The organism is Gordonia sp. N1V, from assembly GCF_029269935.1.
Lineage (GTDB): Bacteria > Actinomycetota > Actinomycetes > Mycobacteriales > Mycobacteriaceae > Gordonia > Gordonia polyisoprenivorans.
The window spans coordinates 57672-173014 of the sequence record NZ_JARJDD010000005.1 but is presented as its reverse complement, the minus strand read 5'-3'; the positions used below and the strand labels follow the sequence as shown (position 1 = coordinate 173014).

General features: G+C 68.1%; 104 protein-coding genes and 1 riboswitch (2 of these 105 cut by a window edge). Of the genes, 37 read left to right on the top strand and 67 right to left on the bottom strand.

The window, feature by feature from the left end:
- The 4 genes in view from P3L18_RS09030 to P3L18_RS09015 are tightly spaced (each overlapping or abutting the next) and all read left to right on the top strand, a layout consistent with a single transcriptional unit that may run on beyond the window.
- Positions 1–150, top strand: partial view of a thiamine pyrophosphate-binding protein gene (locus P3L18_RS09030; protein ID WP_094600502.1) — the 3' portion only. 1527 nt of this gene lie to the left of the window's left edge; the window shows 150 of its 1677 coding nt (coding positions 1528–1677); its start codon lies off the left edge, out of view; its stop codon occupies positions 148–150.
- A complete protein-coding gene (locus tag P3L18_RS09025; protein ID WP_079929665.1) occupies positions 147–812 on the top strand; it encodes an SRPBCC family protein in 666 nt (221 codons plus the stop codon). Before P3L18_RS09030 ends, P3L18_RS09025 begins: the two co-directional genes overlap by 4 nt.
- Positions 809–1861: a 3-oxoacyl-[acyl-carrier-protein] synthase III C-terminal domain-containing protein gene (locus tag P3L18_RS09020; protein WP_276113915.1), complete on the top strand. Its 1053-nt coding sequence runs from the start codon at positions 809–811 to the stop codon at positions 1859–1861. Before P3L18_RS09025 ends, P3L18_RS09020 begins: the two co-directional genes overlap by 4 nt.
- Positions 1843–2853 carry an aminotransferase class I/II-fold pyridoxal phosphate-dependent enzyme gene (locus P3L18_RS09015; protein WP_276113914.1) on the top strand — a complete coding sequence of 337 codons (1011 nt, stop codon included), beginning with the start codon at positions 1843–1845 and terminating at the stop codon, positions 2851–2853. Before P3L18_RS09020 ends, P3L18_RS09015 begins: the two co-directional genes overlap by 19 nt.
- Positions 2854–2874: 21 nt before the next feature.
- Here P3L18_RS09015 and P3L18_RS09010 read toward each other — a convergent pair whose 3' ends face one another.
- The 3 genes from P3L18_RS09010 to P3L18_RS09000 form a co-directional block, all read right to left on the bottom strand.
- On the bottom strand, positions 2875–3558 hold the full coding sequence (locus tag P3L18_RS09010; protein ID WP_276113913.1) for a hypothetical protein: 684 nt from the start codon (positions 3556–3558) through the stop codon (positions 2875–2877).
- A gap of 148 nt (positions 3559–3706) precedes the next feature.
- The gene (locus tag P3L18_RS09005; RefSeq protein WP_276113912.1) at positions 3707–4879 is read right to left on the bottom strand and encodes a hypothetical protein; all 1173 of its coding nucleotides are present in this window, start codon (positions 4877–4879) and stop codon (positions 3707–3709) included.
- A complete protein-coding gene (locus P3L18_RS09000) occupies positions 4803–6542 on the bottom strand; it encodes a BTAD domain-containing putative transcriptional regulator (RefSeq protein WP_276113911.1) in 1740 nt (579 codons plus the stop codon). Before P3L18_RS09000 ends, P3L18_RS09005 begins: the two co-directional genes overlap by 77 nt.
- Positions 6543–6647: 105 nt before the next feature.
- Between P3L18_RS09000 and P3L18_RS08995 the strand changes: the two genes are divergently transcribed.
- The 3 genes from P3L18_RS08995 to P3L18_RS08985 all read left to right on the top strand — a co-directional run bounded on the left by P3L18_RS08995 (position 6648) and on the right by P3L18_RS08985 (position 10350).
- Entirely contained in the window at positions 6648–8195 is a 1548-nt protein-coding gene (locus P3L18_RS08995; RefSeq protein WP_276113910.1) for an acyl-CoA synthetase, read from the top strand.
- A 638-nt stretch (positions 8196–8833) separates the two neighbouring features.
- On the top strand, positions 8834–9721 hold the full coding sequence (locus P3L18_RS08990) for a prealbumin-like fold domain-containing protein (protein ID WP_276113909.1): 888 nt from the start codon (positions 8834–8836) through the stop codon (positions 9719–9721).
- Entirely contained in the window at positions 9718–10350 is a 633-nt protein-coding gene (locus P3L18_RS08985; RefSeq protein WP_346348425.1) for a class F sortase, read from the top strand. Before P3L18_RS08990 ends, P3L18_RS08985 begins: the two co-directional genes overlap by 4 nt.
- 248 nt (positions 10351–10598) lie before the next feature.
- Here the strand turns inward: P3L18_RS08985 and P3L18_RS08980 are convergent, their stop codons facing one another.
- Positions 10599–12227, bottom strand: a complete 1629-nt coding sequence (locus P3L18_RS08980) for an ABC-F family ATP-binding cassette domain-containing protein (RefSeq protein ID WP_276113908.1) — start codon at positions 12225–12227, stop codon at positions 10599–10601.
- A 220-nt stretch (positions 12228–12447) separates the two neighbouring features.
- Between P3L18_RS08980 and P3L18_RS08975 the strand changes: the two genes are divergently transcribed.
- From P3L18_RS08975 to P3L18_RS08960, 4 genes are read left to right on the top strand one after another with little or no spacing between them, the layout of a single operon-like run.
- Positions 12448–14508, top strand: a complete 2061-nt coding sequence (locus tag P3L18_RS08975; protein WP_276113907.1) for a glycosyltransferase family 2 protein — start codon at positions 12448–12450, stop codon at positions 14506–14508.
- The gene (locus P3L18_RS08970) at positions 14505–16733 is read left to right on the top strand and encodes a hypothetical protein (protein ID WP_276113906.1); all 2229 of its coding nucleotides are present in this window, start codon (positions 14505–14507) and stop codon (positions 16731–16733) included. The genes P3L18_RS08975 and P3L18_RS08970 overlap by 4 nt, the downstream gene beginning before the upstream one ends.
- On the top strand, positions 16730–16927 hold the full coding sequence (locus P3L18_RS08965; protein ID WP_079929657.1) for a hypothetical protein: 198 nt from the start codon (positions 16730–16732) through the stop codon (positions 16925–16927). Before P3L18_RS08970 ends, P3L18_RS08965 begins: the two co-directional genes overlap by 4 nt.
- Before the next feature lie 56 nt (positions 16928–16983).
- A complete protein-coding gene (locus P3L18_RS08960) occupies positions 16984–17877 on the top strand; it encodes a glycoside hydrolase family 16 protein (protein WP_014359971.1) in 894 nt (297 codons plus the stop codon).
- Here P3L18_RS08960 and P3L18_RS08955 read toward each other — a convergent pair.
- A complete protein-coding gene (locus P3L18_RS08955; protein ID WP_276113905.1) occupies positions 17859–19184 on the bottom strand; it encodes an oligosaccharide flippase family protein in 1326 nt (441 codons plus the stop codon). The genes P3L18_RS08960 and P3L18_RS08955 overlap by 19 nt on opposite strands.
- Positions 19181–20053 carry a glycosyltransferase family 2 protein gene (locus tag P3L18_RS08950; protein WP_276113904.1) on the bottom strand — a complete coding sequence of 291 codons (873 nt, stop codon included), beginning with the start codon at positions 20051–20053 and terminating at the stop codon, positions 19181–19183. The genes P3L18_RS08955 and P3L18_RS08950 overlap by 4 nt, the downstream gene beginning before the upstream one ends.
- Before the next feature lie 182 nt (positions 20054–20235).
- On the opposite strand from P3L18_RS08950, the gene P3L18_RS08945 reads away from it, so the two are divergent.
- The 5 genes from P3L18_RS08945 (at position 20236) to P3L18_RS08925 (ending at position 27266) form a co-directional block, all read left to right on the top strand.
- A complete protein-coding gene (locus P3L18_RS08945) occupies positions 20236–21093 on the top strand; it encodes a 2-amino-3,7-dideoxy-D-threo-hept-6-ulosonate synthase (protein WP_276113903.1) in 858 nt (285 codons plus the stop codon).
- Between the two features lie 141 nt (positions 21094–21234).
- Entirely contained in the window at positions 21235–22395 is a 1161-nt protein-coding gene (locus tag P3L18_RS08940) for a 3-dehydroquinate synthase II family protein (RefSeq protein WP_276113967.1), read from the top strand.
- Positions 22382–24970, top strand: coding sequence for an AMP-binding protein (locus tag P3L18_RS08935; protein WP_276113902.1), 2589 nt, complete (start codon positions 22382–22384; stop codon positions 24968–24970). Before P3L18_RS08940 ends, P3L18_RS08935 begins: the two co-directional genes overlap by 14 nt.
- Entirely contained in the window at positions 24967–25920 is a 954-nt protein-coding gene (locus P3L18_RS08930; RefSeq protein ID WP_276113901.1) for a beta-1,6-N-acetylglucosaminyltransferase, read from the top strand. Before P3L18_RS08935 ends, P3L18_RS08930 begins: the two co-directional genes overlap by 4 nt.
- A complete protein-coding gene (locus P3L18_RS08925) occupies positions 25917–27266 on the top strand; it encodes a polysaccharide biosynthesis protein (protein ID WP_276113900.1) in 1350 nt (449 codons plus the stop codon). Before P3L18_RS08930 ends, P3L18_RS08925 begins: the two co-directional genes overlap by 4 nt.
- Here the strand turns inward: P3L18_RS08925 and P3L18_RS08920 are convergent.
- Together P3L18_RS08920 and P3L18_RS08915 are read right to left on the bottom strand one after the other, a co-directional pair.
- Complete coding sequence (locus tag P3L18_RS08920) at positions 27232–28125, bottom strand: glycosyltransferase family A protein (RefSeq protein ID WP_276113899.1); 894 nt, start codon at positions 28123–28125, stop codon at positions 27232–27234. The genes P3L18_RS08925 and P3L18_RS08920 overlap by 35 nt on opposite strands.
- Complete coding sequence (locus tag P3L18_RS08915) at positions 28116–29102, bottom strand: glycosyltransferase family 2 protein (RefSeq protein WP_276113898.1); 987 nt, start codon at positions 29100–29102, stop codon at positions 28116–28118. The genes P3L18_RS08920 and P3L18_RS08915 overlap by 10 nt, the downstream gene beginning before the upstream one ends.
- Positions 29103–29220: 118 nt before the next feature.
- On the opposite strand from P3L18_RS08915, the gene P3L18_RS08910 reads away from it, so the two are divergent.
- The 3 genes from P3L18_RS08910 to P3L18_RS08900 all read left to right on the top strand — a co-directional run bounded on the left by P3L18_RS08910 (position 29221) and on the right by P3L18_RS08900 (position 33111).
- Positions 29221–30009 (top strand): SDR family oxidoreductase, encoded by a 789-nt coding sequence (locus tag P3L18_RS08910; protein WP_276113897.1) that lies wholly within the window; start codon positions 29221–29223, stop codon positions 30007–30009.
- 49 nt (positions 30010–30058) lie between these two features.
- Positions 30059–31210: a lycopene cyclase family protein gene (locus tag P3L18_RS08905; RefSeq protein ID WP_014359961.1), complete on the top strand. Its 1152-nt coding sequence runs from the start codon at positions 30059–30061 to the stop codon at positions 31208–31210.
- 152 nt (positions 31211–31362) lie between these two features.
- Entirely contained in the window at positions 31363–33111 is a 1749-nt protein-coding gene (locus P3L18_RS08900) for an NAD(P)-binding domain-containing protein (RefSeq protein WP_276113896.1), read from the top strand.
- Positions 33112–33139: 28 nt separating this feature from the next.
- Here P3L18_RS08900 and P3L18_RS08895 read toward each other — a convergent pair whose 3' ends face one another.
- The 10 genes from P3L18_RS08895 to P3L18_RS08850 form a co-directional block, all read right to left on the bottom strand.
- Positions 33140–35713, bottom strand: coding sequence for a polynucleotide kinase-phosphatase (locus P3L18_RS08895; protein WP_276113895.1), 2574 nt, complete (start codon positions 35711–35713; stop codon positions 33140–33142).
- A complete protein-coding gene (locus P3L18_RS08890) occupies positions 35710–37074 on the bottom strand; it encodes a 3' terminal RNA ribose 2'-O-methyltransferase Hen1 (RefSeq protein ID WP_079929644.1) in 1365 nt (454 codons plus the stop codon). Before P3L18_RS08890 ends, P3L18_RS08895 begins: the two co-directional genes overlap by 4 nt.
- Positions 37075–37114: 40 nt before the next feature.
- Positions 37115–37582: a DUF1992 domain-containing protein gene (locus tag P3L18_RS08885; protein ID WP_006370321.1), complete on the bottom strand. Its 468-nt coding sequence runs from the start codon at positions 37580–37582 to the stop codon at positions 37115–37117.
- Between the two features lie 6 nt (positions 37583–37588).
- Positions 37589–37978 carry a metal-sulfur cluster assembly factor gene (locus tag P3L18_RS08880; RefSeq protein WP_006370320.1) on the bottom strand — a complete coding sequence of 130 codons (390 nt, stop codon included), beginning with the start codon at positions 37976–37978 and terminating at the stop codon, positions 37589–37591.
- Positions 37975–38457 (bottom strand): Fe-S cluster assembly sulfur transfer protein SufU, encoded by a 483-nt coding sequence (gene sufU / locus P3L18_RS08875; protein WP_006370319.1) that lies wholly within the window; start codon positions 38455–38457, stop codon positions 37975–37977. Before sufU ends, P3L18_RS08880 begins: the two co-directional genes overlap by 4 nt.
- Positions 38457–39764, bottom strand: a complete 1308-nt coding sequence (locus tag P3L18_RS08870) for a cysteine desulfurase (protein ID WP_079929637.1) — start codon at positions 39762–39764, stop codon at positions 38457–38459. Before P3L18_RS08870 ends, sufU begins: the two co-directional genes overlap by 1 nt.
- A 37-nt stretch (positions 39765–39801) precedes the next feature.
- Positions 39802–40575 carry a Fe-S cluster assembly ATPase SufC gene (gene sufC, locus P3L18_RS08865; RefSeq protein ID WP_276113894.1) on the bottom strand — a complete coding sequence of 258 codons (774 nt, stop codon included), beginning with the start codon at positions 40573–40575 and terminating at the stop codon, positions 39802–39804.
- Positions 40576–40647: 72 nt separating this feature from the next.
- A complete protein-coding gene (gene sufD, locus P3L18_RS08860) occupies positions 40648–41820 on the bottom strand; it encodes a Fe-S cluster assembly protein SufD (protein WP_014359955.1) in 1173 nt (390 codons plus the stop codon).
- On the bottom strand, positions 41820–43292 hold the full coding sequence (gene sufB, locus P3L18_RS08855; protein WP_006370315.1) for a Fe-S cluster assembly protein SufB: 1473 nt from the start codon (positions 43290–43292) through the stop codon (positions 41820–41822). The genes sufD and sufB overlap by 1 nt, the downstream gene beginning before the upstream one ends.
- Positions 43289–44092, bottom strand: coding sequence for a metalloregulator ArsR/SmtB family transcription factor (locus P3L18_RS08850; protein WP_274379701.1), 804 nt, complete (start codon positions 44090–44092; stop codon positions 43289–43291). Before P3L18_RS08850 ends, sufB begins: the two co-directional genes overlap by 4 nt.
- 188 nt (positions 44093–44280) lie before the next feature.
- Here P3L18_RS08850 and mptB point away from each other — a divergent pair, with 188 nt between their 5' ends.
- From mptB to P3L18_RS08830, 4 genes are all read left to right on the top strand, one after another.
- Positions 44281–46095: a polyprenol phosphomannose-dependent alpha 1,6 mannosyltransferase MptB gene (gene mptB / locus P3L18_RS08845; protein ID WP_276113893.1), complete on the top strand. Its 1815-nt coding sequence runs from the start codon at positions 44281–44283 to the stop codon at positions 46093–46095.
- A 118-nt stretch (positions 46096–46213) separates the two neighbouring features.
- Entirely contained in the window at positions 46214–47188 is a 975-nt protein-coding gene (locus tag P3L18_RS08840; RefSeq protein WP_079929643.1) for an ABC transporter ATP-binding protein, read from the top strand.
- Complete coding sequence (locus tag P3L18_RS08835) at positions 47185–48003, top strand: ABC transporter permease (protein WP_006370311.1); 819 nt, start codon at positions 47185–47187, stop codon at positions 48001–48003. The genes P3L18_RS08840 and P3L18_RS08835 overlap by 4 nt, the downstream gene beginning before the upstream one ends.
- A gap of 52 nt (positions 48004–48055) precedes the next feature.
- A complete protein-coding gene (locus tag P3L18_RS08830; RefSeq protein WP_006370310.1) occupies positions 48056–49048 on the top strand; it encodes a COX15/CtaA family protein in 993 nt (330 codons plus the stop codon).
- A 22-nt stretch (positions 49049–49070) separates the two neighbouring features.
- Here P3L18_RS08830 and P3L18_RS08825 read toward each other — a convergent pair whose 3' ends face one another.
- Positions 49071–49925 (bottom strand): alpha/beta hydrolase, encoded by an 855-nt coding sequence (locus tag P3L18_RS08825; RefSeq protein ID WP_276113892.1) that lies wholly within the window; start codon positions 49923–49925, stop codon positions 49071–49073.
- A 51-nt stretch (positions 49926–49976) separates the two neighbouring features.
- Between P3L18_RS08825 and P3L18_RS08820 the strand changes: the two genes are divergently transcribed.
- Positions 49977–50369 (top strand): MerR family transcriptional regulator, encoded by a 393-nt coding sequence (locus P3L18_RS08820; protein ID WP_276113891.1) that lies wholly within the window; start codon positions 49977–49979, stop codon positions 50367–50369.
- A 39-nt stretch (positions 50370–50408) separates the two neighbouring features.
- On the opposite strand, the gene P3L18_RS08815 is transcribed toward P3L18_RS08820, so the two are convergent.
- Entirely contained in the window at positions 50409–50798 is a 390-nt protein-coding gene (locus tag P3L18_RS08815) for a hypothetical protein (RefSeq protein ID WP_014359948.1), read from the bottom strand.
- Positions 50799–50888: 90 nt separating this feature from the next.
- On the opposite strand from P3L18_RS08815, the gene P3L18_RS08810 reads away from it, so the two are divergent.
- Both P3L18_RS08810 and P3L18_RS08805 read left to right on the top strand, forming a co-directional pair.
- Positions 50889–51410, top strand: coding sequence for a phosphoribosyltransferase (locus P3L18_RS08810; protein ID WP_006370306.1), 522 nt, complete (start codon positions 50889–50891; stop codon positions 51408–51410).
- A gap of 37 nt (positions 51411–51447) precedes the next feature.
- Positions 51448–52413 (top strand): quinone oxidoreductase, encoded by a 966-nt coding sequence (locus P3L18_RS08805; protein WP_276113890.1) that lies wholly within the window; start codon positions 51448–51450, stop codon positions 52411–52413.
- Positions 52414–52433: 20 nt separating this feature from the next.
- Here P3L18_RS08805 and P3L18_RS08800 read toward each other — a convergent pair whose 3' ends face one another.
- Positions 52434–53468: a heme o synthase gene (locus tag P3L18_RS08800; RefSeq protein ID WP_026920148.1), complete on the bottom strand. Its 1035-nt coding sequence runs from the start codon at positions 53466–53468 to the stop codon at positions 52434–52436.
- Between the two features lie 350 nt (positions 53469–53818).
- Between P3L18_RS08800 and tkt the strand changes: the two genes are divergently transcribed.
- From tkt to P3L18_RS08770, 6 genes are all read left to right on the top strand, one after another.
- Complete coding sequence (gene tkt, locus P3L18_RS08795; protein ID WP_276113889.1) at positions 53819–55897, top strand: transketolase; 2079 nt, start codon at positions 53819–53821, stop codon at positions 55895–55897.
- A 90-nt stretch (positions 55898–55987) separates the two neighbouring features.
- Positions 55988–57109: a transaldolase gene (gene tal / locus P3L18_RS08790; protein WP_079929630.1), complete on the top strand. Its 1122-nt coding sequence runs from the start codon at positions 55988–55990 to the stop codon at positions 57107–57109.
- Between the two features lie 4 nt (positions 57110–57113).
- Complete coding sequence (gene zwf / locus P3L18_RS08785) at positions 57114–58655, top strand: glucose-6-phosphate dehydrogenase (RefSeq protein ID WP_020171405.1); 1542 nt, start codon at positions 57114–57116, stop codon at positions 58653–58655.
- A gap of 22 nt (positions 58656–58677) precedes the next feature.
- Positions 58678–59595, top strand: a complete 918-nt coding sequence (locus tag P3L18_RS08780; protein WP_276113888.1) for a glucose-6-phosphate dehydrogenase assembly protein OpcA — start codon at positions 58678–58680, stop codon at positions 59593–59595.
- Positions 59592–60335: a 6-phosphogluconolactonase gene (gene pgl / locus P3L18_RS08775; RefSeq protein ID WP_079929629.1), complete on the top strand. Its 744-nt coding sequence runs from the start codon at positions 59592–59594 to the stop codon at positions 60333–60335. Before P3L18_RS08780 ends, pgl begins: the two co-directional genes overlap by 4 nt.
- 484 nt (positions 60336–60819) lie before the next feature.
- Positions 60820–62406: an HNH endonuclease signature motif containing protein gene (locus P3L18_RS08770; RefSeq protein ID WP_276113887.1), complete on the top strand. Its 1587-nt coding sequence runs from the start codon at positions 60820–60822 to the stop codon at positions 62404–62406.
- A gap of 194 nt (positions 62407–62600) precedes the next feature.
- Here P3L18_RS08770 and ppc read toward each other — a convergent pair whose 3' ends face one another.
- The 14 genes from ppc to P3L18_RS08700 all read right to left on the bottom strand — a co-directional run bounded on the left by ppc (position 62601) and on the right by P3L18_RS08700 (position 78301).
- Positions 62601–65432, bottom strand: coding sequence for a phosphoenolpyruvate carboxylase (gene ppc / locus P3L18_RS08765; protein WP_276113886.1), 2832 nt, complete (start codon positions 65430–65432; stop codon positions 62601–62603).
- 133 nt (positions 65433–65565) lie between these two features.
- A complete protein-coding gene (gene secG / locus P3L18_RS08760; RefSeq protein WP_006370296.1) occupies positions 65566–65805 on the bottom strand; it encodes a preprotein translocase subunit SecG in 240 nt (79 codons plus the stop codon).
- Between the two features lie 123 nt (positions 65806–65928).
- Positions 65929–66720: a triose-phosphate isomerase gene (tpiA, locus tag P3L18_RS08755; protein WP_006370295.1), complete on the bottom strand. Its 792-nt coding sequence runs from the start codon at positions 66718–66720 to the stop codon at positions 65929–65931.
- Positions 66717–67928: a phosphoglycerate kinase gene (locus P3L18_RS08750; protein WP_014359940.1), complete on the bottom strand. Its 1212-nt coding sequence runs from the start codon at positions 67926–67928 to the stop codon at positions 66717–66719. Before P3L18_RS08750 ends, tpiA begins: the two co-directional genes overlap by 4 nt.
- Positions 67929–67973: 45 nt before the next feature.
- A complete protein-coding gene (gene gap / locus P3L18_RS08745) occupies positions 67974–68990 on the bottom strand; it encodes a type I glyceraldehyde-3-phosphate dehydrogenase (RefSeq protein ID WP_079929626.1) in 1017 nt (338 codons plus the stop codon).
- Positions 68991–69173: 183 nt separating this feature from the next.
- A complete protein-coding gene (gene whiA / locus P3L18_RS08740) occupies positions 69174–70151 on the bottom strand; it encodes a DNA-binding protein WhiA (RefSeq protein WP_170320206.1) in 978 nt (325 codons plus the stop codon).
- Positions 70152–70272: 121 nt separating this feature from the next.
- Entirely contained in the window at positions 70273–71277 is a 1005-nt protein-coding gene (yvcK, locus tag P3L18_RS08735) for a uridine diphosphate-N-acetylglucosamine-binding protein YvcK (RefSeq protein WP_006370291.1), read from the bottom strand.
- A complete protein-coding gene (gene rapZ / locus P3L18_RS08730) occupies positions 71274–72215 on the bottom strand; it encodes an RNase adapter RapZ (protein ID WP_276113885.1) in 942 nt (313 codons plus the stop codon). Before rapZ ends, yvcK begins: the two co-directional genes overlap by 4 nt.
- A gap of 47 nt (positions 72216–72262) precedes the next feature.
- Positions 72263–74311 carry an excinuclease ABC subunit UvrC gene (gene uvrC, locus P3L18_RS08725; protein ID WP_276113883.1) on the bottom strand — a complete coding sequence of 683 codons (2049 nt, stop codon included), beginning with the start codon at positions 74309–74311 and terminating at the stop codon, positions 72263–72265.
- Between the two features lie 10 nt (positions 74312–74321).
- On the bottom strand, positions 74322–75197 hold the full coding sequence (locus P3L18_RS08720) for an SAM-dependent methyltransferase (RefSeq protein WP_079929624.1): 876 nt from the start codon (positions 75195–75197) through the stop codon (positions 74322–74324).
- 14 nt (positions 75198–75211) lie between these two features.
- A complete protein-coding gene (locus P3L18_RS08715; RefSeq protein ID WP_006370286.1) occupies positions 75212–75697 on the bottom strand; it encodes a PH domain-containing protein in 486 nt (161 codons plus the stop codon).
- The gene (ribH, locus tag P3L18_RS08710; protein ID WP_079929622.1) at positions 75694–76209 is read right to left on the bottom strand and encodes a 6,7-dimethyl-8-ribityllumazine synthase; all 516 of its coding nucleotides are present in this window, start codon (positions 76207–76209) and stop codon (positions 75694–75696) included. The genes P3L18_RS08715 and ribH overlap by 4 nt, the downstream gene beginning before the upstream one ends.
- Positions 76210–76256: 47 nt before the next feature.
- A complete protein-coding gene (locus P3L18_RS08705) occupies positions 76257–77606 on the bottom strand; it encodes a bifunctional 3,4-dihydroxy-2-butanone-4-phosphate synthase/GTP cyclohydrolase II (protein ID WP_006370282.1) in 1350 nt (449 codons plus the stop codon).
- Entirely contained in the window at positions 77606–78301 is a 696-nt protein-coding gene (locus P3L18_RS08700; protein ID WP_079929621.1) for a riboflavin synthase, read from the bottom strand. Before P3L18_RS08700 ends, P3L18_RS08705 begins: the two co-directional genes overlap by 1 nt.
- Positions 78302–78352: 51 nt before the next feature.
- Positions 78353–78507, bottom strand: a riboswitch (FMN riboswitch).
- A gap of 163 nt (positions 78508–78670) precedes the next feature.
- On the opposite strand from P3L18_RS08700, the gene P3L18_RS08695 reads away from it, so the two are divergent.
- On the top strand, positions 78671–78946 hold the full coding sequence (locus P3L18_RS08695; protein WP_079929620.1) for a LapA family protein: 276 nt from the start codon (positions 78671–78673) through the stop codon (positions 78944–78946).
- Here P3L18_RS08695 and ribD read toward each other — a convergent pair.
- Positions 78935–79966: a bifunctional diaminohydroxyphosphoribosylaminopyrimidine deaminase/5-amino-6-(5-phosphoribosylamino)uracil reductase RibD gene (gene ribD / locus P3L18_RS08690; RefSeq protein WP_079929619.1), complete on the bottom strand. Its 1032-nt coding sequence runs from the start codon at positions 79964–79966 to the stop codon at positions 78935–78937. The two genes, P3L18_RS08695 and ribD, sit on opposite strands and share 12 nt — an antisense overlap.
- A gap of 5 nt (positions 79967–79971) precedes the next feature.
- Positions 79972–80649 (bottom strand): ribulose-phosphate 3-epimerase, encoded by a 678-nt coding sequence (gene rpe / locus P3L18_RS08685; RefSeq protein ID WP_193361617.1) that lies wholly within the window; start codon positions 80647–80649, stop codon positions 79972–79974.
- 104 nt (positions 80650–80753) lie between these two features.
- Between rpe and P3L18_RS08680 the strand changes: the two genes are divergently transcribed.
- A complete protein-coding gene (locus P3L18_RS08680; protein WP_276113881.1) occupies positions 80754–81212 on the top strand; it encodes a hypothetical protein in 459 nt (152 codons plus the stop codon).
- A 46-nt stretch (positions 81213–81258) separates the two neighbouring features.
- Here P3L18_RS08680 and map read toward each other — a convergent pair whose 3' ends face one another.
- Positions 81259–82023 (bottom strand): type I methionyl aminopeptidase, encoded by a 765-nt coding sequence (gene map / locus P3L18_RS08675; RefSeq protein ID WP_276113880.1) that lies wholly within the window; start codon positions 82021–82023, stop codon positions 81259–81261.
- Positions 82024–82124: 101 nt separating this feature from the next.
- Here map and P3L18_RS08670 point away from each other — a divergent pair, with 101 nt between their 5' ends.
- Positions 82125–82391 carry a helix-turn-helix transcriptional regulator gene (locus tag P3L18_RS08670; RefSeq protein ID WP_014359929.1) on the top strand — a complete coding sequence of 89 codons (267 nt, stop codon included), beginning with the start codon at positions 82125–82127 and terminating at the stop codon, positions 82389–82391.
- A 32-nt stretch (positions 82392–82423) separates the two neighbouring features.
- Here the strand turns inward: P3L18_RS08670 and P3L18_RS08665 are convergent, their stop codons facing one another.
- The 20 genes from P3L18_RS08665 to P3L18_RS08570 form a co-directional block, all read right to left on the bottom strand.
- On the bottom strand, positions 82424–83884 hold the full coding sequence (locus P3L18_RS08665) for a transcription antitermination factor NusB (RefSeq protein WP_276113879.1): 1461 nt from the start codon (positions 83882–83884) through the stop codon (positions 82424–82426).
- Positions 83881–84816, bottom strand: a complete 936-nt coding sequence (gene fmt, locus P3L18_RS08660; RefSeq protein ID WP_276113966.1) for a methionyl-tRNA formyltransferase — start codon at positions 84814–84816, stop codon at positions 83881–83883. The genes P3L18_RS08665 and fmt overlap by 4 nt, the downstream gene beginning before the upstream one ends.
- A gap of 55 nt (positions 84817–84871) precedes the next feature.
- Positions 84872–86830 (bottom strand): primosomal protein N', encoded by a 1959-nt coding sequence (locus P3L18_RS08655; protein WP_265078037.1) that lies wholly within the window; start codon positions 86828–86830, stop codon positions 84872–84874.
- Positions 86831–86910: 80 nt separating this feature from the next.
- A complete protein-coding gene (gene metK / locus P3L18_RS08650; RefSeq protein WP_006370265.1) occupies positions 86911–88122 on the bottom strand; it encodes a methionine adenosyltransferase in 1212 nt (403 codons plus the stop codon).
- Between the two features lie 70 nt (positions 88123–88192).
- On the bottom strand, positions 88193–89491 hold the full coding sequence (gene coaBC, locus P3L18_RS08645; RefSeq protein ID WP_276113878.1) for a bifunctional phosphopantothenoylcysteine decarboxylase/phosphopantothenate--cysteine ligase CoaBC: 1299 nt from the start codon (positions 89489–89491) through the stop codon (positions 88193–88195).
- Positions 89492–89510: 19 nt separating this feature from the next.
- A complete protein-coding gene (gene rpoZ / locus P3L18_RS08640) occupies positions 89511–89810 on the bottom strand; it encodes a DNA-directed RNA polymerase subunit omega (RefSeq protein ID WP_006370263.1) in 300 nt (99 codons plus the stop codon).
- A 100-nt stretch (positions 89811–89910) separates the two neighbouring features.
- Positions 89911–90501 carry a guanylate kinase gene (gene gmk, locus P3L18_RS08635; RefSeq protein WP_276113877.1) on the bottom strand — a complete coding sequence of 197 codons (591 nt, stop codon included), beginning with the start codon at positions 90499–90501 and terminating at the stop codon, positions 89911–89913.
- 26 nt (positions 90502–90527) lie between these two features.
- On the bottom strand, positions 90528–90842 hold the full coding sequence (mihF, locus tag P3L18_RS08630) for an integration host factor, actinobacterial type (RefSeq protein ID WP_006370261.1): 315 nt from the start codon (positions 90840–90842) through the stop codon (positions 90528–90530).
- Between the two features lie 492 nt (positions 90843–91334).
- Complete coding sequence (locus P3L18_RS08625; protein ID WP_276113876.1) at positions 91335–92606, bottom strand: ATP-binding protein; 1272 nt, start codon at positions 92604–92606, stop codon at positions 91335–91337.
- Complete coding sequence (locus tag P3L18_RS08620) at positions 92603–93241, bottom strand: response regulator transcription factor (RefSeq protein ID WP_079929614.1); 639 nt, start codon at positions 93239–93241, stop codon at positions 92603–92605. Before P3L18_RS08620 ends, P3L18_RS08625 begins: the two co-directional genes overlap by 4 nt.
- Positions 93242–93263: 22 nt before the next feature.
- On the bottom strand, positions 93264–94085 hold the full coding sequence (gene pyrF / locus P3L18_RS08615; protein ID WP_079929613.1) for an orotidine-5'-phosphate decarboxylase: 822 nt from the start codon (positions 94083–94085) through the stop codon (positions 93264–93266).
- Entirely contained in the window at positions 94082–97432 is a 3351-nt protein-coding gene (gene carB / locus P3L18_RS08610) for a carbamoyl-phosphate synthase large subunit (protein ID WP_079929612.1), read from the bottom strand. Before carB ends, pyrF begins: the two co-directional genes overlap by 4 nt.
- The gene (gene carA, locus P3L18_RS08605; RefSeq protein WP_079929611.1) at positions 97432–98601 is read right to left on the bottom strand and encodes a glutamine-hydrolyzing carbamoyl-phosphate synthase small subunit; all 1170 of its coding nucleotides are present in this window, start codon (positions 98599–98601) and stop codon (positions 97432–97434) included. Before carA ends, carB begins: the two co-directional genes overlap by 1 nt.
- Positions 98598–99164, bottom strand: a complete 567-nt coding sequence (locus P3L18_RS08600) for a hypothetical protein (RefSeq protein WP_020171422.1) — start codon at positions 99162–99164, stop codon at positions 98598–98600. The genes carA and P3L18_RS08600 overlap by 4 nt, the downstream gene beginning before the upstream one ends.
- Complete coding sequence (locus tag P3L18_RS08595) at positions 99161–100471, bottom strand: dihydroorotase (protein WP_276113875.1); 1311 nt, start codon at positions 100469–100471, stop codon at positions 99161–99163. The genes P3L18_RS08600 and P3L18_RS08595 overlap by 4 nt, the downstream gene beginning before the upstream one ends.
- Positions 100468–101418, bottom strand: coding sequence for an aspartate carbamoyltransferase catalytic subunit (locus P3L18_RS08590; protein ID WP_006370253.1), 951 nt, complete (start codon positions 101416–101418; stop codon positions 100468–100470). Before P3L18_RS08590 ends, P3L18_RS08595 begins: the two co-directional genes overlap by 4 nt.
- A complete protein-coding gene (gene pyrR / locus P3L18_RS08585; RefSeq protein ID WP_006370252.1) occupies positions 101418–102005 on the bottom strand; it encodes a bifunctional pyr operon transcriptional regulator/uracil phosphoribosyltransferase PyrR in 588 nt (195 codons plus the stop codon). The genes P3L18_RS08590 and pyrR overlap by 1 nt, the downstream gene beginning before the upstream one ends.
- Before the next feature lie 124 nt (positions 102006–102129).
- Positions 102130–102597, bottom strand: a complete 468-nt coding sequence (gene nusB / locus P3L18_RS08580; protein ID WP_006370251.1) for a transcription antitermination factor NusB — start codon at positions 102595–102597, stop codon at positions 102130–102132.
- Positions 102598–102611: 14 nt separating this feature from the next.
- Positions 102612–103175, bottom strand: a complete 564-nt coding sequence (gene efp, locus P3L18_RS08575; RefSeq protein WP_006370250.1) for an elongation factor P — start codon at positions 103173–103175, stop codon at positions 102612–102614.
- A 35-nt stretch (positions 103176–103210) separates the two neighbouring features.
- Positions 103211–104317 (bottom strand): aminopeptidase P family protein, encoded by a 1107-nt coding sequence (locus P3L18_RS08570; RefSeq protein ID WP_079929610.1) that lies wholly within the window; start codon positions 104315–104317, stop codon positions 103211–103213.
- 102 nt (positions 104318–104419) lie between these two features.
- On the opposite strand from P3L18_RS08570, the gene P3L18_RS08565 reads away from it, so the two are divergent.
- Positions 104420–104920, top strand: coding sequence for a B-4DMT family transporter (locus tag P3L18_RS08565; RefSeq protein ID WP_006370248.1), 501 nt, complete (start codon positions 104420–104422; stop codon positions 104918–104920).
- Positions 104921–104956: 36 nt separating this feature from the next.
- Here the strand turns inward: P3L18_RS08565 and P3L18_RS08560 are convergent, their stop codons facing one another.
- The 9 genes from P3L18_RS08560 to alaS form a co-directional block, all read right to left on the bottom strand.
- The gene (locus P3L18_RS08560; RefSeq protein ID WP_079929609.1) at positions 104957–105514 is read right to left on the bottom strand and encodes a hypothetical protein; all 558 of its coding nucleotides are present in this window, start codon (positions 105512–105514) and stop codon (positions 104957–104959) included.
- A 69-nt stretch (positions 105515–105583) separates the two neighbouring features.
- Positions 105584–106705, bottom strand: coding sequence for a 3-dehydroquinate synthase (gene aroB, locus P3L18_RS08555; protein WP_276113874.1), 1122 nt, complete (start codon positions 106703–106705; stop codon positions 105584–105586).
- Positions 106702–107265: a shikimate kinase gene (locus P3L18_RS08550; RefSeq protein WP_020171428.1), complete on the bottom strand. Its 564-nt coding sequence runs from the start codon at positions 107263–107265 to the stop codon at positions 106702–106704. The genes aroB and P3L18_RS08550 overlap by 4 nt, the downstream gene beginning before the upstream one ends.
- Positions 107262–108470: a chorismate synthase gene (gene aroC, locus P3L18_RS08545; protein WP_035728005.1), complete on the bottom strand. Its 1209-nt coding sequence runs from the start codon at positions 108468–108470 to the stop codon at positions 107262–107264. The genes P3L18_RS08550 and aroC overlap by 4 nt, the downstream gene beginning before the upstream one ends.
- A 70-nt stretch (positions 108471–108540) precedes the next feature.
- Entirely contained in the window at positions 108541–108927 is a 387-nt protein-coding gene (locus P3L18_RS08540) for an A24 family peptidase (protein WP_006370243.1), read from the bottom strand.
- A 90-nt stretch (positions 108928–109017) separates the two neighbouring features.
- The gene (locus P3L18_RS08535) at positions 109018–109941 is read right to left on the bottom strand and encodes a shikimate dehydrogenase (protein ID WP_020171430.1); all 924 of its coding nucleotides are present in this window, start codon (positions 109939–109941) and stop codon (positions 109018–109020) included.
- Positions 109932–111308 (bottom strand): endolytic transglycosylase MltG, encoded by a 1377-nt coding sequence (mltG, locus tag P3L18_RS08530; RefSeq protein ID WP_006370241.1) that lies wholly within the window; start codon positions 111306–111308, stop codon positions 109932–109934. The genes P3L18_RS08535 and mltG overlap by 10 nt, the downstream gene beginning before the upstream one ends.
- Before the next feature lie 685 nt (positions 111309–111993).
- Positions 111994–112449: a Holliday junction resolvase RuvX gene (gene ruvX, locus P3L18_RS08525; RefSeq protein ID WP_079929606.1), complete on the bottom strand. Its 456-nt coding sequence runs from the start codon at positions 112447–112449 to the stop codon at positions 111994–111996.
- Entirely contained in the window at positions 112449–115154 is a 2706-nt protein-coding gene (alaS, locus tag P3L18_RS08520) for an alanine--tRNA ligase (protein WP_079929605.1), read from the bottom strand. Before alaS ends, ruvX begins: the two co-directional genes overlap by 1 nt.
- A 125-nt stretch (positions 115155–115279) precedes the next feature.
- On the opposite strand from alaS, the gene P3L18_RS08515 reads away from it, so the two are divergent.
- Positions 115280–115343: the beginning of an OsmC family protein gene (locus tag P3L18_RS08515; RefSeq protein ID WP_079929604.1), read on the top strand. Its footprint extends 404 nt past the window's final position; the window shows 64 of its 468 coding nt (coding positions 1–64); the start codon lies at positions 115280–115282; its stop codon lies off the right edge, out of view.

Below are 115343 nucleotides of genomic sequence, written 5' to 3'. Positions count from 1 at the left end.
GACCTGCCGGTCCGGCGGGTCACCGATCCTCGCGACCTCGACGCGGCCACCCGTGACGTGCTCACGCGGCCCGGCCCAGCCTGCCTCGTCGTCGACACCGATCCCGACGAGATCCCGCCGTTTCACCCCCTACGCAGAGGAGTTCGATGACCACCGATACCACGGGCGCTCTCTCCGATCTCGATCCCGCCGAACCGCTGCCCGGCGTCATCCGGGTCGAGACGCATTCGCGTGCGCAGAGCACCCCGATGCTCGTCGACCGGGTGCGGTCGGTGTATCCGCACGATCAGATCTACGGCGAGTTCTGCACCGTGCACGGATACGTCGACGCACCGCCGCGAGAACTGTTCGATTGGCTTTCCGACACCCGATCTCTGGAGGAATGGACCTACAGCACAAGGGATCTGCGCCGGACCGAGACCGTCGGGCTGTGGGTGGGTACCGACCGGCTCAATACCGACACCGCCATCTATGTCCGCACCGTCGCCGACCCGGGAGCGATGACCGTCGACTACCACTGTGCCTGGGACCAACCCGATCACCTCTGGATGATCTATCTGATGCGGGTCGTCGACGCCCACCTCGTGCTGAACCGGCCGGGATCAGTCGTGCTGTGGACCAATTGCCGCCATCCGTTCTACGACCGCAATCCCTTCCCCGACACCGTCCCGCCCGGTCGTGAGGAGTGGGTCGGCGATCTGTGGGACATGTTCGCCGCGGGCCATCAGGTCGAACTCGACAATCTCACCGCCATCGCCGAACGCCGCCATCGCACCGGCCTGCCGCTGACCCCCGAATGGATGAGAAGATGACCGCACGTGCCCAGACGACCGCACATGCCGAGCCGACCGACCTGTACCTGGGCGATATCGCGACGTACCGCCCCGAGAACCGGGTTCCGGCAGCATATTTCGCGCAGTTCGCGCTGGACGACGACCTCGCCGACAACGTCATGTTCCGGGCACCCGCCCACCGCCACCATGCCGGCGCCGACGAGTCCAACGCCGACATGATGGTGGCCGCGGCGCAACGACTCATCGCCCGTCACGGCGCCGGTCACCTCGACGACGTCGACATCGTGGTGACCCACAGCCAGTTGCCGGAGGTCCCGGTGCGCGGGTGCGCGGGCGAATTGGCCCACCGTCTGGGCCTGCGCCCCACCACGGTCCTCGATGTGCACAACGGTGGCTGCGCCGCCTTCCTGCACATGATCGAGGTCGGCGGAGCGCTGCTGCGTGCCCGCGGCGGCGGCACGGCGCTCCTCGCGCTGGCCCAGAACAGTGCCGGACAGATCTTCACCCAGGAGCAGGTACGCGGCAAGGCGCAGGCCGCCATCCCCGGCGACGGCGCGGCGGTCGCGACCCTGATGCTCGGCGACGGCCCCAATCCGGTGCTGACCACCGTATGCCGCTCGCACGGTGAGTATTCGGCGGACATGACCGCGGTGTCCGAGCCGGCCCGCAAGTACTGGGAATCGGGCCCCGGACAGATCCACGTCGGCTTCACCGAGTCCAAGATCGCCAAGGTGCTGACCCGCGGCAATCGGCTCGTCCCCGAGGTCGCGATCGAGGCCGCCACGGCCATCGACATCCGACCCCGCGATCTCGACTGGTTGATCACCAACCAACCCAACCGCATCTTCTTACGCAATTGGCGTGAGGCACTGGAACTTCCGTCCGAGCGGCATCCCGACACCTTCGAGGAGTGCGGCAACCTGTTCGCCGTGGGCATCCCGATGACACTCGACGCACTGATCGACAGCGGCCGCCTGCGCGACCCGGATGTGATCATGATGGCGGCCTTCGCTCACGCCGGCGATTTCGCCGCGGCAGCCGCCGTGCGGTGGTCGGGCCGCTCGTGATCCGCTGCGATCTCAACGAGTCACACCTGCCGCCACCGCCCTCGGTGGCGGCGGCGATCGCCGCGGCGTCCGACACCGTCCATCGCTATCCCGAATTCGGAGCCGACACCACACGCCGCGCGATCGCCGCACACATCGGACTCGACCCCGCCCAGGTGAGCGTCGGGCCGGGCGCGACCGCCCTGGCCCACGCCATCCTCGCCGATGCGGTGCAGCGCGCCCGCATCCGCGGGATCTCGTCGCCGGTGATCCTCACGCCTGCACCGACCTTCGACGGATTCGCACTCCTGGCCGGCATGATCGGCGGCCACCTGCGCACCACGCCGCTCGACGCCGGCGGTCGCCCGGACCTGGAGGCGCTCACCGCCGCGATCGGACCCGACACCGCAGCGGTCATCGTGTGCTCACCGCACAATCCGACCGGACTCACCGTCGACGCGGACGCATTGTCCGACCTGCTCGCCCGGATTCCGGTGTCGACCCGAGTGGTGCTCGATCAGGCATATGTGGAGTACTGCTCGTCGCCACCCGACGTGCTCGACCTGATCTCGCGACGTGCGCACCTAGTGGTGCTGCGCACGTTCTCGAAGGCCTACGGTCTGGCCGGACTGCGCGCGGGTTACGCATTCGGCGGTCACGAGGCGATGGCGGGGATCCTCAGACGCGAGTTGCCGTTCGCGGTGAGCACCACCGCCGCCGCCGCGGTGACGGCGGTGCTCGGCGCCGACGGTGAGATCCGCGATCGGGTCGGAGCCGTCCGCGCCGAGCGCACTCGGCTGGCAGCGCAACTCGAGCAACTGGGCTACCCCACGCTGGCCGGTGAGGCCAACTTCGTCTACGTCCCCGGCCCCGACGGACTCACCCTCGACCACCTGCTGACCCGATCGGGAATTCAGGGCAAGGTCTGTGGCACACATGGTTTCCGGCTCACGGTGGGCGACCCCATGGTCGGCGACGCCATCGAGGCAGCACTGCGCCGCAGCGTCGCCTGATCCCCGCCGCCCGTGCAGGAGTCACCTGTCGTGTGACCACGCGGTCGACGCCGTTCGTCCCCGGGCGGGCCACGCGACGAGCAGCCCGCCGAGGACCCCATACCCGAGGACGATCTGCGCACCGCCGAGTACTGAACCGACGAACCCCAACGCCGACAACGGGATTCCCCACACCAGCCAGCTCTGCGCGAACAGCGTCTGCCACCGCAGAGCGCCATGCCAACGACCGACGATCGCGACGCGAATGCCGATGATCAGCATGCCGAGCATCGACAACGGCCAGCACGAGTCGAACATTGTCCACACGAGCGACCCCTGGATGAGCCAGAACGCGTCGAGCGTGGTCGAGACCATCGCGCCGGCGAGCACCACGGCCTGCGCCGTGTATCCGATACGCGCCACCCGCGCGGCGCCACCCTTACCGGTCATGGCCCGATCGCGGTACTGCAGGTGCAGCAACCCCAGTAGCGCCGCCTGGAACATCAGCGCAGCGATCCCGGTGAGGAGTGAGGGGGCACCGAACCCGTCCACACCGTCGAGACACGTGAGTGCGACTCCCCAGCTCATCGCGCCGACCACGAGGGCCGACCCGATCATCTGTACCCGGTTGGTCGGCAACGCGGGGTCGGGGGAGAGATCGTCGGTTCTCCGACGGCCGGGATCGGTACCCGTCGACTCCGCGGATGGGGAATTCTCGATGATCATGGGACATGTCCTCGGTGGATCGGGGCTCTCCGATGACGGAGAACTCGGTGCCGACAGCATGATCGGTGGCACTGGTAAATCACTTGGAGAGCGACCCGGCCACGGCGAACCCGGCCGGCGAGAACTGATCTCCGCTCATATCCGCGATCTACCCGATCGCGGGATTCCGGCCCACCGCGGCGACGCGTTCGCGGATCAGCTCGGCGACCGCGGCGCGCTCGAGCGCACGACCCGTCGCCATCCCCTCCCCCAGCACCTGCGCGTCGATCCCCTCGGTCATCTCGTGTCCGTACGAGGCGAGATCGATGATGTCCATCCGCTCCGGCCGATATCCGGTCACCGCACCGTGGTGCTCGGCCACCCCGAGCAGACAGGCGGCGGCCTCGTGTTCGCCCCGGACGAACTCGACGTAGGCGAGCGTGTAGACGGCCACCATCCAGGACGTCAGATCGTCGATCCGTTCGCAGGCCGCGATCATCTCGGTCAGCTTCTCCTGTGCCGGGCCGTGCACCCGGCCGCGCGCGATGTCGTTGTTGGCATGGATCCACAACGCCGAGGCGACCAACCAGTCGTATCCGCACTCGCACCCGAGCTCGACCGCCAGGGCGAGTTCGTCATCGGCCGCATCGTGATCACCGGCGCGAAAACACGCGGCGCCGAGCGCCATCCGGGCCTCCGCCGCGACCTGCGGCAGCCCGTCGGACGTCGCCACCGACAAGGCGCCGCGAGCCAGGGCGATGCCGGACTCGACCGCACCGGCACCACCCTGGAAGAATCCCAGGGTCACCGCGGCATCCGCGTGGGCAAGACGGTCGTCACGACTGGTCATGTCCAGTGGCGCGCTGGACAGAGTCGCGTCAAGACGCCCCATCGAGTCGCGCAGCACATCCAGATCACCTGCGAGATAGGCGATCACGAGCGCGCCGCACAGCGCACGCAGCCTGTCGACAACGGGAATGCCGGGGTCGTCGGCCACCGTCAGGGCCGGTCGCAGCATTCGCAGCCCCTCGTCGACGTGGCCGCGACGGTACCAGTACCAGAAGATGCCACCGACGATCTGCGTGTACGCCGCCGGGTCGGCGTGGCGGCACCGCGCCAGCGCCGCATGAATGTTGGGCATCTCGGCGTCGAGACGACGCGTCCAGGCAAGGGTGTCGGGACCGCGCAGTCCCGCATCGACCTCGGCGCTCATCGCGCGCACCCACCGCAGGTGCGCTGCTTGCAAGGCGGCGGCGCGGGATTCATCAAGATGGTCGACGGCGAACTCGCGCAGCGTATCCAGGATGCGGTAGCGCCGCGGGTCGCCACCGAGGACGGTCACTATCGAGGAGTCGATGAGCGGCCTCGAGGTCAGCGAGCAGACGCGACCCGTGTCCGGTCACCGCTTCGGCTGCGCCGTGATCGAATCCGCCTGCGAACACCGTCAGCGCCTCGAACAACCGCCGTTGCGATTCGTCGAGGGCACGGTAGGACCCCTCGATGGCCGCGTACATGCTCGAGTGACGCTCACCCGCCGTACCCGGTAACGCGGCTCGCGCGGTGCGCAGCAGTGCGAAGCGATCGATCAACAGGTGGTGCAGTTGCCGCACCGACAACATCGAGGTCCGCGCGGCCGCGAGTTCGATTGCCAGGGGCAGATTGTCGAGGGCCCGGCACAGGGTGACGATGTCGGCCGAGTCCTCGCTGCGCGCGGCGCGAGGCGCGCGTTCGGTGAACAGTGTTGCGGCCTCGCGCAGCGGTCCGACAACGTGGACATGCTCACCGGGAACACCGAGCCGCACCCGGCTTGTGGCGAGCACCCGCACGCCGGGGCATCCGGTCAGCAGCGCCAGGACGAGCTTCGCGACCTCGCCTGCCACGTGCTCACAGTTGTCGAGGACGAGTAGCGTTCGGCGCGAGCTCAGCAGTGCGGTGAGCACGTCGACTCCACCGCTCGCGGTGACGCCGAGCACGCGCGTCGTGGCCTCGACGAGGGAGTCGTGATCCCGTGTGCCCGAGGCCTCGACGAACCACGGACCGTCGTGGTCGGAGCGCGCCGCGGCAACCGCTATCGCCAGACGTGTTTTGCCGATGCCGCCCGGTCCGGTGAGCGTCACCAGTCGATCGGTTCCTAGTGCGCGCTCGATGTCGGCGAGGTCGTCGCGCCGCCCGACGAAGGAAGTGAGCGCGACCGGGATGTGACGTCCCAGACGAGCGCGGGCGTCGTGCTCCACGTCGACGATCAAACCGGGATCGTGTCGCAGGATGGCTTCCTGCAGGGCCACCAGCGACGGTCCGGGATCGGCGCCGATCTCGTCGGCGAGCACGCCGCGCGCAGTCCGCAGGCTCTCCAATGCCTGCGCCTGCCGACCCGCACGGTACTGCGTCAGAGCGAGCAGTTCCCAGCGCTTCTCCCGCAGCGGATCGGCACGCAGGAGGGCGGACAACTCGACGATGACCGACTCGTGGTCGCCACATGCACTCGTCGCGGCGAGGTGGTCGTCGACGGCGTCGGCTCGCACCGCCGCGAGGCGCGTGGCTTCGATCTCGGCGAACTCCCAACCCTCGATGTCGCTGTACGCCGGTCCGCGCCACCGGGCCAGCGCCTGCGCGAGGATGTCACGCACCGCCGCGGCGTTGCCGGACTCGAGTAGGGCGCGCCCTCGCTGCGCTTGTGCGACAAAGACATTCGCATCCACTGCGTCGTGAGGGATGAGCAATCGGTAGCCGCTTCCGGTGCGGACGAGCACCTCCGGCGACTTCTGTGCGTGCGCCGGCTCGAGAACGCGTCGCAGCGTCGAGACATAAGCCTGCAGAGTTCCGGTGGCCGTCCGTGGCGGGCTCTGATGCCACAGATCGTCGATGATCGTCGACGCCGACACCACCTCGCCACCCGCGATCAACAGACGCGACAGCAGGGCTCGTGGCAGCGGGCCCCCCAACGGCACCTCGACCCCGTCGACATGCACCGCCAGCGCGCCCAGAACGCGGACCTCGAATGGCATGTGACGACGATAAACGGATTCGGGCGATTCGGACAGATTCTCACCTACCGAGTGAGCGCTCGCTATAACCTTGCTTACAGTTGTCATTGCCGATGAGGAGAGATCGTGTTCCCTGGAGTCTTCGCCGCCCGTACCCCCGACAAGCCCGCCGTCATCCGCGCCTCGACCGGCGAGCAGTTGACCTACCGAGAACTCGACGAGAACTCCACACGCCTGGCCAATCATCTCCACTCCCTCGGCCTGAAGTCCGGGGATGCGATCGCCGTGGTCTCCGAGAACGACCTGCACATCTTCGAGGTCTACTGGGCGGCGCTGCGCAGCGGCATGTACGTCACCGCGATCAACCATCACCTGACGGCCGAGGAGACCAATTACATCCTCTCCGACTCCAACGCGCAGGTTGTCTTCGCGGGGGCGTCGGTGGCGCACGCCGTAGAGCGTGCGGGTGAACTCCCCGCCCTCGCCGCACCCGGACACCGACTCGTCTGGGGCGGCGAACTGCCCGGCTTCGACTCGTACGAGAAGGTCCTCGCGAGCGCGTCGTCGCAGCCGCGAACCGATCAGCCCCGCGGCACCGACATGCTCTACTCGTCGGGAACCACCGGACGGCCCAAGGGAATCCAGACCCCACTGCCGCAAGGCCAGGTCGACGAGATCCCCGACGCCTACACCGCGGTGTTCGCCCCGATGTACGGATTCGACGAGAATTCCGTCTACCTCTCCCCCGCGCCGCTGTATCACGCTGCGCCACTGCGGTATTGCGGCACCACCAATTCGGTGGGCGGCACCGTGGTGTTCATGGACCGCTTCGAACCCGAGGAAGCCCTGCGGCTCATCGAGACCTACCACGTCACCCACAGCCAGTGGGTGCCCACCATGTTCATCCGCATGTTGAAACTGCCCGAGGAGGTCCGCTGCCGGTACGACGTCTCGAGCATGAAGGTCGCCATTCACGCCGCCGCGCCCTGCCCGGCCGAGGTCAAGCGCGCCATGATCGAGTGGTGGGGCCCGGTGATCCACGAGTACTACGCCTCCACCGAGGCGGCCGGAGCCACATTCATCGGACCCCAGGAGGCACTGGATCATCCTGGTTCGGTGGGCAAGCCGCTACTCGGCGTGGTGCACATCTGCGACGAGGACGGCAACGATCTGCCCACCGGCGAGGTCGGACTGGTCTACTTCGAGCGCGAGGAGGCCGTCTTCGAGTACCACAACGACCCGGAGAAGACCGCGCAGGCGCGGCACCCCGCGCACGACAACTGGTCGACCACCGGCGACGTCGGCTACGTCGACGAGGACGGCTACCTCTACCTCACCGACCGCAAGGCCTTCATGATCATTTCCGGCGGGGTCAACATCTACCCGCAGGAGGCCGAGAACGTCCTCGTCACCCATCCCGCCGTGTTCGATGTCGGTGTGATCGGCGTCCCCGATCCCGATCTCGGCGAGGTCGCCAAGGCGTGTGTTCAACTCGCGCCCGGGTTCTCACCATCCGATGAGCTCACTGCCGAGTTGCTCGACTTCACCCGCGAGAAGATCGCGGGCTACAAGGTGCCCCGTTCGGTCGACTTCGTCGACGACCTACCCCGGACCCCCACCGGCAAGCTCGTGAAAGGCATTCTCCGCAAGGCGTATTGGCCCTCGACGGTGTAGCCCGCATTACGAGTCCATAACATTCCTGCGCGACGCTAACGATGTCCTCGGCCCGACGGATACTCCCCATGTCGGGACCAGACGATCCACTCCGGGTCGGGGAGATCGCGAGTCCGCACCATGGACGTACTCACCGAATGCTGTCGCTCGCGGCCGCATGACAGGCGTTGCACTCATCATCGAAACCACTGTCACACAGGCCATCCCACGAGGGGCGCGATGGCCTTGACCGCGGCGATCGGATGTTCACGCAGCGCCGGCGTCGGCCCTGCTACTGCCGAGCCGGTCAGTTTAGCCACCCTACGTCTACGAGCTTCCTGCCACCGCCGACCGACATCATCAGCGTCCGGGTCCTCACCGTTTCCGTCGGACTCGTCCTCGTCGGTGCAAGTCTTCATCTTCGGCCTCAGCCCCGGTGAAACCGTCACATCTACGGTGCATCTCATCGATGTCCGGACGACCCGCTGACATCCATACCGTCGGGTCCGACCGCACGGTCGTGACGTCTGCCGCGTGAATGACATCGACCGCCCATTCGCTGTGCACGGCTAACGACCGGACCGGGTCGCGCGACACACCCCATGCCGGCGCCGGCACCACGCACATCAACCAGGGTCGGGGAGACCTCGGAAAACATCATGAGCCAAAAGCACTTCCGCGTCATCGGAACCGCTGTACTCCCGTCGGTGGCGCTCGTCGTAGCCACCATGACCGCGGGCATCGCCGCGGCAGACGACACCACAACCACCATCCCACCGCTCATCACATCCACCACACAGACCACAGCACCGGCAACCACAACGCCACCGACCACCGGAAGCGATCCCGCGCCACCGTCGACACCAGCGTCGACCAGCGTTTCTGTCCCGCCGTCGGCGCCGTCGAGCAGCAGTCCCGCCCCGACGCCGCCGGCCGGCCAGGGAACGCTGAACCTCACCACCAAAGACACCGCCGGCAACCCGGTCCCCGGAGTGGTGATCGAATTCGCCGGACCGGCAGGCAGCCAACCGATTCCGCTTCCGGCGTCGATCAACAATTACCCGGGGTCGTACGGCATCACCGTCACCGACGTACCGGCCGGCTATCGGCTCCTCGGTTCCGGCGGGTTCGCCGTCAATATCGTCGCCGGGCAGACGGTGAGCCACCAGTTCACCTTCACCCGCACCGACGGAGGACACAACTTCGGTTGGCTCCAGGTCACCAAGCGCGATCGGGTCGACGGCCACACCTTGCCCGGAGCCCAGTTCGCCGTCGCGACGTGCGACGGACAGGGACTCGGTGTGATCACCACCGACGACGAGGGCATCGCGTCGAAGCGGGTACGTGGCGGGTGCTACACCGCACGCGAGATCGCAGCTCCCGCAGGTTATCTCAACGACGGATTGACATACACCTTCGATGTGGTCGGCGGCCAGACAGCCGACCAGTCGGTCTACAACACCCGCGCCGGTCATGTCAGCTCTCGCAATCCGGCAGGCCGAGTGCCGCTCTCATCGATCCCATCGGGTCCGGTGAATCGACCGTGAAGACCATCGTGACAACGGGCCACCCGACGCGACGCCTGCTGCGTCGGGTGGCTCTTCTACTGGTCGGCCTCGCCGCAGTGGTCCTGACCGGTTGCGCGACGAGCGCCACGCCGTCATCCGAACCCGGCAGTTCGACAGTGGCACAGTCTGACCTGCGTCCACCGGTCAGTGCCCGAACAGGTGATCCGGCCGCCCCGACCTCGGTGACCGCGGACGGTCAGACCGCCCCCACCGAATCGGTGGCCACCGATGCGTCCGGCGCATTGCTGCCGCCCCAGGATGTCGGCCACCTCGGGTGGTGGGTGGACTCAGCGTTACCCGGCTCGGGAATGGGCACGGTGGTGATCACCGGGCACATCGACGACGTCGATCAGGGACGAGGGTTCGCCGCGCGGTTCGGCTCGCTGATGCCGGGATCCGAGGTCACCGTGCAGACCGCCGGCGGTGAGAAGGTCCGGTATCGGGTCCGCGATGTCCAGACCGCGGATAAGGAAAACGCTTTCCCCGCAGCACAACTCAACCGCCTCGACGGGCCGGAGACCCTGGCCCTGGTGACATGCGGTGGACCGTTCGTCGGTCCACCCCTCGGGTATCGTGACAACATCATCGCCTGGGCGGTCCGCTCCTAGAACGCAGACCGTATGCGCAATCCCCTTGACAGCACACGCAATCCCGCTGACGGCGCACGCCCACCCGCTGGTCGAGCCCGACGGGGCGCCGGCCGAGAAGGCGGGTCGTAACGGATGTCAAGCGGTTGGGAACAGGTGGACGGATCGTTGGTATGGAGCGCTTCGCGACTTCTGTGAACCTTGGTCCGCCCCTCGTCCTTTGAGACTTCTTACTCGCCGTGTTGTGGTGACGGTGTTGGTGTTCGTCCTCAGGCGAGTTCGATGAGTTCCTGATATTCCTCGGACCAGTGGTCCTCGGTGCCGTCGGGCAGCAGGATCACGCGCTGCGGATCGAGCGCGGCGGCGGCACCGGGGTCGTGGGTCACCAGGACCACGGCCCCGGTATAGCTGCGCAGGGCGTCGAGGACCTGTTCCCGCGAGATCGGGTCGAGGTTGTTGGTGGGCTCGTCGAGGAGCAACACGTTGGCCGCCGAGGACACCAATCCGGCCAGTGTCAGGCGCGTCTTCTCACCACCGGACAGGGTGCCCGCGGGCTGGTCGAGCTGCGCACCGGAGAACATGAACGCACCGAGCAGGCCGCGCAGGTCCTGTTCACCGGCATCGGGGGCGGCGTGCCGGATGTTCTCCCACACCGACGCCCCGTCGTCGAGGGTGTCGTGTTCCTGCGCGAAATAGCCGATCTTGAGCCCGTATCCGGGTTCCAGGGAACCCCGATCGGGTGTCTCGACCCCGGCGAGCAGTTTGAGCAACGTGGTCTTACCGGCACCGTTGAGACCGAGAATGACCACGCGGCTGCCCTTGTCGATCGCGAGATCCACCCCGGTGAAGATCTCCAGGGAGCCGTAGTTCTTGGTCAACCCCGACGCCATCAACGGCGTCTTGCCACAGGTGGCGGGATCCGGGAAGCGGATCTTCGCGGTTCGGTCGGCCACCCGCTCCTCCTCGAGGGAGTCGAGCATGCGGTCGGCGCGTTTGAGCATGTTCTGCGCCGCGGTGGCCTTGGTCGCCTTCGCGCCGAGTTTGGCGGCCTGTGTGCGCAGCGCCGATGCCTTCTTCTCGGCGTTGGCGCGTTCGCGTTTGCGCCGCTGCTCGTCGGTGGCACGCGCGTCGAGGTAGCGCTTCCACTCCATGTTGTAGACGTCGGCCTCACCACGCACCGCGTCGAGGAACCACACCCGGTTCACCACGTCGGCGAGCAACTCGACGTCGTGGCTGATGACGACGAGTCCACCCTCGTGGTTCTGCAGGAATCCCCGCAACCAGGTGATCGAGTCGGCGTCGAGGTGGTTGGTCGGCTCGTCGAGCAGCAGCGTCGTGTCCGACTTCCCGGCACCGTCGGAAGCGGCGAACAGGATGCGCGCCAGCTCGATTCGTCGTCGCTGGCCACCGGACAGGGTGCGCAACGGCTGACCGAGCACACGGTCGGGCAGGCCGAGTGAATGGCAGATCCGCGCCGCCTCGGACTCGGCGACGTAACCGCCGAGTGCGGAGAATCGCTCCTCGAGCTGCCCGTACTTCGCGACCGCCTTGTCGCGCACCTTGTCGTCTGCCGCCTCGGCCATCAGCGCTTGCTGCTTTTCCATCTGACGCATGATCGAGTCGAGCCCACGCGCCGAGAGCACCCGATCGCGGGCCAGCACCTCGAGGTCACCCTCCTTGGGGTCCTGCGGCAGGTACCCGATCTCGCCGCTGCGCACGACGGTTCCGGCATAGGGCTCGGTCTCCCCGGCCAGGATGCGCAGAGTCGTCGTCTTGCCTGCGCCGTTGCGTCCGACCAGCCCGATGCGGTCGCCGGGTTGGATGCGCAGCGCCGAGCCGGGCGCCGACAGCAGGGTCCGGGCGCCCGCTCGGACTTCGAGGTCGGTCGCGGTGATCACGACGGTCCAGTCTAATCGCCGAGCGACATCAAGACCGCATCGCGCGCATCCGCCCACGTCAGCGACACGATGCGGGCACGCGGTGCCAACATCGGACGGCCGATTGGGACGCCGGGTTAGGGTCTACTACACTAGCTTAGGCTCACCTTAGCGGCACCGAATCCCTCTGCGGCACGGAATCCGCGAGCCCGACCCGACCGGATTCGAGGGAGTACACCCGGTGACCGCACCCCATCCGCATGATCCCCATCCGCACGACGACGGCATCTGCGTCGTCATCTGCTGCTACACCGACGACCGCATGACGCTGCTGACACGCGCGATCGATGCGGTCACCGCACAACTGCATCCCGCCGATCGTCTCGTGGTGGTCACCGACCACAACGACGCGCTCGGGGACCGGGTGAAAACCCTGGTCCACGACCGCCCGGCACGCATCGATGTCGTGCCCAACGGACAGACCCGTGGGTTGTCCGGTGCCCGCAACACCGGCCTGCGGTGCGCGACAGAAGATCTCGTGGTTTTCCTCGACGACGACGCGGTGCTGCGGCCGGGCGGGCTCGCCGATGTGCGTCGAGCCTTCCGCGACCCGTCGCTCCTCGCCATCGGCGGGCGCGTCGAGGCCGCCTGGTCGGGCATCGGCGCTCCCGGCTGGTTTCCCGACGAGTTCGGCTGGGTGGTCGGCTGCGACTATCGGGGTATCGCCCCCGACGGTGCTGACATCCGCAATCCGATCGGCGCCGCGATGGCCGTCCGGCGTACCGCACTGGTCGAGATCGGCGGCTTCGCCGGCGAACTCGGGCGCGTCGGGGATCTGCCGGTCGGTTGCGAGGAGACGCTGATGGGCATCGAGTTGCACCGCCGGTTCACCGACGGTCGGATCGTGCGGAGGGCCGGATTCGCGGTCGACCACTCGGTCACCGAGTCCCGCGCGACACTGCGGTATTTCTTCCGACGCTGCCTGCACGAGGGCCGGTCGAAGGCCGTGCTGCGCCGGATGGCCGGCACGAACGATGCGTTCTCCGCGGAGACCTCCTACGTCCTGCGGACCATTCCCACCGGGATCCTGCGGTATCTCGGCCAGGTGCTCCGCGGAGACCTCGGGGCGCTCGCGCGGCTTCTCGTCATGGTTCTCGGCGTGGCGGTGACCGCCGCGGGGACGGTGTCGGCCCGGCGTGGCGGTGGCCCGGTCACGGCCCGGCGTGGTGGTGGCCCGGTCACGGCCACGCGGGCTCCGTACACCGGCACCGACACGGTGTCGGTGGTCATCCCGACGATCGGTCGCGACCTCCTCACCGACACGGTGAGATCCGTTCTCGCCCAGAATCATTCACCAATCGAGGTCATCGTCGTGGACAACCGTCCGGCGTCCGGGCGGACCCGGCAGATCCTCGACGACTTCGACGACCCGCGGCTGCGGGTGGTCGACGAACCGTTTCCGGGCATCTCCGCGGCCCGCAACGCCGGTATCGCCGCGGCGACGGGACGAATCATCGCGTTCACCGACGACGACGCCCAACCACGTCCGGACTGGGTCTCGACGATCGTGGAGACCTTCGTGCGCGATTCCACCGGCACCATCGGCGCCGTGACCGGCCGCGTTGTGGGCGTGGAGTCCCTCACCGAGCTGCAGCAGATGTTCGAGGACGCCCGGGTCTTCGACAAGGGCGAGGATCTCACGGTGTGGGCGCTGCGCCCGCATCCGACACACGTCGCGGCGGGCGTTGCCGGCGAGCACAACTTCTTCTTTCCCTACACCGCGGGCCAGCTGGGCAGCGGGAACAATCTGGCGCTCGCAGCCGAGATCCTGCCGCACACCGGGGTGTTCGACGAACGCCTCGGAACGGGAACCCCGTCGCGCGGCGGTGAGGACCTCGACCTGATGCGTTCGGTCATCCTTTCCGGATGGGCGATCGCGTACCGCCCGGACGCCGTGGTGACGCACTACCACCGCGACAACATGGCCGAGTTGCGCACGCAGAGTTACGGATACGGCACCGGGATGTCGGCGTCGCTGACCAAGCTGGCGTTGTCCCGGCACGGTCTGGCCCTGGCCTGGCGTATTCCCGCGGGTCTGCGCGCGCTGTTGGTGCCCGGGTCGGAGAATGTCTCGGCGTTCGCCCGGGAACAATGGCCCGACGAACTGCGCACACTCGAACGGCGCGGCTATTTCGCCGGACCTGCACTGTTCTTGCGCGGCCATCGCCGTTGCCGCGGCCGGGCGATGCCCGGCACCGGTACCGGCCACGCCGGTGAACATCCGACGGGATCGACCGCATGACGCTGACCTCTGACCGATCCGAGGCCGGGACCGGAACCGATCGCCACTCGGTCGGGTACGGCTTCCCACCGCGGGCAGCGCTGTCGGTGGCTGCGGTCCTCGCGGTGGTGCTGCTCCTCCTCGACATCGCCGCCGCGGTCGACCTCGACGTCGCCGGCGCCGGGGTGCGCGCGGTACTCGTCTTCGCCGGCGTCCTCACCCTGCCCGGCCTGCCACTGGTCATCGCACTGCGCATCCCCGGCCGCGCGTTGTCGGCGATTCTCGCTGCGGCGATCTCCTTGTCGGTCACCGTACTGGCGGCGCAGACCACGATGATCGCGGAATGGTGGAGTCCGCTACGCACGCAAGCGATTCTGATGGTTGCCACACTTGCGGTGTGTCTCTGGACCTGGCGCACCCTGCCCGCGGCGACCAGGTCGGGAACCTGGCGGCTCGGTCGTCGAACGTGGACCCGCAGCCGGGCGCGGAGCCTCGTGGCACTGGCGGTGGCACTGGCGCTGTTCGTCGTGTCCGCCGAGTCACTGGATGTGCTGCGGGTCGGTCGATTCGGCGTCATCGCAGGTGTGGACGCCTACTTCTTCGTCGGGCTCGCGCTGCTCGCGGTGGTGATCGTCGCCGCGTTGGGCGCCCGACGCCTCGACCCGCTGGTGCTGTCGGTCTCGACGGTGCTCGCCGTCGTCTACAACGGAATGCTCGTCGGTGCTGCCACCGGCGAGACATCGATCCCGACGTCCTTCGTCCACCGCGGTTTCATCAGCATCCTCGCCCAGGGTCACGCGCTCCCCGATCAGATCGACGCGCGCTTCAGCTGGGCCGGATTCTTCAGCATGGCCGCCCACGTCCAGACCGCGGCCGGATTACCGGACGTCACCGGCGTTCTGGTGTGGGCACCACTGGTGTCGGGTGTGGTGATGTCCTTCGGCGTCTACGCCATCGCGATCGCGGTGACCGGCCGCGCCCGCCTGGCGTGGATGTCGGTGCTGCTCTACCACGGTTTCAACTGGTATCAGCAGGACTACTTCGCACCGCAGGCCATGGCCCTGATCGGTTACACCGCCATCCTCGCGACCCTGCTGTGGCAGTTGCGTCGGGCACCGCTCCCCGACTTGGGACAGGGGCGAATTCAGCGTGTGCTCACCGCGTTTCGACGCACCCCGGGTCGCGTACCCGGCATCGGCGCGGGACGCACCCTGGCTCTCGAGGCGATCCTCGTCGTCATCGTGGCAGCGGGCACCGTCTCCCATCAGATGACCCCGATCCTCACGATCGTGGCGTTGGCGGCGTTCGCGGCGACCGGAACCACCCGCTACCGCACGCTGTGGCTGGCGGCCGGCCTGATCTTCGCCGCGTGGTTCTCTTACGGCGCCACCGACTTCTGGCTTGGTCACCTGCAGTCCCTCGTCGAGGAGGTCGGCAAGGTCGGCCAGTCGGTGGAGGCCGGCGTCGGTGATCGACTCAGCGGCGATCCCACCTACACCCGAATGCAGTATCTGCGCATGATGGCCTCCGGTGGATTCGCCCTCGTCGGCCTCATCGGCTGGTTCGTCTGGCGGACCAAGCGAACGCGGCTGATCGCCGGACTCCTCTGTGCCGCACCGTTTCTGCTGGTGGCACTGCAGAGTTACGGCGGTGAGATGATCATCCGCTGCTTCCTGCTCGCCTCACCCGTGCTCGCGCCGTTCGTCGCCCTGACCCTGGCCTGGGTCGGCCACCGGATCGACATGGCCCGTCGTCGACGACCGGGCTCGTCACGTCTGACCGTGCTGACGTCGATGGTGTTGTGCGTCGCGGTGTTCGCCGTCGGTGTCCTCGAAACCACCAACCGCGGATTGAACACCGCATTCGAGGCATCCACCCGCGATGAGGTAGTGCTCACCGACGAGTTCATGGCGACGATTCCCCCGGATTCACTGGTGATGAGTTTCAGCCACGCGCCACACTCGGTCGGCATTCGTCGGACGCTGGACCCGCACGGCCCGAAGTTCGCGTTCATCGATTCCTATCCGTGTTTGAACAACATCGCACTGTGCACCGAGCAGCGCGATCCCGACTTCGTCTACATCACCAATCAGGGGATCCAGATGCTCGTACTCCAGTACGGCCAGGACCCGTCGTGGTTACGTCAACAGATCGACGAGGTCGTCGATACCGGACGCTTCCGGGTCACGGTCAACACCCCGAGCGTGCAGATCCTCCGCAACGTGAAGAACGGACCGACATCATGAATCTCACCATCGCCGCGTTCGTCGCCGGCGCCGTGCTGCTCGTGGTGGGCGCGGCACTTCGCGAATTCCAGGTCCCCGCATCGGGTACGACGGGCCGGGGTCGCCTGGCACATCGGGTGACCATCCTGGTGGCCGCGTGCACCGTGGTCGCCGCCTGCCTGACCGTGCAGCGCCTCGCGGTGATGGCGCTGTGAGACGGCCCCGGCGGAAACGACCAGGATCACCACGCCCGCGGCTGCTGCCGATTGCGTTGGGCGCCACGCTGATCGCCGGCGTCGCCGCATGCGCACCGGCGTCGGGCGACCCGATGCACAACGCCGCGCAGACGACCAACTGCGTCGGCTCAGGGGTCGACGGCGCGGGCACCACGCCCACCGCCCAAGACCGACGATTGTGGAAGCGCGAGTTCGTCGACACCTTCGATCGATGTGACCTCGGCGATCGCTGGAGTACCTATTCCGGGTCGCCGGGCGGCAATCCCGTCGGCCGGTGGGATGCGTCGATGGTGCGCGTGCACGACGGAGTGCTGCGACTCCTGGGCGAGAAGACCACGTCGGGTTGGGTGACCGGTGGCGTCTCCAACTATCCGGTCACCCAGACCTACGGGCGGTGGGAGGTGCGGATGCGGGCCACCGACAGCGCCGATCTCTCCTATCACATGCTGTTGTGGCCCAAGGACGAACAATGGCCGCCCGAGATCGACTTCGCCGAATCCATCGCCTCCCGGCGCGATCAGATGTCGGCGTTCGTGCACTGGGTCGACGCCCGAAACCGGGACGGGGACAACAAGAAAGCCCACGCCGAGGTGAGCGGCGACTTCGGCGACTGGCACACCGTCGGCGTCGAGTGGCTGCCCGGGCTGATCCGGTACCTGCTCGATGGCCGGGTGTGGGCGGAGGTCCGTGATCCGGTGATGGTGCCGTCGGTGCCGATGTGGCTCGGCATGCAGGTCGAGGCCGGAGCGTGTGAACGTCGAGCCGACTGGGGTATGGCGACATGCTCACCCGACGAACCACGTCCGACGCGTGGTCAGGTCGAGATCGACTGGGTGGCAGTGTATTCGCCCATCGATGATGTCGCGGCGTTCACCCGTGCCGGATATCTCACGCCGACACCTGGCGCCGCTCAGCTCGGACCGAGCTGAGCGCGCCCGCCCAGAGCACGGGCCAGTGGGACCGCCACCAGTGTGGCCGCCGTACCCTCGGCGATGACCATCGCCCACCCGGCGGCGATCAGCCCGTGATCGCCGATCCACGCGGCGGTCAACGACAGCATCGTCACGGCACTGATCACCTGAACCGCCAACGCCGGACCGAGCCGGCACCGCACACGGCAGATCCCGACGAACGCCAGCCCCACCGCCGCGAGCGGCAGTGCGGTGGCACCGAGCCGGAGCAGGACGGTCCCGTGTGCGGCGTAGTCCGCTCCGGCCAGCCGCAGGAACATCGGGCCGATCACGATCAGGACCAGCGCCGCCACCATCGCCCCGCCGACGAGAATGGCCACGAACTGCCGCGTACGACGCAGGGCCACTTGGACATTCGGCGACACCGGGGAATTCGCGGGCCGTGCGGCATCGTCGGCACTCATCGCCGCCACATACGGGCCCAGCAGCATGGTCAACAGCACCAGCACCGCGCTCACCAGAGACCAGACGATCGAGAAGTACGCATTCTGATCGGCCCCGACCCGCGCGATCACCACCGGCGGCAGGATCAGCGGCGTGATCGCGCCGGCCACATAGACGCCGTAATTGCCTGCGAGAAAACGGCGTTGGGTCCGCCACGCGGGCAGCGCCATCGATGTCGACACGAGATCGGCGGCACGCAGCCGGAGTTCACGGCGAGCGAACCACCACAGCAGAGCAGCCGCGATCGCCGCCGTCACCACCCAGCTGCCGATGAGACCGAGCCGGTCGGCCGACAGTGCGAGCGCGGCCGCAGCGGCGAGTTTGGCGACCGCGTGCACGATGTTCTTCTGGGCCGACCAGTCGGCGCGTCCCATCGCGATGCTCACGTGGTCGAGCATCGCGAACGACGACAGGACCACCACCACGATCGGGAACATCCACATCTGCACGGCGCCGTCGAACATCTCCGACGTCGGGCCGACGATCAGGAACCCGCAGCCGAGCAGCGCGCCGCAGCTCGCTCCGATCAGCAGTCCTCGGCTCGGAAGTGTCAGGCTGCGTTCCCCGGCAATCGGGAGAAACCGTTCGAGATAAGCGCCGATTCCCAGGTTGCCGAACGCCGAGAGCATGGTGGCGGTGGTGATCACCGCGGCAGCGGCTCCGACCTCCGACGCCGGGTACATGCGCCCGGCCAGGACCCAGTAGACCAACCCGAGAACCGCGGTTCCCAGACCCGAGACCACCAGTGCCGCGGAGCTTCTCGCGATCGTCTGACCGGTCGGTGCAGGCCCGTCGGACAGATCGGCGCGAGCGGCGATCACCCCGCGAGTTCGTCGGATGCGAGTTCGATCGCGGCACCCGCGCGCACTCCGTGACGCGTCGCCGACCGGTGCGAACGCCAGTGCTTGAACTCCTGGTTGATGGTGCGCAACACGCGCATGCCATCGCTGTAGGCATTGAGGTTGCTGCGCCCGTGCAGTCGTGGCCCCTCGAAGCTGCCGACCTCGGTGATCCGCAGACCGGCGGTGGCCAACCGAACGTTGATGACGGTCTCGATCTCGAACCCGTCCCCCCATTGCGCCCGTCGATATCCGGTGGGCGGCAACTCGATCTGCTCGGCGTGACGCGCCCAGAAGGCGTTGTAGCCGTAGCAGAGATCGGTGAACTTCGTGTGGAAGTAGACGTTGACGATGGTGTTGAGGGCTTTGTTGCCGATCCGTCGCAATGCGGTGATGTCGGTGCTGCCGCCGGCGCCGACGAACCGACTGCCCTTGGCCAGGTCGGCGCCCTCGACCAGCGCCTGCACGAACAGCGGGATCTCCGCCGGATCGGTGGAGCCGTCGGCATCGATCGTCACGATGATGTCGCCTGTGCAGGCCTCGATCCCGCACGCGAGTGCATTGCCCTTGCCCGAGCGGGTCTGGGTCACGAAAGTGGCCTCGGGCCACAGCTTTCGGGCCACCGCGACGGTGTCGTCGGCCGAGTTGCCGTCGACGAAGACGATCTGATCGATGCCCTCGGGCATCCGGAAGGCCACATAGGGCAAATTCTTGGCCTCGTTCATCGCCGGGATGATCACCGAGACGCTCGGACGAGAGCCCGCCGCGTCGGAGATGGGCGAAACGTCACCATGCCCGATGGGCGAAACGTCACCGTGCCCAAGGATTTCCGGTCGTGCGCTGTCCTGCATGGGTCCCCACTCGTTGCGGTTCGAACTACCTGAAGTTAGGCTTAGCGTAGACTAAAGGTTAGCCTAACCAAAGCCCGGTTCGCCGGAGTGCCGCACTTCACACCTTCTGCGGCGAATTGCGATCACCGCACAGGCTAGCCTAGCCTAAGTAGTTGTTCCACCCAGGCCTGCCAGGAGACCCGATGAACACCTTTCCGGATGGATATCGCCGTCCACATCCCACGGGCGGCAAGGCTATTCGGCTCTCCCGCATCGCCGATCCGGTGACCATGCGAGCCCAGATCGTGCCGATGGACCATTCGGTCACCGTCGGTCCGCTGGGCCCCACGCACCACACCGAACGCATGGTCCGGTTGCTGGCCGATTCCGGCTGTGACGCCGTGGTGCTCCACCGTGGTCGCGCACAGCAGGTCTCCTCGACGGCATTCGCCACCATGGGGTTGATCGTGCACCTGTCGGCGAGTACTTCCCTCGGTCCCGACCAGGACGCGAAGGTACTCGTCGGGGGTGTCGACGCCGCCCTGCGGATCGGCGCGGATGCGGTGAGTGTGCACGTCAACGTCGGCTCCGCGACCGAGACACGACAACTGCAGGACTTCGCCGCCGTCTCCCGGGAATGCGACGCGCTCGGGGTCCCACTGCTGGCCATGATGTACGCGCGCGGTCCGGCCCTCCCCGCCCAGCCGGCGGGAACGACGCTGGCCCATCTCGCGGCCATCGCCACCGATCTCGGCGCCGACATGGTCAAACTCGACTACGCCGGCTCCGCAGAGGTCATGCGGGCCGTCGTCGACTCCACCCCCGCACCGATCTACGTCGCCGGCGGCCCGGGTCGCACCGACGACGAGGCCATCGAATTCGGCGCCGAGGTGCTCACCAGCGGAGTCGCCGGGTTGAGCTTCGGCCGCAACATCTTCGACGCCGCCGACCCGTTCCGGGTGGCCAGCAGCCTGGCCGATCTGGTGCACCGGCGCGTGGGCACCACCGCGATGGCCCGCGCCGGAGCGCCCGCCGACGTCGCCGCGCTCGAATCGGCCTGAGCCGAATCGCTCGGGTTCGAGTCCGGCCTGGTTCGGGTCAGGCCCGGTCCGACACTTCCACCCACTTCACCGCGCCGATGCCCTCCGGTCGCGCGTCACCACCGTCAGCAGAACAGGAATCCATCCGTGTCCACCACCGACATGTCCACCGCCACCGGCGAGCTCATCGTCACCGACCAGATCGTGCCCACCGCCGCCACCGGCGCTGCGCGTGCCACCACGCATTTCGGATGGATCGACGTGCGGGGCCTGAACTCACCGGTGCGCGACGCGGTCATCGCCGCCGCGCTCAACCAGGGTCTGGACGGAATCGTCGCCGACGACCCGCAGGTGCTGAGCGATCTGCCACCGACCGTGCGTCGAATCCTGTTCGCCGCCAATGGCGTATCCGCCTCGGAGGCCGACCTCGTCCTCATCGACGCCGACGCGGTCGATCCCACCACCGCCACCGACGCCCTGACCGGCCTGCACATCACCGTCTCCGATGCGCCCACCCTGGCACAGGCGTGTGACGCGGTGCGCGTCACCCCGTGGACCGTTCTGACCTTCACCGATCCCACCAAGATCCCACTCGAGATCGTGATCGCCGCCGCCGAGAACTCCGGCGGCAAGACGGTGACCGTGGTCAATGACATCACCGACGCCGAGATCGTGAAACTCGTTCTCGAACACGGCTCCGACGGGCTGGTCCTCGCACCCCGGCACGCCGACGACGTCCTCGCGCTCGCGACGATCCTGTCCCCGACCGCCGACCGGGTCGAGCTGTCCCACCTGACGATCACCGGCGTCGAGCACATCGGTATGGGCGAACGGGCCTGCATCGATACGTGCTCCCTGCTCGAGTTGGACGAGGGTTGCCTCATCGGTTCGTTCGCGAGCGGAATGTTCCTGTCCTGCAGCGAGACCCATCCACTCCCCTACATGCCGACGCGTCCGTTCCGATGGAATGCCGGTGCCGTGCACTCCTATGTCCTCACCCCCGACAACCGGACCCGCTACGTCAGCGAACTGCGCGCAGGTCAGCCGATCCTCGCGGTCCGTTCGGACGGTTCGGCCCGCGAGGTACGGATCGGACGGGTGAAGATCGAACGCCGCCCACTGATCTCGATCACGGCGACGAGTCCGGACGGCAAGACGATCAATGTCATCGCGCAGGACGATTGGCATGTTCGCCTGCTCGGCCCCGGCGGCAGCGTCAACAACGTCACCGAACTCACCCCCGGCGACGTGCTGCTCGGCTACGTCCCCACCGAGGCACGCCACGTCGGGCTGCCCATCACCGAGTTCTGTGAAGAACGCTGAGCGCCTTGGCGATCGGTTCGCCGCGACTGTCGCCGCCCACGCCGACCGATCCGCGCTGCGCATCGGCGACCGGTGCTGGGGCTATCGGGAACTCGACGACGAGCTGAGCGGCCACCGAGCAACTCTCGACGAGATCTGCGCCGATCCCGACCGGCCGGTCGCGGTCGTCGTCGATGGTACGGCGGCGACGTTCCTGCCCATGCTGGCCGTACTCTTCTCCCCGCATCCGTTGATCCCCCTCGATGCCGCCTCGCCGCAGTCGCGGGTGTCGACCATCCTCACCGACACCGGAGCACTGCTCTGGCGCACCGCCCCCGGGACCGGCGCAGACACCGCGCCCGGAGCCGAATCCGCGCCGGGTTACCCCCGGGTGGACTGCGCGGTGCTCGCCTACACCTCTGGTTCCACCGGCACCCCCAAGGCCGTCCGGCAGGGAGACGAGCTGTGGCTGCATCAGGCGACCGAACTCGCCCACGAACTGGGCATCGTTCCGGGATCGGTCGTCGCACAAGCACTTCCAGCCACCTTCGGTGGTGGGCTCGACGTCACCGTCACCGCGCTGCTCGCCGGGGCGTTGCTGTGGACACTCGATCCGCGAATCGACGGCGTGGGGGATCTGGTCGCCGAACTTCGAGGTCGCCGCCCACAGTCGCTACACCTGTCGCCCGCGTTGCTGCGGGCGGTCCTCGACACCGCCGGCGCCGGCGAGGCATTGAGCGGCATCGACCTGGTGGCCACCTGTGGTGAAGCGCTCGATGCGGTCGAGGTCGACCGACTGCGCGCACTGACGCCCGAGGTCACCTTCGTGAACCGGTCCGGCTCGTCGGAGACCGGAAACCTCGCCTTCAACTCGTTCACACCCGACCGGGAGCTGCCGACCGGCACGCTGCCCGCCGGACGCATCGCGGCGGGCAAACACATACGCGTGCTCGACGAGCACGGCACACCACTCCCGGACGGCGCGGTCGGCGCGATCGAGGTGCGCTCGCCCCATCTCGCACGCGGATATCTCTGCGACGGTGAGCTCGTCGACTTCGCGACGCACGACACCGGTGACAAAGAGGGGCCCACCGCACCGCCGATACGCAGTCACCGTACCGGCGACATGGGGCGGGTCGACGGTGACCGGCTCACGCTGCTCGGTCGCAGTGACGACACGGTGAAGATCCGTGGCTACCGCGTCGACATCGGCGAGGTGACCGCCGCGGCCCGCGCCGCCGACGGCGTGGGCGATGCCGTGGTCATCGCCCGAGAGTCCACGGGCCGCACCGAACTCGTCGCATACGTCGCACCCCCACGGACCGCCCGCGCCCCGGCGATCGCGACGGTGCGCACCGCCATCGGCCGGGCTGTGCCGTCCTGGATGGTCCCCACCCACATCGTCCTGCTGCCCGAACTCCCCCGCACCGAGCGCGGCAAGGTCGATCGCAGCGCACTGCCCGCACCCCGACGGCGCCCCGCGTACATGCCACCGGCCACCGGTACCGAAAAGCTGCTGGCACCGATCTATGCCGACCTCCTCGGGATCGGGACAGACGGGATCGGGGCGGGCGGGATCGGGGCGGGCGGGATCGGGGCGGACGACGACTTCGTCGCGCTCGGTGGCGATTCACTCACCGCGGTGACCCTCCTGCGACGCGTCGAGGAAACCTTCGGGGTGAGCCTGCCCCCGTCCGCACCGATCACCGACCCGACGGTGCGAGACCTCGCCGCGCGCATCGACGCAGGCGCACCCATGAGCGCCGACGGCGTCGTGGTCCATCTGCGTGGAACAGACGATGTCGCCGCAAGCAACGATCCCGGCGGCTCCCCCGCTCACACCCCGATCGTGTTCGCCTTCGCCGGCGCCGGCGAGTCGGCACTGGCCTTCGCTCCCCTGGCGCGGCGCCTATCCGGGTATCGCGTCATCGGCCTCCACGCCCATGGTCTGGAGAACCGTGGCATCCCCGATCCGACGATCCGGCGGGCCGCCCGACGTTTCGCCGGTCACGTGCGCCGGTTCTGCCCCCACGGCCCCTATCGATTCGTCGGCCACTCACTCGGTGGCGTGATCGCCATGGAGGTCGCGCGCATCCTCATCGACGACGGCGAGGTGATCGAGCACATCGTGTGTCTCGACACCGTACTCATCGGGCCGCTGCAGCGTCGTCTGCCGGTCCACCTGCCCGCATCCACCGACGACACCGCAGACACCGCCGACACCGCAACCGGATCCGATGTCGTCGATCCCGAACAGGCTGCTGCAGAACACTGTTCGACGTGGGAGCTGTGGCGTACCCGGGTGGCATTGCTCACCGCCGGATGGTGGCCACGGCCGGCCGATGCCCAGTGGTCGCTCTTCCACGAACTCGGGCGACGCTCGGCGTTACTGCATCGATTGCACCCCTGGCCGGGCCCGGTCACCGTCGTTCTCGCCGAGGACAACCCCGATCCCGGCGAATGGTGGGATGTGATCGCGCCCGATCACCAAGGCGTGCACCGCATCAGCGGCGACCACAACGGGATCCTGCGCGCACCGCACGTCGATGCGACGGCGGAGATCGTCACCGACGCCCTTACCGGGGCGAACGTATGACACCCCGGTTCGCGGTGTACATCGCCGCGCACGACAAGCCCGCATTGTTCGCCGATCTGGTTGCCTCGCTACATCATCCGCAGATCGATGTCTATGCCCACGTCGATCGCGCCGTCGACAGTCGTCCGTTTCACGAGGCGGTACGTGCCGTACTGCCCGAGGCGGCGCATCCGGTGCGGTTCGTCGCCGAGCGTGACCGCATTCGGGTGAACTGGGGTGGCATCAGCCTGGTGTCGGCCAGCCTGCGGCTACTTGCCCTCTCCACGGGCTCCGGCCGTGTCTACCATCGTCATTCGTTGTTGTCGGGGACCGATCTGCTGCTTCGGCCGCTGCCCCAGCTGATCGACGCGTGGTCCGGCGACGTCGAGTTCCTGCGCGTCGATTGCGCACTGGATTCCGGGCCGCACCGCGCGACCGTCGACCGGTATCACTTTCCCGACCATCCGAGCCTGCGCCGATTGTCCGGTCGCATTCCGCGCCCGCCGATCGAACGGCGCCTCTACCGCGGGTCCAACTGGTGGTCGCTCACCGACGCGGCGATCGGGATCATCGCCCGCACCCTTGCCGACGACCCGGGGTGGTTGCGGGATCTGCGGTTCGCCTCGTGCCCCGACGAGATCGTGTTCCACTCGATCCTCATGGGATCGGCTCGGGCGCCGGCCATCGGGCAGAACTACGCCGAGTGTGTCCACGACAACTATCGGCATCCCGAGTCCGACTGCGTACACAGCGACGTGACGATCCACGGGCAGCACTACATCGACTGGACCGACCCCGACGGCGTCTCACCACCGGATCTCGATGTCGAGGCACTGCGACGCGCACTCGACAGCCCGGCCCTGTTCGCCCGCAAGGTGCCCTCGGGCTGGACGTGGCGTACCGGGCCCCTGCCCGGCCCGTCAGACAGCGACCCGACAGACACCGCCCGGCCCGCTCGGGTGCGCGCGTGATCGGCCGGCTCGCCACCCGGGATCGGTTGACGATCAACGCTTCTGCCCTGATGGCCAGCTCGGTGGGTACCGGGTTGCTGGGACTGGTGTACTGGATCGTCGCCGAGCACCACTTCCCCACCGCCGAGGTCGGCCGAGCCTCGGCGGTGATCAGCTCGGCGACCGTGCTGTCCTCTCTGGCCTGTCTGTCCCTCGGTGGTGCGTTCCAGCGGTTCCTGCCGGTCGCGGGCGGCGCCGCCCTGCGCTACATCGTCGGCGGGTATCTCCTGACCGCGGCCACCGGCGTCGTCCTCGCCACCGGATTCGTGGTCGTCGGACTCGGAGACCGAATCCTGCACAGCGCCGGTGAACGAATCGCCTTCGTCGCCATGGTCGCGGTGTTCGCGCTCTACGCGCTCACCGACCCCATCCTCACCGGCTTGCGGCGCGCTCCGGCCGTCGCGGTCAAGAACATCACGCTCTCGGCGATCAAGATCGTTCCCATCGTCCTCCTGGCCGGTGTGCCCTCGGCACTGGCCATCTCCGGTTCCTGGGCGTTGTTGGCGGCCGTGGTCACCGCCGTCTTCGTGTTCGGTGTCTGCCGCACCGCGATCGCTCGTCGCGGCCAACGTCGCGACCTACCCGCAGGGCGCGAGCTGTTGTCGTTCCAGGGAGCCTTCTTCTTCCTGATGCTGGTGTCGTCGGTGACCCCGCTGGCGTTGCCGCTGGTCGTCGTCGCCAAGACCGACACCACCCAGAACGCCTACTTCAATCTGGCGTGGACGATGTGTTCGGCCGCCGGGATGCTGCGCGCGTCGATCGGTTCGGCATTCATCGTCGAGGCCTCCGCGCCCGACGCCGACCGCCCGGCACTGCTCCGACGTCTGGGCACCATGCTGGGACTGGTCACCGGGGTCGTCGCGGCGGGATTGGCGATCGGGGGGCCGGTCGTGCTGCTGCTCGCCGGCCGCGACTACTTCCACGCGGCGGGGCCGCTGATGGTCGTCATGGCCGTCGAATCGATCGTGGAAACCGTTGTGGTGACCTACTTCTTGATCGCCCAGCTGCAACGACGGATGCGGTTGATGGTCGCCGCCCAGGTGATCATGGTGATCACCACCGTCGGTGGAGCGTGGGTGTTGCTCGATCCGCTCGGGCTGCTCGGCGTCGCGGTGGCCTCACTGATCGCGGTGGTGATCACCCTCGCGGTGGTCGCCCGACCGCTGATCCTCGGGGTGCGCGCGATGCTGCACGACACGCCGGCGAACACTCCTCGTACCGAACGCACCGACAGCCCTCCGGTCGTGGCACCCGGCGGGTCGGGCGCCGGTGTCACCGACGTCGGGCAGCCAACGTCGCCTCGATGACGCGACGCGAACAGAACCGGGCGGTCTGGACGCCCGGCTTCCGCCGGAATGCCCGCGCCGCGGCCGCCGAGGTGATCACCGCGGTCCGCATCACCCCGGCCTCCTCGGGCCACAGCAGGTCGCGGACGACATGATCCGGCAGGGCTCGCACACCGGTGCGGTTCGCATGCGCGGCCGCAATCGCCAGATGCGCCTCCCGTTGCTCGGCACTGTGCCGGTTGCTCACCTGCGACGGATGAATGCGGTACCGATAACCCACCGACGCGACGTTGCCGATCCGTCCGAACGCCGAGAGTCGCGCGTAGAACTCGTAATCCTCGGCGTGGGCGAACTGCGGATCGAATCGCAGCGCGGCCTCCGTCACGACGTCGCGGCGCATCATCACCGAAGCGCCACACAGACTTCCGGCCAGCAGCAGCCGCTGACGGCACGCCCTGTCCGAACGCGGCATCCGCACGCGCCCGGTCATCGATCCGAACAATTCATAGTCGGTGCCGCAGGCGATCCCGTCGGGATGCCGGTGAAACCACCGTAGTTGCGACTGCAACCGGCCGGGGGTCGAGATGTCGTCGGCGTCCATGCGCGCCAGATACCTCCCGCGGGCCTCGTCGAGGCCACGGTTCAAGGCGGCCACGAGTCCCGAATTCGGTTGTCTCACCACACGTATGCGCGGTTCGTCGAGAGTGTGCAGCACCTCGGCACCGCCGTCGGTGGAGCCGTCGTCGATCACCAGGAGCTCCAGATCGTCGACGCCCTGCTCGAGAATCGACCGCGCGGCCGCCTCGATGTGGTCGGCGGCGTTGTACGCCGGCATCAGGACCGTCACCAGCGGTGGGTCCGACCGCCCGGTCAGCGCCATCGCAACACCGCAGAGTAGAGGCCCGGTGCGAACTTCATCAGCACCGCGAATCTCGCCTCCCGCAGATGGCGTCCGGCCCACAGGGCCGGGAGATCGTGCAGGGTGATGTCGGCGCGGACCCGACGGATCGCCGTGCGATACAACGGCAATTCGGCCCGGCCGTGATGCGCCGACCGCATCGCGACGTGGGCCACCGACGTCAGCACCTCGCGGTAACGGAAGCCCACGAAGTCGCGGGACCAGTCCACCCCGCGGTCGGCGCCGCAGATCAGTTCTCGCACATCGGCTTCGACGCGGAAGAGGTCGAGCGTCGAGGGACTCAGGGCCGTCGACAACGAGCCCTCCCGATACAGATAGCGATACAGCGGCTCGGCCACGGTGGCCACCCGATCCACCGACAATGCCAGCCGCACACTGGTCGCGACATCTTCGTAGGCCTGATCCTGTGCCCACGGGCGGGTTCCGAGGATCTCGCGGCGAAAGATCTTGGTACAGGCATACGCCTTCGCGCGGCCGCAGAGGATCTCGCGGGCATAGCGCTCCCCGGTGAGCACCTCGCCCGGTGGCGGCGCCTCGTCGATCTGCAGGATGTTGCCGTCGACGTCGACGCGCCGCGTCCGGGTGACGGCGAATGCCGCGTCGTGCCGCACGATCGCGTCGACGAGGCGCTCCACGAAGTCGGGGTCGGCCTGATCGTCGCTGTCGAGGAACCAGACCAGATCGGTCGCCAATTGCGCCAGCCCGGTGTTGCGGGCCCGTCCCAGACCACCGTTGCAGGGTTGGCGGATGAGCGTATGCGCGCGCCCGTGCTCGGCCAGCACCCGCTGGGCCAGCGGAACCGAATCGTCGCCCCCACGGTCATCGACGAGCACGATCTCGTCAACGGGGAAGGTCTGCGCCAGAACCGATTCGAGGCAGCCACGAACATAGGGCGCGCACCGGTACACGGGGATCACGACGCCGACGGTCGGCCTCACCCTCACCGCACCTCGCTTCCCGGTTCCATACCCTTCGTGATGAGGATAGCCTAAGCAAATTCGCAGGTGTCGACGGTGCCGCACGGGCGACGGACGAGAAGTCGATAAGGTGACACCTGTGACCGACACCACTACATTTCCCGTACCCGACCTCACCGGTCGTTCCGCTCTCGTCACCGGCTCCAGCCGGGGTATCGGATTGGGCATCGCCACCGAACTCGCCCGTCGCGGAGCCGCCGTCGTCATCACCGGCCGCAAGCCCGATGCCCTCGAGGCCGCCGCAGCGCAGATTCGCACCGTGGTCCCCGACGCGCGGGTCACCGCGGCGCCCGGCAACACCGGGGACGCCGCACACCGGGCGGAGGCCGTGGCCGCGGCGGTGTCGAACGGCGGGATCCACATCCTGGTCAACAACACCGGCATCGCGCCGACCGCGGGACCCCTGATGGACGCCGATCTCGACGCTGTCCGAAAGACGTTCGACACCAACGTGGTTGCGGCGCTGGGCTTCGTCCAGGAGGCATACCGAGCGGGTATGGCCGAGCACGGAGGCGCGGTGATCAACGTGGCGTCGGTGGCCGGGCTGCGGTCGACCGGCGTGATCGCCGCCTACGGCGCGTCCAAGGCAGCGCTGATCAGGCTGACCGAAGAACTCGCCTGGGAACTCGGACCCGCGGGCATCCGGGTCAACGCCATCGCACCCGCCATCGTCCGGACCAAGTTCGCCGACGTGCTCATCAGCGGCGACAACGAGGCCAAGGCGGTCGCGCGGTACCCACTCGGACGTCTCGGCGAAACCGAGGACATCGCCGCCGCGGCAGCATTCCTGGCCGGCGACGGCTCGTCGTGGATCACCGGCGAGACACTGCGGATCGACGGAGGCCTCATGGCCACCGGCACCGTGTGAGTGACGTCGCGCGGGCCGGGTGTGAGGGTGCTGGGGTAAGGGTGCTGGGGTGAGGGGCCCGGCCGCGATCGTGATCGGTGCCGGACCTTCCGGCCGGGCACTGGCCCATCGGCTCGCCCATCACGGCGTGCCGGTGACGCTCATCGATTCGCGCGTCGAACGACGATGGACCGCAACGTATGCGGCGTGGACCGACGAGCTACCGGCATGGCTCGACGACTCGGTGATCGCCGCACGGACGGCGTCGGTGGCCGCCCATGCGGTCCACCGGCGTCACATCCCACGCGGTTACAGCGTCTTCGACACGGTCGGGCTGCAACGACGCCTGCACCTCGACGGCGTCGACGTCGTCGAGGCCCGGGCGCGGCACGTCGCCCCCGACCGGGTCATCACCGACGGCGGCACCGTCCATCGCGCCGGGACGGTGTTCGATTGTCGGGGCGCGGCGGCCGACGGCCCGTCGGCCCGGGCGGCCCCGCGCCAGACGGCATTCGGCATCGTGGTCGGACGCGACGAGGCGGCGCCGGTCCTCGACGGCGCCGAGGCGGTCCTCATGGACTGGCGAGCGCCGCGACACGGTCCGCCGTGGAGCCCCCGCGGCGCGGCACCGTCGTTCCTCTACGCCGTACCCGTCGGCGACGACGCGATCCTCCTCGAGGAGACCTGCCTGATCGGCCGCCCGGCCCTGCCGGTCGCCGAACTCGCCGACCGCCTCACCGTCCGCCTGGCCGGCCACGGCATTTCCGGCGACGGCGCACGGCACCGTGAGCGGGTGTCGTTCCCGGTGCTCGTCGCCTCGCCCACCCCGTGGCGTCTCGAGCCGCTGCGATTCGGCGCCGCAGGCGGATTCGTGAATCCGACCACCGGATACGGCGTGGCGACCGCGCTGCGGTGGGCCGACACCGCAGCACGGGCGGTCGCCGACGACGAGGACGCCTCGGAGGTGTTGTGGCCGTGGCGTGCACGGCAGGTGTGGCGTCTGCGCCTGCGCGGGGCCGCGGTCCTGCTGGGTCTCGACCCCGTGCAAACCGTTCGGTTCTTCGACGCCTTTCTCGCGTTGCCGCTCGAGTCACAGCGCAGCTACCTGAGCGAACGCGCAGATCTCACGGGCACCCTTGCCGCGATGCGCCGGGTGTTCGCGGCTCTCGATCAGCCCACCCGTACCACCCTCGTACGACGAACGATGCGCGGCCGCACCTGATCGGCGTGACCATCATGGTTCTCGCGGGACCTTGGTCCCCGTTTCGTCGCGCGGTTTGAGGGCGCCCTGCAACTAATGTTAGCCTCGCCTAACACCAATCCGGTGCCGGGTGTCGGCGGCAGCGCCCCGACTCGCATCTCGAAGGACATCCCATGAAGGTCTGCGTGGTCGGCGCCGGTCCGTGCGGTCTCACGACCATCAAACAACTCCTCGACGAAGGCCACGAGGTGGTCTGTTTCGAGAAGAATCCGGATGTCGGCGGGATCTGGCTGCGCGACGCCGACGGCGCGGACGCCGCGCAGATGAAGGCCTACGACACCCTGATGCTGACCATCTCGATGAAGCTGATGGCCTACTCCGATCATCCCCACGTCAGCGACGGCAGTCGGGGTGAGCGCGAGTTCTATTCGCGGGCACAATATTTCGACTACCTGAAGGGATACGCCGAACGGTTCGGTCTGCTCGAGCACATCCGAGCCGGTCATGAGGTCGTCGATGTCACCCGTGACGGCACGACGTGGCGGGTCGATGTACGCGACGCCGGAGACGCCGCCGGAGCCGTCCGTGCCGAAAGGTTCGACGCGGTCGCGGTGTGCTCGGGGCCGTTCGCCACGCCGAATCGCGACATCGCCGAGCTCGAGGGATTCACCGGGGAGATCGTGCACTCCAGCGAGTACCGCAACAACGAACGTTTTCGTGGAAAACGCGTCCTGATCGTCGGGCTCGCCGAGTCCGGCGCCGACATCGTGCGCGAGGTGGGTGACGTCGCCGCCGCGGCGACGCTGTCGATCCGCTCCTACAACTACCTGCTGCCCCGGATCATGAACGGCGACCGCACCACCGACCACGGGACCGTCCGGTCGCACCACCACGAGATGCTGCGCCGCTCGAGCGACGAGCCGTTCGTCCTCGACACGTTCTGGGGAACGAGCACGATCGCCAAGGCCGTGTTCCTCGCGGTCTCGGTCGTCCTCGGGGTGGTGACGACCGCGCTCGGCGCGGTCCGGGTGGCAACCGAACGACTCGTTCCCGCCCGCCGCCGACCGAAGTCTGCACTGAATCCGATGGGCGAGCCGATGTTCCCGCCCAAACTCGACGTGGGCACCGTGCACGACGACGCGAACTTCGAACTGATCCGGACCTGGAATCGACGGTCGCATCCCGACGGCAGCTGGGCACAACGCACCATCTTCTGCAAGAACGTCAGTTTCATCCCGCACCTGGTGAGCGGGCGGGTGACACTCAACGACCGCGGGCTCACGCACTCGCAGGGCACCGCGATCACCTTCGGCGACGGCACCTCCGCCGAGTTCGACACGGTGGTGCTGTGTACCGGTTTCACCAAGGAGTCGTTGTCGATCGGCGACCTACAGGTCAAGGACGGCAACGTGCGCAACCTGTACAAGCACTTCCTGCATCCGGAACACCAGGGCACGGTGGCCTTCATCGGCTTCGTGCGTCCGTTCTCCGGCGGAATCCCGGTGTGCGCGGAGATGCAGGCGCGGTACTTCGCCCGGGTGCTCAGCGGCACACTCACCCCGCCCGCCGACATCGACGAACGCATCGGGCGTGAGAAGGAGTGGGAGGAGTACTGGACGGCATTGAGCCCTCGGCACACCGAAGCGATCCCGTCCCAGGTGCTCTACCTCGACGCGCTCGCGCGTGAGATCGGGTGTCTGATCCCGATGCGGATGATGCTCACCAACCCGAAGCTGTTCATCCAGCTGTGGTTCGGCAGCTTCAACCCTTCCTGTTATCGCGTGGTGGGGCCGCACAATCTCGGCGACGCCGCCCTCACCGACCTGTATTCCGAACTCGTCGACAACCGCCGCGAGATGGCCTTCCGGATGTCGATGCTGCAGCTGATGCCCACCCACATCCATCCCGAACACATGATGTGAGTGTTCACGGGGCACATGATGTGAGTGCTCACAGGCGGGTGTCGACGGGCTCGGATTCCAACGCCAGCACCCCGAAGACGCACTCGTGCACCTGCCAGAGCGGGGCTCCCGCCGCGTGGCGGGCCAGGGCCTCACGGCCCAGCCGATACTCACGCCCTGCCATCGACCGCTTGTGCCGCAGATCGCGAGATCGCAAGCGCGCCAGGTCATCGAGGTACGACGGCCCGTAGACGATGCGCAGATACTCACGCCCACGGACCTTGACCCCGGCCGGCGGCAAACGTCCGGCAGCGTCGCGCACCGCATTGGCGAACGGTTTGACGACCATCCCCTCGCCACCCGTCGATGTCAGATCGGCCCACCACTGCTCCGCAGCCGCACACGAGCGCCGATCATCGACGTCGACCACGCGGTGGCGGGTTCGGGTGAACACTCCGTCGTCGGCATCGGCGAGGGTCGCGGCGGCGTCCAGATGCCATGCGTGCGAGCGTGACTCGAGGGTCATCTCCCCTGCCGAGCCACCCCCGCAGGCCAGCACCTCGAATGGCGCGATGCGAACGTCGTCGATTCCGGCGCCCGGGTGCACATGGCCCGCGTAGGCGTCGGTGAACGCGCCGAGGTCGGCTCGACGACGCACGAGTGCGTCGAGGTCGGCGTCCAGCGCCAGGCCGCGGGCCTGTGCATGGGCCAGTTCGCTCTGCAGCACCTCGCTTTCGGCCCGGCCGGCCGCGGAGACCTCGGCGAACTCGTCACGAACCAGGCTCTCGCCCTTGATGTTCCACGGCAGCAGCTCGGCGTCGAGGATCAGCCACGTCGCGTCCAGCCGGTCGAACAACCCAGTGGCCGCGGTGCGCGCCCGCGCGAGGAGCGCGTGCTCGTCGGAGCCGTCGAAGAAGGGCCGACCGGTACGCGTGTACAGAGCGCCACTGCCACCGCGCACCCCGAAACAGCGCAACGCGGTGTCCTTGTCGGCGGTGAGCACCATGATCGCGCGCGACCCCATGTGCTTCTCCTCGCACATCACTCTCGAGATGCCCTGCTCGCGGAAGAACGTGAATGCGGCGCCGGGACTCTCCAGGAGATCGTCGCGATCGGAGCCGATCGGACTCATCGTCGGCGGCAGGTAACGCAACCATCGTGGGTCGACGGAGTATCGCGACATCACCTCGAGTGCTGCCGCCGCATTCTCGGCGCGAATCGACACCGGTGGCCCGTATCCGGTTCGGATGGAGCGCTTTCCGACGACGTCGGCAAGGCGCAGCCGTGCACGCACGCGGTCGTCGGCAGCGCTGTGCCCGTAACCGAGCGGGCGTCCGGCATCGAAGTACGTCGCCCGTGCCGGCACCGACACGACCTCCCGCTCCGGGTAACGCACCGCCGTCAACGCGCCTCCGAACACGCATCCGGTATCGATGCAGATCGTGTTGTTGACCCACGCCGCCTGCGGTACCGGAGTGTGTCCGTACACGACCTGCGCCTGCCCGCGATAGTTCCGGGCCCAGTCGATCCGCACCGGGAATCCCCAGCGGTCGGTCTCACCGGTGGTCTCACCGTAGAGCGCCGCGCTGCGGACCCGCCCCGATGTGCGTCCGTGGTAGCGCTCGGCGAGCCCCGCGTGCGCGACGACGAGTCGTCCGTCGTCGAGCACGAGCTGGGTGATCAGACCGTCGAGGAACTCCGTTGCCTCGGTGCGGAACTCGTCGGTCGTCTGTGCGAGCTGCGCCAACGTCAGGTCGGCGCCGTGTCGCGCGCGGATCTCGGCACCACCTGACCCGCGCCCATTGCCCGGTCCGGCGCGGAGCAACCGCACCAGCTTCTCCTCGTGGTTGCCGCGCACGCAGAGTGCGCGGCCGGCATCGACCATCGCCCGCACCACCGCGATGACCTGCGGGCTGTCCGGACCACGGTCGACGAGATCGCCGACGAAGACCGCCGTGCGGCCCTGCGGGTGTTCGGGGACGCCGCGGACCCGGCCATCGTCACCCACCTCGACCACCCAGTCGAGGGCCCGCAGCAGGTCGACGAGTTCGGTGGCACATCCGTGGACGTCGCCGATGATGTCGAACGGCCCGTGCAGATCGCGCTTGTCGTGGTACAGGCGTGTTCGGACGACCTGGGCGGCGTCGATCTCGGCGACTCCGTCGAGATGATGGACGTACCGGAACCCTTCCTTGCGCAGCACTTTTCGACTGTTGCGCAGCAGGTTGTACTGCCGTGCGAGGACCCCCTCGTCGGTGCCGGTGACCGATGCTCTCCTGGTGAGCTCGCCGCGCGGGACGTCGAGGATGATGGCGACCGCGAAGACGTCTGCCTCGCGTGCGAGGTCGAGCAGCACCCGACGGTCCTCCGGACGCAGCGAGGTCGCGTCGACCACGGTCAACAGTCCGCGACGCAGACGCCGTCCGGCGACGTCGGAGAGCACCGCGAAGGCATCGGCGGTGGCCGACTGATCGGTGGGGTCGTCGGCGACCATGGCGCGCAAGGCATCCGACGACAGCACCTCGGTGGTGTCGAAGTGACGGCGAACGAAGGTGGACTTGCCGGAGCCGGACACTCCCACCATGACCACCAGGCACAGGTCGGGGATCTCGAGGACGGTCATGGTGTCACTCCCTCCGCAGATCGCGCGGGATCGGTGCGGGTGAACACGGCGTACTGGGTCGGCGACCCCGCCTCGGCGTCCCGGTCACCGATTCCGCCACGGACATGGGTGTAGTCGAACTCCGCCGAGACCTCCGCGCACCAGTCGGCGAACTCCGTACGGTCGAACTCGAAACGGTGATCGGGGTGACGCAATTCGCCGGCGGCCAACCCGTAACGGGCATTGAACTCGCGGTTGGGCGTGGTCACGACGACGGTGGCCGGGGCCATGTCGTCGAACACCGAGGCCATCGCCACCGGCAGCCGCCCTCGGTCGATGTGCTCGATGACCTCCATCAGCACCACCGCGTCATATCCGGAGCAGCGCGGATCGGCGTACATCAGCGACGACTGCCAGAGCTCGACCTGCCGCACGAGTTCCAACCGTCGCGCCGCACGGTGCAGTGCGTCGGACGAGACGTCGACACCGGCGAGCCTCGGAATCGGGGTCTGCGCCGCCAGTTCGGCCAACAGTCGCCCCTCACCGCACCCGACATCGAGGACAGACCGCGCACCGGAGGCCGACAGCAGTCCGATGACCTCCTGGGCCCTTGTGTGCGACAACCGGTTCCCCGGCTCGCTGACGTCGGGGGTCGGCTCACCCGATCCGGACACCATGGTGATCGCCTGGTCGGCCAAACCTGGCAGATCCTTCAGGTAGGCGCGGGTGATGGCCGCGGCGTGCGGGTGAGCGGGCAGCCACATGTCACCGAGCCGCACCAACTTCTCTATCTCGGCGTCGTCGACGAAGTAGTGCTTGACGCGGGCGAGAACCGGCAGGAGCACGGCGAGATGCCGCAGGGCGTCGACGACGCGAAACGATCCGCGCACGGTGAGCACCCCGTGGTCGGAATTCCCCCATTCCACCGGCACCAGCGCCTCGCGTGTCATCTCGACGGTCCAACCGAGCGGCTCGAAGAGATCCTCGGCACTCACGTTGTCGGGGCCACCGGGGCACGGAACCGCAGCGGCGCGCACGGTGAGGTCCCACGCTCGGTCGACCAGCTCGGGCCGCTGGTGGCAGCGTCCGGCCAGTGCGTCACCGAACACCTTGCCCAGAGCGACCACCATGCGGGTGGACGCTTCGTACGGGACGGCGGTGACGTATCGCGATGTCCCGGAATCGCGCGTCGGACGGATGCCGATGCCGTCGACATGCATCGCGACCCGGCACCGGTCGTCGTCGGCGATCGGGTAGAAGACGGTGGCCACGCCCTGGCTGGTCGGGAACCGCTGTACCCGATCGGGATGCTTGTGCAGCAGGTACCCGACGTCGGTCGCCGGGCCGTCCGGTCCACCACGTACTTCCAGGGTCATCAACACGCCGACCACACTATCGGTGGGGGCAAACGGTTTTGGCCGGTCAACTGTGTCGCAACAGCCGCCAGCGGTCAATCATCTCCTCGACGTCGACGGTGCGGCACACCAGATGTGAGGCCGGGCCCACGCTCGGACGCAACCGGTCCTGCTTCACCCGGGTGTTGAAGTCGGTCAGGATCGTCCGGACCACGCCTTCGTCGGCGATGCCGCGCAACGACTCCGGGAAGGTGTCGCGCTCCTTGCGCAGCTGCAGGGTGGGTGGCAACAGTGCGGTCGAGTCGAGGTCTTCGTCGCGGATCTTCTGCTTGGCCCACCAATCGGGGTCATCGAGTCCGGACAGGTTGAGCGGCTTACCCATTCCGGGCAGATTGTCGAACTCGCCACGCTCGGTCGCCTCGCGGATCATCTTCTCGACCCGTGACTCGTGACGCTGCGGACGCCACCGCCGTACCCGTCGGAAGTGTCCCTCGGGTCCGGTGGATGCGGGCTCACCGCCGTCCGGTCCGGTCACCGGCCGCTAGACGGTGAACCCGAGGGCGCGCAGTTGCTCGCGGCCGTCGTCGGTGATCTTGTCCGGGCCCCACGGCGGCAGCCAGACCCAGTTGATCTCGACCTCGGTGCACAGTCCGCTGTTGACCAGCGCACCGCGGGTCTGATCCTCGATCACATCGGTGAGCGGGCACGCCGCCGACGTCAGCGTCATGTCGAGTTTCGCGACGGCGTCGTCGGTGATCTCGATGCCGTAGACGAGTCCGAGATCGACGACGTTGATGCCCAGTTCGGGGTCGACGACATCGCGCATGGCCTCTTCGACGTCGTCGAATTGCGGCAGCGACGTACTCGGGCCGGTCGGCGCCGGGTCACCGGCTGTGGTGTCGACGTCGCCCGCGTCGGGATTGATGCTCATGCTGTCTCCGCTCCTTGCGATGCTGGTTGCGATTCGAGTGCCTCGACCGATCGTGCCAACGCGTCCTTGAACGCCAGCCATCCCAGGAGGGCGCACTTGACCCGGGCCGGATACTTGCTCACGCCGGCGAAGGCGATGCCGTCGCCGATGACGTCTTCGTCGCCGTCATCCTTGCCGCGCGAGGTCATCATCGTGTTGAACGAGTCGACGGTCGCCAGCGCCTGTTCGACCGGCAACCCGACGATCTGGTCGTAGAGCACCGACGTCGAGGCCTGGGAGATCGAACAGCCCTGTCCGTCGTAGGAGACGTCGGCGACGGTGGTGCCGTCGTCGCTCAGGGCGACCCGCAAGGTCACCTCGTCCCCGCAGGTCGGATTGACGTGGGCGACCTCGGCGCCGAACGGCTCGCGCAGACCACGGCCGTGCGGATGTTTGTAGTGATCGAGGATCACGTCCTGATACATCTGCTCCATCCGCATCAGGCATTCACCCCGAAGAAGTTCTGCGCCTTGCGGATCGCTGCGGCGAGCGCATCGACCTCGTCGAGGGTGTTGTATGCGGCGAACGACGCGCGTGCGGTTGCGGCGACACCGAACCGCTTGTGCAGCGGCCACGCGCAGTGGTGGCCGACCCGGATGGCGACTCCCTCGTCGTCGAGGATCTGGCCGAGATCGTGGGCGTGGATTCCGTCGACGACGAACGACACCGCTCCCCCGCGGTCGGTGGTGGTGGTCGGGCCGATGATGCGCAGGCCACCGATCTCGCCGAGTTGCGACAACGCCCGCTCGACCAGTGAGTGCTCGTGTGCGGCAACGGCGTTCATGCCCAGCAACCGCAGGTAGTCGACCGCCGCGCCGAGGCCGACGACCTGTGAGGTCATCGGTACACCGGCCTCGAACCGTTGCGGTGCGGGCGCGTACGTCGACATCTCCATCGACACGGTCTCGATCATCGATCCACCGGTGAGGAAGGGCGGCAGCGCATTCAGCAACGCCTGCTTGCCGTAGAGCACGCCGACACCGGACGGTCCGAACATCTTGTGTCCGGAGAAGGCCGCGAAATCGACGTCGAGTGCGGCGAAGTCGACCGGCATGTGCGGCACCGACTGGCAGGCGTCGAGGACCACCAGCGCACCCACCGCACGCGCACGGCGTACGAGTTCGGCGATGTCGGCGACCGCACCGGTCACGTTGGACTGATGGGTGAACGCCACCACCTTGACGGTCTCGTCGAGGTCCAGTGAGTCCAGATCGATCCGTCCCGCGTCGGCCGATTCGCCGCCGGTGACCCCGTACCACTTCAAGGTGGCACCGGTGCGGCGGCAGAGTTCTTGCCAGGGAACGAGATTCGCGTGGTGTTCGAGTTCGGTGACGACGACGGTGTCACCCTCACCGAGTGCGCGGCCACCCAGGACATCGGCGCTGCGGTCATCGCCGAGGGTGTAGGTCACCAGATTCAGGGCCTCGGTGGCGTTCTTGGTGAACACGATCTCGTCGGGGGCGGCACCGACGAAACCGGCAATGGTCTCCCGGGCGGCCTCGTAGGCGTCGGTCGCCTCTTCGGCGAGCTGGTGCGCACCGCGGTGGACCGCGGCGTTGCGGGTCGTCAGGAACTCACGCTCGGCGTCGAGAACCTGCAGAGGCCGTTGCGAGGTCGCCCCGGAGTCGAGGTACACCAGCGGTTTGTCGTCCCGGACGGTGCGCGCCAGGATCGGGAAATCCGCACGCACTGCGGCGATGTCGAGGCCGGTGGTCCCGGACCCGACGGCGTCTGCGGAGAGAGTCACGAGTGCTCCTTTCACAGACCCGGCGTCGTGCACCGGGTCAGCGGCTCGCGGCCGCCGAGGTGAAACGTACGTAGCCGTTGTCCTCGAGTTCGTCGGCGAGCTCCGGGCCCGCGGATTCGACGATGCGTCCCCCGACGAACACGTGGACGTGATCGGGCTTGATGTAGCGCAGGATTCGGGTGTAGTGCGTGATCAGCAGGATGCCGCCGTTCTCGGACTCCTTGTAGCGGTTCACGCCTTCGCTGACCACGCGCAACGCGTCGACGTCGAGGCCGGAGTCGGTCTCGTCGAGAATCGCGATCTTCGGCTTGAGCAGGTCGAGCTGCAGGATCTCGTGGCGCTTCTTCTCGCCACCGGAGAAGCCCTCGTTGACACTGCGTTCGGCGAAGGACGGGTCGATCTCCAGGGCGGTCATCGCCTCCTTGGTCTCCTTGACCCAGTGGCGCAGCTTGGGGGCCTCACCGCGCACTGCGGTCGCCGCGGTCCGCAGGAAGTTCGACATCGACACGCCGGGCACCTCGACGGGGTATTGCATCGCCAGGAACAGTCCGGCACGCGCGCGTTCGTCGACACTCATCTCGAGGACGTCCTCGCCATCGAGGGTGATCGAGCCCTGGGTCACCTGGTACTTCGGGTGCCCGGCGATGGCATAGGACAGCGTCGACTTGCCGGATCCGTTGGGCCCCATGATCGCGTGCGTCTCGCCGGAGCTCACGGTCAAATCGACACCCTTGAGGATGTGGATGGGTTCGGCGTCGGCGTCGCTCTGCGCGACGTTGACGTGCAGGTCACGGATTTCCAGTGTGCTCACGATTGATTCCTTGATGGGTGTCTGTGGGTGCGTGTGGGCTGATGTCCGGTGCGAGGTTTTTACGTCGGCGGGTCAGGCGCCGGCGATCTCGAGTTCGGCCTCGACCGCCGCCTCGAGTCGTTCGCGGAGCTCGGGAACCGCGATCTTGGCGATGATCTCGCCGAAGAATCCGCGGATGACCAGCCGTCGGGCCTGATCCTCGGGGATACCTCTGGCCTGCAGATAGAACAGTTGCTCGTCGTCGAATCGGCCGGTGGCACTGGCGTGTCCGGCGCCGACGATCTCGCCGGTCTCGATCTCCAGGTTCGGTACCGAGTCGGCGCGTGCGCCGTCGGTGAGCACCAGGTTGCGGTTGAGCTCGAAGGTGTCGGTGCCCTCGGCCTCGGGGCGAATCAGCACGTCGCCGATCCACACGGTGTGCGCCTCGCGCGCACGATCGGTCGCATCGCCTTGCAGCGCACCCTTGTACACGACATTGGAGCGGCAATTGGGCTGGCTGTGATCGACGAGCAGGCGCTGTTCGAGGTGCTGGCCGGCGTCGGCGAAGTACAGACCCCACAATTCGACGTCACCGCCGGGTGCGTCGTAGTGCACCACCGGGGACAGACGAACGAGGTTGCCGCCCAGACTGATCGCGAAATGACGAACCGTGGCGTCCCGTCCCACCCGCAGGTGGTGGGCGGCCACGTGCACGGCGTCGTCGGCCCAGTCGTGGACGTTGACGACGGTCAGTGCGGCGGAGTCGCCGACGACGAACTCGACGTTCTCCGCATACGTTCCGCCACCCTTCTGATCGAGGACGATGACGGCACGCGCGAACGGTTCGAGCCGAATCTGCAGGTGCCCGAACGCCGTCTGGCCCTCGCCGGGTCCGGTGACCTCGATGGTGACCGGCTCGCCGAGCTCGACCTCTCGCCCGACCGTCACCACGGTCGCCTGGGTGAATGACGAATACGCTTGCGCGGCAATGCGATCGAACGGTACGCCGCCCTGGCCGAGACGTTCGTCGTCGCGCCCGACGGTGTCGACGGTGACCCCGTCGCCCGCGCCGCCGACCGTCACGGTCGCCTCCGCGGTGCGCTCGGCGGTGCCGTCATGCAGACCGCGGAGGCGACGGAACGGGGTGAACCGCCACGCCTCCTCGCGCGGGCTGGGTACCTCGAAGGCGTTGACGTCGAACGACGTGAACTGCTCGCCTTTGTTGACCGGTCCGGCGGAAACCACCGGCAATGTCGGATCGGCCATCAGCCGACGGCTCCTTCCATCTGGAGTTCGATGAGACGGTTCAGTTCGAGCGCGTACTCCATCGGGAGTTCCTTGGCGATCGGCTCGACGAAGCCCCGGACCACCATCGCCATCGCCTCGTCCTCGGTCAGTCCGCGACTCATCAGGTAGAACAGCTGATCGTCGCTGACCTTCGACACGGTGGCCTCGTGGCCCATGGTGACGTCGTCCTCGCGGATGTCGACATACGGATAGGTGTCGCTGCGCGAAATGGTATCGACAAGCAACGCATCGCATTTCACCGTCGACCGGCTGCCGTGCGCGCCGTTGTTGATCTTGATCAGACCACGGTAGGAGGCGCGGCCACCGCCCCGCGCGACCGACTTGGAGACGATGTTGCTCGAGGTGTTGGGCGCAAGATGCACCATCTTGGAGCCGGTGTCCTGATGCTGTCCCTCGCCGGCGAACGCGACCGAGAGCACCTCACCCTTGGCGTGCTCACCGGTGAGCCACACGGCCGGGTACTTCATCGTCACCTTGGACCCGATGTTGCCGTCGATCCACTCCATGGTGGCGCCGGCCTCGGCCTTGGCGCGCTTGGTGACCAGGTTGTAGACGTTGTTCGACCAGTTCTGGATGGTCGTGTAGCGGCAGCGACCACCCTTCTTGACGATGATCTCGACGACCGCGGAGTGCAGCGAGTCGGTCTTGTAGATCGGTGCGGTGCACCCCTCGACGTAGTGCACGTACGCACCCTCGTCGACGATGATCAACGTCCGCTCGAACTGGCCCATGTTCTCGGTGTTGATCCGGAAGTAGGCCTGCAGCGGGATGTCGACGTGCACGCCCGGCGGGACATAGATGAACGAGCCGCCCGACCACACCGCGGTGTTCAGCGCGGAGAACTTGTTGTCACCCGCCGGGATGACCGATCCGAAGTACTCCTGGAAGATCTCCGGATGCTCCTTGAGACCGGTGTCGGTGTCGAGGAAGATGACGCCCTGCGCCTCGAGATCCTCGCGGATCTGGTGATAGACCACCTCGGACTCGTACTGCGCGGCCACACCGGCGACGAGCCGCTGCTTCTCCGCCTCGGGGATACCGAGCTTGTCGTAGGTGTTCTTGATGTCCTCGGGCAGTTCCTCCCACGAGGTGGCCTGCTTCTCGGTCGAACGCACGAAGTACTTGATGTTGTCGAAGTCGATGCCGTCGAGTTCGGCACCCCAGTGCGGCATCGGCTTGCGATCGAAGATCTTGAGCGCCTTGAGACGCTGATCGAGCATCCACTGCGGCTCGGACTTCTTGCCCGAGATGTCGGCGACGACCGCCGGGGACAGGCCGCGCTGGGCGCTGGCGCCCGCGACGTCGGAGTCGGCCCAGCCGTAGCCGTACGTGCCCAACGACGCGATGGTCTCTTCCTGCGTGAGCGGCGCCGCCTTGCCGACCGGGGTGGACTCGCCGGCGGTGGTGACCGTGGGATCGGTGACTGTCATCGCGAAGCCTTTCGACTCTGGGGGTGTCGAGCGGATGCGGGCTGTGCATCACTCGTCGGGGTCGTGCTGTGCTGATGTTCTTCGGGATCCGGCTGACGCTCTTCGGGATCCGACCGTGCGGTGGCATCCGGGGGTGGATCGGGATGCGGGAGCGGAACGTGGGTGGTGCACGCGCAGTCACCGTTGGCGATGGTCGCCAGTCGCTGCACGTGCGTGCCGAGCAACTCAGTGAATACCGCGGTCTCCGCTTCGCACAACTCGGGGAACTCGGTGGCCACATGCGCCACCGGGCAGTGGTGCTGACAGATCTGCATGCCTGCGCCGACCTGCCGAGTGTTCGCCGAGTATCCGGCACTGGTCAGCGCCTCGGCGATCTCGGTGACGGTCCCGGCAACCGTGGACGGATCGGTCGCGGGATCGATGCCGTCGACGATGCGTTCCACCCGTTCGCGGGCGAAGTCCGCGACTGCATCGGAACCGCCGAGGTCACGCAGCTTGCGCATCGCCGCGCCGGCGAGATCGTCGTAGGCGTGGCGGAGCTTGCCCCGGCCGACCGCGGTCAGCTGGAACCACTTCGCCGGACGTCCTCGACCGCCTCGCTGGCCGAACGCCGGGGATGCTTCCTCGACATCGCCCGCCGCGGTGAGCGCGTCGAGATGACGACGGATTCCGGCGGCGCTGATCCCGAGCCGGTCGGCGATCTCCCCTGCCGTCAACGGACCGTCCTCCACGAGCAGGGAGATGACCGCAGCCCGCGTCTGCCCATCGGCGTGGACACCATGATGGGCGGCGTCGGGCATGGTCTCGCCCCACACAACATCACCGCGCATGGTTTTCACAACACGAGTGTGACGTAATTGATTCCCTCGTGCCAGCAAGGGTGCCCTTAGCCCTGCCCCCCTGTAGCCCTGCCCCCACCTGCCGTACCCGACGAGATCACGGCCGCCACCTCGTCGGCGGCGGTACGGTCACCCACTACAGTCGTCGTGTGTCGGAATCACCCGCGTCAGAGGCCTCGGTACTGCGCCGAACCCTGGACTACGTCGGGTTGGGCGCACCTGCGCGGCGGGCCCGGCGCGATCCCGACCGTCGCGGCGACTACGGCGTCACCGTGGCCAAACTGCACGACCCCGAGCACGAGGTCGGTCCCCTCGACGCCGCCGAGAACCGCCGGCTGCTGCGCATCAAATTGTTCGGTGCCACCGGCACGATCCTGATGCTCGTCGGGTCGTTGGGCACCGGACAGATCCCGGTGCTTCAGAACCCGGTGGCCGGTATGCGTGTGCTGTCGCTGCCGTCGCGGATGTGGAGCACCGCGCTGACGCTGTCGATCGGCGGGACCATCATGCTCGTTGTCGCATGGCTGCTGATCGGGCGGTTCGCGGTCGGACGCTTCAGCGTCGAGGTCCTCCACGGCCGCAGTCCGGCGCGCCGGATGACCCGTCAGCAGGCCGATCGCACCCTTCTGCTGTGGATCGCGCCGATCATCGTCGCGCCGCCCCTGCTCAGCAAGGACATCTACTCCTATCTCGCGCAGTCGGCGATCGCCTATCGCGGAATGGACCCCTACACGGTCAGTCCGCTGCACGGACTCGGTGTGGGCAACGTCCTCACCAGGTCGGTACCCAACCTCTGGCGTGACACGCCTGCGCCGTACGGTCCGTTCTTCATCTGGATCGGCAAGGGCATCACCGCGGTGACCGGCGACAACATCACCGCGGCCATCTTCCTGCACCGCCTGGTGGCGTTGGTCGGGCTGGCGTTGATCGTGTGGGCGCTGCCCCGGATGGCGCGGCGGTGCGGGGTCTCGCCGGTGGCCGCATTGTGGTTGGGGGCGATGAACCCGCTGGTCATCCTGCATCTGGTGGGTGGCATCCACAACGAGGCACTCATGCTCGGGCTCATGCTGGTCGGCATCGAGTTGTGCTTCCGCGCGATCTACGGTGCGCAGCGGCTCCGCACGCCGGGATCGTGGCGGCCGACCGGTGCCGGGTGGCTGTTGCTCGCCGGAGCCGCAGTGATCGCGACCAGCTCACTGGTGAAGTTCACCTCCGTCCTCGCGCTCGGGTTCGTGGGGATCGCGTTGGCCCAACGGTGGGGTGCATGCCTGCCCGCGCTGCGTGGGGCACCGATTCGACAGTGGTGGGCGAGGTCACGCACCACGGTGTGGGCGCTGGCTGCCTCCGCGGGCCTGCTCGGCGCCGTGCTCGCGGTCGTGATGGTGGTCATCTGCGTGGGCACCGGCCTCGGCTTCGGTTGGACCTCGACACTGTCCACCGGCGCTGTCGTCCGCTCGTGGATGTCGATGCCGACGTTGCTGTCGGTGTCTGCCGGGCGGGTCGGGGTCTTCCTCGGTCTCGGCGACCAAACCCAGGCGATCCTCGACGTCGTCCGGCCGCTGGGCCAGGTCATCGCCGCGGTCTTCGTGGTCCGCTGGATGCTCGCGACGTTGGCCGGGCGCCTGCACCCGCTGGGAGCGTTGGGTGTGTCGATGGCGACGGTCGTCGTCTTCTTCCCCTTCGTCCAGGCCTGGTATTTGCTCTGGGCGGTCATCCCGCTCGCGGCCTGGGCGACCCGACCGTGGTTCCGTATCGCGACCATCACCGTCTCGGCCATCATCGCGATCGTCGTCATGCCCACCAGCTCCAACACCAGCGGCGTGGTCCTCGCCCAGGGGCTGCTGGCCGGTGTGATCATGGTCGCGGTGATGACGGCACTGTTCTTCGAGGACTGGCCTCGGTGGCGTCCGCGACGGCGCTGGTCGAAGCGCCCGACCCCCGAACACACCGACACCGCGGCGTGATCGGTGGTGTTCACGCCGACGCGAGCGCACGCGGTTGACGGTTTTTTACCTGTGCGCACGAAGGCATAGTCTGACCAGTGTGCGCAGCGCGACCTCCTCGCCGTCGAGCGACGATCCGATGACGGATCGTCACCTCGACGGCCCGTCCCCCGAAGCGCGGACCGTCACCGGTGTCGACGCCCCCGCCCTTCAGGTGTGCGGACTGGTCAAGCGCTTCGGCGACCGGACCGCCGTCGACGGCCTCGATCTCGAACTCCCCGCGGGATCGATCCTCGCCCTCCTCGGCCCCAACGGCGCTGGCAAGACCACCACGGTCGAGATCTGTGAGGGCTTCCTGACCCCCGATGCAGGAACGGTCACCGTCCTCGGCCTCGATCCCCGGCACGACAACGACGCGCTACGTCGACGCGTCGGCGTGATGCTGCAGGGCGGCGGCGCCTACCCCGGCGCGCGTGCCGAAGAGATGCTGCGACTGTGCGCGTCGTACTGCGCCGACCCGATTGATCCGGACTGGCTGCTCGACGCTCTGGGTTTGCGTGATGCCGCCCGCACACCGTTTCGCCGTCTGTCCGGTGGCCAGCAGCAGCGCTTGTCGTTGGCGTGCGCCATCGTCGGGCGCCCCGAACTGGTGTTCCTCGACGAGCCCACCGCAGGGCTCGACGCGCACGCCCGACTGGTCGTGTGGGAGATCATCGACCGCCTGCGCGGCGACGGGGTGTCGGTGCTCTTGACCACCCACCTGATGGACGAGGCCGAGCACCTCGCCGATCACGTCGTCATCATCGACAGCGGTCGTGTGGTCGCAGCCGGTACACCCGCCGATCTCACCAGCCGCGGCGCCGAGAACGAGCTGCGGTTCAGCGCTCCGCGCGGACTCGACCTGACGTTGCTGACGCTGGCGTTACCCGAGGGTTACGCGTGTTCTGAGACCGCGCCCGGCAGCTATCTGGTGGTCGGGTCGATGACCCCGCAGGTGCTGGCGACGGTGACCGCGTGGTGCGCGAAGATCAACGTACTGGCGACCGATTTGAGGGTGGAGACACGCAGTCTCGAAGACGTGTTCCTGGATCTGACCGGCAGGGCCCTGCGATGACCGACTCGACAACCGTGGGATCCGCCGCGGGCCCGGTGCGTTTCCCGCCGGGCACCTTCACCCCACGTGGCGGGGCGGCGCCACTCGTGGCGATGCTCGCGGCGCAGACCCGTCTCGAACTGCGGCTGCTGCTGCGCAACGGCGAACAACTCCTGCTCACCATGTTCATCCCGATCACGCTGCTGATCGGATTGTGCCTGCTACCCCTCGACACCGACCTCGGATCGAGTACCGCCGAACGCGCGGCAACCTTCGTCCCGGCGATCATGACCGTCGCAGTGATGTCGACGGCGTTCACCGGGCAGGCCATCGCCGTCGGCTTCGACCGACGCTACGGAGCACTCAAACGCCTTGGGGCAACGCCGATTCCACGGTGGGGCATCATCGTCGGCAAGTCGCTGGCGGTGGTGGCCGTAGTGGTGTTGCAGTCGGTGATCATCGGCGCCATCGGCGCCGGCTTCGGCTGGCGTCCCGGTCTCGGCGGCCTGGCGATCGGTGCACTCGTGATCGCCCTGGGCACCGCCGCCTTCTCGGCGATGGGCCTCCTGCTGGGCGGAACACTGAAGGCCGAGGTCGTGCTCGCTCTCGCAAATCTGCTGTGGTTCGCGATGGTCGGCGTCGGCAGCGTCGTCGTCATGCAGTCACGGATCCCCGACGCCGTGTGGTGGGTGGCCCGATGTGTGCCCTCCGGTGCGCTCACCGAAGCCCTCGAGCAGGCCACGCACGGCAGTGTCGACGTCGTCGGCGTTGTGGTGCTGCTGGCGTGGGCGGCGGTCACCGGCGCCCTCGCGGTCAGGTGGTTCCGATTCGAGTGAGATCGCCCCACCTGCCCACTCCCCCGACAGCTCTCACGATTGCGGGACCCCGATGACGACTTCAGAGAAGACCCCCGCGGCCGCCGACCGGCCCGCGCCCGTCGCGACCACGCGCTCGGGCCTGGCCCGTGTCCCCGGCTTCGGTCGCCCGACGATCCGTTTCGTCCATCGCTGGGCGATCGCTCTGCTGGTCGCGAACGTGGGCATCGTCGTCACCGGCGGCGCCGTCCGGCTGACCGGCTCCGGATTGGGGTGTCCCACCTGGCCGCAGTGCACCGACGGTTCGTTCGTCCCACACGAGGCGATGGGCTATCACGCGGCCATCGAATTCGGTAACCGCATGCTCACGTGGGTGCTCACCATCATCGCGATTGCCGCGGTCGTCGCGGTGTGGCGTCAGGCGTCTTCGCAGCGCCGCAACCGTGTCCTGGTGGTCCTGCTCGCGCTGGGCATTCCCTTTCAGGGTGTCGTCGGCGGCATCACCGTACTGACCGACCTGAACCCATGGGTGGTCTCACTGCACTTCTTGCTGTCGATGCTGTTGGTGTCGGGAGCCACGGTGCTCGTGTTCCGCACGAGTCCGTATCCACGGGAATCCGCGGTGACGGGCATCGCCGCACGCGTCGGCCTGATCATGGCGTGGCTCGTGTACGCGGTCACGTGGATCGCGATCTATCTCGGCACCGTCGTCACCGGCTCCGGTCCGCACGCCGGCGACGTCCATGCCCACCGCAACGGCCTGACGCCATCGCAGACGACGCAGCTACACGCCGACTCGGTCTTCGTCCTCATCGGTTTGGCAATCGCGGTTGTGGTCATCACGCGGGTCATGCGGATGCCGCAATCCCGGGCGGCCCTCACCTACGCGGGGCTGCTGGTCCTGCAGGGGATCATCGGCATGGTGCAGTACTTCACCGACCTGCCCATCCTGCTGGTGCTGCTGCACATGCTGGGCAGCGGGCTGCTGCTGATCGGAGCCACCTGGCTGGTGCTGTGGTTCCGGTTGTCGGACAGCCCATCTGGAGACCCGGTACCCCTCACCTGAGGGCACTGGAGCCCACGCGACCTCACCGCGCCAGCCAGCGCCGAATGTGCCCGACGAGTTCCTCTGTGCGTTCCAGAGGTGCAAGGTGCCCGACGCCGTCGAGCAGCGTGACGACGACATCGCCGGGCAACGCGTCTCGAAGGCGGCCGGCCTGTTCGACCGGCAACCACGGATCGTTCACTCCCCAGCCGATCTCGACCCGACATGTGACGTCCGCCAGTCGCGCACAGATCGGTTCGGTGTGGTCCTCCGACAGCTGCGCGACCTGTCGATAGAACGCAGCTTGGTCCACCTCACCGAGCCACGGTTCGACCAGCCCGCGCACTGTGTCGTGTGGCAGATCGACGACGGCGGCACCGGCGATGTAGCGATGCACGAGCGCCTCGTGCAGATCCGCGGGAAGTTGTTGGAAAACCTCGGCGTGCCTGCCCACCAGCGCGAAGAACGCAGAGCCCCATGGGCGCAGCGTCACCGCGTCGAGCAGGTAGACACCGCTCATCGCGACTCCGTCGAACAGGTGCGCGCCGAGCGCGACCGCCCCACCGATGTCGTGCGCGAGTACATGGGGGCGGACTGGGTTCCAGATACGCACGAGTTCGGCGAAGCGTTGCCGTTGCGCGATCAGATCAACCGGCACCTCCGGACCCTTGGTCGACCGACCGTAGCCGGGCATGTCCCACAGGAAGACACGATGGCGCTCGGCCAATCGCCGGGCCACCGGTAACCACACCCCCGCCGACCACGGAGTACCGTGCGTGCACACCACATCGGGGCCTTTCCGCCGGCCCCGAGGGGGCTCGAGGACATAGGTCGCGATGGCGGCGCCGTCGATCTCGACGATGGCGGGCGTGGGCAATGCATCGGCTTTGAAAGGCATCCCCGAACCGTAGGACCTCAGGTCGACCTGAGGTCAAGGCATGATGTGGTGATGCGCATCGCCGAAGCGGCCGCACTGGTCGGCGTCGAAGTACATGTCCTGCGTCACTGGGATGACATGGGCGTCGTCGTGCCCGACCGCACCCTGGCCGGGCATCGCGAGTACAGCGCCGAGCACGTGAGCCGTCTACACGTACTGCGCGCGTGCCAGCACGTCGGAATGACCTTGCGAGAAATACGCGTTGTACTCGATCGCAACGCAGCCGAGCGCCGCCAGATCATCGATCGACGGATCGACGAGATCCGGGTGCAGCGCCGTCGATTGGCGGACGCGGAGTCGTTTCTCGTCCATGTCGTGGAATGTCGGCACGACCTGTTGACCCGGTGCCCGGAGTGCAGCGTCTTCGCCGGGTCGGACCCGGTCGAGCCCGAGGAAGCCGGCTGAGTCCCCGGTCACCTCGGCTTCCAGTCCCGGGATACCGACTCAGAGAATGGCCCGGTTACGCGGCTTGGGAAAGTGCTTCTGTCCGGCGACCCAGCCGGCCATCTTGCGATAGTGCGACGGCTCGACCGTGGTCGATGACGTCAGGTCGCGGTCCCACTCGGCGGTCTCGACGCCGGCCACCGCTTCCACGACTGCGGTGGCGGTCGCGAGGTCGGCGACCACGCGATCGCCGAGGATGCCACCCTGTTCGCCGACGAGAGTGATCCGCACGCCAGCCGCGCCGATCGGCTGCAAGACGGCCTTGGCCGACCCGCCTTCCCGGCTGACGAACTTCTCGATCGAGGACACCACGTCTCGCGGTACCGACACGGTCGGGGCGTCGGTGGAGGTCTCGGAGTTCTCGGCTGCGGGCTGCTCGCTCATGGTCATCGAGCATACCGAGGTGGGGCCGCCGGGTAGACACGCGCCACCATCGCTCTCAACATGTGCCGCCGCCCGAAACTTGGCAGAGTCACTGCCATGAACGCCTCCGCCACGACCCCGCCGGCCCCAGACGAGCGCGAAAAGCTGACCTGGGAGATGAACGGCCGGGCATGCCGCGACCTCGCCCAGCAGATCGCCGACGACGGCTTCGTCCCCGACATCATCCTGGGCATCGCCCGCGGTGGTCTCATCCCGGCCGGCGCGATCGCCTATGCGCTCGACTGCAAGCTGATGATCTCGCTGAACGTGGCCTTCTACACCGGCATCGGCGAGACCCTGGCCGAACCGGTGATGCTGCCGTCACTGTTGGAGAGCAGTGGACTGCACGATCAGAAGGTGCTCGTCGTCGACGACGTCGCCGACTCCGGCAAGACCCTCGCCCTCGTCGACGACTTCTGCGAACATCAGGGCCGCGTCGCCGAGGTCCGCAACGCGGTGATCTACCAGAAGCCGCACACGATCACCACGCCCGACTACTGCTGGCGCACCACCGCCAAGTGGATCGATTTCCCGTGGTCGGTGGAACCCCCGGTCACCGGAGCCGCCGAGAAACCGTGATGATTCCGACGTCTCGGCCGGGGTGTAGAAACGACTCATGCGCGCAATTCAGGTCACTCGACACGGCGGTCCGGATGTCTTGAGCTATGGGACGGTCGACGACCCGATCCCCGCGCCCGACGAGGTTCTCGTTCGCGTCACCGCCGTCGGCGTCAACTTCATCGACACCTACCTGCGCCGAGGCTTGTACCCCTCACATCCGCCGTACGTGCCCGGCACCGAGGGCGCCGGCGAGATCGTGGCGGTCGGCTCGGAGGTCTCCGATCTCGATGTCGGCACCCGTGTCTGCTGGTGCGACGCCCCGGCCAGCTACGGCGAGCTCGTGGCGGTCCGTGCCGCTCGCGCGGTGCCGATCCCCGACGGTGTCTCCGACGAGGTCGCCGGGAGTTCGTTGTTGCGTGGGCTGACTGCGCACTATCTGCTCGACGGCAGCGCGCACCCCGCCGAGGGCGACGCGATCCTGCTGCACGCCGGTGCCGGTGGTGTCGGGCTGATCCTCACCCAGTTGGCCAAGCGCAAGGGTCTGCGGGTGATCACGACGGTGTCCTCGGACGAGAAGGCCGAACTGTCGGCCGCGGCCGGCGCCGACCACGTGCTCCGCTACGGCGACGACCTCGTCGAGCAGGTGCGAGGTCTCACCGACGGTGCCGGAGTGCGGGTCACCTATGACGGGGTGGGTGCCGACACCTTCGACCAGTCGGTGGCATCGACCGGCATTCGCGGATTCGTGGTGCTCTTCGGCGCGGCCAGCGGCCCGGTGCCACCATTTGATCTGCAGCGTCTCAACAGCGCGGGCTCGTTGTCGGTGACCCGACCGACCCTGGCGCATTTCATCGCCGATCCCGACGAATTGGCATGGCGCGCATCGGAGTATCTCGGAGCACTCGCCGACGGCGTCGAGGCGCGGGTCGGACAGCGGTACCGTCTCGCCGACGCCGAACAGGCACATGCCGACCTCGAGGGCCGGCGTACCACCGGGACGTCGGTTCTCGTGCCGAACTGACGAAGAGGTACCTCGGCGCCCTAGAAGACGTGCGTGAGGACCGGCAGGTTCACGACGGCGTCGATCGCCAGTCCGCAGAACAGGATCGCCAGGTACTCGTTGGACTGCAGGAAGATCTTGAGCGGCGTCACCTCGGCGCCCTGCCGGGTGTCGCGATAGAGCTTGTGGACCCGGCTGAGGAACCAGGCGCCGGCCAGCACCGCGACCGCCGCGTAGATCCAGCTGGCCGCCGGGATCAATGCCAGTGACGCCAGCACCGTGGCCCAGGTGTAGAAGAGCATCTGTCGGGTCACGTGCTCGTCGGAGGCGATCACCGGGAGCATCGGCACCCCGGCGGCCTTGTAGTCCTCGCGATACCGCATGGCCAGCGCCCAGGTGTGCGGCGGCGTCCAGAAGAAGATGACGAGGAAGAGCACCACCGGCTGCCAACTCAGGGTTCCGGTCACCGCTGCCCAGCCGACCAGGGTCGGCATGCAGCCCGCGGCCCCACCCCACACGACGTTCTGCCAGGTACGTCGCTTGAGGATCATCGTGTAGACGCCGACGTAGAAGCCGATGGTCGCGGTCACCAACAGGGCGCTGAGCAGGTTCGCGGCGAAGAACAGCACCAGGAACGACGCCACCCACAACACGATCCCGAAGATCAGCGCACTGCGGGTGGCGACGGCCTTGCGGGCCAGCGGCCGGCGCGCGGTGCGCCGCATCTTCTTGTCGATGTCGGCGTCGGCGACCATGTTCAACGTGTTCGCGCTGCCGGCTCCGAGCCAGCCGCCGAGCAGGGTGAACAGAATGACCGCGATGTCGACGTGGCCACGGTTGGCCTGCAGCATGACCGGGATCGTGGCGACGAGGAGCAGTTCGATGACGCGCGGCTTGGTGAGCGCGATGTAGGCCAGGACGGTGGCCCGGATGCGCTGCGGCCACGTCGCGCCGGTTTCCTCGACAACGCCATCCGTCGGCTCTGCGACGCCGGACTCACGGGACTGGGTGTGCCGAGCGGAGGTGGATCCGCCGGGAGCGGTGCCTTCTCCGCTCACACGTTCCCCAATCCTCACGTCCACTCCTACCTGCCCGAAGGACGCGCTCAGGGCAGTTGACCGGCTCTCGAACAGCGCGCCACGGCTACTACACAGCATGGTAGACGCTGCCCCACCCGATCGAAGAATTGCATGCGTCCACCAGGCCGCGGGCCCGACGACGCGCCGCGTTGCGCGCCGCAGACAAGGTTGCCGGGCATCGGCGGGCGGTGGCCGATTACTCTGGGAGCAGTGAGGCCCCTCCGACGTCCACCACACGTGACGGCTCGCGTTCCGTCCGGCGTGGCGTCGACCCTCGAATCCCCGCTGCTCGAATCCCCGCTGCGGCGAGCGCACGCACCCCGATAGGTACAGGAGACTGCAGAACAGTGGCAGACACAGACGAGATCCGCGAACTCACCACTGCGGCCCATCCCGAGTGGTGGACCGAGGTCGATTCGCGCGCGGTGGACACCGTTCGGGTCCTGGCCGCGGATGCGGTCCAGAAGTGTGGCAGTGGCCATCCGGGCACTGCGATGAGCCTGGCCCCGTTGGCCTACCTGCTGTATCAGCGGGTGATGCGCCACGATCCGACCGACACCCATTGGGTCGGTCGTGACCGGTTCGTGTTGTCGTGCGGGCATTCCAGCCTCACCCAATACATCCAGCTCTATCTCGGTGGCTTCGGACTGGAGTTGTCCGACATCGAGGACCTGCGCACCTGGGGATCGAAGACCCCCGGTCACCCGGAGCTGCATCACACACGTGGCGTGGAGATCACCACCGGTCCACTCGGGCAGGGACTGGCCTCGGCGGTCGGTATGGCCTACGCCGCACGCTACGAGCGTGGCCTGTTCGATCCGGACGCCGCGGCCGGCGCCAGCCCGTTCGACCACCACATCTACGTGATCGCCTCCGACGGTGACATCGAGGAGGGCGTCACCTCCGAGGCGTCGTCGCTGGCCGGCGCGCAGGAACTCGGCAACCTGATCGTCTTCTACGACAAGAATCACATCTCGATCGAGGACGACACCCAGATCGCGCTGACCGAGGACACCGCCGCCCGCTACGAGGCCTACGGGTGGCATGTGCAGCATGTCTCCGGCGGCGAGAACGTCACCGCGATCGAAGCCGCGATCGAAGCCGCGAAGCAGGTCACCGACAAACCGTCGCTGATCGTGCTGCGCACCATCATCGGGTACCCCGCCCCGGACAAGATGAACACCGGCGCGATCCACGGATCGGCGCTGGGCGCCGACGAGGTCGCCGCCACCAAGAAGGTCCTCGGCTTCGATCCCGACAAGAACTTCGAGGTGTCCGAGGAGGTCATCGCCCATACCCGCGCGCTCACCGAGCGTGGCGCCGCCGCCCACGCGCAGTGGCAGAAGGGCTTCGACGCCTGGGCCGCGGCCAACCCGGACCGCAAGGCACTCTTCGACCGCCTGTGGTCGCATGAACTCCCCGACGGCTGGACCGACGTGCTGCCGAGCTGGGAGCCGGGCAGCAAAGCACTGGCCACCCGCGCCGCCTCGGGCAATGTGCTCTCCGCACTCGGACCGATCCTGCCCGAATTGTGGGGTGGCTCCGCCGATCTCGCGGGCTCGAACAACACCACCATGGACGACGTCGACTCGTTCGGGCCGTCGTCGATCAGCACCAAGACCTGGACGGCCAACCCCTACGGCCGCACCCTGCATTTCGGTATCCGCGAACACGCCATGGGCTCGATCCTGTCCGGGATCGTCTTGCACGGTCCCACCCGCGCCTACGGCGGTACCTTCCTGCAGTTCGCCGACTACATGCGGCCCGCGGTCCGGCTGGCGTCACTGATGGCGATCGACCCGATCTACGTCTGGACCCACGACTCGATCGGCCTCGGCGAGGACGGCCCGACCCACCAGCCGGTCGAGCACCTCGCGGCGCTGCGCACCATCCCGAACCTCGATGTGGTCCGTCCGGCCGATGCCAACGAGACCGCCCACGCCTGGCGCCACCTGCTCACCCGGCGTGACCATCCGGTCGGCCTGTGCCTGACCCGTCAGGGTGTGCCGGTCCTCGAGGGCACCTCGTACGAGGGTGTCGCGGCCGGTGCGTACGTGTTGTCGGAGGCCGACGGCGAGCCGCAGGTCGTGCTGATCGGCACCGGCTCCGAGGTCCAGCTCGCCGTGGAGGCACAGAAGACCTTGGCCGACAAGGGTATCCGCGCACGTGTGGTGTCCATGCCGTGCTTCGAGTGGTTCTTCGAGCAGGACGCGGAATACCGCAATTCGGTGCTTCCGCCGTCGGTGCCGCGCGTCTCCGTCGAGGCCGGCATCGCCATGCCGTGGTATCAGGTCGTCGGCGATACCGGGGAGATCATCTCCCTCGAGCACTTCGGTGCCTCGGCCGACTACAAGGTGCTCTACGAGAAATTCGGCATCACCGCCGACGCCGTGGCCACCGCCGCGCAGCGCGTCGTCGGCTCCTGACCCCACGCCCGAACGCCTTCCACCACAACCGAACACACCGAGATCGCGGGCCCCACAAGGACACCACGCGATGCACGCAAGGAGAGAACCGTGACCCAGAACGCCAAGCTCGCCGAATTGTCCGCCGCCGGTGTATCGGTGTGGCTGGATGACCTGTCCCGTGACCTGATCTCCTCGGGAGGTCTGCAGGAGTTCATCGACACCCGCTCGGTGGTCGGGGTGACCACCAACCCGTCGATCTTCCAGGCCGCACTGTCGAAGGGCAACGCCTACGACGAGCAGGTCAACGAGCTCGCCGCCCGTGGCGCCGACGTCGATGCCACCATCCGCACCGTCACCACCGACGACGTCCGCAATGCGTGTGACGTCCTCGCACCGGTGTTCACCGAGTCCCGCAGTGTCGACGGTCGGGTGTCGATCGAGGTCGACCCCCGACTCGCCCACGACACCGACAAGACAGTCGCGCAAGCCATCGAACTGTGGAAGATCGTCGACCGCCCGAACCTGCTGATCAAGATTCCCGCCACCAAGGCCGGGCTGCCGGCGATCACCCGGGTACTCGCCGAGGGCATCAGCGTCAACGTGACCCTGATCTTCTCCGTCGAGCGCTACCAGGGCGTGATGGACGCCTACCTGTCGGGCATCGAGGCCGCCGCGCAAGCCGGCCACGATATCTCGACGATCCACTCGGTCGCCTCGTTCTTCGTCTCCCGCGTGGACACCGAGATCGACAAGCGTCTCGACGCCATCGGTACACCCGAGGCGACCGCGTTGAAGGGCAAGGCGGCGCTGGCCAACGCCCGGTTGGCCTACGCCGCGTACCAGGAAATCTTCGAGGTCGAGTCACGCTTCCACGGTTTGGTCGACAAGGGCGCCAATCCGCAACGGCCGCTGTGGGCCTCGACCGGGACCAAGAACGCCGACTACCCCGACACCCTCTACGTCAGCGAGCTCGTCGCGCCGAACACCGTCAACACCATGCCGGGTAAGACGATGGAAGCCTTCGCCGACCACGGCTGGGTCAACACCGACTCGATCATCGGTACCTCGGCAGCCTCACAGGAGGTCTTCGACAAGATCGCCGGCCTCGGAGTCGACCTCGACGACGTCTTCGTCGTCCTCGAGGACGAAGGCGTCAGCAAGTTCGAGGAAGCCTGGAACGAATTGCTCGCAGCCACCGCCGAGCAACTCGACGCCGCGAAGAAGGCCTGAACACGTGCCTACCGGCGGTCCCACGAAATGGCGTAACCCACTTCGGGATCCGCGTGACAAGCGGCTACCGCGCATCGCCGGCCCGTGCAGTCTGATCATCTTCGGCGTGACCGGTGATCTCGCGCGCAAGAAGTTGATGCCCGCGGTCTACGACCTGGCCAATCGCGGTTTGCTGCCACCGTCGTTCGCTCTCGTCGGCTTCGCCCGGCGTGATTGGGACGACGAGGATTTCGCCACGGTGGTGCACGACGCGGTCCGTCAGCATGCGCGCACCGGGTTCCGCGAGGAGGTGTGGGAGCGACTGGCCGAGGGATTCCGCTTCGTGCAGGGGTCGTTCGACGACGACGAGGCGTTCGCGCGACTCAAGTCGACGCTGGCCGATCTCGACAACAAGCGCGGGACGGACGGCAATCATGCGTTCTACCTGTCGATTCCGCCGAAGGCCTTCCCGACGGTGTGCGAGCAGTTGCAGCGCAGCGGTCTGGCCGAGGAACGTGATGACCACTGGCGTCGGGTGGTCATCGAGAAACCGTTCGGCCACGATCTGCAGTCGGCGAAAGACCTCAACGGCATTGTGAACGCCGTCTTCCCGGAGTCGTCGGTGTTCCGCATCGACCACTATCTGGGTAAGGAGACGGTCCAGAACATCCTCGCGCTGCGGTTCGCCAATCAGCTGTTCGATCCGCTGTGGAGTTCTCACTACGTCGACCACGTCCAGATCACCATGGCCGAGGACATCGGACTCGGTGGACGCGCCGGCTACTACGACGGGATCGGCGCGGCCCGCGACGTCATCCAGAACCACCTGCTGCAGCTGATGGCACTGGTGGCGATGGAGGAGCCGATCTCCTTCGAGCCCAAGCAATTACAGGCCGAGAAGATCAAGGTACTGTCGGCGACCCGCAACATCTTGCCGATCGAGGAGAACACCGCCCGCGGTCAATACGGCCCGGGCTGGCAGGGTAGCGAGAAGGTCCCGGGACTCAAGGACGAGGAGGGATTTGCGGCCGACTCGACCACCGAGACCTATGCGGCGATCGCCCTCGAGGTCGACTCGCGGCGCTGGGCCGGTGTGCCGTTCTATCTGCGGACCGGAAAGCGGTTGGGGCGCCGGGTGACCGAGATCGCCTTGGTCTTCAAACGGGCGCCGCACCTACCGTTCGACAAGACCATGACCGAGGAGCTGTCGCAGAATGCACTGGTGATCCGGGTGCAGCCCGACGAGGGCATCACACTGCGTTTCGGGTCCAAGGTGCCGGCGTCGAGCATGGAGGTCCGCGACGTCAACATGGACTTCAGCTACGGAACGGCCTTCACCGAGGCATCACCGGAAGCCTACGAACGCCTCATCCTCGACGTGCTGCTCGGTGAGCCGTCGTTGTTCCCGGTGAACGACGAAGTCGAATTGGCTTGGGAGATCCTCGATCCCGTCCTCGAGAACTGGGCGGAGTCGGGTAAGCCCGACACCTACGAAGCCGGGACGTGGGGCCCGAAGTCGGCTGACGACATGATGGCCCGGACCGGCCGCGCATGGCGCCGACCGTGACGACCGATGTGAGAGGACCCCGATGATCATCGAGATGCCCGAGACCTCGACCAACGACGTCGCCAAGAAGATGGTCGAGATCCGCGAGTCCGGTGGCGCGATCAGCCTCGGCCGCGTGCTGACCCTCGTCGTGGTGGCCGAACACGGCGAACCCACCGAGGCCGCCGTGGAAGCGGCGATCGGCGCCAGCAGCGAACATCCCAGCCGGGTCATCGTGCTGGCGTGCGGCTCCAGAAAGGGCGCGTCGCTGCTCAACGCGCAGATCAGGGTGGGCGGTGACGCGGGCGCATCGGAGGTGGTGATCCTGTCGATGTCCGGGCCACTCGCCGATCAACCGCACAGCGTCGTGACGCCGTTCCTGCTGCCGGACTGCCCGATCGTCGTCTGGTGGCCGGGCGCGGCACCCGAGGATCCGTCCGCCGACCCGATGGGCCGGATCGGTCGACGACGCATCCTCGACGCCAGCAAGTCCACGCATCCCGAGAGTGTTCTCGAACGCAGGCTGGCGACCTACTCCCCCGGTGACTCCGATCTCGCGTGGACCCAGATCACGCATTGGCGTGCGCTGCTCGCGTCGGCGATCGATCGCCCGCCGCACACACCGATCCAGTCGGTGGTGGTCACCGGACCGGCCCAGTCCCCGGGCATCGAATTACTTGCGGGATGGCTGTATTCGGCGCTCGGCGTACCCACCACCCGGTCGATCGGAAGTTTCGAGGTCCGGCTGTTGCGTGACCACGGCGCGACGGTCCTGTCGATCGATCAGAACGGCAACGCGGTGATCTCGGTGCCCGGCAAGCCCGATGGTCGGGTCGCCATGACCAACCGTGATCTGCCCGTGTATCTCGCCGAGGAACTGCGCCGCCTCGATACCGACGAGGTCTTCGAGCAGGCACTTCGTGGCGCCGTCGAACTGAGCCAGCAAGGACAACCGGCATGACCACCGAGACACTGGTTTTCGATGACAAGCAGACTCTGGTCGACACCGCGGCGCGTCGGTTCGTCGATCTGATCGGTGCCGCTCAGCGCGCTCGTGGGGTTGCGTCGGTGGTGCTGACCGGTGGTAGCAACGGCATCGCGATTCTGGCGTCCCTCGCCGACGACAGCGGTGACATCGACTGGTCCAAGGTTGACATCTATTGGGGCGATGACCGATTCGTCCCGACCGGCGATCCGGAACGCAATTACGGGCAGGCCCGGGACGCGCTGCTCGACCATGTGCCGGTCGATCCGGCCCGGGTGCATCCGATGGCACCGTCGGACGGCGAGTTCGGCGACGACATCGAGGCCGCGGCAGCCGATTACGCCGCCACCCTGTTGGCAAACGCGGGAGCCGATGTGTCCCCGCAGTTCGATCTTCACCTGCTCGGCATGGGCGGTGAGGGCCACATCAACTCCCTGTTCCCGCACAGCGCCGCCACCGCCGAGACGCAGAAGACCGTTGTTGCCGTGGAGGACTCACCCAAACCACCGCCGCGGCGGATCACCCTCACGCTGCCGGTGGTCAACCGCAGCAAGGCGGTGTGGTTTCTCGTCGCCGGTGAGGACAAGGCCCAAGCGGTGGCCGCGGCTCACGCCCGCGCCGATCCTGCCGACTGGCCCTGCGCCGGTGCCCACGGCACCGAGGAAACCGTCTGGTTCCTCGACCACGCCGCGGCCTCCGCTCTCCCCGACGCCTGAAACCCCGTCGGGGTTGGAGCGACGTTTCCGCCATCCGATGTCCGCCCCTTCCCCGGCGGTCGAGGTGCTCGGCGACCAGGCGCCGGGCCTCGAGACTGCCTGCCACGGTGCAGGTTTCGATTCGCGGGTGATGGGAATACCTATCGGCGAGAGGGTCTCGAGGCTCGTCGCTGGCGCTCCTCGGCACCTCGACCATCGGATGGAATGGTCCGGGGTAGAACGACGGAGCATTACCTGATCGACGCTTGCCCCTTCCCCGGTGGTCGAGGTGTGAGCCGCGTGCGGCGAGCCTCGAGACCCGGCGAGATGACAAGCATCGCAACCACATCCACTACCCGCTCGACGTAATCGAGCGCCCAATCGATGAGTTGAAAATAGTTGTCCACAGATTTTGACGGCCCCATCTCCGCCGGGCCGGTTTTGTCGGTACCCCTTCGTACACTCGTTCTCATCAAGTCCGATCGCGGGAGGGGAGGTTGTTCGGATGTCGACCACATTGACGTTCACCGATCCGGATGCCGACGCTGCCGCGATCACAGCCATGTCGCGCGATGAGCTCACCGAGACCGGCCCGGACCTGCTCCGCGAGGCCCGCAAATACGAGGCCCGGACGGTGCTGGCTGCCGCTGCGTTGGCGGAGCGGGTGTTTCGTGAGCATCTGGCCGGGCGGCCCGAGACCGGTGTGTGGGGGTCGGTGGTCGAGCATGCCGAGAGACTCGGCCGGGCCGAGGTGTCGTTGCAGTTCAAGGTCTCCCGTAGCAAGGCCGGGAGTTGGGTGGCGTTGGCGGATCTGTTGGAGAAGTTCCCACTCATCCGTGCCGCCTATCTGAACGGGGAACTGTCGACGAATCGGGCTTCGATCATGGCGCGGGCCGCGCAGCGTGGCGAGAACATCGACACCACCGACACCGACACCGTCGAGGCCGGGGACAACGAGGAGATGACGTTCGAAGAGATCGTCCTGGAATACGGGTCTCGGGCGACGACCGACCCGGTGCTCTCGCAACAACTCGACGCCGCGTTGATTTCGATGAACCCCGACAGTGTGATCGAGGAACGCGACACCATCACCGATCTGGTCGGAAATGTGACCATCACCCCCGATGTTGCTGGGCACTCCGCCCTCGATGCGGTCGTCCCCGCCCACTACGGGGTGTTCCTCACAACCCAGATCAACGCCCTGATCGATGAACGGACCTGCCGTAAGGACCCGCGACGCGTCGGGCCAGTGCGGGTGATCGCACTCGGGGAGATCACCGGCGTGCCCGGAGCCCGACTCGACTGCGAATGCGGGCAGGACGACTGCACGAAAGGCAGCGATGCCGTCAACAGGGACTCGGCCGAAACACCCTCTGACGCCGAGGATGCGGCAGCGTGGGACGACCTGCTACCCGAACCTGCCGACGCCGACGCTCCCGCAGTCGAGTTGGTTGAGTTGATCGAGCCGGTCGCCGAACCCGAGATCCCCGACCCGATGAATCCACCGACGCCGGATGAGGTTCCGGTGCAGTTCGGGCGGGCCCTGGTCGTACCCGGCGCACCCGTACTGACGGTGGTCACTGACCCCGACGGTATTCTCGTACCCCGGTTGCAGGGATACGGGCCCATCGACCCCGACTACGCCACCACCCTCGCCGACGTAGCGAAAACCATCCACTACCCCGAAACCGCCCGTGCTGCGGGACCACTCATCCCGCAGATCTCCGACCGACCCCAAGCACCGCCCGCGGATCCGACCGGACACGGCGGGTTTACCGTGCCACCCCCTGGGGCATTGACCTATGCACCCAGCGCTGCCTTGCGCGCTGAGGTGCTGGCCAACGACGCCTGGTGCCGATACCCCTACTGCGGGATGCCGTCACACCTGTGCGACCTCGACCACTGGCGACCCTTCAACCACACCGACCCCGAGGCCGGAGGGTGGACGGTGCTTGGTGATCTGATCCCGTTGTGTCGGGCTGATCACCAACGCAAACACCTCGCCGAGTGGGTGCCGACTCTCCTCCTGGATCGTAAGGTGGAGTGGCGGAACCGACGGACAGGGCAGGTGATTGTCACGTATCCGCGGTGACAGGGTTCTGCTGTGGGGTGGAACCAGCTGTGGCTCACCGGGTCTCGAGGCTCCTCGCTTGCGCTCGTCGCACCTCGACCACCAAGAAAAAGCACCTCGACCACCAAGAAAAAGCACCTCGACCATCGGGGAAAGGCACCCCGACCATCGGGGAAGGCACCTCGACCACCAGGGAAAGCACCTCGACCGAGGACCTAGCCGCTGTTGCGCAGTGCGGTCGCCAAACCGTTCATCGTCAGCTGGATCCCTCGGCGGATTCGCGGTGAATCGTCACCGGCGCGGAAGCGACGCAGAAGCTCGACCTGCAGCAGATTCAGCGGCTCGAGGTACGGGAAGCGGTTGTACACCGACCGTTTGAGTGCCGCGTTGTCGGCAAGAAGATCGTTGGTACCGGTGATCTTCGAGTACATCGCGATGGTGCGTTCGTGCTCGTCGACGATCATCCCGAAGACGGTGTCGCGCAACTGCTCGTCAGGCACGAGCTGGGCGTATCGATGCGCGAGTCCCATGTCCGACTTGGCGAGCACCTGCGCCATGTTGGACATCACGGTGCGGAAGAACGGCCACTTCTCGTAGTACCGCTGCAGGGTCGCCAGACGGTCCGCGTCGTCGCCGACCCACTGCTCGAAGGCAGCGCCGGTGCCGTACCAGCCCGGCAGCATCACGCGGGATTGCGTCCACGACAGCACCCATGGGATGGCCCGCAGATCGGAGATCTTCTCGGTCTGTTTACGCGACGCCGGACGGCTGCCGATGTTGAGTGCGCCGATCTCCGACAGCGGCGTCGACGTCGTGAAGTACTCCACGAATCCCGGTGTCTCGTGCACCAGCGCGCTGTAGGCCGAGCGGGCCAGCGCCGCGATCTCGTCGAGAGTGGTGTAGGCGTCCTCTGATTCGTCCCCGAGTCCCTCGACGTCGAGCAGCGACGACTCGATGGTCGCGGCGAGCAACGTCTCCAGATTGCGTTCGGCGCTGACGGGTTCGGCGTATTTCGCGGCGATGATCTCACCTTGCTCGGTGATGCGCAGCGACCCCTGGACCGCGCCCGGCGGCTGGGCCAGGATGGCGTCGTAGCTCGGTCCCCCACCGCGGCCGACGGTGCCACCGCGACCGTGGAAGAGCCGCAACCGGATTCCGACCTTGGCCGCGGCCTCGACGAGATCGAGCTCGCCGCGATAGAGCGCCCAGTTCGCGGCCATGTAGCCGCCGTCCTTGTTGGAATCGGAATAGCCGAGCATGACCTCTTGCATGCCCGACTGCCCGTCGACGAGGTCGCGGTACAGCGGGATGTCCAAGGCGGCCAACAGGGTTTCTGCGCCCTGCTGCAGATCCTCGATGGTCTCGAACAGTGGGACGATTCGAACCGTCGAGATGAGTTTCCCGGTGTCGCCGTCGATGTCGATCAGCCCGGCTTCTTTCAGCAGGATCATCGGCTCGAGCATGTCGCTGACCGAGGTGCACATGCTGATGATGTAGTTGGGCACCGACTGCGGTCCGAACCGCGCCACCGCGGTCGCGGCCGCACGGACGATGTTGAGTTCCTTGGTCGCCAACTCGGACAAATCGGCATCGGGCCGGGTGAGCGGCCGCCGGGCGGCGAGTTCATTGGTCAGGATCTCGACCCGCTCGGCCTCGTCCAGCGACCGGTAGTCCGGGTGCACGCCGGCCCACGCCAGCAGTTCGGCGATGACGTCCTCGTGCATGTCGGAGTTCTGCCGCATGTCCAGCCCGGACAGGTGGAAACCGAAGGTGCGCACCGACTCCCGGAGCCGCAGTAGCCTGTCGTCGGCGATGATGTCGTCGTTGGCGGCGCGGAGTCCGGCATCGATGACGTCGAGGTCGGCGAGCAGTTCGTCGGCGGTCGAGTAGGCGTCGGCACCGTCGAGCAGGAACAGATCCGAGGTCTTCATCACCTCCTCACCGAACAGCCCGGTCGCGGTGGCGACCAACCGAGAACGGATGTGGCGCAATGCAAGACGGAACGGCTCGTCGGCGGCCGCGTCCTCGCGGGGCACACCGGCGAGTTCGTAGACCGCGTCGGAGGTCGTCATGAGCCGGGTCGACATGCTCAGTTCCTGCGCGAGCGCCTCGAGCTCCGACAGGTGGTTGCCGATCGCCGTGCGCGCCGCGAGAGTCGTTGCCATCTCCACGATCTCGCCGGTGACGAACGGATTGCCGTCGCGGTCACCGCCGATCCACGAGCCCATCCGCAGCATCGGCTCGTCGGCCAGACCGGCGTTCGGATACGCCGACCGCAACGCGGCCCGCACCGAGGTGTTGATCTTGGGCACGACCTCGAAGAACGACGCGTCGTAATAGCGCAGGCCCGAACGGATCTCGTCCTGGATGGTGAGCCGCTCGAGGCGGATCAACGCGGTCTGCCACAGCGTGAGGATCTGCCTCCGGATTCCCTCGGTGACCGCCGCCTCCTCGGCGGGCGTCAGTTCGGTCCGCGACCGGTATCGCATCAGCTCGGTGATCCGGTTCTGCGCCTCGAACACCGACCGCCGGCGGGTTTCTGTCGGATGGGCGGTGATCACCGGCACCACCGTCGCGTCGGCGAGCGCATCACCCACCTCGTCATCGCCGAGACCGGCCTCGGCCAGTTTGGCGTATGTGGCGTCGAGGCTACTGTCCTGGGGCGGGTCGCCGGCCCGTACGTGGATCATCCGCCGGCGTTCACGGTGGATGTCCTCGGCCAGGTTGGCCAACAGCGCAAAGTTGCTGAACGCGCGGATGATCGGCATCGCCACCGAGATGTCGAGATCGACGAACAGATCGGCCAACTCGTCGCGATCGATCTCGGCCCGCCGGATCTTGAACGCCGCCACTCGCGCCGACTCGACGAGGTCGAAGACCTCCGCCCCCGAGTGTTCGCGCACCATGTCGCCGAGAATGCCGCCGAGCAATCGGATGTCCTCACGCAGCGGTTCGGTGAGGGTGCGGCCCTCGTCGTCGACGACGATGTGGTCGACGATCGAGATGGAAGGACGCCAGTCCGGGGCACCGCGCGAAGGAGAGGTCATTGCCCCAGTATTGCGGCTGCGCGTGACGGCGGCATCTCGGGTGGGCATCTCGGGTGCACAGAAAGTCGGGTACACAGAAAGCACTCGACCCGATGCGGCCGTAGCCGCATCGGGTCGAGAGAAGTGTGTCGGGTCAGGCGGACAGCTTGATGTCGACGCCGATACCGATGATGAAGATGAACCACACCAATCCGACAAAGATCGTCAACCGGTCGAGGTTGCGCTCGACGACGCTCGAGCCGGACAGACTCGATTGCACACCGCCACCGAAGAGCGACGACAGGCCACCGCCCTTACCCCGGTGCAGCAGAACCAGGATCACCAGCAGCACACTGGTGATGATCAGGCCGATGTCCAGAACTGTTTCGAGCACGTCAGGCAGATCCTTGTCGGTTGGAATCGAGTCGCGTCCGGCCAGGGGCCGACGACATGGTCGAGCCGGTCACCTCACGAGGAATGCGACCGGCTCGACCAGTGTACGCGTTTGAGCGAGCGCTCAGGGCAGGGGGCCGCCCGCGGCGATCGCCGACAACGTGGAGAACTCGTCGGCCTTCAAGGACGCGCCGCCGACGAGAGCCCCGTCGACATCGGTCTGGCCGACGATGTCACCGACGTTCTTGGCGTTCACCGACCCGCCGTAGAGCACCCGCACCGAGGCGGCTGTCGACGCATCGGCGATCTCGGCGAGCGTGGTACGCACCGCCGCGCAGACCTCCTGCGCGTCGGCGGCACTGGCCACCCGACCGGTACCGATGGCCCACACGGGCTCGTAGGCGATGACGACCTTCGCGATGTCCTCGGCCGAGAGGCCCGCCAGCGAACCCTTCAGCTGCGCGACGTTGTAGGCGACGTGCTCGCCGGACTCCCGGATGTCGAGTCCCTCACCGATGCAGACGATCGGCGTCAGGCCGTGCTTGAGCGCCGCCTTGGTCTTGGCAAGCACCACCTCGTCGGTCTCGGCGTGCATGGTGCGGCGCTCCGAATGCCCGACGACGACGAAGGTGCACCCGAGCTTGGCGAGGAATGCCCCGCTGATCTCGCCGGTATAGGCACCCGAATCGTGGGCCGACAGATCCTGGGCACCGTAGGTCAGCAGCAATTTGTCGCCGTCGACGACCGTCTGCACCGAGCGGATGTCGGTGAACGGCGGGATCACCGTCACGTCGACCTTCTCGAAGTACTTGGCGGGCAGCGCAAACGCGATCTTCTGCACCAGCGCGATGGCCTCGAGGTGATTGAGGTTCATCTTCCAGTTGCCCGCGATGAGCGGCTTACGGGATCCGCTCATGATTCCAGCACCTTCAGTCCCGGCAATTCCTTGCCCTCCAGGTATTCCAGCGACGCACCGCCACCGGTCGAGATGTGCGAGAAGTCGTCGTCCGGCAACCCCAGCGTGCGCACCGCGGCTGCGGAGTCGCCCCCGCCGACCACGGTGAACGCACCGGCCTTGGTAGCGCCGGCGATCGCCTCGGCGACACCCTTGGTGCCCGCGGAGAACTTCTCGAATTCGAACACGCCCGACGGCCCGTTCCAGAAGATCGTCTTGGCACCCGAGAGCAGCGCGGCGAAACGCTGCACCGACTCCGGCCCGATGTCCAGACCCATCCATCCGTCGGGGATGGCGTCGGCCGAGACCGTCTGCGACTGCGCGTCGGCGGCGAACTTGTCGGCCACCACCACATCGGCGGGCAGCCGGATGACATCACCGAATCGCTCCAGCAGATCCTTGCAGACCTCGATCTGGTCTTCCTGCAGCAGCGAGGTGCCCACGCCATGGCCTTGGGCGGCCAGGAACGTGAACGCCATACCGCCGCCGATGACCAGCGTGTCGACCTTCGGTGCCAGCGCCTCGATCACGCCGAGCTTGTCGGACACCTTGGAACCACCCAGCACCACGGCGTACGGCCGTTCCGGGTCCTCGGTGAGTGCCGAGAGCACCTTGACCTCGGCCGCCACGAGCTCACCGGCGTAGTGCGGGAGGAGCTTGGCGACGTCGTACACCGAGGCCTGCTTGCGGTGCACCACCCCGAAACCGTCGGAGACGAAGGCGCCGTCGGGACCGACGAGTTCGACGAAGGCCTTGGCCAGCGACTCTCGCTCGGACTCGTCCTTGGACGTCTCGCGCGGATCGAACCGCACGTTCTCCAGCAGCAGGACATCACCGTCGGTGAGTCCCTCGGCGCGCGCGAGCGCGTCGGAGCCGACGACATCACCGGCGAGTTGGACGTTGCGGCCCAGTTCCTGGCCGAGACGCTCGGCGACCGGCGCCAATGAGTATTTCGGATCCGGCTCACCCTTGGGGCGGCCCAGATGCGCGGTGATGATCACCTTGGCGCCGGCGTCGATGAGCGCGTTCAGCGTCGGCAGGGAGGCGAGGATTCGGCCCGGATCGGTGATCGTCGACCCGTCGAGCGGGACGTTGAAATCCGATCGAACCAACACACCGCGACCCGAAACGCCTTCGTCGAGAAGGTCTTTCAGAGTGGGTACACCCATTGCAGCATTGCTCCGTAACGGTTGGGTTCGTCAGCGACCGGTCGGTCAGAGAGACTTGCCGACCAGGCCGGACAGGTCGACGAGGCGGTTGGAGTAACCCCACTCGTTGTCGTACCAGGAGACGGCCTTGACCTGGTTGCCGATGACCTTGGTCAGCCCGGCGTCGAACAGCGAGCTGTGCGGGTCGGTGACGATGTCGCTGGAGACGATCGGCGCGTCGTAGTACTTGAGGATGCCCTTGAGCGGACCCTCGGCGGCGGCCTTCATCGCGGCGTTGATCTCGTCGGCGGTCGCGGAATTCTCCAGGATTGCGGTGAGGTCGGTGACCGAGCCGGTCGGGATCGGCACGCGCAGCGCGTATCCGTCGAGCTTGCCCTTGAGTTCGGGGAGGACCAGACCGATGGCCTTGGCCGCGCCGGTCGAGGTGGGCACCACGTTGATGGCCGCGGCGCGGGCGCGACGCAGATCCTTGTGCGGGCCGTCCTGCAGGTTCTGGTCCTGGGTGTAGGCGTGCACGGTGGTCATCAGACCCGAGACGATGCCGAATTCGTCGTTGAGCACCTTCGCGAACGGGCCGAGGCAGTTGGTGGTGCACGACGCGTTGGAGATGATGTTCTGGCTGCCGTCGTACTTGTCGTCGTTGACACCCATGACGATGGTGATGTCCTCACCGGAGGCCGGTGCGGAGATGATGACCTTCTTGGCGCCGGCGTCGAGGTGGCCCTTGGCCTTCTCCGCGGCGGTGAAGATACCGGTGGATTCGACGACGACGTCGACACCGAGGTCGCCCCACGGCAGCGCCGCCGGGCCTTCCTTGACCTCGAGGGCCTTGATGCGCTGGTCGCCGACGACGATGAAATCGCCGTCGAGGGAAACCTCCTGCGGCAGGCGGCCCAGGATCGAATCGAACTTCAGCAGGTGTGCCAGGGTGGCGTTGTCGGTCAGATCGTTGACGGCGACGATCTCGATGTCGGTGGTGCCCAATGCTTTTTGTGCTTCGACGGCGCGGAAGAAGTTGCGGCCGATCCGGCCGAATCCGTTGACGCCTACCCGAACAGTCACTGGTGTGCTCCTTAGCGGTTGTCTCGGCACGGGGTCATCTGCCCGCACCGCTCCTGGTGGCCGATCGGCTCATGGCCAACCGGCGTCGGGTCCAGCCTAGTAGGACGCCTGATCGTGGGCAGCGCGACGGGTGCACTGGCACACCCGTACCGCCGCCCGAACGATCGGGTCGACAACGGTGGGTCACGCCTCGTCGAGCAGATCCGAGGTGACCGCCGACTCGGTGTCGGGGATGCCCTCGGCGTGCGCCTTCTTGTCCGCGGTCGACAGCAGCCGGCGGATCCGGCCGGCGACGGCGTCCTTGGTCATCGGCGGATCGGCGAGCTGGCCGAGTTCCTCCAGCGAGGCCTGCCGGTGGGTGATGCGCAGATGCCCGGCCGCGGCGAGGTGGTCGGGGACCTCGTCGCCGAGGATCTCCAGTGCGCGCTCCACCCGGGCGGCGGCCGCGACCGCGGCGCGCGCCGAGCGGCGCAGGTTCGCGTCATCGAAGTTGGCGAGCCGGTTGGCCGTCGCCCGCACCTCCCGACGCATCCGGCGTTCCTCCCAGACCAGGCGCGTGTCGTGTGCGCCCATCCGCGTCAACAGCGCGCCGATCGCCTCACCGTCGCGGATGACGACACGGTCGGCGCCGCGCACCTCGCGGGCCTTCGCCGACACCCCGAGCCGCCGGGCCGCCCCGACCAGTGCCAGGGCCGACTCCGGACCGGGACAGCTGACCTCCAGCGCCGAAGACCGGCCGGGCTCGGTCAGCGACCCGTGCGCCAGGAACGCGCCGCGCCAGGCGGCCTCGGCGTCGGCGATACTGCCGCCGACAACCTGCGCGGGCAGACCCCGGACCGGTCGGCCGCGCAGATCGAGCAGCCCGGTCTGTCGGGCAAGGCCCTCACCGTCGGCGGTGACCCGCACGATGTAGCGCGCCGACTTGCGTAGTCCGCCGCCTCGCAGGACGTGGACCTCGGAGGTGTATCCGTACAGGTCGTGGATCTCCCGGCGCAGCCGTCGCGCCACATTGCCCATGTCGACCTCGGCCTCGACGATCACGCGCCCGGCCACGATGTGCAGGCCTCCCGCGAACCGCAGAAGCGCCGACACCTCGGCCTTGCGCGGACTCACCTGCGTCACGGCGAGCCGACTCAATTCGTCCTTCACCGCCGCGGTCATCGCCACCGGTCCCTGTCCTCCTGTCATCGCCGGGTCCTCCTGTCATCCGCGGACCCCATGCCTGTACTCCCCAGGGCGCGCCCTGGCCTCCCCTGCCCGCGCTCAACCACGTTGGGCCAGCCTAACGGGTCGGTTCACGCGAACACAGTTGCTTGATCAGGCCGGCCACTTTCGCCGGGTCGTGGACGTGGCGGCCGGGAATGGCGAGATCACCGATCTCCAGGCTCGCGCCGAACATCCCGGCGGCCCTCTCGAGGTGCTCGCGCTCCCGCCCGGCGGGCACCGACGACTCGTCGACGACCACATGATCGATCGTGAACGTGTCGGCGTGGGCGTGCAGCACATGCAGATGTCGTTCCACCGAGAACCCCGGGGTCTCCCCCGGCTCCGGCGCCAGGTTCACGATCAACACCTTGCGAGAAGTGCTGCGCTGCAACGCCTCCAGTAAGTCCGGCACCAGGACGTGCGGGATCACACTGGAGAACCACGAGCCCGGACCGAGGACCACGAGATCGGCCTCGTCGACGGCGGTGATCACCGGCTCGCACACCGGCGGCTCCGCGGGCAGGAGTCGCACCCGACGCACCTTGCCGGGGGTGGTCGCCACAGCCACCTGACCGCGGATGACCCGGGAGATACGCGGATCGGATTCCAGTCCGGAGACGTCGGCCTCGATCTCCAGCGGTACCGACGACATCGGCAGCACCCGACCATCGACGTCGAACACACGCATCATCTCGTCGAGGGCCGCCACCGGATCGCCGAGGACCTCGGTCAGCCCGGCCAGCAGCAGGTTGCCCACCGGATGACCGGCGAGCGCACCGTAACCACCGAAACGATGCTGCAGGGTCTCCGCCCACAACTCGTGGTGCCGCCGGTCGGCGTCCGGGTCCCGACGCCCGGCCAGACCGTCGAGGGCTGCCGGCGCGCACATCAACGCCGCCATCGCCATTCGCAGATCGCCGGGTGGGATCACCCCGAGTTCGGAACGCAACCGGCCCGACGACCCACCGTCGTCGGCGACGGTCACGATGGCGGTCACGTGGGGGCTCAGATAGCGCATCGCCGTCAGCGTCGCATACAGGCCGTGTCCGCCGCCGAGCGCGGCGATCCGCAATGCACTCATTCGCGCCCCAGATCACGGTGCATGACCCGCACGTCGTAGCGCGCGGCACCCGCGTCGTCCGCGGCGACCCGCAGGCGACGCGCCAACTCCTCGGAGATCGCGACACTACGGTGCTTGCCGCCGGTGCATCCGATGCTGACGGTCATGTAGCGCTTGCCTTCTCGGAGATAACCCTTGCCCACGACACCGATCAGTTCGGTGTAGAGATCGACGAAGCGACTGGCGTCGTCCTGTCCGAGGACGTACTCCCGCACCGGCGCGTCGCGACCGTTGAGTTCCCTCAGATCGGCCACCCAATACGGATTGGGCAGGAAGCGGACATCGGCGACGAGGTCGGAGTCGATCGGCAATCCGTACTTGAATCCGAAGGACTGCACGGCGACGCTGAGCCGGGAACTCGCGTCGTGCGGATACGAATCCTCCACCACCTCACGCAGTTTGGCGACGGTCAGCGTCGAGGTCTCCACCACGAGGTCGGCGGAATCCTTGAGGGGCGCGAGAATCACCCGCTCCCTCGCGATCCCCTCGACCAGGGTTTCACTACCCTGCAGCGGATGGCGACGGCGGACCTGCTCGAAGCGGCGGACCAGCACCTGATCGCTGGCGTCGAGGAACAGCAGTCGCGTCTGGGTGCCGGTGGCCGCGAGTTGTGCACGCAGCGTGCGCAACTGCTCGCCGAGGTTCTCGTCGGAAGCGCGTAACACCATGGCCAGCCGCAGAATCGGCGGATCGCTGTCGGCGACGAGGTCGACCATCGTCGAGATCAGCGCGGGCGGCACGTTGTCGGCGACATACCAGCCGTCGTCCTCGAGCACGTTGGCGACCGTGGAGCGACCGGCGCCGGACATGCCGGCGACGAACAGGACGACGAGTCCGTCGGTGGGCGCACCGGAGGCGTCTCCTCCCGGTGCCCCGTGCGCGGGATCGCTGTCGGTCATATCCGTGCCTCCGCTCGTGCCGTCCGTGCTCATGCCGCTGCTCGTGTTCATGACCATCCCACCGTCACATCGTGTGTGGTCTCGCCCGGTCCGGCCGCCGATTCGTCGGTGGCCTGCGGCGCATCGGCGGCCACTGGCGCGTCCCCGGCAAGCGCCTCGTGCACCACCCGGGCGGTCCCCGGGCCGATGCCGGGCACCGCGGCGATGTCGTCGACGGTGGCCTCCCGCAGTTTGGCGACGGAGCCGAAGTGGGTGACCAGCGCGGTGCGCCGGGAGCGTCCGAGCCCGGGGACGCCGTCGAGTACCGACTCCGTCATGCGTTTGCTGCGTTTGCTGCGGTGGAAGGTGATCGCGAAACGGTGCGCCTCGTCGCGCACCCGCTGCAGCAGGAACAGCGCCTCACTGGAGCGGGGCAGGATCACCGGTTCGTCGTCACCGGGCACCCAGATCTCCTCGAGTCGCTTGGCCAACCCGATCACGGCGACGTCGGTGACGCCGAGCTCGTCGAGTACGGTCGCCGCGGCGTGCACCTGCGGCGCGCCACCGTCGACGACGAACAGGTTCGGCGGGTAGGCGAATCGACGCGCCTTCTTGGAATCGGGATCGGCGGCCACCTGCGCCGCCACCTGCGCGGCGACACCGTCGGCCTGATCGGCGCGATGGCGCAGGAATCGTCGGCGGGTCACCTCGGCGATCGAGCCGACGTCGTCGGAGCGGCCATCGCCGGCGGCCTCGCGGATCGAATAGTGCCGATAATCGGACTTGCGGGGCAAGCCGTCCTCGAAGACGACGAGCGAGGCCACCACATCGGTGCCCTGCACATGCGAGATGTCGACGCACTCGATCCGCAGCGGGGCCTGGTCGAGTCCGAGGCCCTCCTGCAACTCGGTCAGAGCCGCCGACCGCGTCGTCAGATCACCGGCACGGCGTAACTTGTGCTGCGTCAACGCTTCTCCCGCGTTGCGCGCGACCGTCTCGAACAACGCCTTCTTGTCGCCGCGTTGCGGCACCCGCAGACTGACACGGCTGCCACGTAGATCGGAGAGGAACTCGGTCAGCTCCTCGTGCTCGGCGGGAAGCGCGGGGACGAGGACCTCACGCGGCACCGACTCACCGCGCTCGCGGTCCTCGCCGACCTCGACGGTCGCGTCGAGATCGGCCTGGGCGCCATAGAACTGCGTGAGGAACTGCCCGACCTGCTCGCCGATGTCGTCGTCATCGGATTTCTCCACGACCCACCCGCGCTCACCGCGCACCCGACCGTCCCGGACGTGAAAGATCTGCACCGACACCTCGAGTTCATCGCCGACCATGGCGATGACGTCGGCGTCGGTGCCGTCGCCGAGTACCACTGCCTGCTTCTCCAACGCGCGCCGCATCGCCCCCACGTCGTCGCGCAGACGCGCCGCCCGTTCGAAGTCGAGTGCTTCTGCGGCCGAGGCCATCTCACGCTCGAGGCGCTTGATCATCTGGTCGGTGCGGCCGGCCAGGAAGTCGCAGAAATCATTGACGATCTCGCGGTGTTCGATGGCGCTGACCCGACCGATACACGGCGCCGAACACTTGTCGATGTAGCCGAGCAGACACGGCCGGTCGATTTGCCCGTGCCGCTTGAACACCCCGGCCGAGCAGGTGCGGGCCGGGAACACCCGGGTCAGCAGGTCGACGGTCTCGCGGATGGCCCACGCGTGCGAATACGGACCGAAGTAGCGCACGCCACGACGCCGCGGCCCACGATAGACGAACAGCCGCGGATACTCTTCGTTGAGCGTGACCGCCAGCATCGGGTAACTCTTGTCGTCGCGATAACGGACGTTGAACCGGGGATCGAACTCCTTGATCCAGTTGTATTCCAGCTGCAGCGCCTCGACCTCGGTGCCGACGACCGTCCACTCCACCGACGCCGCGGTGGTCACCATCTGGCGGGTGCGCGGATGCAGCGAGGAGATGTCGGCGAAGTACGACGTCAGCCGTGAGCGAAGGTTCTTGGCCTTGCCCACATAGATGACGCGGCCGTGGGAATCACGGAATTTGTAGACCCCCGGATCGGTGGGGATCGTCCCGGGCGCGGGACGGTAGGTGCTCGGGTCGGCCACGTGTTCCAGGCTAGTCGGCGCGGCCGACGGATCGGGATTCGAACCGGCCGGCGAGCAGACTCGCCGACGGCCCCGCCGAACCGTCGTCGGCGGTGCCCGGGCCCACGAGCTCGGCATCGACGGCTCGGCCCGCCGCGGCGAGTACCGAGACGGTGTCGGTGAGCTCACAGGTCCACCCGGTGTCGGTGAAACGCCCGACGATGCCCGGGTCCTCGTGCCACAGCGCGGCCACCTGCGCGAAGGGGCCATCGGTGCGTGTGCGGCGCGTGGAGCGGACGGTGACCCCGACCTGTGATCCGGATGCGCTGGCCTGCCCGATGGTGTCGATCACCCGCCGCGCGACGTCGGGTTCCAGATAGACCAGGAGTCCTTCGGCGAGCCAGCACGTCGGCTCATCGGTGTGCAGGCCGGCCTCGAGCAGGGGCGGCAACCAGTCGGAGATCAGATCGGCCTGCACGACCCGGCGGCCGGTGGTGGCGACCAGCTCGTGCTCGGCGACGAGAGCTTCCTTGACCTCGACCACGGGCGGGCGGTCCAGCTCGTAGACCACCGCCGCCGGTCCCAGCTCCAGCCGAAAGGCCCGGGCGTCGAGTCCGGAGCCGAGGATGACGAACTGCTCGATCCCGTCGCGTGCGGCCGATCGGAACAGCTCGTCGAGGAACAGGGTGCGGGCGACGATCCAGTGGTACATGCCGCGACGTTCGCGACCCGCGGCATCGGTGACCGGCGGCATCGGCCGCAGGGTGCCGTCGGGATCGGTGAGAGCGGAATCGAACAACGCAACGGCCAACGGGTCGGCGAACAGCGCATCACGTCGCAGCGATTCGTAGGCGCGCACATAGGCCACCCCGAGTGCGGTCTGCCCCACGGCGTCGAGATCGATCATCGCGTGTCCCCGACTCAGCCGCGACGGTAGAGCTGCTCGATCTCCCGGTAGCGTTCCATCGCCTCGATCGCGCGGGCGCCGTCACCGGCCTGGATCGCCAGCACCGGCACGTGCTCGTCGGCGGGGAGCTCGAGCTGGCCGCCGAAACCCTTGTCCGGGTAGGTGAGTCCGCGTACCTGGTCCCACTCGAAGAGCCGCTCGGTGGCCAGATTGCGCACCGACACCCCACGAGAGCCGACCCGCAGGCGGGGTCGGGCGAGCAACATGATGGCGCACGCCTCGACCAGACCGATGCAGATGAGCGCGGCCTGATCGGACCAGCCGATGTTGTCCGGACCGGTGTTGGAGATGGTCAGCAGTAGACCGAAGGTCACGTGGATGACCACCACCACCGCCGCGGCAACGATGCCGATCAGCCGCAGGCGCCGCGACCGGTACTCCATGTCCCACTCGGACGTCGACGCATCGGTCACCGCGGGCTCCGGTCGTGCCTCGTTCACGATGCCGCGGCCGTCGTCACCGACCCGGGATAGGCCTCGCCGCGACTCAGCGCGCGCAGGGTCAGGGCCGAGGCCAGCGCCGCCGTCGTGGCCTGAGCGCCCTTGTCCTCCTTGGATTCCGGTAAACCGGCCCGATCCAGAGCCTGCTCCTCGGTGAACGTGGTGAGCACCCCGTTGCCCACCGGGGTCGACTCGTCCAGCGACACCCGGGTCAGGCCCGCGGTCACCGCGTCACAGACGTAGTCGAAGTGCGGGGTCTCCCCCTTGATGACCACACCCAGCGCGACGACGGCGTCATGGGTACGCGCCAGGGCCTGCACGATCACCGGCAGCTCGATGGCACCGGCCACCCGCACGATCGTCGGATCGTCGACGCCGTGCTCGGCTGCGGCGCGCACCGCACCGTCGAGCAACGCCCGACAGATCGTCGCGTGCCATTGCGACGAGACGATCGCCAGGCGCAGCTTGCCCGCATCCCCCAACTCGAGGGTGGGTTCACCGTGTCCGCTCATACAGGTCCTCCGCTCGTACAGGTCCGCAGCTCATACGAGTCCGCGGCTCATGACGGTCCGCCGTCTCCGGCCGCCGAATCCAGTGTGCCGTGCGGATCCCAGTTGTCCGGACCGTCCCAGTTCTCCAGACCGTCGAGATCGTGACCCATCCGGTCACGCTTGGTCCGCAGATACCGCAGATTCTCCTTGTTCGCCCGCACCGGCATCGGCACGCGCTCCACGATATGCAACCCGTACCCGTCGAGTCCCACCCGCTTGGCCGGATTGTTGGTGAGCAGACGCATCGAGGTGACCCCGAGGTCGACGAGGATCTGGGCGCCCAGACCGTAGTCGCGGGAATCGGCGGGCAGACCGAGCTGCAGATTCGCATCGACGGTGTCCGAGCCCGCATCCTGCAACTGGTAGGCCTGCAACTTGTGCAGCAGACCGATGCCGCGCCCCTCATGACCGCGCATGTAGAGCACCACACCGCGCCCCTCGGCGGCCACCATCTCCATCGCGGCATCGAGCTGCGGACCGCAATCACAGCGCAGTGAACCGAAGACGTCGCCGGTGAGGCATTCGGAATGCACCCGCACCAGCACATCACTGCCGCTGCCGTCGGCTCCGGCGAGATCACCCATCACCAGTGCCACATGCTCGACGTCGTCGTGGATGCTGGTGTATCCGACGGCGCGGAAATCCCCGTGCCGGGTGGGGATGCGGGCATCGGCGACCCGGACCACATGCTTCTCGTGACGGCGTCGCCACGCGATCAGGTCGGCGATCGAGATCAACGCGAGATCGTGCTCGTCGGCGAAGATCCGCAGCTCGTCGGTCTGGGCCATCGACCCGACGTCCTTCTGCGACACCACCTCACAGATCACCCCAGCCGGCGCGAGACCGGCCAGCCGCGCGAGATCCACGGCCGCCTCGGTGTGCCCCGGCCGGCGCAACACCCCGCCCTCCTTGGCACGCAACGGGACCACATGGCCCGGACGGGTGAAATCACCCGCGGTGCTCGCCGGATCGGCCAGCAACCGCATCGTCGTCGCCCGATCCGAGGCGCTGATCCCGGTGCCGATGCCCTCTCGGGCGTCGACGGTGACGGTGTAGGCGGTGCCGTGCTTGTCCTGGTTCATCGAATACATCGGCGGGAGTCCCAGCCGATCACAGTCGTCACCGGCCAGCGGCACACACAGATACCCCGAGGTGTAACGCACCATGAACGCCACGAGCTCAGGGGTGGCCTTCTCCGCGGCGAAGATCAGATCACCCTCGTTCTCGCGATCCTCATCGTCGACCACCACGACGGCCCTGCCTGCCGCGATGTCGGCGATCGCACGTTCGACGGTATCCAGATGCACTGCTGCACTTGCCGATTCACTCACGGTCTCGTCGCTGACGGTCTCGCTCATCACTTCACCTCTGCCGTGCCGGCTGTGTTCTGGGTTCGGATCGACTCGGCGCGGGTCGCCTGGAGTCGTTCGACGTATTTGGCGAGGACGTCGACCTCGAGATTGACCACCGCGCCGACCGACGCCGACCCCAGAGTGGTCTCCTGCAAAGTGGTGGGGATCAACGAGATCTCAAACCAGTCGCCGTCGCTCGCTTCGCTCCCGGCGCCGATCGCCCCCGGCCCGCTCGCTTCGCTCCCGGCGCCGATCGCCGAGACGGTCAGCGAGACACCGTCAACGGTGATCGAGCCCTTCTCCACGAGATAGCGGCTCAGGTGCGGATCGACGCCGATGCGTACGACCGTCCAATTCTGGGAGGGGGTGATCGCCACAACGGTCCCGGTGCCGTCCACATGTCCCTGCACGATGTGACCGCCGAACCGGCCGTCGGCGCGCATGGCGCGTTCGAGATTGACCGAGCTGCCCGGTCCGAGACGGTCAAGCGAACTGCGACGGAGGGTTTCGGCCATCACATCCACCGTGAACTGCTGGTCGTCGAATTCGACGACCGTCAGACACACACCGTTGACCGCGATCGAATCGCCGAAGCCGGCGTCGGAGGTGACCCGAGGGCCACGAATGGTGAGTCGGGCCGCGTCGGCGAGATCATCTCGCCCGACGATGGTGCCCAGCTCCTCGACGATGCCTGTGAACACCTTCTACCTCCTGTCGAGCTCGCTCGGAGCAGACAGGACGGCGTAGGGCCGTCTTGTTCTCTCGCATCCGGACTATGACCGTCGGCTCCGGATTCACACCGGAATCTGCTGTCCCCGTCCGGGTGGACGGGCGCTCGCGGGCTCGGTGTCGCCTGTGCGACACCATCACCGCCGGTGGGGAGTTTCACCCCGCCCCGAGAACGTACGTATCGACGCTAGCACGAGGTCGCGGACCCAACCAGTACGGCGGTCCACTTACGCGGTGAGGCGGGTTCAACTGTCGCACAGGAACGACCGCCACTGCGCTAAGATTCACCACACCCGGGTCTGGGTTCTCGGACGCGGTACACGGCGAAAGGCGACGCCAGCATGGCCGACAAGTCGACGCGGACATCCACCGGACCCGCTGCTCGAACACCTGGCGAGATGGTCCTCGGACTCCTGAAACGCTTTTGGCTCCCGCTGATCCTGGTGATCGTCGCGATCATCTTCATCGCCCAGAACACCCAGCATGTGCAGGTGCGGTTCCTGATGTTCTCCATCAGCTCATGGCAGTGGCTGATCCTCACCATCGTCACGCTCGGTGGCCTGCTCGCGGGTTGGATCCTGGGGCACAACGGCGCGCGCAAGCGCTCACGGCAGTAACCGGTCGGACACACTCCGGATCAGGACGTCGGAACCGAGTTGTTCGACGCCGGCCAGATGTAGTTCGGTTGCGTCGGCGAGCGTGATCGTCGCGGCCCGTTCGACCGCCGACGGCCCGGCACCCAGGATCGTCGGCGCCACATAGCTGTCGACCTCGTCGACCAGGTCGGCGTCGAGGAACGCCCCGATGATCCCCGGGCCACCCTCCACCAGCACCCACGTCGTGTCGTCCAGCGCCGCGAGCACCTCGACCGGATCGTGGGTGCGGACATGCCGGAACCCACCCACCATGGTGTCACGAATCCGGGCGCCGTCGGGAATGTCGCGCTCCCCCATGGCAACCCGGATGGGTTGGTGGGCATGCGGCGTGCCGTCGGGCAACCGGGCGGTCAGTGCGGGGTCGTCGGCGACGACGGTCCCGGTGCCGACGATGATCGCGTCGAGTTCGGCGCGCTGCCGATGGGCCCGGGCGCGTGCCTGCGGCCCGGTGATCCACTGACTCGTGCCGTCCGGCGCGGCGATCCGGCCGTCGAGGGTGGACGCGACCTTCGCGGTGACCAGTGGGCGTCCGAACCGTTGGCGAAACAGCCAGCCGCGCAACGGCCCCGACCGTGCGTCGAGGGCACCGACGCCCGCGATCACCTCGATCCCCGCCGCACGCAACCGATCCGCACCACCCGCCGCGGTCGGATTCGGGTCGCCGACGGCGTAGACCACCCGGGCCACACCCGCCTCGATCAATGCCTGGGCGCACGGACCGGTGCGCCCGGTGTGATTGCACGGCTCGAGGGTGACCACCGCGGTCGCGCCGCGCGCCGCATCCCCGGCGCGGCGCAACGCCTCGATCTCGGCGTGCGCACCGCCCGGCGGCTGGGTGTGACCGCGTGCGATCTCGGTACCGTCCGGCGCCAGCAAGACGGCGCCGACCGCAGGATTCGGCGACACCCCACCGAGTGCCGCTCGCGATTCGGCGACGGCCTCACGCATCGCGGCGGCCAGCACCGCCTCGTCGGGGATCATGGTTGTCAGTGAGCGTGTACCCGTGCGGCCGTTGCCTTCTCACGCAACGCCGCGACGGCGGCACCGGCGTCGGCGGGACCGTAGACCGCGGACCCGGCGACGAAGCAGTCGACGCCGGCCTCGGCGGCCTCGGCGATCGTCCCGTCGTGGATGCCCCCGTCGATCTCCACGAGCAGCCGCAACTCGCCGGCGTCGACGATCGTGCGGATCTCGCGCACCTTGTCGAGCACCTCCGGCATGAACTTCTGGCCGCCGAAACCCGGTTCGACGCTCATCACGAGCAGGGTGTCGAAGTCCCGCAGGATCGCCAGGTACGGCTCGAGCGCGGTGCCCGGTTTGAGGGCGAGACCGGCTTTTCCGCCTGCGGCCCGGATGTCCTTGGCCACGGCGACCGGGTCGTCGGTCGCCTCGGCGTGGAAGGTGACGTTGTAGGCGCCCGCCTCGGCGTACGGCGGGGCCCAGCGACCGGGGTCGTCGATCATCAGGTGGCAGTCGAGTGGGATGTCGGTGGCCTTGAGCAGGCTCTCCACGACCGGCAGCCCGAGGGTGAGGTTGGGGACGAAGTGGGCGTCCATCACGTCCACGTGCAACCAGTCGGCGCGCGAGGGTCCCGGTCCGGAGACCGCGTCGGCCTCGGCGGCGAGGTTGGCGAAGTCGGCCGAGAGGATCGACGGGGCGATCATCGGGGCAATCGGGGAACTCATGGCAGACAACATACGCGGCCGGGCGGCACCGACGAAGTCGGGTTTGGCGCCCACCGATCGCCGCCGGTGCGACACTCGACACCATGGACGACGAGGTCTCGAACAACGACACCGGCGAGGTCCCGGGCGAGGACACCGGTGGGGTCGCCGAGGCCCTGTGGCGGTGTGAACCGATCTTTCACCGATGGGAGCGCGGCTTCTCCCGCGCCGAATTCGACCGGATGACCGATGTGGACTTCTCGGAGGTCGGCGCCTCGGGCAGCCGCTACGACCGCGAATACGTGTGGTCGGTGCTCGCCCGGCGTCATGCCAGCAGCACAGCCGCGACCGACCTCGAAGAGAACTGGCGCGTCGAGGATTTCGTGGTGCGCAGCATCGCCCCTGCCACCCAGCTGGTCACCTATACGCTGCACCAGGGTGAGAGGGTGTCGCGCCGGGTAACGATCTGGCGGTACGACGGTGGGCAGGAAATCGGTGGGCAGGAAGACGGTGAGCACTGGGTGGCGCTGTATCACCAGGGCACCCTGGTGCCGGATCGGTAATTGCCGGACGGGTCATGCCCCCCGGATCGGCCATACCCCGGATCGGTCATACCCCCGTGAGGATGCGCGGTCCTTCGTCGGTGATCGCCACGGTGTGCTCGGTGTGGGCGCCGACGCGTCCGTCGGCCAGACGCAGGGTCCACCCGTCGGGGTCGACCACGAGTTCGTCGGTACCCAGGCCCCACCACGGCTCGAGGGCGAGCACCATCCCCGACCTGAGGCGGATGCCGCGTCCGGCGCGCCCCGTGTTCGGGATGTGTGGGTCCTCGTGCATGGTCCGCCCGAGTCCGTGTCCGCCGAAGTCGGTGTTGACGCGGTAGCCGTCGGCGTGGGCGACCGCACCGATCGCGGCGGAGATGTCGCCGAGACGGCCCTGTGGCACCGCCTTCTCGATTCCCGCGGCCAGTGCACGACGCGTCGAATCGATCAGGGCGCTCACCTCGTCGTCGACGGTGCCGACCTGGGTGGTCACCGCCGCATCGGCGACCCATCCGTCGATCGACACCGCGAGATCCATGGTCAGCACATCCCCGTCGGCCAGCACATGGTCGTGCGGAAGACCATGGAGCACAGCGTCGTTCACCGACAGGCAGATCACGTTGCGGAAGGGGCCACGACCGAACGAGGGCGAGTAATCCCAATAGCACGACCGGGCACCCCGAGTGTCGAGCATCGTGCGGGCGTGCGCTTCGAGGTCGAGCAGGTTCACCCCGGGCCGGGCCCGGCCGCCGATCTCGTGCAGGACTTCGGCGACGAAGCGGCCGGTGACGGCGATCTTGTCGATCTCGGCCGGGGACTTCAGTTCGATCATCGCACTCCACTCGGATCGCATCGGTCGCAACCACATCGGTATTTCTATACCCGTCGACGCTACCATGGATCGGTACAGTAATACCGGCTATGATGGCCGGCATGGTGCGCGTTCCACTGACCCCCGAACAAGTCGAGGCCGGCCGCCGGCTCGGCGCACTGCTCCGCGGCGCCCGCGCCGGCCGTGACCCGGAAACGATTGCGCGAGATGCGGGAATCTCGCCGGAGACGCTGCGCAAGATCGAGGTGGGCCGGATCGCCACCCCCAGTTTCGGCACCGTGGTGGCCATTTGTGACGCACTCGGGCTCCCGGTCACCGACGCCGTGGAGGTATGGCGGTCGGCGACGGCCGAGGACGTCGCCGTCTGACCCGGTCCCGTCAGCTCCTCGGTCCACGCGTCTCAGTCGCGCGTCAGCGCGGCGAGGAACATCGCGTCGGTGCCATGGATGTGTGGCCACAGCTGCACATGCGGACCCTCGCCGAGTTCGATGGCGCCGACGAGTGGCCGCGCATCGAGTTGGCGTGCGGTCGTGACCGATTCGAGCACGCTCGACACCAGGTCGGTGGTCTCCGCCGGGTGCGGGGAGCACGTGGAGTACAGCACCACCCCGCCGGGACGAACCAGCCGCAGCGCCTCGGTCAGCAACTCTCGTTGCAGCGCAACGAGTTCGGGAACATCGGTCGGCTGCCGGCGCCACCGCGCCTCGGGCCGCCGGCGCAACGATCCCAGGCCGGTACACGGGGCGTCGAGCAGAATCCGGTCGAAGCCGGGCTCGAGTCCGGTGTGGGCGGTGACATCGCGCGCATCGGCCACATGGACGTCGACCGGGAGATCGCGCACCACACCGCGAATGAGGTCGGCGCGATGCTCGCTGACCTCGATGGCGTCGAGGTGCGCGTTGTCGATGTCGGCGAGCGCACCGATCAGGGCGGCCTTGCCGCCAGGCCCGGCACACATGTCGAGCCACCGACCGCCGTCGGCCCCGATGTCGGCCACCGTCACCGCCCGCGCCACCAACTGGCTGCCCTCATCCTGCACGCCGGCGTAGCCCTGCCGGATTGCCTCCACGTCACCGGGATCGCCGCCGGGCAGGTAGACACAGTACGGCGAGTATCTGCCGATCTCTCCCCCGCTGGTCAGCGCGAGTTCCTCGGCCGTGATGAAACCGGGCCGCGCGACGAGGTGCACCGGTGGCCGCTCGTCGTCGGCGGCGAGCGCGGCCTGCAATTGCCCGAACGAACCGCCGAGGGCGTCGTAGAACACCTCCGCGATCCACCGCGGATGCGCATAGCGGAAGGCCAGGTGACCGATCAGGTCGTCGGCCATGGACGGGGCGAGTAGATCGACCCACAACTCCTCGTCGCGCTGAGAGACCTTGCGCAGCACCGCGTTCACGAATCCGGCGGGCCCGATGCCGGCTTCGGACCGGACCAGGTCCACCGAGGTGTCGACGGCCGCGTGGGCACCGACCCGGGTGCGCAACAGCTGATAGGTGCCCAGCCGGAGCACGTCGAGCAGCTTGCCGTCGATCTCGTCGACCGGGCGGTTCGCGGCGGCGGCGATGACCGCGTCGAGGATGCCCTGTGCGCGTGCCGAACCATAGGTCAGTTCGGTGGCCAGTGCGGCGTCTCGACCGCTGATGTGGCGCTCCCGCAACATCTTCGGCAGCACGAGGTTGGCGTAGGCGTCGCGCTCACGGACGGCACGCAACACATCGCGGGCGGTCTCGCGGACCGGATCTACCGCCTTGTCCCGCACCTTCGGATCGTTACGGGAGCCGCGACCCGGACCGGAACGATGATTGTCCCGATCGGTCCCGCTGCGGTTGGACCCGTTGCGGTCACCGCGTGGTCTGCTCATCCGAGCACACTCCCCTCGTCGAGGCGGGCGCCGCGCGCCCAGTCGGTCGCCGGCATCGGCTTCTTCCCTGGTGCCTGCACCAGGCCCAGGCGGACCGGGGTGGTGCCCGTCCCGACGAACACGGCCTTCTTCGTCACGTGGACCTCACCCGGCGCCAACTTTTCGGGTGCCGTCGAATCCGCGATCGCGACCGGCCCGAGTTTGAGTCGGAGGTCACCGTGGGTGGTCCACGCGCCCGGTGCCGGGGTGTGCGCGCGAATGCGGCGATCGATGATGTGCGCGGGCAGGTCCCACCGCACCCGGGCGTCGTCGACCTCGACCTTCGGGGCGTGGCTGACGCCGTCGGCCGGCTGCGGAACCGGGGTCAGCGCCCCCGCCTCGATCCCCGACAAGGTGTCGACGAGCAGACCCGCCCCGGCGTCGGCGAGACGGTCGAGGAGTTCACCGCTGGTGTCGGTGTCGCGGATGGTCTCGGTCAGCACCCCGTACACCGGCCCGGTGTCGAGGCCCTTCTCGAGGCGGAAGGTGCTGGCTCCGGTGGTGGCGTCACCGGCGGCGATCGCCGCCTGGACCGGCGCCGCGCCCCGCCAGGCGGGCAGCACCGAGAAATGCAGGTTGATCCAGCCGTGGGTGGGCAGCTCGAGCAGCGGCGGCGGCACCAACCCGCCGTAGGCCACGACCGCCCCGGCGTCAGGGGCCCACCCCTGCAGCGTCTCGGCGACCTCGGGTTCACCGAGACGTCGCGGGGTGATGACCGGGATGCCGTGAATATCTGCGAGTTCGGCGACCGGCGCCCGGTGCACCTTGCGGCCCCGACCCGAGACCGCATCCGGACGGGAGATGACGCCGACGACGTCGTGCTCGGAACCCTCGACGAGCCGTCGCAGTGACGGCACCGCGACCTCCGGTGTTCCCGCGAACACGATTCTCACGCCGGTTTCCTCCACTCGTTCGATCATCTCGATCCGCGCACGACGTGCGCGGCGCTCATCCGATCGTAGGCGGATCGACCTGGACCCGGATCGGTCCGGTCTCGCGTTGCGCATTGCGCCGGATGTGCGCGGCGCGCAAGGCCTCGGCGAGCCGGCGACCCTGGCGGCGGTCGGTGCGGATCAGTATCCGTTCGATCTCGTCGGGAGCGCCGTGCCCGTCCGGCCGGTCCCAGTCGGCGCTGCCCGCGGGCGGGCGGACACCGTCGGGCAGCGGCACCGGGCCCAGCGTGTCGGCACCGTCGGGCAACTCGATCTGGTCGACGAAACCGGTGACCAGCTCGGCCGGGCCGTCGATGGAGGCCATGGTGACCGCGGGCGGGAAGCCGAGCTCGACGCGACGCCCGAGTTCGGTCTCGGCGAAACCGACCGGGTCCCAACGGATCAGCGCCTGTACCGGATGCAACGTCGAGTCGGCGACGATGACCATCGTGCCGCCCTGCCGCCGGGCCCGGACCAACGCGCCGACGGCCATCCACCGGCGCACGGCATCTTCTTCGGCCCGCAGGTCGGCTCGGTCGAGCTGAGCCCAGGTGTCGAGGATGACCGCGGCCCCGTAACCGCCCGGCGCGACCGGTTCGGCCCCGGGCGTGGCGACCACCACGCGCGGTCCCGGCTCCACCTCGTCGACGACGCCGGTCCCGCCGCTGGTGACGACCGGCGCGCCGGCGAAGGCCCGGCCGAGTTCCTCGGCCGTCCGGCGGGCGCCGACGGTGAGGGCGCGGACGCGGGTGCCGCCGCACTCCGGGCATCGGAAGTTGGTCTCGGGACGCCCGCACCACCGGCAGGACAACGATCCGTGGACGTCCATCTGCAACGGGCCGTGGCATGCCCGGCAGCGGGCGTGTTCGCGGCAGCGGGCACAGGCCAGCGACGGGATGTACCCGCGCCGCGGGACACTGAACAGCACCGGCGCGTCGGCGGCCAGCGCGCGCCGCGCGGCATCGAAGGCGACCGCCGGGATACGTGCGGTGTGCGCCAACGGGTCCCGTGCAACGCGGACGTCCTCGTCGGTGATGGCCTCGATCGCGGCACCACGTTCGCGGATGACGGCGCGGTCGGCGACGAGATCGTGCGCCCAGCCCGAGGCGACGAGTGCCTGCGCCTCGGCGGTGCGCGCGTAGCCGCCGATCACCAGCCCGGCCTGCTCGTGATGGGCGCGCAGCACCGCGACCTCCCGAGGGTGCGGATACGGTGCGCGCGGTTCGTTGAGGCTGTCGTCACCGTCGTCCCACACCACGATCAACCCGAGATCGTGCACGGGCGCGAAGATCGCGCTGCGCGTGCCGAGGACGACGTCAGCTCCTCCGCGCCGTACCGCCAGCCACCGGCGGTAGCGGGCGGTCGGCCCCAGACCGGCGGCGAGGGTGACGCAGCGATCGCCCAACAGCGGCTCGCAGGCCGCCGAGAGGCGATCGAGGTCGCGTTGGTCGGGAACGACGATGACCACGCCACGACCGGCGGCGGCGGTCAGCGCGGCGAGATCGGCGAGCCGATGCGGCCAGCTCTCTCCCGGGGTGGCCTGCCATACCGCCCGCGGATTCGACGATGCCAACGACTCCAGGAACGCCGCGCCGGTGCGATAGGCCTGCCAGGCACTGCGGTCGGGCGCCACCACCTCCGTGCTCGGCATGGGGGTCGGTTGCGCCTCGGTGCGCGCGTGGCGGGGTGGGACGGCCAATCGCAGGACGTCGGACATCGTGCCCGCATACCGGTCGGCGACAGCGCGACACACGTGTGCGATCTCGGCCGAGAGCACCGGCTCCGCCGACACGATCCGTTCGATCCAGCCCAGGCGCCCCTCGTGGTCGGAGTCGTCGATCCGTTCGAGGAGGAAACCGTCGACGAGCCGGCCGGCGAAGCGGACCCGTACCCGCACGCCCGGGACGGCGTCGTCGTCCTGGTCGGTGTCGATCAGGTAGTCGAACGGCCGGTCGAGGTGGGCGAGCCCCAGCATCGGCAGGACGCGGGCGATGGGTGCGGAGTGTGCACGCTCACGGGCCCCGGCGCGGTCACCACCGGCCGCCAACGCGGGGACTACAGTCCGGCGGCCGCGCGGAGCTTCTCGGCGCGGTCGGTGCGCTCCCACGGGAGGTCGACGTCGGTACGGCCGAAGTGGCCGTAGGCGGCGGTCGGTCCGTAGATCGGGCGCAGCAGATCCAGGTCGCGGATGATCGCCAGCGGACGCAGGTCGAATGTCTCGGAGATCGCGCGGCGGATGACCACCGGGTCGGTCTTCTCGGTGCCGAAGGTCTCGACGAACAAGCCCACCGGGGCGGCGCGGCCGATGGCGTAGGCGACCTGCACCTCGATACGGTCGGCGAGTCCCGCGGCGATCGCGTTCTTGGCGACCCAGCGCATCGCGTAGGCGGCGCTGCGGTCGACCTTCGATGGGTCCTTGCCGGAGAATGCGCCACCACCGTGACGGGCCATGCCGCCATAGGTGTCGACGATGATCTTGCGGCCGGTCAGCCCGGCGTCGCCCATCGGACCACCGAGCACGAACTTGCCGGTCGGGTTCACCAGCAGCCGGTAACCGTCGGTGGTCAGACCCGGCAGATCGAGCTCGGCCAGAACCGGGTCGACGACCTGGCTCTGGATGTCGGGGGTGAGCATGTTGTCCAGGTCGATGTCGGCGGCGTGCTGGGTGGAGAGCACGACCGTGTCGAGGCGAACCGGCTTGTCGCCGTCGTATTCGATGGTGACCTGGGTCTTGCCGTCGGGGCGCAGATACGGCAGTGCACCGGACTTGCGGACCTCGGTCAGGCGGCGCGACAGGCGATGGGCCAACGCGATGGGCACCGGCATGTACTCCGGGGTCTCGTTGGTGGCGTAACCGAACATCAAGCCCTGGTCGCCCGCGCCCTGGGCGTCGATCTCGTCCTCGGAGATGCCGCTGCGGTTCTCGTGGGAGTTGAACACGCCGCCCGCGATGTCCGGCGACTGCGCGCCGATGGCCACGTTGACACCGCACGACGCGCCGTCGAAGCCCTTGGTCGACGAGTCGTAGCCGATGTCGAGGATCTTGCCGCGGACGATGCCCGGGATGTCGACGTAGGCGCTGGTCGTCACCTCGCCGGCGACGTGCACCTGTCCGGTGGTGACCAGGGTCTCCACCGCGACGCGGGCCTTGGGGTCCTGATCGAGGATGGCGTCGAGGATCGAGTCGCTGATCGCGTCACAGATCTTGTCCGGGTGTCCCTCGGTGACGGACTCGCTGGTGAAAAGGCGGGACGCAGAGCTGGACATCGGATCCTCTCGAGGTCGTGACGGCGACGTGCGGACGTCGCCGGTGATCGTAGACAAAACTACACAGGGGTCACGACGTGTGCGTGACGGGCGTTGCGGTGCCCGATCCATCAGGCACCAGGGAGCGGACCGCGTCAAGGATCCTGCTCGCCATGAGTGTTTTGGTGCCCATCGGCAGTGCGGTCTCCTCGCCGTGCGCCGACAGCAGCCACCCGGTGTTGTCCTCGGTGCCGAATGCCTTGCCATTTCCCACGGCGTTGACCACCAGGAGATCGCACCCCTTGCGCTTGAGCTTGGCCCGCCCATGGTCGAGGACACCGCCGGTCTCGTCGCCGGTCTCGGCGGCGAAACCCACGATCACCGTCTCGACCGGGATGGCCCCCGCGTCGCGGGCCTCGACGAGTCCGCGCAGGATGTCGGGATTGGTGGTCAACTCGACCGGAGCCGGGCCCGCGTCGCCCTTCTTGATCTTGGATTCCGCGGTGGACACCGGACGGAAGTCGGCGACCGCGGCCGCCATGATGACGACGTTGGCATCGGCGGCACGGTGGGTCATCTCGGCGGCGAGTTCACGCGCGCTGTCGATCGGGACGACCTCGACGGCGGCGGGTTCACCGGCCCCGGCGGTCGACCCGGCCACCACGGTGACCTCGGCACCGCGCTGTGCAGCCGCGCGCGCGAGCGCGAAACCCTGTTTGCCGGAGCTGTGATTGCCGAGGAAACGGACCGGGTCGAGCGGCTCGCGGGTGCCGCCCGCGCTGATCAGCACGCGTACCCCGGCGAGATCGTGCGGCAGTGCGTCGGCGCGGTCGAGCAGGAGCTCACCGATGAGGGCGATCTCCTGCGGCTCGGGCAGTCGCCCGGGTCCGCTGTCGGTCCCAGTGAGCCGGCCCGAGGCGGGCGTCATGACGATGTTGCCGCGCTCCCGCAGCGTCGCGACGTTGGCCTGGGTGGCGGGATGGCGCCACATCTCGGTGTGCATCGCGGGCACGAACAGCACCGGACACGTCGCCACCAGCAGCGAGGCGGTGAGCAGGTCGTCGGCGCGGCCGGTCGCGGCGCGGGAGAGCAGATCGGCGGTCGCCGGGGCGATGATCACCAGGTCGGCGCCCTGGCCGAGCCGCACGTGGACGACCTCGTCGACGCCGTCGAAGACCTCGGTGCTGACCGGGTTACCGGAGAGCGCCTCGAAGGTCGCGGCGCCGACGAACTCCAGCGCGTTGCGCGTCGGCGCGACCCGGACGTCGTGGCCGTCCTCGGTGAAGTGCCGGATCAGCGAGCACACCTTGTAGGCGGCGATCCCACCGCCCACCCCGATCAGGATGCGCTTGCGGCCGCGTGCTGCCGGGCCGGTCGTCGCTGCGGTCATCTGCGGGCCCGCGGGGTTCCTACTCGCCCTCGGTGTGCTCGAGCAGGTCGGAGTGGATCTCGCGCATCGCGATCGACAGGGGCTTCTCCTGCAGGCCCGGCTCGACGAGCGGGCCGACGTACTCGAGAATGCCGTCGCCGAGCTGGTTGTAGTAGTCGTTGATCTGCCGGGCGCGCTTGGCCGCGTAGATGACCAGCGCGTACTTCGATGAAGCGCGCTCGAGGAGGTCGTCGATCGGCGGGTTGGTGATCCCCAACGGGGTGTCGTAGGCCGGTGCGTCGGCGATCTCGGTCATGTCGAAGTTGGTCTGCGTGCTCACGCGAACTCCTGGGAGTTGTCGGGGTGGAAAGTCTGTGAGGTTGGAAGTCTGTCGGGGTTGATGTCCGGGCGGGAACCGGCGTCGTCGGCGCCTGCGGCGGTCAGCTCGCCGCTGATTCGGGTCCGACCAGCAAGGATACCAATTCGTCGGCGGCGCGGTCGACTCGGGAGTTGACGATGACGTGATCGAACTCGTCTTGAGCAGCCATCTCGGTGCGCGCGGTGGCCAGTCGGGCGTCGATCGCCTCGGGCGTTTCGGTACCCCGACCACGCAATCGTGACTCCAGTTCGTCCCAGCTCGGCGGCGCCAGGAAGACCAGGTGCGCCTCCGGAAGTCGGCGTCGCACATTGCGGGCGCCGACCAGATCGACCTCGAGCAGAACCGGCACGCCGGACTCCAGCGCCTGCTCCACGGGGCGCAACGGTGTGCCCGAGCGCTGCAGCCCGCCGTGGATCTCGGCCCATTCGAGCAACTCGCCGTCGGCGATCATGCGGTCGAAGTCGGCGCGGGAGACGAAGTGGTAATCGCGTCCGTCGACCTCGCCGGGGCGGGGATCGCGGGTGGTCGCCGAGACACTGAACCACAGGTCGGGAACCAGCTCCCGAACCCTGCCGACGACCGTCGACTTGCCCACAGCAGAGGGGCCGACCAGTACCACCAGTCGGCCCCTCGTACGTGTGGGCTGGCCCATCACGCTGCTGTGTTCGTTGTGCTCGGTCAGGAGCTGAACTTCTCGAGCAACGCCTTGCGCTGACGATCGCCGAGACCGCGCAGGCGGCGCGTCGGGGCGATCTCCAGCTCGTTCATGATCTCCTGCGCCTTGACCTTGCCGACCTTCGGCAGGGCTTCGAGCAGGGCCGAGACCTTCATCTTGCCCAAGATCTCGTCATCTTCGGCATCCTTGAGCACCTGCTTGAGGTCGGTGCCACCACGCTTGAGACGCTCTTTGAGCTCGGCGCGCGCTCGGCGGGCGGCAGCAGCCTTCTCCAACGCAGCGGCGCGCTGCTCGTCTGTCAACTGGGGAAGCGCCACGGGTTCCTCCGTCTTTCGTTATCGATCTGGACTGCACCGGCACCGTGTGGTGCCCGGTGGCGTGTGGCCGCTCGTGAGCGGGTGCGGTGGGTCGCTGCGACGGATCGCCACGACCGGCACTCACCGATTTGGTGCGGCGAAAGCGACCGTACCCACGTGAGCAGGCATTTGCGAGGGCCACCCCTGCCAAGCGCCGCGTGGGCGGTGCTGTAGGTTGCCCGCGGACCGCCCGCCGGTGGGCGGGTCGATCGGGCATCACCGTACCCCATCAACCCGGATGGTTGCGACCATAACCGCAGGTGAGCGGGGTGTGTCGAGGCCGACACCAGAATGCGGCGATCTCGCCGAGCGACGACCGACTCTGCCCACGGCGACAGCTCTGGGACTGGTGTGACGGGTGTGGTCACGCCGAATTGCTCCGAACATTCCCCGCACGTTGCGCGTGTCGTGGGACCCGAACCGGCAAACGGAGGACCTGCTCGGCGGATCGGCTCAGCGGTCTGTCGGGACCGTCGCGATCGCCACGGTCCCGCCGCCGGGGCGGGCCCGGACCGTCAGGGATCCGCCGGCGGCGGCCAGCCGAACCCGACGTGAGGCGAGCCCGAGGTGGCCGGTGGCCATCTGGGCGTCGAGTCGCTCGCCCGACACGTCGTCGTCGGTGACGCCGACACCGTCGTCCACGACGATCAGCCGCGCCTGCCCGTCGGTGTGCTCGAGCGTGAGCTCCACCCGGTGCGCGCGGGCATGTTTGACCACGTTCGTGAGCAGTTCGCGGGCTGACGCGAACAGCAGCCGGTCGACCGGGGTCGGCCCATCGGGCCAGGCCGCGGCGTCGACCAGCACCGTCACCCCCGACGATGCCTGCGTCGTCCGGGCAAGCTCGGTGACCGCGACCGCCAACCCGTGATGCTCGAGGACCGCCGGGTTCAGTGCCGTCAACGTCGATCGCAGCAATCGGCCGGATTCGGCGAGGGCGATCTCGACCCGATCGATCGCCACCGGATCGCCCCGGCGCACCGCGTCCATCTCGGCGCGCGCACCGAGCACGTACTGCAGGGCCCCGTCGTGCAACGCCTCGGCCAGTGCCTGCCGCTCGCGAGCCTCGACGCGCAGCGCATCCTCGAGCAACTGCGCCCGTTCGCGGGCCAGCACGGCGATGGTGAGCACCCGTGACCGCGCGACCCGCGAGAGCAGCACCGCGGCGAGCCCGAGGCCGGCGATCACCATCGTGTGCAACACCACCGACGACCAGGGTTCGCCGTTGGCCGTACGTGCGGCCGCACTGGTGATGAAGAACACCAGCGCGGTCGGCACCGCGATCGCGGCACACACCGCCGGACGCAACTGCGTGGCCGCCGCCATCGGGAGCAGCGCGAACCCGGTGAGCAGCACATCCGAGGTCCAGCTGGTCGCGTCGGAGGCGGCGGCGAAGGACGCGACGGTGGTGAGGGCCACCAGATCGACCAACAGCGCCAGCCACGCCCAGTACAGCGTCCGCCGGCCGGCACGTCGTGCGGGCACGATGCTGGCGACCGCCCACACCACGTAGGCGCCGACGACCGCCCAGGTCGGCACCAACAGGTGCGCGGGTGGATCGAGGGCGACGACAAGCGTCATGAACACCGCCAGCGTCAGCCGCACCACCACCTGCACACGCAGCCCGAGCAGGGCGTGTTCGTAGAGGATTCGGTCGAGTGCCGGCTCACCGAGACCCGGTGCGGAAAACCCGCGTGGCCGCCACCGCCCGAGAGGTTCCCGACTCATTCGATGAGGTGTTGCCGCATGCCCTCGGCGACCGCGGCGGCACGATCGGAGACACCGAGCTTCTGATAGAGGTTGCCCGCGTGGGTCTTGACGGTCGACGCACCGATGTAGAGCTCGGCGGCGATCTGCGGAATGGACAGGCCTCGCGCGAAACCGTTGAGCACCTGGCTTTCTCGCTCACTGAGTGTCGGTACACCGGGAGCGGCGTGCGCCCGGATCTGGGTGACGAGACCGGCGGCGAGCTCGGGTGGCACGACCGTCTCGCCGCGCGCGACCCGTTCGACGGCTCCGACGATGGCGTCGCGGTCGGCGTCCTTCGACATGTAGCCCGCCGCACCCTCGCGCAGCGCGTCGAACACGACCACCGAATCGGTGACCGCCGAGAGCAGCAGCACCTTGGTGGAGACACCGTCCCGGGTCACCGCGTGGACGAGATCGCTACCCGTCATGCCGGGCATCTGGTAGTCGACGACGGCGACGTCGGGCTGCAGTTCGCCGATCGTGGCGATCCCCGACCGCGCATCCCCGGCCTCCCCGACCACCCGGATGCGACCGCTGGCCGACAGTCCTCGCAACAGACCGTCCCGGAAGAACGGGTGATCGTCGACGACCACGACGCTGATGGTCCGGTTCATGCGGCCTCCTCGGGCGCCGGCCTCACGACAGCGCTGATTCCACCTCATCACGCGCGGCCTCGAACGACGCGCGCAACGCGCCGATGTCGGGGCCGGCGCGCAGCACCCCGCGTGAACTCGCCGGCAGCAGCCAGGCGAGGTCGGCCTCGGCGAAGACCGAACCGAGATCCTCGGCGCGTGCTCCTTGGGCGCCGAGGCCCGGGGCCAGGACGGGACCGGCGAGTGCGGTGAGATCGAGGTTGTGCGCACGGGTCGCACCGACCACCACGCCCACCGTGCCCGCGCCGTCGGTGTTGACCGCGGCGGCCGCGTCGACGATCCGCTGCCCCACCGTTCGCCCGTCGGCATCGGCCAGTTGCACCGACGCACCCTCCGGGTTGGAGGTGCGGGCGAGGACGAACACGCCCCGCCCGGCCGGGCGTGCCGCGTCGAGTGCCGGTGCGAGGGAACCGAATCCGAGGTACGGGGAGACGGTGACCGCGTCGGAGGCCAGCGGCGACGAATCGTCGAGCCACGCTCGCGCGTAGGCGGCCATCGTCGATCCGATGTCACCGCGTTTGGCGTCGGCGAGCACGAGCGCCCCGGCGTCGCGGCATCCGGCGATGACCCGTTCGAGGGTCGCCAGGCCGGCCGCGCCGAACGGCTCGAAGAACGCCACCTGCGGTTTGACGACCGCCGCCACCGACCCGAACGCCTCGATACAGATGTCGGCGAAGCGGTCCAGCCCGGCCGGGTCGGCTCCGAGTCCCCAGGATTCGAGGAGTTCGACGTGCGGGTCGATCCCCGCGCACAGCCGCCCCCGTGCGGTGACGGCGGTGCGGAAACGGGGACCGAAGCCGGTCACTTCTCGGTCCCGCCCGGCTCGTTCACCAGGGCCGCGTGGCGCCGCTGCAGCGCCTCGACACCCATCTGGTTGCCCCGCGCGGCCTCGATGCCCTGCACTGCCGCGCTGGCACCCTGCACCGTGGTGATACACGGGATTCCGGCGGCCACGGCGGCACTGCGGATCTCGTAGCCGTCGACCCGCGGGCCGGACTGGCCGTAGGGCGTGTTGATGACCATCGCCACCTCACCGGCGCGGATGGCGTCGAGGATGGTCGGCTCCCCCGGCTGTGCCTCGAAGTGCTTGCGCACCGTCTGCGACTCGATGCCGTTGCGCCGCAACACCTCTGCGGTTCCCTCGGTGGCCAGGATGGTGAATCCGAGGTCGGCGAGGTGTTTGACCGGGAACAGCAGCGCCCGCTTGTCCTTGTTGGCCACCGACACGAAGACGGCGCCGTCGGTGGGCAGCGAGCCGTAGGCGGCGGTCTGCGACTTGGCGAAGGCCCGCCCGAAATCGGCGTCGATGCCCATCACCTCACCGGTGGACTTCATCTCCGGACTGAGCAGCGAGTCGACCCCGGTGCCGTCGTGGCGGCGGAACCTGTTGAACGGCAACACCGCTTCCTTCACCGCGATCGGTGCGTGCACCGGGGCGTGGCCACCGTCGCCGTCGGCGGCGAGGATGCCCTGATCACGCAGCTCGGCGATGGAGGTGCCCAGCATGACGCGGGCACATGCCTTGGCCAGCGGTATCGCGGTGGCCTTGGAGACGAACGGCACCGTGCGGCTCGCGCGGGGGTTGGCCTCGAGCACGTAGAGGATGTCGTCCTTGAGCGCGTACTGGACGTTGAGCAGTCCGCGCACCCCGATCCCCTTGGCCAGTGCCTCCGTCGACTCGCGCACCATCTGCAGGTCCGCGCGACCGAGGGTGATCGGCGGCAGCGCGCACGCCGAGTCGCCGGAGTGGATACCGGCCTCCTCGATGTGCTCCATGATCCCGCCGATGTAGACCTCGGTGCCGTCGCACAGCGCGTCGACGTCGATCTCCACCGCGTCCTCGAGGAACCGGTCCACCAGCACCGGGTGATCGGGGGTCAATTCGGTTGCGCGCGAGATGTAGTCGGCCAGGGATGACTCGTCGTAGACGATCTCCATACCGCGCCCGCCGAGCACGTAGGAGGGACGCACCAGGACCGGGTAGCCGATCCGGGCGGCGGTCTCGCGCGCCTCGTCGAAGCTGGTGGCCGTCCCGAACGCCGGGGCGGGCAGTCCCGCGGCGGTCAGCACCTTGCCGAATTCACCACGGTCCTCGGCGAGGTCGATCGCCGCGGGGCTCGTGCCGACGATGGGGACACCCGCGGATTCGAGCCGGTCGGCCAATCCTAGCGGGGTCTGCCCGCCCAGCTGGACGATGACGCCGGCGACGGTGCCCGACTCCGATTCGGCGTGGAACACCTCGAGGACGTCCTCGAAGGTCAACGGCTCGAAGTACAGGCGATCGGCGGTGTCGTAGTCGGTCGAGACGGTCTCCGGGTTGCAGTTGACCATGACCGTCTCGTAGCCGGCCTCGCTGAGCGTGAGCGCGGCGTGCACGCACGAGTAGTCGAATTCGATGCCCTGCCCGATGCGGTTGGGTCCCGAACCCAGGATCAGGACCTTGGGCCGATCGGGCTGCGGCGCGATCTCGCTGGTCGCCGCCGGATCGAGCTCATAGGTCGAATAGTGATAGGGCGTCTTGGCCTCGAATTCGGCCGCGCACGTGTCGACGGTCTTGTAGACCGGGCGGACACCCGAGGCGTGCCGGAAGGCGCGGACCGCGTCCTCGTCGGCGAAATCGGAACGCAGCGCCGCGATCTGGCGATCGGAGAAGCCGGTCGACTTCGCCTCGCGCAGCAACTCCGCCGTGAGTTGCCCGGCGTCGCGGATCTCGGCGCCGAGCGCCGCGATCCCGCCGATCTCGGCGAGGAACCACGGGTCGATCGCGGTGGCCTCGTACAACTGCTCAACGGTGGCGCCGGCATCGAAGGCCAGCATGATGCCGTAGAGCCGGCCGTCCTTGGGGGTGCGCAACTCGTCGAGCAGTGCCTCGAGATCCACCGTCGACGGGTCGGGCCGGTTGGGTTCGGTCCAGAACCCGGCCGCCTTGTTCTCCAGCGACCGCATCACCTTGCCCAGCGCCTCGGCGAACGACCGGCCCAGACTCATCGCCTCGCCCACCGACTTCATGGTGGTGGTCAGTGTGTCGTCGGCGCCGGGGAACTTCTCGAACGCGAACCGCGGCGCCTTGACCACGACGTAGTCGAGCGTCGGCTCGAAGCAGGCCGGCGTCTCCTTGGTGATGTCGTTGGTGATCTCGTCGAGGCTGTACCCGATCGCGAGCTTCGCGGCGATCTTGGCGATCGGGAATCCCGTTGCCTTGGAGGCCAATGCCGAGGAGCGCGAGACACGCGGATTCATCTCGATGACGACGAGACGGCCGTCGGCGGGGTCCTGCGCGAACTGGATGTTGCAGCCGCCGGTGTCGACGCCGACCTCGCGCAGGATGGCGATCGAGAGGTCGCGCATCTTCTGGTATTCGCGGTCGGTGAGTGTCATCGCCGGGGCCACGGTCACCGAGTCGCCGGTGTGCACCCCGACCGGGTCGACGTTCTCGATGGAGCAGATGACGACCACGTTGTCGCGGTTGTCGCGCATCAGCTCGAGCTCGTATTCCTTCCACCCGAGGATCGACTCCTCGATGAGCACATTCGCCGTCGGCGACGCGGCGAGTCCACCGCCGGCGATGCGCTCGAGGTCGTTCTCGTCGTAGGCCATACCCGACCCGAGGCCGCCCATGGTGAACGAGGGTCGCACCACCACCGGATAGCCGAGTTCGGCGACGGTCTCGCGAACCTCCGCCATGGTGTGGCAGACGGCGGAGCGGGCGCTCTCGCCGCCGACCTTGGCGACGATGTCCTTGAACATCTGCCGGTCCTCACCACGCTGGATGGCATCGAAGTCGGCGCCGATCAACTCGATGCCGTACTTCTCCAGCGAACCCCGATCATGCAGTGCCACAGCCGTGTTCAGCGCTGTCTGACCGCCGAGGGTGGCCAGCACGGCGTCGATGGGGTGCCCGGCGTCGCGTTCGGCCTCGATGACCTTCTCGACGTATTCGGCGGTGATCGGCTCGATGTAGGTGGCGTCGGCGAACTCCGGGTCGGTCATGATCGTGGCCGGGTTGGAGTTCACCAGGCTCACGCGTAGGCCCTCGGCCTTGAGGACGCGGCACGCCTGGGTGCCGGAGTAGTCGAACTCGCAGGCCTGACCGATGACGATCGGTCCGGAACCGATCACCAGGACGTGTGACAGGTCGGTGCGGCGCGGCATCAGGCCCTCGTTCCGTTGGCGCGGTCACCCTCGAGCAGGGTGACGAATTTGTCGAAAAGGTAGGCGGCGTCATGGGGTCCGGCCGCGGCCTCCGGGTGGTACTGCACCGAAAACGCACGGCCCGAGAGCAATTCGACACCCTCGACGGTTCCGTCGTTGGCGCAGGTGTGGCTGACGCGGGCCCGTCCGAAGTCGGTGTCGAACTCCTCGCCGGCCTCGCCCTCGAGAGCAAACCCGTGATTCTGCGACGTGATCGACACCGTGCCGGTGGCGTGGTCGATGACCGGGATGTTGATCCCGCGGTGTCCGAAGGTCATCTTGTAGGTGGAGCGGCCCAGCGCCCGCCCGAGGATCTGGTTGCCGAAGCAGATCCCGAACAGTGGCAGATCCGCTCCGAGGACCTCGCGGGTCAGCGCGACGGCGGCATCGGCGGTCGCCGGGTCGCCGGGTCCGTTGGACAGGAACACCCCGTCGGGCCGCAGTTCGCGGATGGCCGCGAAGGACGTGTCGGAGGGCAGCACATGCACCGCCACGCCGCGCTGGGTGAACATCCGAGGGGTGTTGGTCTTGATACCCAGATCGATGGCGGCGACGGTCAGTCGCGCCTGCTGCGCGGGCTCGACGAGATAGCCCCGGTCGGTGGACACCTCGCCGGCGAGGTCGGCGCCCTTCATCGACGGCTGGCTGCGTACCCGCTCGAGCATCTCCTCGGTCGAGGCGAGCGCCGGACCGGAGAACACCCCGGCACGCATCGATCCGTGGTCACGCAGGATGCGCACCACCGTGCGGGTGTCGATGCCGGCGATACCGACCACGCCCTGACGGGTCAGTTCCTCGTCGAGGCTCGTCGTGGCTCGCCAATTCGACACGCGCCGTGTGGGATTGCGGATCGCGTAACCGGCCACCCAGATCTTGCCGGAGTCACCGTCGATGCCGTCGCTGCCGGCGCTGCCGGTCGATTCGCCGTCCTCGGTGTTCCATCCGGTGTTGCCGATCTGCGGTGCGGTGGCCACCACGATCTGGCGGTGATAGCTGGGGTCGGTCAGGGTCTCCTGATATCCGGTCATCGCGGTGCAGAACACGGCCTCACCGAGTGTCTCGCCGGTGGCTCCGTAGGGCTGCCCGGAGAACACCTGGCCGTTCTCGAGCACCAGAACCGCTGCGGTCATTGATCTTTCCCCTGTTCGCTATCGGTCAGTGTCTCAACGTGGGCCGGGGTCTCGGAATCGGCCGGTGTCGCGGTGAATTCGGCGATCCAGGGCGGGTAGACGGCCTTGTCGTCGGCGCGGAAGCCCGAGTCGATCTCGGTTCCCGACGGCAGTGTCCAGCGGATCACCAGCACGCCGCCGCGGCCCATCACCTTCCCTGCATGGCCGTTCTCGGTACGGACCGCGGTGATCGACGACCGCGGTATCCAGATCGTCGACGCCCCGGCGCGCTCGATGCCGATGCCGTCGGTGAACGCCGAGAGGTCGGCGGCGGCGCGATCACCGAAATCGCCGACGGCGACCCGGTTCTGCCAGCTCGGTGCGAGGGTGGCACCGAGGTACAGTCCGGAATCCGGGCCGAGGAGCGCGATACCCGGATCGTCGGGGAATGCCGGGATCTCGCCGATCGCCTCGGCCTGGCGTCGACCTCGATTGCGCCAGCCCCGCAGCAACAGGGCCACCAGCGCCAGCCACGCGGCCAGCACGACGATCACGATGATCAGGTCGAGGAAGATCTCACTCATGCGCTCGCCTGCCCGTCCCGGGCGGTGACGACCCCCCGCAGCAGCGTGGCGATCACCCGCGCGGGCATCGTCATCTCCTCGTACGGCGTGTTCGACGACAGACTGGCCAGCTCTTCTCCCCGCACGACCCAGGGCGAGTCCGGGTCGACCAGGGTCAGGTTGGCCGGTTCGCCGACGGCGATGGGACGACCCTGATCGGTGAGTCCGACGATCTGCGCGGGCCGTTCGCTCATCACCCGGGCGACCCCGCGCCAGTCCAGCAATCCGGGTTCGACCATGGTCGCCACGATGATCGGCAACGCCGTCTCGAGCCCGAGCATGCCGGGCTTGGCCAGGGCGAATTCGCAGCACTTGTCCTGCGCGGCGTGTGGCGCGTGATCGGTGGCCACGCAGTCGACGATGCCCTCGGCCAGTGCCTGCACCAGCGCTGCGGTGTCGCGGGCCTCCCGCAGCGGCGGGTTCACCTTGTTGACCGCGTCGTAGGTGGCCAGGCGTTCGTCGGTGAGCAGCAGGTGATGCGGGGTGACCTCGGCGGTGATGGCGATGCCCTGTTCCTTGGCCCAGCGCACCAACTCGACGGTGCCCTCGGTGGAGGCGTGGCAGATGTGCACTCGCGCCCCGGCATCGCGGGCCAGCAGCGCATCGCGCACCACGATCGATTCCTCGGCGGCGCGGGGCCACCCGGTCAAACCCAGCCGTGCCGCGTTCGCACCCTCGTGGGCGACGGCCCCCTTGGTCAGTCGCGGCTCCTCGGCATGCTGGGCGATCAGTACGCCGAGGCCGGTGGCATATTCGAGGGCGCGCCGCATGATCAGCGGATCGTGGACGCACTTCCCGTCGTCGCTGAACATGCGGACACCCGCGACGCCGGCCGCCATCATGCCCATCTCGGCGAGTTGCTGACCGCCGAGGCCGACGGTGACCGCACCGACCGGGTGGACGTCGACCAGACCGACGTCGCGGCCGATCCGCCATACGTTGTCGGTGATCGTCGAGTTGTCGGCGACCGGATCGGTGTTGGCCATCGCGAACACCGCCGTGTACCCACCGAGCGCCGCGGCCCGCGAGCCGGTGCGGATGGTCTCGGTGTCCTCCCGGCCCGGCTCGCGCAGATGGGTGTGCAGGTCGACGAGGCCCGGCAGGAGCACGGCACCGGCCCCGTCGATGCGCTCGGCTCCCTCGGGCACCGTCACCGACGTCCCGATCCCGGTGATCACCCCGTCGACGACGACCACGTCGACCGGGTCCTCGCCGTACGGCCGAACCTGTTGCAGGACAACAGTTCCGATGTTCCTCGGGGCGCTCACTGCGATACTCCTGACTGTTCGGTCCCGACGAGCAGGCGGAACAACACCGCCATCCGCACGTGGACTCCGTTGCGTACCTGTTCCAGGACGGTCGCCGCGGGTGCGTCGGCGACCGAGAAACCGATCTCCATGCCACGCAACATCGGTCCCGGGTGCAGGATCACCGCGTCGTCACCGAGTAATCCCAGCCGCCGCTCGGAGAGCCCGTAGCGCACCGAGTATTCGCGTGCACTGGGGAAGAAACCGCCGTTCATGCGTTCGGCCTGTACGCGCAGCATCATCACCGCGTCCACGGCCGGGAGTTCGGCGTCGAGGTCGCTCGACACGGTCACCGGCCAGGTGTCGACGCCCACCGGCAGCAGTGTCGGTGGCGCCACCAGCACCACCTCCGCGCCGAGGGTCGAGAGCAGATGAGCGTTGGAGCGGGCCACCCGGGAGTGCAGGACGTCGCCGACGATCGCGACGCGGCGACCCTGCAGCGAGCCGAGTCGTTGACGCAGCGTGAGGGCGTCGAGCAGCGCCTGCGTGGGGTGTTCGTGCATGCCGTCGCCGGCGTTGATCACCGACGGACCGATGCCGTCCTGCCCCTCGGTCCATTGCGCGATCTGTTGTGCCGCACCCGAAGCCGGATGCCGAACGATCAGCGCGTCGGCGCCGATGGCGCGCAGGGTCATCGCGGTGTCTCGTAGCGACTCGCCCTTGCCGACCGAGGAACTCGAGGCCGAGACGTTGATCACGTCGGCGCTCATCCATTTCCCTGCGGTCTCGAAGGACACCCGGGTGCGGGTGGAGTTCTCGTAGAAGACCGTCATGACGGTGCGCCCGCGCAGCGTCGGCAGCTTGCGGACCTCACGTCCGGTCAGTGCCTGCTCGAAGCGTTCGGCCTCGTCGAGCAACTCGGTGGCCTCGGCCGCCGACAGGTCCTCGGTGGACAGCAGGTGCCGCATCAGCGATCCCCCGACCCGGCCGCGCTCAGCACGACCTCGTCGAGCCCGTCGTGCTCGACGAGGTGCACGGCCACGCTCTCGTCACGCGAGGTCGGGATGTTCTTGCCGACATAGTCTGCGCGCAAAGGCAATTCGCGATGGCCGCGATCGATGAGGACGGCGAGTTGCACCGCGTCGGGGCGGCCGAGGTCGCGCAGGGCGTCGAGGGCGGCCCGCACCGTACGACCGGAGTAGAGGACGTCGTCGACGAGGATCACGATCGCGTGGTCGACGCCGCCGGGCGGCACCATCGTGCGCTCGAGAGGGCGGTGGGGTTTGTCGCGCAGATCGTCGCGATACAGGGTGATGTCGAGATAGCCGACGGGGATGTCGCGTCCGGCGAATTCGCCGATCTTGGCGGCCAAGCGGTCGGCGAGAGTGGTTCCGCGAGTGGGAATCCCGATGATGATGACGCGGGGGGCGTCGGGGGCGTCGAGAGCGTTCTTCTCGATCACCTGGTGTGCGACGCGGGCAATGGTCCGCGAGACGTCGCCGGCGTCGAGGAGAACTCGTCTACCTGAGGGTGCACCGTCGGTGGGCGTGACCACGCCGACCTCCTTCTCCGCCTCACGGGACGGATCGTTAAAGGATGTCTGTCGCGGCCAAGACTACACGCCGGCATCGTGTACGCCGAACCGGACTCGAGCCGCGCCGGCCCCGGTGGACTCGAGCTCAGTGGTTGTCGCGGTCCGAACCCGCCGCCTGCGCGGCCCGCACCTGCGGGGCGAGGTCGGCGATCGTCTGCAGCACCCCGTTGACGAAGGCGGGCGAGTCGTCGGTGGACAGTTCCTTGGCGAGCTCGACCGCCTCGTCGACCACGACGATCGGATCGACGTCGGTGGCGTTGAACAACTCCCAGGTGGCCAGGCGCAGGATCGCCCGATCCACAGCGGGTAGTCGCTGCAGGGTCCAGCCCTTCAGGTGCGAGGAGATGACCGCGTCGATCTGCGCCTCGTCGGCGACCAGACCGTCGACGACCCGCGCGGTGTAGGGATGGATCTGTCCGACACTCTCGTCGGTTTGCACCAGCTCCCGCCGTTCGGCGACGAGTTCGGCCGGGCTGACGTCCTTGGCCTCCGCCTCGAACAGCAGGTCGATGGCGCGGCGGCGCGCCTTGTGTCGGGTTCCGGGCTGCTTCACGTGTGGGGATCTCGCTAGTTGTTGACGCGGCCGAGGTAACTGCCGTCGCGCGAGTCGACCTTCAGTTTGTCGCCGGTGTTGATGAACAGCGGAACCGCGATCTCGGCACCCGTCTCCAGGGTGGCGGGCTTGGTGCCGCCGGTGGAGCGGTCGCCCTGCAGGCCCGGATCGGTATGGGTGACCTCGAGCTCGACGGTGACCGGCAGTTCGACGAAGAGCGGGGTGCCGTCGTTGAGCGAGACCTGCACGGTCATGTTCTCCAACAGGAACCGGGCGCCGTCGCCGACGGTGGCCGGTGCCAGCGAGTACTGCTCGTAGTCCTGGGCGTCCATGAAGACGTAGTCGGTGCCGTCGTTGTAGAGGTAGGTCATGTCGCGACGGTCGACGGTCGCGGTCTCCACCTTGACCCCGGCGTTGAAGGTCTTGTCAACGGTCTTGCCGGACAGGATGTTCTTGATCTTGGTGCGCACGAAGGCCGGACCCTTGCCGGGCTTGACGTGCTGGAACTCCAGGATCTGCCAGAGCTGGTCATCCATGCGCAGCACGAGGCCGTTCTTGAAATCGGCGGTGGTCGCCATATGTGTCGTCTCTTCCTTCTTGACGTCGAGAACCGTCAGATGACGGTGAATGTCTTGTCGCTGGCGGTCAGCAGCTCCGGATCGCCGTCGGTGACGACGAGGGTGTCCTCGATCCTGACTCCACCTCGGCCCGGGAGGTAGACCCCGGGTTCCACGGTCACCGCTGCGCCGCAAGGCAGTGTACCCGTTGCGAGCTTGCCGATTCCGGGCGCTTCGTGGATCTCGAGGCCGACTCCGTGTCCGAGACCGTGCACGTAGTTCTCCGCGTGACCGGCGTCGGCGATCACCGTCCGGGCCGCGGCGTCCACCCCGCGCAGGTCGGCACCCGGGTGCAGCGCCGCCCGCCCGGCGGACTGTGCGGTGGCGACGAGCTCGTAGATCTCACGCTGCCACGGTGCGGCGCGACCGAGCACGAAGGTCCGGGTCATGTCCGAGTGGTAACCGCCGAACACCGCACCGAAGTCGATCTTGACGAAGTCGCCGTCGGCGAGCACCTCGTGGGTGGGGCGATGGTGTGGGATCGCCGAATGGGCGCCGGCGGCGACGATCGTCTCGAAGGCCACCGCGTCGGCGCCGTGCCGGTACATCTCCCATTCCAGGACGCGAGCGACCTCTCGTTCGGTGGCACCCGCCCGTAATCCTCCGCCGTCGATGAGTGCCGCGAGTGCCTCGTCCCCGATCCGGCAGGCCTGCCGCAGCAGTGCGATCTCCCCGGCATCCTTGATTTCCCGTAGGCCCTGGACCAGGCCGGTCCGGCCGACGAGTTCGACACCGTCGGGTGCGTCCGCACCGAGGGCCCGGTGCGCGGCGACCGTGAGGGCGTCGGCCTCGAAACCGACCCGGCGCGCCCCGGCGTCGGCGGCGACGCGCAGCAGTGCCGGTGGGCAGTCGCGGGCGAGGACGGCCTCGAGGTCGCCGGCTTGCTCACCGACCTGGGTCTGATAACGGCCGTCGGTGCAGATCCGGTCACCCGCCGGACCCGAGGCCGAGATCAACACCGCACCGTTGGAGCCGGTGAACCCGGTCAGGTAGCGCACGTTGGTGAGATCACCGACCAGGAAGGCATCGACGGCGTGGTCACCACTGACGATCAGGTCGCGCAGCCGATCACGACGACCGGCGTGGTCATGTGTGGGGGTCATCGGTTCACGCTAGCCCGACGCATTCCGGGACAGGGCATACGACATGATGCAAAGTGTGGCCAAGAGCACTGGATGTGCTGACCCTCTAGTAACGTGTTCGGCATGTTCTCCTCCTGGTTGCTGCGCGGAGTCGTCATGACCGCGGTACACGTCGCGGCCCGAGTGGTACTCGGACTGGCCATCATCCACGCTCCCCTGCATTCCACGGTGTGGAAGACGATCGCGGTCGCCGTGGTCGTGCTGGTGTCCCTGCTCTGGGGCGGCATCGACGGCATCGCCGACGCGCGGGCCAACCCCGATCCCGACGATTACGAGGACCTGACCGTCCGCTGGCTCAAGGCCGGCGTCTTCGCAGGTGTCGTCGCGGGCCTCATCTCCTGGATCCTGGGCAGCTTCGTCTTCGCCGGGATCGGCCAGGCCAGCTTGTGGGTCGAACTGATCGCCGGTGGCTCGTTCACCGCGCTGCTGATCTTTGTCCCCGCGTTCGTCGGCGCGGCGGTGGGTCGCTGGCTGATGCGCCGCGATCAGCGCAAGAACTCCCACGACGACGACTGGTCGGTGCACCCCGACGCGCAACCAACCGAGCAGATCGAGCGGGTCTGACGCACCTCGCCCGGTCCTCGGGCAGCGTGCGGAGACTCACTGTCGGTAGAACGGCTCGCCAGGCAACGGGTGCCGCCCGATAGTGGCGTCGAAGGGCAGATCGCGCACCAACTCGGGCCGCTCATCGTACGGATCGACCTCTGCAGGCGCGCTGCGAAGATGGTCACCCAGGTAGTCGAAGAACCAGATCTCGAAAACTCCGTCACGAGCACGTTCGTAGCCACAGTGGGCGGCGGCGGTCACCAGATCGAAGCCGTCGTTCGGTGAGCACGCACGGAAAGCGGAGAGGAAGTCGGCGCACCGTTCGTCGGTGGCCCAGAGTTCGCGTTCGACCTCGGGGTCCTGCGCCGCGAGGTCCTGGTGTCCCCCAGACCGTTCGGCCCACCACGCGTCTTCCTCGTCCTCCGACATACCCCGCGTCGGACTCGGTGTCGGGGTGGTCCACCACACGAAAGTCGGGTCGTCCGCGCGGATCAGTCCCCACTGTCCCTGGCGCCAGTCGGCCACCGGCGATTCCAGCCGAGCGCGCGCCAGCGTCCACCCGGGTAGCGGTTCGCCGAAGTAGACGGGCGAGACGACACACTGTTCACACACCGACGCCGTCCCTCGTTGTCCGGCCCAGAATCGTGCGGCCCAGAACCATCAGTCCCAGAATCATCAGGCTCAGAGCAGGGTTGCCCCGCCCGGCGCCGCTTCCGCGGCAACCGCCGAGTATGCGGCGGCGACCAGCGAAGGGTCGGGGCCCTCGAGGCGTCCGGGTTTGGCGAGTCCGTCGAGGACCACGAAACGCATGACCCCGGAGCGGTTCTTCTTGTCGCCCGCCATCGTGGTGAGCAGATCGCCGAGGGCATCGGCGTCGTAGGTCGTCGGCAATCCGACGAGGGAGAGGATCGCCGCGTGCCGATCGGCGGTCGCGTCGTCGAGCCGACCGGCCAGCCGCGCGAGTTCGGCGGCGAAGACCAGCCCCACCGACACCGCAGCGCCGTGGCGCCAGCGGTAGCGTTCGCGACGCTCGATGGCGTGGCCGAGCGTGTGACCGTAGTTGAGGATCTCCCGCAGCGACGACTCCTTGAGGTCGGCGGACACCACATCGGCCTTGACCTGCACCGATCGTCGGATGAGCTCGGGGAGGACGTCGGCGGTCGGGTCGGTGGCCGCGGCCGGGTCGGTCTCGATGATGTCGAGGATCGTCGGGTCGGCGATGAATCCGGTCTTGATGACCTCCGCCAGCCCGGCGATCACCTCATTGCGCGGTACCGTCTCGAGGGTCGCGATGTCGATGAGTACCGCGTCGGGCTCGTGGAATGCGCCCACCAGGTTCTTGCCGGCATCGGTGTTGATGCCGGTCTTGCCGCCGACCGCGGCGTCGACCATCGCCAGCAGGGTGGTGGGAACGTGGATGACCCCGATCCCCCGCATCCAGGTGGCGGCCACGAATCCGGCCAGGTCGGTCGCGGCGCCGCCGCCCAACGAGATGATCTTGTCGTTGCGTTTGAGCCCGATCCGGCCGCACACGTCCCAGCAGAATGCGGCCACCGCGAGATCCTTGCCGGCCTCGGCGTCCGGGATCTCGACACGATGTGCGTCGAATCCCTTGCCGGACAGGTATTCCCGGATCTGCTCCGCGGTCTGGGCGAGCGTCGGCTGATACAGAATCGCGATCCGATCGGCGCCGGCGGCAGCATCGGCGAGCTCACCGAGCAGACCGCGACCGATGATCACGTCATACGGCGACCCGGCATTGACGCGGATCCGTACCGGCTCGGTGGTCGTCGGGTCGCTCATGTGGTCCTCTCGGGTACGAGTTCGCGGGCGATCGCGGCGATGATGACGTCGGCGACATCCTGCGCGTCGCCGTCGGCCGCGTCGACCTCGATGGTCGCGACGCCGCTGTAGATCTCGGCGCGGTCGGTCAGCAGTTCACGGTAGCGGGCGGCCGGATCGCCGTCGGCCAGCAGCGGTCGATCGGACCCCGAGACGCGCGAGAAGCCGTCCTCGGCACCGATTTTGAGGTGGACGACACGGTGTCCGTCGAGCGCGTCACGGACCGCTTCGGTGGTCACCGCACCCCCGCCGAGGGCCACCACCCCGCGGTGGTTCTCCAGGACGTCGGTGACGACGTCGCATTCGATCTGGCGGAACCGGGTGGGCCCGGCACCGGTGAAGATCTCCGGGATGGTCTGGCCGGTGCGGGTCACGATCTCGGCGTCGGTGTCGACGAAGTCGACGCCGAGCTTGTCGGCGAGTATCCGTCCGACCGTGGACTTTCCGGCACCCATGAACCCGACGAGCACGGCGACCGGACGATCGGGACCGCCGGTCACCGGCAGTGATGCGCCGGTCATGAACGCGGGGGCCGGGACTCGACGTGCTTGAGGTAGCCGCGCAGGTTCTCACCGGTTTCGGTGGCCGAATCGCCGCCGAACTTCTCCAGCGCCGCCTGGGCGAGTACCAGCGCGACCATGGCCTCGGCGACCACACCCGCCGCGGGCACCGCGCACACGTCCGATCGTTGATGGATGGCGCTGGCCTGATCGCCGGTGCTCATGTCGATGGTCGACAGGGCGCGCGGCACCGTCGAGATCGGCTTCATCGCCACCCGCACCCGCACGTCCTCGCCGTTGGTCATGCCGCCCTCGAGGCCACCGGCCCGGTTGGTCGACCGCAGCACGCCGTCGGGCCCGGGGACCATCTCGTCGTGGGCGGCGCTGCCACGGCGACGCGCGGTCGCGAAACCGTCACCGACCTCGACACCCTTGATCGCCTGGATCCCCATGAGTGCACCGGCGAGTCGGGCGTCGAGGCGGGTCTCACCACTCACGTGCGAGCCGAGCCCGACCGGCACATTCGTCGCGACGACCTCCACCACGCCACCGAGGGTGTCGCCGTCCTTCTTGGCCGCCTCGATCTCGGCGATCATCGCCGCCTCGGCGTCGGAGTCGAAGGCACGGACCGGGCTTGCGTCGATCGCCTCGAGGTCGGCGATCCGGGGCGGCGGGCCGTCGTAGGGCTCGCTCGCCCCGATGGAGATCACGTGCGAGACGACGTCAACGCCGAGCACCTGCCGCAGGAAGTTGCGGGCGACGGTGCCCGCGGCGACCCGCGCGGCGGTTTCGCGGGCGCTGGCCCGCTCGAGCACCGGGCGCGCATCGTCGAAGCCGTACTTGAGCATCCCCGAGTAGTCGGCATGCCCGGGACGCGGACGGGTGAGTGGCGCATTGCGCGCGCTGCCGTCGAGTTCGGCGGCATCGACCGGATCGGCCGACATCACCGTCTCCCATTTGGGCCACTCGGTGTTGCCGATCTCGACCGCGATCGGACCGCCCATCGAGAGTCCGTGGCGCAGACCGCCGATCACCGTCACCTTGTCTGCCTCGAACTTCATCCGGGCCCCTCGTCCGTATCCGAGACGGCGACGGGCCAACTGTTCGGCGATATCCGACGAGGTGATCTCAACTCCGGCGACCATACCCTCGACGATCGCCACGAGTGCCGGGCCATGCGACTCTCCGGCTGTTATCCAGCGCAACACAAGAATCCATTGTTCCATGCGGGCCACGCGGCCCGCGAACAGCCTTGACCAGGCCCGGCCGCCGGCGCCGACGACCGACGCACGAGCCTCAACCGATCGCCAGGACGAGGACCGCGGCAAGGATCAGCGTGGGGCCGTGCGGGCGTCGCACCGGGCCGCCACGCCGATGTCCGATCAGGACTCCCACCTGGGCGAGCGCAACCATCAGCAGTGCCGCGACCGGGTGCGCGAGGAGGCCACCGAGGACGAATCCGAGTTTGACGTCGGCTCCCCCGCACCATCGGCGGGTGAAGGCGAGCAGGTACGGAACGGCCCCGGCCAGGGCCGCGATCAGCACGTGCGGGGCCGTCAGCCCGCCGACGACCACCGCGAGCACGCCCGGCCACAGCAATCGATTCGGGATGCGCGCGGTGCGCCGGTCGCTCTCGGCGACCACCGCGAGCCAGATCATCACCACCAGCGCCGTCGCAACCATGCCGCCAGTGTGGTCGGTGGCGTCGGTGGGCTCGGGCGCCGGACGGCCCGCCGGCGTCGGGCTGTGGACCGTCCCGTCTCTGTGAGTGCGTCAGGAGGCCGCGTCGGCTCCGGCGAACACCTCGGCCATCACCGTGCGCGGTGCCGGCAGACCAGTGAATTGCTCGACCTGGCTGAACGCCTGGTTCAGCAGCATCACCAGTCCACCGGCCACCCGACCACCCGCAGCCCGAACCGCGGTGGCCAGCGGGGTGGGCCACGGGTCGTAGATGACGTCGACCAGACGCGCGGAGCCCGAGACGGCGTCGATCACCGGTGTGGTCGCCGACGCCGGGACCGTGGAGACGGCGACCGCGGCGTCACGGCAGCGCCGGCTCAGGTCGTCGGTGCTCGCGAAATCGGCCACCTGCACCGACATCCCGAGATCGCGCGCCAGAGTGAGCACGTCGGCGGCGCGCTGCGCGCTGCGGGCGACGACGGTGAGTTCGCCGATCCCGACCGCGGCGAGCGCCGCGACGGACGGTAACGCCGTACCGCCGGCCCCGACGAGCACCGCGGAATCGGGAAGGTCACCGCCGACGACGTTTGCCGCGACACCGAGGTGTTCGAGTGCACCGGTCATGCCGTCGATGTCGGTGCAGTCCGCTCGCCAACCGGTCACGGTCCGCACCAGTGTGTTCGCCGAACCCACCAGGACCGCACGTTCGGTGCGCTCGTCGGCGACGGCGAGCGCGGCGAGTTTGTTCGGCATCGTGACCGAGAAACCGATCTGCTCGGCCGGCGCCGCGGCGACGACCCCCGGAAGATCCGCTGCGGTGCACTCCCGCCGCGTGTAGGTCCAGTCCTCCAACCCCAGCGCACGGTAGGCGGCCAGGTGCAGATCCGGCGATCTCGAATGCGACACCGGGGAGCCGAGCACCGTGGCTCGGCGGGCGGTGCGCCCGCCCACCGGGGCGCACAGCGGCGGACGCGCCAGCACCGAGCCGGCCTCGTCGAGCGGACCGGTCACCGGCACGTGATGAATTTGTTCTGGCATGCGGTGGCGATGTTGCGCCGATGCTGATCGAAGTCGTCGGTGAACAGTGTCGTCCCCTTGGAGTCGACGGTCACGAAGTACAGCCAGTCGCCGTCGGCGGGCTGCTCCATCGCCTCGACCGACGGCTCTTCCACCGCACCGATCGGTGTCGGCGGAAGGCCCTTGCGCACGTAGGTGTTCCACGGCGTGTCGGCCTTGAGCGCGTCGTCGTGCAGGTTCAGGTCGACGACGCTGGCGGTGTAATTGGCGGTCGAATCGAATTCCAGCCGTTGGCCTTTGGCGAGCCGGTTCAGGATGACCCGCGCCACCTTCGGGTAGTCGTCGGGTTGCACCTCGCCCTGCAGCAACGATGCGGCGACCAACGTCTGATAGGGACTGAGCCCGGACTTGTTGTTGCTCACCAGACCCCAGCCCTCGTACATGGCGGCGCTCTTGGTGATCAGGGTGTTGAGTATCTGCGTGGCGTTGTCGTGCGGATCGATGTCCTCCCACGTGCCGGGCGCGATCAGGCCCTCGATCCGGCGATGGTCGCCGTTGAGTGCCGTCACCGACTCCTGCGCCCAGCTCGGGACACCGAGCTCGGTGATACTCGCGTTGGCGGCCGCGTCGGACAGTTGCTGCTCGGTCACCCCGAGGCGTTGTCCGTTGATCTCGACGCCGGTCTGGTCGGCGATCATCGCGAAGATGCCCGGGGTGACGCGTCCCGAGGTGTCGCGCTTGGTGTCCAGCGGGGTGCCGGGAGGTACGACGATGCGCCCGACGCGGTTGGTCGAGTCGGAGTCGGTGATCAACTTCACCGCCTCCGCCGCCGGGATCTGGGTGCGCAACTTGTAGTAGCCGCTGGACAGCGAGGCTCCATCGGCGGCGTCGACGAACGCGCGGACGCTGCCGACGACGTTGTCGTCGACGAGAATGCCGCCGATCTGTTTGATCGACGCATTCGCCGGGACGTGCACGAGCACGTCAGCGGTACCCGCGGCGTTCGTGTAGTCCTTTCGGGAGTCGAAGAGCCCGGCCTTGTCCGCTCCCCAGTACCCCACCCCGGCGACCAGCGCCAGCATCACGACGGCCACCACGGCCATGCCGATCCGGCGTCGGCGCCGACGGGCGACCGCCGCCGGACGACGTTCGGGATGGTCATCGAGGTCTGGGTGGGAGTCGTCGGATACGGGTGCGAGGACGGTGTCGTCGGCCGGTTCGACCAGTTCGTGCGGTGCGGTCAGGTCGTGATCGACGCGATCATCGGTGCGAAGGGATCCGGTGTCGTCTCGATCGGCGAGGTCGGCGTCGGCCTCGGGAACGGCGAGCGTCGGTTCGGCCAGGGCGGCCAGCGCGCCCGGTGCCACACCTGCCTCCCGCCGGCGATCTGCCGACCGGTCACGGGCCGCCGACCGGCTCGTGGTCGCGGGGGCTGACGATGCGTCGGGATCGATGCGCTCCGGCTGCGCGCGCTCCGGCTGCGCGCGCTGTGGCCGGGCCCGCTGTGGTTCGGTCCGCTGTGATTCGGCCTGCCGCGGCGCGGGGATCGGAGCGGTGCGGGGGGCGGACCGCTGGGCGCGTGAACGCAGCGTCGGCTGCGGCGCAGATGGGGTCGTCTCGTCGGCGGACTGCGGCGCGGGCGCCTGTGCCGCTGTCTGGGGTGCCGTTGTCTGGGGTGCCGTTGTCTGGGGACCATTCCCGGGTCGGGCCACCCGATCATCCGAAGACGCCGGCACTGCCGGCCATGATCCCGACGGGGTGCCCGCCGGTCCCGTGCGGCGGCGGCGATGCCGGGTGTTGGGTCGCCCATCCACCGGCTGCGTGAAATACCGCAACCGATCGGGGTCCATGCCGTCGGCGGGGTGGTCCGCTCGCTCCCGATGGCGATTCCGATGCCGTTCGTCGCTCACCGCGGATACCCTCCCTGGTTCCGGTTCGACGGCGCGGCGTGAACCCCGCCCGTCCCCCGACACGTGCGCACGTCGCGCCTCACACTGGACCTGAACCGATCGGACCCTCCGATCGGCGGACGAAGCGACGGCGCCAACGAGCTCATCGTCGCGCGTCCAGCCATCCCTGCAGAATAGCGACCGCAGCCGCCTGATCAATCACCGAACGCGATGCCTTCGCCGACCGGCCACTCGCCCGCAACGCCTGCGCCGCGGTCACCGTGGTGAGCCGTTCATCGACGTACTCGACGAGCACCGGGGCAATCGCGGTGGTCAGGGCGTCGCCGAACTCCCGCGCGGCGGCCACCGCAACACCGTCGGTGTTGCGCAACGTCTTGGGCAAACCGATCACGACACCGACGACCTCGTATTCGGTGGCGAGTTCGGCGATTCTCGTCACATCCGACCCTCCGGACGTGTCCCGTCGCACGGTCTCGACCGGGGTGGCGAGTATGCCGTCGGGATCGCACACCGCGACGCCGATCCGCACGCTGCCGACATCGATGCCCAGACGCCGGCCCCGCCGCGTCTGCTGGTCGTCGTGCCCCGGAGCCGCCATCAGTGCAGGAGCTCGGAGATCCGTCGGATCGCCGGGTCCACGCCGGCCGGATCGGTTCCCGACCCCTGTGCCAGATCGGGTTTGCCGCCGCCGCGGCCGCCGAGGATGGGTGCGATCTCCTTGACCACATCACCGGCCTTGAGCCCGGCCGAGCGGGCGGCCTCGGTGGTGGCGACGACGAACGGCACCTTGGTCTGCTCGGCGTCCTCACTCGGGGAGAACAATGCGATCACCGCGGCACGATCGGAGACCCGGCCGCGCAGATCGCCTGCCACCGAACGCAATCCGTTGGCGTCGAGCCCGGGCAGCGTGCCCGAGACGAGCAACGTCGACCCGACCGTGATCGCCCGATCGAGCAACGCGGCCGCCGACGCCCGTGCCGCCTCGGCGCGCATCTTCTCCAGTTGCTTCTCGGCGTCACGCAATCGCGTGACGAGTTGCTCGACGCGCGCGGGAACCTCGTCGGAGGGCACCTTCAGCGACGACGCGAGACCCGCCATCAGGGCGCGTTCCTTCGACAGATGGCGGAATGAGTCCATGCCGACGTAGGCCTCGACGCGGCGCACCCCCGAACCGACCGAGGACTCGCCGATCAGCGTGACCGGTCCGATCTGCGCCGACGACGAGACGTGGGTGCCACCGCACAGTTCCATCGAGAACGGGCCGCCGATCTCGACGACACGCACCTCGTCGCCGTAGTTCTCCCCGAACAGTGCGAGCGCGCCCATCGCCTTCGCCTCGGCGAGACCGGTCTCGAAGGTGTTGACCCGGTAATCGGCCTCGACTGCCTCGTTGGAGATCTCCTCGATCTGGGTGCGTTGCTCGGCCGACAGCGGTCCCGATGCATGGAAGTCGAAGCGCAGGTATCCGGGGCGGTTCAGCGAACCGGCCTGTGTCGCACCGGGTCCGAGCACCTGACGGAGCGCGGCGTGCACCATGTGGGTACCGGAGTGTCCTTGCGTGGCACCGTGGCGCCAGCTCGTGTCGACGCTCGCGAGGACCTCATCGCCTTCGGCGATCTCCCCGGCATCGACGATGACGCTGTGTAACCACACCGACTTGCCCACCCGCTGAACATCTTTGACGGTCAGCCGGGCGCCGGCACCGGTGGTGATGGAGCCGGTGTCGGCCATCTGGCCACCGGACTCGGCGTACAACGGGGTGCGGTCGAGGATCACCGTCAGTTCCTGACCGGCGCCGGCGCTGCGGACCCGCACGCCGTCGGCGATCAGACCCACTACGCGCGCCTCGGACACGAGCTCTCCGTAGCCGGTGAACTCGGTGGGTCCGCGATCGAGGAACTCCCGGTACACCCCGGCGTCGGCGTGCCCGGTCTTACGGGCGTTCGCGTCGGCCTTGGCTCGCTGCTTCTGCTCGGCCATGAGTTCGGTGAAGCCGCCCTCGTCGACCTGTAACCCGGCCTCGGCGGCCATCTCGAGGGTCAGATCGATCGGGAAGCCGTAGGTGTCGTGCAGGGTGAATGCATCGCTGCCCGAGAGCGTGCCCTTGTTGGCCGCCTTGGTGGCCGCGGCCGCATCGGCGAACAACTTCGACCCGGCGGCGAGGGTCTTGGCGAACGAGGCTTCCTCGCCGACCGCGACACTCACGATGTGCTCACGTTTGTCGGCGAGTTCCGGATACGACGGCGCCATCAGGTCGATCGCGGCACCGATGAACGCCCCCATCGTCGGGGCGTCCGCGCCGTCGACATTCGGCCCGCTCGCTGCGCTCCCGGCGCCGAGCAGTCGCGCCGAGCGCACCACGCGGCGCAGCAACCGGCGCAGCACGTAGCCGCGGCCGTCATTGCCGGGCAGCACGCCGTCGCCGATGAGCATCGCGGCGGTGCGGGTGTGGTCGGCGATCACGCGGAATCGGACGTCGGCCTCGTGGTCACCGGCGCCGTAGGCGCGTCCGGTCACGCTCGCGGCGAGGTCGATGATCGGTTTGAGCAGATCGGTCTCGTAGACGTTGTCGACACCTTGCAGCAGGCAGGCGACGCGCTCGATGCCCATACCGGTGTCGATGTTCTTCTTGGGCAGCGGGCCGAGGATCTCGTAGCCCTCCTTACCGCCACCCGGGCCGCGCACGTTCTGCATGAACACGAGATTCCAGATCTCGATGTAGCGGTCCTCGTCGGCCTCGGGCCCACCTTCGATCCCGTATGCCGGACCGCGGTCGTAGAAGATCTCCGAACACGGTCCGCACGGACCGGGGACGCCCATCGACCAGTAGTTGTCCTTCATGCCGCGTCGCTGGATGCGCTCGGCGGGCACGCCGATCTCGTCGCGCCAGATCGACTCCGCCTCGTCGTCGTCGAGATAGACCGTCGGCCACAGCTTTTCGGGCGGAATGCCGTATCCGCCGTCCTCGACGCTGTTGGTCAGCAGCGTCCACGCGAAGGTGATCGCCTCGCGCTTGAAGTAGTCGCCGAAGGAGAAGTTGCCCGCCATCTGGAAGAAGGTGTTGTGACGGGTGGTGATGCCGACCTCGTCGATGTCGAGGGTGCGCACACACTTCTGCACGCTGGTGGCGCGGTCGAACGGCGGGGTCTGCTCGCCGAGGAAGTACGGCTTGAACGGCACCATGCCGGCGTTGACGAACAGCAGGTTCGGGTCGTCGAGGATCAGCGAGGCGCTGGGCACCTCGGTGTGCCCGGCCTTGATGAAGTGATCCAGGAATCGCTTCCTGATGTCATGCGTCTGCACTGGGTGAGTCCTCGAAAGATCGGCGATGAGCGTATCTGCGGCTTACCAGCCTACCGTCGGCGGGCCCCACGCTCTCCGACCGCGTCGGGTATCGCGGCCGTCACCGGCGCGGGCATACTCGGCCCATGTCCGGCGAACACCACTATCGCGTCACCACCACGTGGATTGGCGACCGCGGCACCGGGACGT

Bases quoted from the DNA above. Each gene is read 5' to 3' on its own strand.
- P3L18_RS08830 (WP_006370310.1), top strand. From the start codon at position 48,056: ATGACGACTTCAGAGAAGACCCCCGCGGCCGCCGACCGGCCCGCGCCC.
- P3L18_RS08965 (WP_079929657.1), top strand. From the start codon at position 16,730: ATGAATCTCACCATCGCCGCGTTCGTCGCCGGCGCCGTGCTGCTCGTG.
- sufD (WP_014359955.1), bottom strand. From the start codon at position 41,820: ATGGCCGATCCGACATTGCCGGTGGTTTCCGCCGGACCGGTCAACAAA.
- P3L18_RS08590 (WP_006370253.1), bottom strand. From the start codon at position 101,418: ATGCGGCACCTGCTGTCCACCGAGGACCTGTCGGCGGCCGAGGCCACC.
- yvcK (WP_006370291.1), bottom strand. From the start codon at position 71,277: ATGAGTGCATTGCGGATCGCCGCGCTCGGCGGCGGACACGGCCTGTAT.
- P3L18_RS08945 (WP_276113903.1), top strand. From the start codon at position 20,236: ATGAACACCTTTCCGGATGGATATCGCCGTCCACATCCCACGGGCGGC.
- P3L18_RS08550 (WP_020171428.1), bottom strand. From the start codon at position 107,265: ATGACCGGCGCATCACTGCCGGTGACCGGCGGTCCCGATCGTCCGGTC.
- P3L18_RS08670 (WP_014359929.1), top strand. From the start codon at position 82,125: ATGGTGCGCGTTCCACTGACCCCCGAACAAGTCGAGGCCGGCCGCCGG.
- tpiA (WP_006370295.1), bottom strand. From the start codon at position 66,720: ATGAGCGGATCCCGTAAGCCGCTCATCGCGGGCAACTGGAAGATGAAC.
- P3L18_RS08920 (WP_276113899.1), bottom strand. From the start codon at position 28,125: ATGGCGCTGACCGGGCGGTCGGACCCACCGCTGGTGACGGTCCTGATG.
- P3L18_RS08780 (WP_276113888.1), top strand. From the start codon at position 58,678: ATGATCATCGAGATGCCCGAGACCTCGACCAACGACGTCGCCAAGAAG.
- aroC (WP_035728005.1), bottom strand. From the start codon at position 108,470: ATGGAACAATGGATTCTTGTGTTGCGCTGGATAACAGCCGGAGAGTCG.
- ppc (WP_276113886.1), bottom strand. From the start codon at position 65,432: ATGACCTCTCCTTCGCGCGGTGCCCCGGACTGGCGTCCTTCCATCTCG.
- P3L18_RS08970 (WP_276113906.1), top strand. From the start codon at position 14,505: ATGACGCTGACCTCTGACCGATCCGAGGCCGGGACCGGAACCGATCGC.
- P3L18_RS09000 (WP_276113911.1), bottom strand. From the start codon at position 6,542: ATGCCATTCGAGGTCCGCGTTCTGGGCGCGCTGGCGGTGCATGTCGAC.
- P3L18_RS08750 (WP_014359940.1), bottom strand. From the start codon at position 67,928: ATGGGTGTACCCACTCTGAAAGACCTTCTCGACGAAGGCGTTTCGGGT.
- P3L18_RS08625 (WP_276113876.1), bottom strand. From the start codon at position 92,606: ATGAGTCGGGAACCTCTCGGGCGGTGGCGGCCACGCGGGTTTTCCGCA.
- P3L18_RS08900 (WP_276113896.1), top strand. From the start codon at position 31,363: ATGAAGGTCTGCGTGGTCGGCGCCGGTCCGTGCGGTCTCACGACCATC.
- P3L18_RS08940 (WP_276113967.1), top strand. From the start codon at position 21,235: ATGTCCACCGCCACCGGCGAGCTCATCGTCACCGACCAGATCGTGCCC.
- map (WP_276113880.1), bottom strand. From the start codon at position 82,023: ATGATCGAACTGAAGTCCCCGGCCGAGATCGACAAGATCGCCGTCACC.
- P3L18_RS08840 (WP_079929643.1), top strand. From the start codon at position 46,214: ATGACGGATCGTCACCTCGACGGCCCGTCCCCCGAAGCGCGGACCGTC.
- P3L18_RS08850 (WP_274379701.1), bottom strand. From the start codon at position 44,092: ATGCCCGACGCCGCCCATCATGGTGTCCACGCCGATGGGCAGACGCGG.
- P3L18_RS09025 (WP_079929665.1), top strand. From the start codon at position 147: ATGACCACCGATACCACGGGCGCTCTCTCCGATCTCGATCCCGCCGAA.
- rapZ (WP_276113885.1), bottom strand. From the start codon at position 72,215: ATGACCGACAGCGATCCCGCGCACGGGGCACCGGGAGGAGACGCCTCC.
- P3L18_RS08565 (WP_006370248.1), top strand. From the start codon at position 104,420: ATGTTCTCCTCCTGGTTGCTGCGCGGAGTCGTCATGACCGCGGTACAC.
- ribH (WP_079929622.1), bottom strand. From the start codon at position 76,209: ATGAGCGGACACGGTGAACCCACCCTCGAGTTGGGGGATGCGGGCAAG.
- P3L18_RS08835 (WP_006370311.1), top strand. From the start codon at position 47,185: ATGACCGACTCGACAACCGTGGGATCCGCCGCGGGCCCGGTGCGTTTC.
- P3L18_RS08770 (WP_276113887.1), top strand. From the start codon at position 60,820: ATGTCGACCACATTGACGTTCACCGATCCGGATGCCGACGCTGCCGCG.
- P3L18_RS08805 (WP_276113890.1), top strand. From the start codon at position 51,448: ATGCGCGCAATTCAGGTCACTCGACACGGCGGTCCGGATGTCTTGAGC.
- whiA (WP_170320206.1), bottom strand. From the start codon at position 70,151: ATGACCGCGGCGGTGAAGGACGAATTGAGTCGGCTCGCCGTGACGCAG.
- P3L18_RS08930 (WP_276113901.1), top strand. From the start codon at position 24,967: ATGACACCCCGGTTCGCGGTGTACATCGCCGCGCACGACAAGCCCGCA.
- P3L18_RS08990 (WP_276113909.1), top strand. From the start codon at position 8,834: ATGAGCCAAAAGCACTTCCGCGTCATCGGAACCGCTGTACTCCCGTCG.
- P3L18_RS08540 (WP_006370243.1), bottom strand. From the start codon at position 108,927: ATGGTTGCGACGGCGCTGGTGGTGATGATCTGGCTCGCGGTGGTCGCC.
- P3L18_RS09010 (WP_276113913.1), bottom strand. From the start codon at position 3,558: ATGATCATCGAGAATTCCCCATCCGCGGAGTCGACGGGTACCGATCCC.
- P3L18_RS08820 (WP_276113891.1), top strand. From the start codon at position 49,977: ATGCGCATCGCCGAAGCGGCCGCACTGGTCGGCGTCGAAGTACATGTC.
- P3L18_RS08810 (WP_006370306.1), top strand. From the start codon at position 50,889: ATGAACGCCTCCGCCACGACCCCGCCGGCCCCAGACGAGCGCGAAAAG.
- sufU (WP_006370319.1), bottom strand. From the start codon at position 38,457: ATGCGGATGGAGCAGATGTATCAGGACGTGATCCTCGATCACTACAAA.
- P3L18_RS08665 (WP_276113879.1), bottom strand. From the start codon at position 83,884: ATGAGCAGACCACGCGGTGACCGCAACGGGTCCAACCGCAGCGGGACC.
- P3L18_RS08570 (WP_079929610.1), bottom strand. From the start codon at position 104,317: ATGACCCCCACACATGACCACGCCGGTCGTCGTGATCGGCTGCGCGAC.
- P3L18_RS08895 (WP_276113895.1), bottom strand. From the start codon at position 35,713: ATGACCGTCCTCGAGATCCCCGACCTGTGCCTGGTGGTCATGGTGGGA.
- gmk (WP_276113877.1), bottom strand. From the start codon at position 90,501: ATGGGCCAGCCCACACGTACGAGGGGCCGACTGGTGGTACTGGTCGGC.
- P3L18_RS08720 (WP_079929624.1), bottom strand. From the start codon at position 75,197: ATGATCGATCTCGACGCCGTGGGGCAGACCGCACTCGGGGTGGCCTAT.
- P3L18_RS09020 (WP_276113915.1), top strand. From the start codon at position 809: ATGACCGCACGTGCCCAGACGACCGCACATGCCGAGCCGACCGACCTG.
- ruvX (WP_079929606.1), bottom strand. From the start codon at position 112,449: ATGGCGGCTCCGGGGCACGACGACCAGCAGACGCGGCGGGGCCGGCGT.
- aroB (WP_276113874.1), bottom strand. From the start codon at position 106,705: ATGAGCGACCCGACGACCACCGAGCCGGTACGGATCCGCGTCAATGCC.
- P3L18_RS08600 (WP_020171422.1), bottom strand. From the start codon at position 99,164: ATGAGTGAGATCTTCCTCGACCTGATCATCGTGATCGTCGTGCTGGCC.
- coaBC (WP_276113878.1), bottom strand. From the start codon at position 89,491: ATGACCGCAGCGACGACCGGCCCGGCAGCACGCGGCCGCAAGCGCATC.
- pgl (WP_079929629.1), top strand. From the start codon at position 59,592: ATGACCACCGAGACACTGGTTTTCGATGACAAGCAGACTCTGGTCGAC.
- ribD (WP_079929619.1), bottom strand. From the start codon at position 79,966: ATGATCCCCGACGAGGCGGTGCTGGCCGCCGCGATGCGTGAGGCCGTC.
- P3L18_RS08620 (WP_079929614.1), bottom strand. From the start codon at position 93,241: ATGAACCGGACCATCAGCGTCGTGGTCGTCGACGATCACCCGTTCTTC.
- P3L18_RS08950 (WP_276113904.1), bottom strand. From the start codon at position 20,053: ATGCAGGACAGCGCACGACCGGAAATCCTTGGGCACGGTGACGTTTCG.
- P3L18_RS08825 (WP_276113892.1), bottom strand. From the start codon at position 49,925: ATGCCTTTCAAAGCCGATGCATTGCCCACGCCCGCCATCGTCGAGATC.
- P3L18_RS08880 (WP_006370320.1), bottom strand. From the start codon at position 37,978: ATGAGCATCAATCCCGACGCGGGCGACGTCGACACCACAGCCGGTGAC.
- P3L18_RS08655 (WP_265078037.1), bottom strand. From the start codon at position 86,830: ATGCTGGGGCTCGCCCACCTCGACCGGCCGTTCGACTACCTGATCGAC.
- P3L18_RS08705 (WP_006370282.1), bottom strand. From the start codon at position 77,606: ATGAGCGAGACCGTCAGCGACGAGACCGTGAGTGAATCGGCAAGTGCA.
- metK (WP_006370265.1), bottom strand. From the start codon at position 88,122: ATGTCCAGCTCTGCGTCCCGCCTTTTCACCAGCGAGTCCGTCACCGAG.
- P3L18_RS08680 (WP_276113881.1), top strand. From the start codon at position 80,754: ATGGACGACGAGGTCTCGAACAACGACACCGGCGAGGTCCCGGGCGAG.
- sufB (WP_006370315.1), bottom strand. From the start codon at position 43,292: ATGACAGTCACCGATCCCACGGTCACCACCGCCGGCGAGTCCACCCCG.
- efp (WP_006370250.1), bottom strand. From the start codon at position 103,175: ATGGCGACCACCGCCGATTTCAAGAACGGCCTCGTGCTGCGCATGGAT.
- P3L18_RS08815 (WP_014359948.1), bottom strand. From the start codon at position 50,798: ATGACCATGAGCGAGCAGCCCGCAGCCGAGAACTCCGAGACCTCCACC.
- rpe (WP_193361617.1), bottom strand. From the start codon at position 80,649: ATGATCGCCCCGTCGATCCTCTCGGCCGACTTCGCCAACCTCGCCGCC.
- carA (WP_079929611.1), bottom strand. From the start codon at position 98,601: ATGACCGCAGCGGTTCTGGTGCTCGAGAACGGCCAGGTGTTCTCCGGG.
- carB (WP_079929612.1), bottom strand. From the start codon at position 97,432: ATGCCGCGCCGCACCGACCTGTCACACGTCCTGGTGATCGGTTCCGGA.
- P3L18_RS08695 (WP_079929620.1), top strand. From the start codon at position 78,671: ATGGCCGACAAGTCGACGCGGACATCCACCGGACCCGCTGCTCGAACA.